Consider the following 115,343-nt stretch of genomic DNA (forward strand, 5'->3'; position numbering starts at 1 on the left):
GCCGCATGGCCCACGTGACCAATTGACCGAAGAACTTGTCGTACTCGGTCCACTCGCGGTTCGGATCGAGCCAGCGCGTACCGATATCGGTGGTGAAGGCCGCGGATCGCCCCAGGCCGTATTGCCAGGTCGCCAAAATGGTCGCGTTTTCGCGGTTACCCGGCTGCGAGGCGACGAGCGGGGCTTCGACCAGCGGGTTGGCCTTCAGCCGCGTCATCACGTAGCCCGAGATGGAACAAAACGGCATCCGCACGCCCGAAAGGATTTCGTGCGAGCCCGTTCGATCGACGGCAAACGGCGCGGGCTGTTCGTAGATCAACGGCATGGCGACACGTCGCGACTCGCGCTGGTAAATACGAACCAATGCCGAAGCGTTCGAGACGGCGTAGTACTTTCCGCCGGTTTGGGCGGCCAGACGTTGCAGTACCCGACTGCCCGCCGGGCCGTGCGTACCCACCGCCACCGTCGAAACCGTCACGTTTTGTCTTACCAGCGCGTTGATAGCCGCCTGCGTGGGCGGCGAAGGGTCGCCGTCGCTGATGACGATCATGTGTTTGACCGCGGCATCGGGGAGGGCGGCGAAACCCTGGGCCGCCAGCTTCAATCCCGGGTCGAAGTCGGGCATGTCGCCGGGGGTCATTCGCCCGACCAGGGCAAGCATCTGTCGGCGTCGCGGACCGACTTCGAGCATGCCCCCCGGCCAAAGCCACGACGTCCCCCTCGCACCGTACTGAATCACGCCGCAATAGTCGCGCGGTCCCAAGGCTCGGATGGCTTCCTGGCCGATGCGCACTTGCCAGTAATTCCCGTTGGCCATTTCCGAGGCGTGCATGACCATTGCCAAGGCACCGCGGGGAACGACTTCGAGGTTGTCGATTTGGAAGTCGACGGGCATGGCCTGTTCGAGTTCGGTGTTGGCCCATCCGCCCGCTCCGAAACTGTTCGGCCCGCCCAACATGATCAATCCCGATCCGCCTTGCTGCGTGTTTTGCACCAGGGCGGTCGTTTGCATGTCGCTGAGGGCCTCGCGCGGCACGTCCGACAAGACGACCGCATCGAACCCCGCCAGTTCGGCCGCCGACGTGAACGCCCGTTCGGCCGGTCGAACGACGACCTCGATGTTCAGTGCGCGAACGGCCTCGACGAACCTCGCCGCGCGCCCGACGGCGACATTGTCTTCGATCACCAAGATCCGCCCCCGACCACGAACCAGCGCAAAACCGGTGGCGCGGTTGTTTTGCGGCAGGGCGTCGCTTTCGGGGTCGTCGGGCACGAAGACGGCATCGAACGAATAGAAGCCCGGATCATCGAACTGCCGCCGGATGGTGAACACCTGCTTGCCCGGTGCCACATCGACATGTTGGTCGACCAGCACGAGCGGCTCGTCTTCGGTCCGCTGGCGAATGATCAACCGACCGGGTAGCGACTTCCCTTCGGGCGAATTGTTCTCCAAGACGACTCGCAAATCGAACGGTCGGCCGCGTCGCAACCCTGCGGGCACGGCGATCCGCTGTACCATCACGTCGGCGCGCGGCGGGGTGTCGACCAAGACGACGTCGATTCCCACGGGCACGTCGGCCAGATGCTCTCCCATTTCAGCGGCGTTGCCCAGGTTCTCGTTGCCGTCGGTGACGATCACGATCCGACGGGCGGCATCTTCGGGGAAGGCCGCTTCGGCCAGGCGCATCGCGGCTTCGAGGTTTGTGAACTCGGGATCGACGGGCGTTTCGATCCGCTCGGGAAGACGCAGATCGTCGTCGAACGGCGGGGCCTCGATGCCCGCCGTCCGTCCGAACACGATCACGCCCACCCGGTCGTCTTCGGCGCGGTGTGCGGCGATGTCGGCGTTCACGTAGTCGATCATGCGTTGCCGCGCTTCGGCGGGAATACTCGCCGACTGGTCGAGCAGATAGAGGACGGTCAGGCGGTCCGAGGTGCGCACCCATTGGATTTCGGCCAAGGCGGCCGCCAGCACGGCGAACAAGAGCGTTCGCCAAAAGATCGCAAATCCCCGCCGAAAGCGCCCCAGAAGTGCAAGGCGTCGCCACGACCACCACCACAAAAGCGGCAGCAGCACCAGCAGCCAAAGCCACATCGGTCGATCGAAGGCGATCGCGTATTCCATGCGTGATGCGCTCCGCTTGTCACCAGCGGATCCGTTGTACTCGATGATTGTTCGTATCGAGAACGAACAAATTGCCCTCGCCGTCGTAGGCCACGGCCCACGGATTGCTCAATTGCCCGGGCTCGTTTCCCGGACCGCCCCAAGCGGCAAGCCATTTGCCGTCGCGCGTGAACTGTTGTACGCGATGGTTTCCGAACTCGCAAACGAAGACAGTGTCTTCCGGGCCGAAGCACAGCCCGTACGGATAAAACAATTCGCCCGGTGCATGTCCCTGCGTTCCCCAATGGAACAACAGCTTGCCCTCGGTATCGAACACCTGGATCCGGTGGTTGCAGGCATCGGCGACCCAGATGCGGTCTCGTTCGTCGACGGCCATCGACTGGGGACGCGAGAACCGTCCCGGCGCGTCGCCGTGTCCGCCCCATTCGGTCAGGTATTCACCCTGGGGGGAAAACTTTTGGATGCGGTCGTGCCCGCCGTATTCCGATACGTAATAGTTTCCCTGCGAATCTTGGACGACGTCGGTTACGAAACCGAATTCGCCGGGCCCGGTGCCGTTGGTGCCGCCCCAGGTATCGAGTAACCGGCCGTCGGGAGAGTAGAACAAGATTCGAAAGTAATGCGTGTCGGGAACGACGACGTTCCCTTGCCGGTCGATGGAAATGCCCGTCGGCTTGCCCGCCTCGTGGGCAGGCGTGGTCCAGCCGCGAAGATAACGGCCGTCGGCATCGAAAACCTGGATGCGGGCGGTCATGTCGACGATGTACACGAGCCCCTGATCGTCGAGCGCCATTCCCCGCGGCTTCTGGAGGCGACCGTCGCCGATTCCGCGGCGACCCCATACCGCATCGGGCGGACGTTCGACCTTGCCGCTCGGTACGCAACCGGCCGACAAGGCAAGAACCGAAACGGCCGACAACAAACCGGCGACGAATCGCCGGCGAACCGCGCAAGCCGCGTCTGCCGACGGGTTCGTGTATTCTTGTGCGCCGATTCGTTGCAAGAACCACCCCCTTGTTCTCGAGGTCGATCGGCACTTCACACGCTGAAAAGTGCGCTGCGTTCCACCGATCGAAAGCGGCGATCGAACCGCGGCGACGAGTCCCTTGGATTCTAACTCGGCCGTCGCACGATGCCCAGTGTCACGAGCCGAGCACAATGCGGCGTTCCCTTGTATCGTGCAAGCGAAGGGGGTTACGATTTGAATGCGCCTTCGACCGTGCTCGGTCGGTCGACGAGTCTTCTTCGCGCTTTCGGGAGTCGTTGCACCATGCTGGATCACCGTTTTCGCATCACCGAACAGGGCAGCACCGTCCGGACTGAAATCCTCGCCGGAGTCACCACCTTCCTGACGATGGCGTACATCGTATTCTTGCAACCGGCGGTCCTCTCGGGTCGCCTGTTCGGCGGCTCGCCCGATGCCGATATCATGCCCTTCGGCGCCGTGATGACCGCCACGTGTCTTTCGGCGGCGATCGCCACGTTGATTATGGGGTTGTACGCGAACTATCCGATCGCGCAGGCGCCGGGCATGGGTGAAAACTTCATCTTCGTGCTCAGCCTGGTTCCGGCCGCGCAGGCGTGGATCGATCAAGCGACCGCCGCCGGTCGCCTGGAACCCGGATCGGTCGCTGCCTGGCAAATCGGCCTCGGAGTGGTATTCGTCTCGGGCGTCCTTTTCTTGATCGTTTCGTTGTTGGGGCTGCGGACGATGATTCTCGGTGCGATCAGTCCGAGCATGCGGAACGCGATTGCGGCGGGAATCGGGCTATTCATCGCCTTCATCGGTCTACAAGGTGCGACCGTGATCGTCGACGCACCGGGCCAGCTCGTCCGCATGAACCCGCACGTCGCCATGCCGGATGTAGTCGTCTTCTTTTTCGGCTTGCTGGTTACCGCGGGCTTGCACGGACGCCGCGTGCCCGGCTCGATCATTTGGGGAATCACGGCGACGGCGTTGTTTGCCGTGGGGTTGCGCGAGGTTCTGCCGCTTGCGGCCGAGCGGTTTCCGGCGTTTTTCGATCCGGCCGCGATCGCCGAATCGAACCTGTTGACGCGCTTCACGATCGCCTCGGGCGTGGCATCCGTCCCGCCGTCGCTATCGCCGACCTTGTTCAAGTTCGACATCATACACGCGCTGACCTGGCAGATGCTGCCGTTCGTCTTTCTCTTTTTGTTCATGGACGTGTTCGACACGTTGGGCACGCTGGTGGGGGTGAGTGAGCAGGCGGGATTGATTCAAGACGGCGAGTTGCCGCGTGCCCGCCGGGCGATGCTCTCGGACGCCTTGGGAACGGTGGTCGGCGCCTCGTGCGGAACGAGCACGGTCACCAGTTTTATCGAGAGTGCCGCAGGGGTGGAACAAGGCGGACGCACCGGCCTGACGGCGGTCGTCGTCGCCGTGCTGTTCTTGGCGGCCCCGTTTTTCGCCCCGCTGGTCGAGATGGTCGGCAGCTACCCGTCGATCACCGCCCCGGCGTTGTTCATCGTCGGCTCGATGATGATGCGGAACGTGCTGAAGATCGAATGGTCGAACGCGGCCGAGGCCGTGCCCGCCTTCGTGACGATCATCGGCATCCCGCTGTCGTACTCGATCGCCGACGGCCTGGCGTTGGGGTTCATTTCGTACCCGCTGGTGAAGCTGCTGGCCGGCCAAGGCAAAGAAGTGGGCAAGCTGAGCTACCTGTTGGCCGTTCTGCTGATCGTGTACCTGGTCGCCGTGCGATCGCAAGTCGGCTGAAGGGCGGGCCTGCGTCGGGATCGGCCTAGCCTACGAGATCAGCCTGCCGTGGGGGATGGATCCTTCGAAAAGGGGGTATGCTTCGTTGTAAGGGATGGTGCGTCAATTTAGGGTGTATAGATAGAATGGATAGCTTGTGGGGCTGGCTTGCCCTTGCTCAGGTTCCGGCCGTTCAGTAGGATCAAGGGTTTGATCGTCGAACGACAGGGAGAGGTCGTCTGCCGGGCGATCCGCGGGCAAGGCTTCCGGTAGGTTGCGGGCACGGTCCGCGGGATCGACGACCATCGCCTTCTACCATTTCGGTCCGTTCGGCCCGATCGATTCGCCGACGTGTCGTACCCTCGGACGAGTCGGAACCGGCTGCCCGCCCCGATCTCCGCTCGCCCTCGATTCGCTTGCGCACAACAGAAGATACACTCGCATGGCAACACAACGGGAAGTCGTCATCACCGGCATGGGGGTGGTCAGCCCGATCGGAAACGACATGGAAGCCTACTGGGATTCCATGGTGTCGTTGCGCAGCGGGATTCGCCGGCTGGACCTTTTCGGCGAAAGCGACATTCCCACCCCGATCGGCGGCGTGGTTCCCGAATTCAATGCGAAGGCGGTCGTTCGACCGCGCAAGGCGCTGAAGGTCATGAGCCGCGACATTCAGATGGCGTTCGTCGCGGCCGATTCGGCGATGAAGGCGGCCGAGTTCGGTGAGTCGGGCATCGAACCCGAGCGATTGGGAATCGTCTTCGGCGCCGACATGATCGCCTGCGAACTCGACGAGATGGTTTCGGCCTTCCGCAGTTGCATGGTCGACGGGCGATTCGACTTTTCGTTGTGGGGCGAAAAGGCCCTGGCCGAGCTGTATCCGTTGTGGATGTTGAAGTATCTGCCGAACATGCCGGCCTGTCACATCGGCATTGCACACGACGCCCGCGGACCGAACAACTCACTAACGTTGGCCGAGGTTTCGAGCCTGTCGGCGATCGCCGAGGCCGCCCGCGTGATCGCCCGCGGCGACGCCGACGCCATGATCGCCGGAGGCACCGGCTGCCAGATTCATCCGACCATTTGGGTACGGCATCACGCCTACGAGATGGCTCACGATTTCGACTCGCCCGAAAGCGCGTTGCGGCCGTTCGACGCGAACCGGACGGGCATGGTGCACGGCGAGGGTGCAGGCGCGTTCGTTCTCGAGGCCCGCGAACACGCCGAAGCCCGTGGGGCGACGATCCTTGCCCGGGTTCTGGGCTTTGCGGGGACGTTCCAGCCCAAAGGCCGCAAGCAGGTGGCCGCGGGCGAGGCCGTCCGCCAGGCGATCCGCCTTTCGCTGGCATCGGCCGGCCTGTCTCCCCGCGAGATCGGACACGTCAACGCGCACGGCGTGGGTACGGTGAACGACGACCGCATCGAAGCCCAGGCGATTCACGACGTGCTGGGCGACGTACCCGTCACCGCACCGAAGAGCTTTTTCGGGAACCTTTCGGCCGGAACCGGTGCGGTCGAGTTGGCGGCGACGGTGTTGGCTTTCCGCCACGGACAAATTCCGCCGACGCTCAACTATTCGCAGCCCGACGCCGAATGCCCGGTCGACGTGGTTCACGGCGCACCACGGGCGACCTCGACCCACACGGCGGTCGTCTTGAACCAGTCGCGCATCGGTCAATCGGTGGCGATGATCTTGGCCGGTGTATGAGACGCACCACGCACGGCGCCGGTGCTTACCGGCATAGCGGGCCGCACCGGTCGGGACGTTCGGCCGACTCGGGAGTACACTAGGGATAAGGCGTATCGCCGTCGCCGGACGACGGAATACGGAACGATCCGCGATCCTCTCGGGGCAATGGTGTGAATCAAGACTACAGCCGGTTCAGCCGGACCATTCGCCGACTCGTCGCCGCACTCGATCGACTCGATGCCCGCTGCCGCGAGGCCGAGCTGCCCGTTTGCATCGCCGGGGCCGGCGTCGAACTGTTGCGCGAAAAGCTGCTTCCGCAGGTCGACGCGCCGCCGGTGTTGATCGTGTCGATCGTCGGGGGCACGAACATCGGTAAGTCGTCGATCTTCAATCACATCGCCGGCGAGCGGGTGAGCGCGGTTTCGCCGTTGGCGGCGGGGACGAAACATCCGGTTTGTCTAGTGCCCGAATCGCTTTCGGACACGTTGTTGCGGCAATGGTTTTCGGCCTTCGAGATCGAGACGCTTTCGGACGCCGAGGCCCCGCTGCACGAGTCGCCGCAGCATCGGCTGTATCGGCGCCGCTCGACGGTGCTGCCCGAGCGGTTGGTGCTGGTCGATGCCCCGGACGTCGATTCCGACATGCCCGTCAATTGGGAACGCGCCGCCGCGATCCGCAACGCTTCCGACGTGCTGATCGCCGTTCTCACGCAGCAAAAGTATAACGATGCGGCGGTGAAGCGATTCTTCCGCGAGGCGGCTTCGGCCGACAAACCGGTGATCGTCGTGTTCAACCAGGTCGATCCCGAGGAAGACGCCGACTTCTGGCCCCGCTGGCTCGAAACGTTCACGCGCGAAACGAACCTGCAGCCCGAATGGGTCTATCTCGTGCCGCGCGACCGTCGGGCAAACGAGGAACTGCGGTTACCGTTTTACAAGGCCGAGCCCGGTTCGACGACCGTTTGCGATGCGCCGGTCGATCCGCGGAAAGACCTTTCGGAATTGGCGTTCGACCGGCTCAAGTTGCGGGCGATGCGCGGCGCCGTGCGGCGTTTGTTCGAAGGTGAAGACAACCTGCCGCAGGTGCTGGGGGCGATCGAAGCCTGTGCGCAGCGTTTTCGGGATGCGGCGAGGGTTCTCGATGAACATCTGCGAAAGCCGACGACCGAATGGCCGGTCGTGCCCTCGTCGGTCTTGGTGCATGAGATCCGCGACTGGTGGGACGCCCGTCGTCCCGAGTGGAGCCGCATGATCTTCGCCGGGTACCGCCGCTTGGGCGGATTTTTGTGGAGCCTGTTCGCCAAAGAATCGGCCGATCCGCAAGACGTCGATTCGGCGTTTCATGCCCGCGAACGCGCGAAGATCGAAGAAATCCTCGCGGGGTTGTTCGCGCAGATCGACATCTTGGCCCAAGGGGGCAACGAGATTCTGGCTCCGCGGTTGAAGCGGATCGCCTCGGGCCCCGCGCGGGACGAACTAGCCGCCCGCGTCGCCCGCGCACACGACGCTCTGCCCCTGATCAGCGAAGGGTACCGCACCTTTCTGCGTGCCGAACTCGACCGCCTGCAAGCGCAGTATCCTCGGATCATCCGCTGGCTGCGAGTGGTCGACAATGCGATGGCGGTCGCTCGACCGTCGCTCACGGTGGCGCTGTTGGTGAGCAGTTGGGGATTGGCGGGGGGGCTGATCGGACAGGCCGGCCACGCCGCGGGCGAAGTCTTCGGCGAGGCCGTTCTCACCGGAGGAATGACGGCCGCGGGCGAAGGTGCCCTGGCAGTCGGCAGCGAAGGCCTGCAACGCGCCGCTGCCTCGCTGGTGCAACGCCTGCATCAGCGGTTCGTCGTCGAAAGGGCGCAGTGGCTGGCCGACCAGATCGATAAGGAGCTTCTGGGCGAATTGCTTGCCGAACTTCGCGCAGCCGCCGAGATTCCGCAAAGCGCACCGTTTGACGAAACCCGCGCGGCCCTCGATGATCTCGCGCATCGGTTTGCTCTGTCGGTCGCCGAGGCTTAATGCGACTACGTAATCGCTATATTTGTTACAATCTTCCCCTTTCGGGCGGCGCGGCGTGTCGTAGACGGTGTACCGGGCCGAAAGTCTCTTTTTGGGGCTGTTTCGTCACAAAGCGGCCTGCGGTAGATGCTAGGCTTGGGATAGGAGAAGCACGACCTGTGCCGCCTTTTTTCGCGAAGGCGGCTCGGCTCTTCCTTGCGTCCTTGTCTACTTTGCAAACTCATCACGTGACCGACGGCATGGAGCGGGCACCGTGAGACGATCTTCGACCCGGCCGAAGAAAAAACGCGCCAAGGTTCCGGCAAAGCGCACGTGGCGTCAATGGTATGCTTCAATCCGCAACAGCTTCTTGGTCGTCGGCGTGGCGATGGTGCCGCTGTTGTTCATCGGGATGTTGGCCATCGCCCGCGAAAACCGCTGGTCCGGAAACCTGCTCAATTCGCGCGACGGCGGGATCGGGTTTCGCGACCCGACCGGCGGAGCCGGCGCCGTGACCTACAAGGGCGACGGAAAGGCCGACTTCGGTGAAGTGAGCGTCGAATCGTTCGATCCGGCGGCGGGGATCACCACCCGCACGAGCTTTCGCCTTACCGGAAAGACCGTGTTCGAAGACCGTTTGAGCTTCGACGAATTTGCGCGGCAGTACGGGCAGACGATCCGCGAGCTGGCCGGTGTGACCGTGCGGACGAGTCCTCCGGCCGAGGTCTTCGATAGCGAGTATTTGGGCCGCAAGATTCGCGCGCGGGTGAATCGCACGCTGGGGCAGCCGGCGTTGGAGAGCGTGACGCTGGAAGATTTGACCGTGTGCGAAAGGAATCGGGAAGGCGAGTACGTGACGTTGAAGCCGAACATGGAGCCGGACATTCCCGCCCCTCCCGAGCCGCCACCCGCCCCGTTGCCGCCTAGCGACGAATGGCGTCCGTAACCCGCCGGGCGGGGCGGCGTCGACTAGCGCGGTTCGCGGAACAAAGCGACTTCCGAGATCGCCGGACAGGCGGCAGCCTGCGTGATACGGAGTCGGACCTTCGCGGTCGTGATGTCCTCCGTTCGCAGGAGACGACGACAACCGATGCTCGTCGCCGCGGCGAATTCCTGCCATGCCTTGCCGTCCCAATAATCGAGGGCGAAGGCGTCCACCCGTTGGCCCAACGGCAAGTATTCGCGAATGCGTACGACGTTGAACGTCGTCGGTTTGGGAAGCGCGATCTCTAGTGCGGCGGTGTGCATATCGTCGTCGGTTGCCCAGTAGGTCGTCGGATCGCCGTCGGTCACGTTTGCGGGCGCAAAGCGGGCGTCGTTGCCGCGGGCAGGTCCCGAGACGGTCGCCTCGCGTGCCAGATCGACGGCGAAGGTCGCCTCGAGCACGGCATGCCATTCTTTCAAGGTCCGCGCATCATTCTCGTGGATGCGTCCTCGCCGATCGGGCGGAATGTTCAACAGCAGGTTGCATCCCCGTCCTACCGAGGCGTAGTAAATGTCGAGCAGTTTCTCGACCGACTTGACCTGGTCGTCTTGCGAGGCGTGATAAAACCAGCCCGGTCGGATGGAGACGTCGACCTCGGCGGGACACCACATGTCGCCGTCGCGAACCCCCGTGTTCAACGTGCGGCGATCGGCCGAGCCGGGGACGGCTTCACCGCGGCGCACCGTCGCCCAACACGTTTCGCCCGCGTAGCCGGCCTCGTTTCCCACCCAGCGCACGTCGGGTCCGGCATCGCTGAACATGCAAGCGTCGGGCTGGAGCTCGCGGACGATCTTCCACGTATTTTCCCAATCGTAGTAGGTGCGGTTGTCGATTCGGCGGACGGTTCGCGCGCCGCCGTAATAGCCGTCACCGCCGTTGGCCCCGTCGAACCACACTTCGAAGATCGGGCCGTAGTTCGTCAGCAGTTCGCGGAGCTGGTTGCGGTAGTAGGTCAAATAAGCAGGTTTACCGTAGTCGGCATGATTCCGGTCCCAGGGAGACAGGTACACGCCGAAGAGCAGCCCGTGCCGGCGACACGCCTCCGAGATCGCCTTGACCACGTCGCCTTTGCCGTCGAGCCAATCGCTGTTCTTGACCGAATGCTCGGTGTAGGCGCTGGGCCACAGGCAGAAGCCGTCGTGGTGTTTGGCGGTGAGGATCAGTCCCCGCATGCCCGCCGCCTTGGCGACCGATGCGATTTGATCGGCGTCGAAGTCGGTGGGATGGAAGATCGTCTCGGGTTCGTCGCCGTAGCCCCATTCCTTGTCGGTGAAGGTGTTCGGGCCGAAGTGCAAGAATCCGTACACTTCGAGTTCATGCCAGCGCAGTTGCCGCGGACTGGGGACCGGCCCGTACGGTTTCGGCGGCTCGACGGCGAAGCTCACACAAGCGGCTGACAAAGCGGTGCAAAGAACACAAACGGCAAGACGATTCATGGCGTGCTTTCTGTGCGGTAGGAAAGGTGTGACGGAAACGAGATTCCGGCCCGCGACGGGGTTTCCTCTCGTTGCCCGAAGGATCGCAACCGTATTGTAACTTCGAGGCGCATGGATCGGCCAACATCGAGGTCGTTTAGGTAAAAAAGGTTTGCCGTAGACGCTTGCGGGAATTCGTCGGATAATGCTTGCATGTTTGGCCAAATGCCCATATCGTAGGTGCGGCGGGCGTGGAATTTGTCGACCGGTCCGAACCGGTCGTTCTCACGAGGCGGCTGAACAAACACGGGAGGTCTGTCATGCGCAAATTGTCACGTCGTCGCGCCGTTGCAACGCTGGGGTTGTTGGGGGCCGGGGGAATGGTCGGTGTTGCGGCAAAGAGCATTTCCGGCCAATCGACCGAGGGAAATTCGAGCGGTGTGCAGGCGGAATCGACCGCCCATTGGACCTGGCGTCCGATCGACCCGCAACGCGTCGCAGACAAAGCCTATGCGATTTATCCCGAGGGTAGTTGCATGTACGCCGTCGTCGGCGGAATCATGCTGACGTTGGCGGAAGAATACGGTGAGCCGTACCGCTCTTTTCCCCTGCATATGATGCGATACGGTCGTGTGGGAATCGGGCTTTGGGGCACGGCATGCGGCGTATTCAACGGCGGTGCCGCCGTGATCGGCCTTTTCCGCGGTGAAAAGGACCCCACGGTTCGCGAAGCCGTCATCTCGGAGCTCGGAACCTGGTACGAGCAAACGGCGCTTCCCGATTACATTCCCGCCGAACCGGCGTGGGCGGATGATGTTGAATCCAGCATCGCCGGGTCGGTCCTCTGTCACGTTTCGGTCGATCGCTGGTGCGAGAAGACGGGATACGACGCCTATTGCATGACCAAGAAAGAGCGGTGCCGACGTCTTTCGGCTGCCGGTGCCCGAAAAGTCACCGAATTGCTGAACAAGCACGCCGCTGCCTCGGAAGGGAAATTGACCTTTTCGCCCGAAACGCGAAGTTGTCTCGAATGCCACGGTGGCAGTGAGCTGAAAGATATCCGCGGCTCGATGCAGTGCAATACGTGCCATTCCGAGTTGCCGCCCGATCACCCGGAGGTCTCCTTGATCCCGAAACCGGGCGAATGAACGGCGACCGGCTCGGCCGACGGGCGGTCACGTCGTGCTTCGCAGGTCCGAGTCCTTCGTTTTGATTCCGGTTGGGTTCATCAGGAAAGCAACTCGGGGCGAAGGGATCCACCGGCGTGAAGGCGAACAGGCCTCGGTGTTCGTCCACTTCGAACACAAGGCCGCGCAAATCGAACGGTGGTAGAAGGTATGGCGGTCGGCGATTCGGTCGGCCGCCTTTTCCTTGACTTTCGTTGATACAAGGGCCACACTGAGCGGCGGGAAGTGGGGGATGCCGGTTGTCGGCGCGGTCGGCTCGCCGTCGACGTGAAGGAGTCGCCACGGGCCGCAGCTTCCCCGCATCCTGAAATTCTGCACCTTTTGCATCTTACCGCTGCGTGTCGGGTTCGACCGGCGATTTGCCGCCGGGCGATTCTTTTGTCTTTCGTCTCGGCGATTTCCTCTCGCGCCGCCGACGTGCGCCGTGCGCGATTGCAGATATGAATACGGCGCAGCCTACCGGCCGCATGTTGCGGCCCGGTCTTGTGGGAAACTCTTTTTGGAGAAGGTGCGATGAAGCGGTTATGCGTGTTTCGACGGTCGGGGTGGGTGATTTCCACTCTCGGCCGGCTCGTTGCGGCCGTGGTGCTGGTCGCCGGATCGGCCGCTGCGGTCCGGGCGGCCGGGCACGATGCCGGGCAGCTTTTGGAAGCGGCCGGAGTGCAAGGCGGTGTAGTCGTTCACGTGGGATGCGACGATCCCCAGTTGTTGGCATCCCTTCGGGCGACGCCCGGCTACCTCGTGCAAGGGATCACGCAGGACGAAGCCGAGCTGGCCGCCGCCCGCGAGTTCCTGCGGTCACGCGGGATTTACGGGCCGGTTTCGGTCGTGCCCTACTCGGGATCGAAATTACCCTACATCGACAATTTCGTGAACCTGGTGATCGTGGGAGAGGGACACGAGGTCGCGAAGGAGGAGCTTCTTCGTGTGCTCGTGCCCGGCGGTACGGCGCTCATCGAGAAAGGGGGCACGTTGGAGAAGATCGAAAAGCCGCGCCCGGCCGAAATGGACGAATGGACGCACGCCTTGCACGATCCGACGAACAACGCCGTCGCACATGACGCATTGATCCAACCGCTCGGACGCTACCAGTGGTTGGCCGATCAACGATACTCGCGGCAGCACGATCACATGTCGGCGATCAGTGCGGTCGTGACGGCGGGGGGACGGGTATTCTACATCATCGACGAGGCTCCGCGGGAATCGATCTTGATTCCGCCCGACTGGAAACTCGTCGCCCGCGACGCCTTCAACGGCACGCCCTTGTGGTCGAAGTCGATCCCCCTGTGGCATCCGCATTTGTGGCGGCTGAAAAGCGGCCCGCAGTTGCTCACGCGGCGGTTGGTGGCCGTCGGTGACCGGGTGTACGTGACGCTACGCATCGACGGGCCGGTGAGCGTTCTCGACGCGGCCACGGGAGATACGATCGGCACATTGGAAGGCACCGAGGCGACCGAAGAAATCTTGGCCGTCGACGACGGACGATTGATCCTGGCCGTCGCGCCCGAGGGAGCTCCGTTGCGGAGTGATCCGTACAAGAAGTACGCCACCGTCCGCGACATGGAAGCCGACGTGACGAATCCCGTGTGGTCGCTGGCCCCGCGGGTGGTGATGTCGGTCGATCCCGAATCGGGCGAAATCGCGTGGAAACACAAGACCGACCTCGTTCCGATGTCGCTGACGGCCGATGCGGAACACGTTTACTTCCACGACGGCACGGCAATGCAATGCCTCGATCGCAAGACGGGCGAAACCGTGTGGACCTCGGACCCGTTGCCGGTGAACCTGAAAATGCGAAGTTCGGGCGGAGCCACGGTCGTCGCCTATAAAGACGTCCTGCTCTACGGCGGACAGGTCCCCTTCAAGAACCCGGAATTTCCCGGCAGCACCACGATCTTCGCCCTGTCGACGAAAACCGGCAAACTGTTGTGGACCGGCGAGCATCCCGTCTGCGGACACATGGGCACGCCGGAAGACATCCTCGTCATCGACGACTTGGCCTGGGTCGGGCACGTCGCCAAAGGCACCGACAGCGGCACGATGATCGGCTACGACGTGCACACCGGCGAGGCCAAGAAGCGTTTCACGCCCGACGTCGAGACGCACTGGTTCCACCATCGCTGCTACCGTGCAAAGGCGACGGACAACTATCTGCTGTTTTCGCGGACGGGCATCGAGTTCATCGATCCCGACGAAGAACACTGGATTTGTCATCACTGGGTGCGCGGGGCGTGCCTGTACGGGATCATGCCGGCCAACGGCCTGATCTACGCGCCCGAGCATCCGTGCGCGTGCTATTTGGAAGCAAAGCTGTTCGGCTTCACCGCGCTGGCGCCGTATTCGGAATCGACGATGCCGCGGCGTGAAGTGCCCGACGCCGAGCGTTTGACGACGGTCGTCGCCAAGCCGAAGATCAAACCGGTCAAGCTGACGGCCGACGATTGGCCCACCTACCGGCACGATCCGGCCCGCAGCGGAAATACCCCCTGCGAGGTGCCGCCGTCGCAGTTGAAGAGCGCGTGGAAGGTTGCGTTGGGCAGCAAGTTGACCAGCCCCGTGTGCGCCGCCGGTTACGTGATCGTGGCCGAGACCGATCGGCACACGGTGCATGCCTTCGAGGCGGCGTCGGGACGCCCGGCTTGGAGCTTCACCGCCGAAGGGCGCGTCGATTCGCCGCCCACGATCTGGAACGGCCGCGTGCTGTTCGGTTCGGCCGACGGTTACGTCTATTGCCTGTCGCTCGACGAAGGCAAGCTGTTGTGGCGTTACCGTGTCGCTCCCGAAGAACGTCGAATGCTGGCCTTCGATCAGCTCGAATCGGTGTGGCCGGTGCACGGTACGCCGCTGGTGATCGACGACGTGTTGTACTGCGTCGCGGGTCGATCGATGTTCCTCGACGGCGGATTGCGTTTGGTGCGGCTCGATCCGGCGACCGGCAAGAAGCTGTCGGAAACCATCTTCGACGACCGCGATCCCGAAACCGGCGACAACCTTCAAATTCGCATCGAAGGGTTGAACATGCCGGTGGCGCTGCCCGACATCCTCTCCAGCGACGGACGATACGTCTATATGCGTTCGCTGCCGCTGACGATGGAAGGCAAACGCGTGTACAACGAATACTTGCCGGTCACTGAGTACCAAGGCGAGTATCGGCATCTGTTCAGTCCGACCGGCTTCCTCGACGATACGCTGTGGCATCGCACTTACTGGGTGTTCGGGCAGGCGTTCGCCTCGGGGGCGGGCGGATACTACCGCGCCGGCCGCGTCCAACCCGCCGGACGCGTGCTCGTCTTCGACGACGACACCGTCTACGGCTTCGGACGCCACTGGAACTACTACCGTTGGACGACGCCGCTGGAGTTCGAATTGTTCGCCACACCGAAGAACCCCAAGGTCGTCAATGCCGGGCAAGAGCGCAAGCCGATCAAGAAAAACGGTAAGCGTACCGGTCAGTCGCGAGTTCAACCCGTTCAACGCTTCGAGCGTGAATGGGCCGAGGACATCAACGTCCAGGTCACGTCGATGGTACTGGCCGACGATATTCTCTTCGCCGCCGGTCCGCCCGATACGGCCGACGAAGAACACGCCGTTCAGGCGATCAGCGACGAAGAAGTGCAACGCCGTTTGGCCCGACAAAAAGACGCCTTGAAGGGCAAGCTGGGCGGCATTCTGATCGCCGTAACGCCCGAAGACGGGAAACTGATCGCCGGGTACAAACTCGACGATATGCCCCGGTTTGACGGCCTGATCGCCGCCGCCGGTCGATTGTATTACACGACCTACGACGGCAAACTGGTGTGCCTGTCGCCGACTGAAGGCAAGCCGCTGGCCGAAGAAAAGATCATCGTCGTGCCGCGACCCGAGGCGCTGAAATCGGTGACGCAAAACTGACGCACGACGAATTGCGTCGACTCGCAAGACCGCCGGAGGAACGGGCGACCTTCCCCCGGCGGTCGTTTTTCGGCGATTGCCCTCACCGCGGACATACTGCGACCGGGATCGCGAACGACATCAGCCCAAGGGCGAAAGCGGCACGAAGGCCGAACGCGGTTCCCGCGACGGACCGCGAAGGTTTTCGAACAACCGCTTCAACGGTTGGGGGCGCTCGTCGCGAAACAGGCCCTCGCCCGTCGGCCGGGGTTGGCCTGCCCCGTTTTCGTCGGCCGGTTGCACGTCGGAGACCACTACCGCCTGCGGTTCACTTTGGGCGTCGGCCTCGGGGAACTCGGGGACGGCGGCGGGCACGGGGCCTTCCGGCGCGGGCGCCCGTTCCGGGGATTCCTCGGGAACGACTCCCGGCTGAAGTTCGAGGATTTCTTCGATCGTGGGGACGGGCAATTCCGTCTCGCCGGTCGCCGTCGAAACCGTCTCGGCGGTGATCGGACCCGGATCGATCCAGAGCCCCTGATCGTCCAGTTGCATCGTCCCCATTTCGTAATCGAGCAGCATGCGCTGGACTTCGTAGTTGACCCAGTTGCCCAGGAACGCGTTCTGGGCGTTCAGCAAGCCGGAGAGGGCCTGTACCAGGTCGCGGGCGGTGGTCGCCCCGAATTGCGAAGTCGCCCCGGCTCGCGGCGGTTGCCGCAGGCGCTCCCGCGCCAAGTCGACCTGCGCGATCGCCACGGCGACCGCCTCACGTCGCAGTTCGAAATCCAAACGGCCCGATTCGATGTTCCGCAAGATGTCGCGGATTCCTTGATAGACGCGGTCTTCGAAGGCGTAGTAGTCGCGCCGCGCCCGCTGGTAGTTGATCAACGCCCGGCGATAGGCGTTTCGTTCCAGCAAGCGATCGAACGGAGCATCGAATTCAAACCCGATGCGCATCCGGCCGGTCGTTCCGCGGAAGGCGACCGGATTGTCGCCGATGGTCCCCATGTCGCCGCTGAAGGTCACATCCAGTGAGCTCCGCAGGTCGTTCGCCGCGATGCGGATTTGCCGCCATTGATCGACCAGCGCCGCCCGCGCGTTCATCCAGTCGAGACGATGCGTGCGGGCGATCTCGATGGCTTCTTCGGGTGTGATCTCGACCGGCGTGAGGACGACGCGGTCCAGCTTCGCCCTCGCTTGAATCAGCGTCAAATCCGAGATTTCCATCAACAGCGGTTCGAGTAACTCTAAAGCCGTGTCATCGGTGCCGTGTGTGTCGAGCGCGGCAAGTTTTTCCTGGAAGGCTTCGAGTCGCTCCTGCCACACACGGGCGTTGCCGCGGGCGTTAGAAAGTTGCTCCTGGTACTCGGTGATGTCTTCATCCACGGCGGCTTCGGTCAGCTTTTGACGCGCGGCTTCGATTTCGGCGTTCGCCTTGTCAATCTCTTGTTTCGCTCCTTCGATGGCTGCTTCCAACTGCTTGCGACGGGCGTCGACCGCGGTTTGCGGATCGGCCAAGAATTGCTCGATCGCCGCGAGCGTCTCGGTGAGCGTGGGTTTTTCTTCGGAGAACGGGCTTTGGTTTTGCGGCGCAGGGAGATCCCCTCCGGTGCCCATCAATTTCGCGTAGGCCGCTTGGATCTTCTCGAATCGCTCGTCGAGATCGGCCAGCGCTTGGCGGACCTTGTCCGTTCCCTCGGGACCCAACTCGGTATGCTCGTACAGCCGTTGCAGCGATTCGCGTCGTTCGGGTAACGCGTCGGCCAACCGCGAGATGTCGCCGGCGACCTGTTCGGCATGTTCCCGCGTGCGCGTGCAGATTTCGGCCAATTGGGCTTGCCAATCGTCGGGCAGCGGCTTTTCGGGATCGCGGAGCGCCCGAGCCAAACGCGTCGCCTGTTGTTGCGTGGCCATCAGCTGCGGATCGATCAGGTCGAACATCTCGAGGATCGGATCCGAGATTTCGACGTTCACATCGGGAGGCAAGCCGAGTGTGATCTTGAACGAGTCGAGCGACGACTGGTAGTTGTTCCGCAATTGCAACAACTGACTTTGGGCGTTGTACAGCGACTGCAACGCCAGGTCGACCTGGAAGCGGTCGATGCGGTCGGCCTCGTGGGCGGCCAGCAGTTGTTCGTAACTGTCCTGCAATCCGGCGACGTTCTGTTCCTGGTTGCGGATGCGGACCTGGTCTTGGAGCAATCCCAGCACGCCGCTGCGTCCTGCTCCGGTCGAAGGCGTGAGGCTGCCGATGGTCACATTCCCGCCGCCGGGACCGCTTCCGGCGCTGGTGCCCGAAACGATTTGCAGGTAGAAGCCCTTGCGATAGCGTTCCATCTGCCGAATGTTGGCCAGCAGCGCCCGCTGGGCCTGCGTGAGATTTTCCAGAACGACCGCCCGTCCGCCGGCGCGCAACAGCGGTTGCACGATCGAAAAGTCGATCAGCGACGACGACACGTAACTGTGCGTGCCCGAGAACTCCCACACCATCGAATTGGCGAATCCGACCAACAGCTCGCCGCCGGTGGCGAACAATTTGCGGGCCGAAAGACCGTTGTCGACCACCAACAGGCTGCTGGCCCCGCCGGCACGGTCCGGTCCGTCGGCGGTGAAGAAGGTCGAGTGATTGCCGAAGTAGCGGATGTCGAACCGGTATCGCTCAGCGGCCACGTTCAGCGCCGCTAAGTACAGGTTTTCCAGCCGTTGCTGGTAGTCCCGCGAATGGATCAACGCCAGTTGAACGGCCGAATTCCGATCGAGGACGACGACTCCCTTTTCGTTCACCGGCAGGAATGCCCGCCAGTTCGGATTTTCGACCTCCGGCGTCGTGCCCCAGTCGTCCCAGTGTTTCGAGCCTTTCTTGCCGTCGACGCACTCCATGTACCGGTGCGAGGCGGGATCGTCACAGGGCCTCGGTTCTTCGTCGGGGCAGAAGGGGTCGTACATCCGCGATTCGGGCGCGGGATTGATGGAAAACTCGTCGATCTTCCAACGCGGATCGGTCGCGGTTGTTTCGACCAGGCAAGCCACCTCGTCATCGGCCTGCTGTCGGTAGAACGAGCGATGGCACCCGGTGATGATCGGTAATCCCCCCGCAAGCACAAGCGCGAGGAAGAAAACCCGGTGGAAAAGGGACGCAGCACGCGATGCCCCTCTCGCAGATAGGCGCCCTTCCCCCATAATGCGTGTTCCCGCTTCGTTCATAGCGTGGTGTCTCGGCGCAAAGTGGTTACCTCGGCATATTGCGACCGCCTTGAAGAGGTTTCGGATTGCCGATCAGAAAAACTTTATGGATTGCGCCGGTTTTGCGGCTTGAAAGCGAGTCGCCGATGGATCAAATTAGGAGGTCTAAGTGCCCTGGAAAAAATGGGTTACAGAGGATGAAGCTTGACACCCCCTAGGGGCCTAAATACCATCGAAGTTACCGATCTGAAACATTTGCCGCCGGGTTGGTGTTCACCCGGGCCGAGCCCGGGACCATTCGATAGGAAAGCCGCTCGTCTGAGACCGATTCCGGCTCTTGCCGAGACTGCTTGTCGGCACGGATTCGCCGCGGGGATCGTCCCCGTTTCATGGACCGACTTCACCGACCGGCGTCGAACGATCTTCTCAACCAAGACGGTGAATCCGATATGAGCATCTGGAAGAAGCTATACATCGTTTTCATCCTGCTCGCTTCGATCGCTTTTTGGTACTTGGGGATGCGTGCTTTGGCCACGCACCGCGCGTGGCGCGAAGCCGCTCTCCAACTCCAGCAGCAAATCGAGCAGACGAAACAACAACGCGAACACTTGATCCACGGCGACGGGACGAACCCCGGCATTCGCCAATTGGAACTCGAGATTCACAAGTGGCAGACGAAACGCGGCCGCGTGTGGTACGGAGCCCGTCCCGCCCAACTGCAACAGCAGCCGGGTCCCAACGGCGTCCCGGTGGTGCAAGTTCGTGTCGCGATCGACACGCTCGGTCCGGCGGCCGCGCCCGAGGAACAACCGATTCCCGTCGATTCGATCGTGTTCGTGTTCGATGAACGCGACATCCGCCAGGGCGGACGTTATCTCGGCGAGTTCCGCGTGCGGCAGGTGGTCGAGGCTCAAGCCGATCAGCCGAAACAACTCGTCCTCGAGCCCACGACCGTCCTTTCCGGTCGCCAGATGCAATACCTGCAACAGAGCGTGAACCTGGCCGGCCAAGGGCAAACGACCTGGACGATTTGCGACATCTTGCCGTTCGACAACCACGAGGCCTTCGCGGGCATGGATCCCGAAGTATTGCGGGAAATCCTGCCGGCTTCGTCGGTCGACGAGTACATCCGCGACGGGCAGCCCATCGATCCGAATCAGCCTGAATCGGAACGCTACGAGCGGCAGTTGTGCGATTACACGATTCTCTTCCGCGTGTATCAACTGGAAGAGGTCGAATTGCTTGACCGCATCGCCTCGATGAAACGGAACATCGATTGGCTGAACGCCTGCCTCGACGATGCCAAGCGTGAGGAAGGCGTGCGGCAGCAAGAGATCGCTCAGTTGACCGCCGACTTGGAGCAGGCCAATCGCGAATTGGCGGCGACGCAGGCCCATTTGAAGGCCGTCGAGGCGACCCTCGAGCGCGTAACGCAGGCGCGTGACGACCTCATCCGGCAGAATATGGCGACCGCAGCAGCGATCGCCGCGGCCCAGGCCAAGGCCACCGAGCTGATCGAAGCCCGCGTGCGGGCAATGGCGGCGGCCCAAGAATCGGCCACGCCCTGATCGATCGGCGTTCGTGTACCGAATTCGACGAAGAATCGGCGGTTCCGCGTCGGGCGGGATCGCCGACTTCCTTTTCTTGCCCGCGGTTTTCGCCCCGCTGTGCCGCTTCGACCTGCGCTGCGCGTCGGCCCTTCATGGGCGATTCTGTTTTGACGCTGATGGGACGGCTTGTGAATCTGGGCAAGTTGTGCGGATCGAACAAGAACGACTGCCGAGCGGGCTTTCTGCGGCCGACGTACTGTATTAGCCGGTATTGTGCCGACGGTCCATGCGCCGATGGTGTTCGATCGGCCGGTGGGCCGCGTGAATGATTGGAAGCGCTTGCGGGGAAGGATCTCTGCCCGATCATCCTTCGGCCCCAGCTACAGAGCCATTTACGGAGGAGCCGCTCGATGTTGTCTCGTTTGTTCAAAATTGGCGGTCCGCTGTTGATCGCGGCCGTGTTGGGAATGGTGTGGACGTCCCAGGCGCAGGCCGGCGGTCCTCTCGTTGCCGGTCATCATGCCTATAATCCGGCGTTCGATTTGTTTCCGCAGTATTACACGCCGCCGGGATGCACCAGCCTTCAAGCGCAGCTTTACGTGGCGCCGGTACCCACGCCTCCGGTGATCGGCCACACCTGGATCACCTATCAGCCGTTGATGCCGCACGAATTCTTGTACCGGCACGGCCGGACCTATTATCGTCGGAATGCCGACGGCGGTTGGACGCGGACGTCCGTCGGGTGGCATTGATCGCGCTGTTGCCTACCTTGCCGAATGCGATAACGAAGGACTCGACCATGAAACGTCAGACGATTGCCCTTTTGGCCGGTGCCATGTTTCTGTTCGGGACGGCCGGTCTCGTCCGGGCCGGTGATTGCCCGACCTGCGCTCATTCCAAGGTGAACACGACCGCCTGCCCGACCTGTGCGCATGGGGTGGCCGCTTCGAGTTGCCCGACGTGCACGGCCTTTCCGAAGCGGGCGGGACTTCACGGTAATCGCTACACGGGCCCGTGGCACGGCCAATATTACAGTTCGACCTGGGGCATGCCGGTGGCCGTCGTCGTACCGCCGACCGCTGCAACGCAAACCCATTGGGGATGGGGTGTGGGCGCCACGCGCGTGACGCCGATCTATCCGCAATTCCAGCGGAACATGAACGGCGGCAGTGTGTACAACGTGCGTCAGTTCCGCCCCACGCCGCCTTGGCCGTCCAGCACCGACCAGTTCGGCGTCTATCCGGTGCGAGCGCCGTGGTAATGCCGCGCCGACGGGTCGCGACACGGCGACCGCCCCGTCACGTATGATCAAGAACGCCCGCGAGCCGACGTGGAAGACCACGCCGGCTCGTTTTCCATGGGCTCGTCGGAAAGGAGGTTGCACGACGTCGCACGCCGTACGCCTGGTATGCTACGAGGAACTGATTTCCACCAGCCGCTGTTGCAGATTGTCGACCAAAGATTGCAGTTCGAGTTCGCTCGCCCGCTCGGGAGTGAGTTCTTCGACAGCGTCGGGAATCGGTTCGGGCGACTCTTCTTCGGCCTCTCCGAAGGGATGCGGTCCCGAAGCCAAATGGTAAAACACACGATTGCGGCCGTTTTCCTTGGCGGCGTACAGGCAGGTGTCGGCCCGCCTCATCAATGCGTCGATCGACAGCCCCGGGGCGATACTCGCCGCGCCGCAACTGACCGTCACCGGCAACACGCGGCCCTCGAACTCGAATTTGCGGTTGGCGATCGCCCGGCGGAACCGCTCGGCGGCTGCGCCTGCAAGTCGGGAGTCGTCTTCGGGCAGGATGACGGCGAATTCTTCGCCGCCGATGCGGGCAGGCATGTCGGTTTCGCGGGCGACCGCTTGTAAGACCTCGGATAATCGCGACAAAACGGCATCTCCCGCCGGATGGCCGTACTCGTCGTTCAGTTGCTTGAAGTGATCGACATCCAACAGGACGATCGAAAACGGTTTTTGCTTGCGCTGCCATTGCGCCAAGCAGCGTTTGATCTCGGCGTCGAAGGCCCGCCGGTTCGGGAGACCGGTCAGCGGATCCGTCAGGGCTTGCGCCGTTTGTGATTCCAGTTGCCAGGCTTGCTCGCGCAGACGCGATTCGGCCGTATCGAGTTGGCCTTGCAGGCGGGTGTTCAACTGCATGATCTCGATTGCGGCTTGAAGCACGACCTTCGAGAAGTCGGGCGATGCGGGATCGAGTTGCGCGATCTCTTTGCCGGTGCGCAGCAAGGCCCCGCGATGGCGTTCAACCTCACCCGAAACATTCTTCACAAGCTCGTTCAGACGCCGCACCGAGCGATCCAATTGCCGTGCCTTGACGAAGTCCCAGTATCGACGGCGGGCCGCCACACCGGGAATCAAGTTCGTCGCTCGATGCCACACGTAGGGCAAGAACGATCCGAGTGCGGCGCCTCCGAGAAAAAGCCACCAATCGGACATACGTCACTCCCGTCTCCGCCCACATGCGAATGCACGCGCGGAGTTTGTGGACCATCGGCCGGGCGCTCGGTTGCCCGAGTACCGGCGTCCCGGCTTGCGAGAAAAGACGAATGAAAAGCTACGGAAAAGGTTCGCCCGTCTCGGCCGTCGCTGAGGCAGGGCGTTGTCATCTCAACCCTATCTCATGATTCCGCTCGGCGGGGGGGAGCTTGAGGGAAAAGAGGCGATTCGACCGCCGAGCGTGCCGGTTGCGCGGAACGGCGCTGCTACGATCGGCGCAATCGATACAGACAGGTCTTGTGCAAGCCGAGGCACGGCGCCGCATCCCGTTTGCCGGAAATGGGTTGTTTGCCCTACCGCTTCGGCGAAGCGGCCGGCGGCGTCACCGCGAAGCCGCGGATCTGATATTCCCCGCCCGCCCCGCAGGTGAATTCGAGCGGCTCGCGCGGGCCGCGCAGGGCGCCGGTGTTGCGGTTTTCGAAGCGGGCGGCATCGGCAACGCCGACGAAAGTGTTGTTCTCGACGCGTGCCCGGTAGCTTTCTTCATTGCGGACCAGCGGTCGCGGCAAGTCGCGGCATTCGATGATGTTGTCGGCAATCACGATCGTCGAGAAGTCGGTCTCGCGATGAAACCCGAACAGGCCTTCGGTGCGGGGCGTGGCCGTCTTGTGCGCGATCACATGGTTGTGCGCGAAGCGAAAGTGATCGTAGACGCCGTTGGTCCAAAACAAACCGCGCCCCGGGTTCAAAATGAGGTTGTCGTGAAAATCGGTCGGGCCGGGGGCCGATTCGGTACCGAACCGCGAGATCAGGTTGCCGCCGTCGGCGTCGGTCGAAAACGTGAACAAGTTGTGGTCGACTTCGACGGCGTTCCGCGGCCATTCCAGTGCGTACGACGTGGTAAACCAATTGTGGTGGATGTGAAACGTGTAGCCGCCCTCGGGCACGCTGCCGCCGGCATGCTTCGGAATCGAAACGCACCCGTGCAGCACGTTGTGATCGATTTCCATGTAAGCGTTGTTGTCGTGCGGAAACTCGACGGCGAAATCGACATGGATCGTATTGTGATGCAAACGACAGTGCTTTCCGCCGTATCCTTTGATGCCGTAAAAAGGAGCGGCCCCTTCGCTGCGCGTCATGCGGTTGTTCCAGAATTCGGAGTCGGCCGACCAGTGCATGAACAATGCACCGCCGGTGGTCGAACCGAACTTGCCTCCGGCGTCGACGAACGTGCAATCGTGCACGCGATAATTTTTCATTCGCCACGTGCGGATGCCGCTCCACAGGAAGCTCTCGACGTGCAGATCGCATATTTCCAAATCTTCCACGGCGTTCGCGAAAATCGCACCATGCACGTTCGGTCCGCGAAGCGTCATACCCGCAATCTTGATTCCGCGTACCTTTTCCATCGAAAAGAGATACGCCGACGGATCATCTTCTCGCGGCAGGCTGTCCGTCGATACCTTCCAGCCGGGATCGGCGACGACGATCGTTTTCCCGACACCCGCGCCGCGGATCGTGAGATTGCTCTTGAGGTAAATCGGTTGCGCGAACCGAAATTCACCCGGCGCCAGCACGACTTCGTCGCCGGGGTTTGCGACCTGGACCGCCGCTAGAAGCTCATCGAACGTGCGAACGTCGTGAACGGCCGCGATCGCTTTCGGCAAGAACAGTCCCGTCAGAATCAGCGCCGTCGATGCGGCGATTGCGCGTTCGCCCATGGATGGTCCCTTTCTCGTTTCCGGTGCAGCCCGAGAACGACCGCCTCGATACGAAATGTGCGGGTATCTTGGAGCGTAATCGGAGGTCGTGCGGCAGGCAAACCCGCGCGTTACGGCGCATCGAAGAAGCGTTTCTCACCGAACCGCGTCGACCGGTTCCGGTGCGTCGGAGACGATGTGATCGACGTCTTCGATCATCGGCCGTTCGTTGCCCGGTTCGAGAAACTCGTTGTCGCGCATGACGAGCGTTTCCACGCCCCGCACGAGCAGCCTTCCGTAGATGCGATTGCCGACAAGTTCGGCGCGTTCGATGATCGACGGGCCGCGCGTATGGGGTGTTCGCCCTACGACCGAGACGGCCAGTTGCGGATTTCCTCGGCCGCGTCGCAACGTGCAATTTTGCAGGGACAATCGTGCCGGCCCGGGGCCTTCGAGATTTTCGCGGTAAAACCACAAGAAAGCCGTTACGTCGCACGCTTCGAACGTCGTCGAAGTTTGAACGCGACAACTTTTTAGAATGCGACAACGTCGCAACGTCGTGTGCGGGTTGGCGTAACGCGGCTGCCAGGCGATATGGCCCGGCAATGCGGCCACCGGGCGATCGAACACCAGCGTCGTCGCTTGCGCCCGGCTGCGGTCCCAAGGTACCGGCTCGATCGGCGGTTCGACCGCTCGAAGCACGCCCGCGGCCGTGCGGACGTTCGTCTTCGGATCGGCGAAAACGACTTCCTCGCCCACGTGCCAAGGCATGAGGTTCAACGGGTAGATTTGTTGCACGACGACCCGGTCGGGCGCATCGGCCCGCACGACGCGGCTGGAATGGTACGAAAGGTTGAAGGCATCGTCGTTCGTTCCCGCGACCAGGCAATCTTCCCACAGCAGCTCGGCGGCGTTTCCTTTCACGTGGAAGCCGTCGCGCCAGGTCGAGGTGATTCGGTTCGTGCCCGGTTGCGGACGAATGTTCACCTGCTTGAAGGTCACCTTGCCGGTGTTGCGAAACACGCGGAAACCGAACCACGGCGCCGACCACAATTCGACGCGCTCCAGCGTTACATTCTCGTTGTCCCAGATTTCGAAACAGGCGCCGGGGCCGAATCGATGTGCGATACCCGGCACGGGCAGACTCACGCGCCAATCGCCGGGGACGATGTCGTCGAAGCGGTCGAACTCGGCATCGGCGATCGCCCGCACCCGCGCCGAATCGCTCGCGTCGGGAATCAAATCGGCAAGCCAATAATGGCGACTCAGGTATCCGTACGGCCCGCGATACCACAGCATGCCGAAAAAGGCCTGCTCGCCGTCTTCATGCGTGGGGCCGCCGCTGGGCGGCGGGGCATTCCAAAGTGTTCGGTCGATTTGCACGTCGAGCGCGCGGTTCACCGGATCGACGCCGACGACCGTTCCTTCGACGACCGGTGACGGCGAAAAGTCGACGTTCAGGTTCTTCAAGAGGATGTTTTTCGACCGGCCCAAGCGCAAGAACCGCACGTTCGGCCCCAAAAGGAACGTCGTCCCTCGGCCGTTGATCACAAGCTCCGATACACCGTCGAAGCGGAGAGCGTATCGGTCGGGCGCCGTTTCGATGCGAACGGTCGCGGCTTCGGGGAACACGACGATCGCGTTCCCGTGGCGTCGGGCAACGGCGTCGACCAGTCGCGCGAGGGCAGGGCCGTCGTCGGTGGCGGCGTCGGCCGCCAGACCGAACTCGGCGGCGAAGAGTTGCACCGGCGTCGGTTCGGTCGGTTCGCGCGTTCCCGATTCGGCCGATGCGGTTCCACCGAGAAGGAACCAGGCGAGAAGGCACGTTGCATATTGCATGCAATACACAAGTGCACGCGCGGTCCTAAATAATGTCGGCCTGTATATTTCTCGGTTCAGTTGATATGACGCCGATGAAGGCCGGGGGTTGCGCGGCATGCGTATGTCCTTTGTTTCTATTGCGTCGAAGGTTACGGCCGAAGCGGTGACTCGGTGCGCCGGGCGGCTTTACGGCGATGGAACATGAGGTGCCGCTGCATCGAGGAAAAAACGGTGGTATTCCCGCTCGGCACCGAATAGTATGGAAGCGACCGTCGAACGCCCCAAACGGGCGATCGTCCTGCCGGACAGCCTTCCGATCCCTTTCATATCGTACAGGCATGCCGACGCACGGCCTGCATGCGGGCCGATCCGATTGTTCCCCCATACCGTCAATGTGTTTACTTCACGAGTAGAAAGGATCACGACATGAGCGAAAAGGGTTCCCCTCGCACGAATCGTCGTCGCTTCATTGCCGGGACGAGTGCCGCAGCCGTCGGCGCGTCGACCTTGTTGGGCGCCGTTCCCGCGGTGCATGCCGCCGAGGACAACACGATCCGCCTGGCCTTGATCGGTTGCGGCGGACGCGGGACGGGGGCGGTCGCCAATGCCCTGAACACGCAAGGCCGCGGACAAGGGCCCATCGAGTTGTACGCGGTCGCCGACCTGTACGACAACAAGATGGAAGGCACCGTCAACTCGCTGAAAAAGCGGTATCCCGACCAGGTCAACGTGACGAAGGACCGCATGTTCCGCGGTTTCGACGCCTACAAGAAGGCGGTCGACATTTTGCGGCCGGGGATCGACGTGGCCATGTGCACGACGCGGGCATACATTCGTCCCGTGCACGTCGAATACGCGGTGAAAAAGGGCGTGTACGTGTTCATGGAAAAGCCGTTCGCGCCCGATCCGGTCGGCTTGCAACGCATGCTGAAGGCCGGTGAGTTGGCCGAGCGCAAGGGCGTGAAGATCGCCGCCGGGCTGCAATGCCGTCACTCGCCCGCCCGGGCCGCACTGATCGACAAGATCAAAAGCGGCGAGATGGGTGAGTTGATCTACGTGCGGGCGAATCGTCTCACCGGTCGCCGCTGGATGGGCGACCAAGGCGACAAATCGAACAACTTCCTCGATCAGCTCAACTTCGGAAAGGTCAACCTGTTCTGGGTCGGTTCCGGCCATATGGTCGACAACCTGATCCACCAGATCGACGAATGCTGCTGGCTGATGGATTCGTGGCCGGTTTCGTGCCACGGCATGGGCGGACGCGAGGTCGGCAGCGACGACCACGGCCAAAACGACGACATCTACGCCATGGAATACACGTTCCCGGACGGGCGGAAGGCCTTCTGCGGTTTCCGACGGGCGCTCCAAGGACACACGGAATTCGCCACCTTCGTCCACTGCTCGAAGAAGGCGGGCCAGTTCTCCGGGAACGTCCACAAGGCGACCGTCCACATGTTCAAGGATCATCACATTTCCGACGACAACATCGAGTGGTCGCCCACGCCCGACGAAATGAGCCCGTGGGATTACGAGTGGGTCGATTTCGTCGAGAGTATCCGAAAAGATCGACCGCACAACGAGGCGATTCGCGCCGTCCATGCCGACATGGCCGCCCTGATGGGGCGTGCCGCGGCACACCTGAACCGCGTGGTCACGTGGGAAGAAGTCTACATGTCGGACTTCCAGTTCTGCGACTACCTCGATAAACTCGATTACGATTCGCCGCCGCCGGTGAAAGCCGACGAGAACGGTTACTTCCCCGCTCCGCACGCGGGCATTTGGAAGGAACTGTAATCGGCCGAACCCGGCAGCACGCCGGTAAAGCAAGACGAAGGAGAGTTTGCAGACGCCTGTTGCCCTCGCGGCGGCAGGCGTTTGCGGTTTTCCGATCAAGTGATTCCTTCGCCCAACAGTCGAAAGAAGCCGGACCAGATGCCGTCGCCCAACACGCGATCGGCGGCGTCCAGGCCCAGGCGGACGACGACCATGTTCCACTCGGGCACGACGAACAGCGCGTTGTTGTTGTAACCCAACGCGGCGAAAGTGCCGACGGGGGCCGCCGGCCACTTGCGTTGTCCGTCGGGCTTTCGGCCGTTCACCCACCAGTTGAAACCGTAGCATCCGCGGCCGTCGATCCCGCTTTCTTTGTGCCCCAGCGGCAGATCGGCCGGCACTTGGACGCTGGCGGCCTGGGCGATCCACGCCGACGAGATCAACGATTCGTTCTTCCAGCGACCGCCGTTGAGAACCAACAGCCCGAAACGTGCGAGCTGTCGGGCCGAGATCTGCACGTGTTTGCCGCGGTTTCCCGAGCCGCCGTTGATCGGTACGCCGTCCACTTCACCGTCGGTTCCCCAGGTCCAGGCGGCCGGATCCATGCCGATCGGTTCGGCGATTCGCCGCGCAAAGAGCGACTTCATCGACGCACCGGCGATGCGGGTCAACACGCGACCGAACATGTTCATCGCCGAATCCCAATAGGCGAAATGCGTGCCGGGTGGGAACAACGGTGTGTCGGAAGGAACAAACGGCGTGTTGCTGGGGCCGTGCGTGTAGCCGCCTTTCGGCTCGTCCCCCACGGCACGATACCCCGAGGTCATCGTCGTGAAGTGACGCAACGTCACCGTCGGGTACGTTTTCTTCAAACTCGGCTCGAACTCGCAGGCGCGGGTATCGAGGCTGCATTTGCCGTCGTCGATCAACAGCCCCAACACCGTCGACGTGAACGATTTCGTGCAGGACCACACGCCGTGGACTGCGTCGATCTTGGGGCCGTGATAGACGAGGTATCCGTCGCGGACGATCAATAGTTGGTCGACGCCGTCGCGCCCGGCGTTCTTCTCGAGATGTGCGATCGCTTTGGACAACGCTTGCGGGTCGATCCCGTGCCGCTGCGGCGGTGCGACTTCCCAATCTTTTTCAGGAAACACCATGGGACGTGTCGACCTCTCGAAGGCTTCGGCTCGGGACGCGACGGGCGAGCCGACAGCAATCGCTGCACCGGTGGCGGCGGTCTCGACCAGAAAACGTCGGCGAGTAACGGAGTGCATGGGAACGCCTCGTCTTGGGATTCCATCCGTTCGGCAAACCGATGGGACGATGTACCGCCGGCGAAGGAGTGACCTTCGATCGGTCCGGGCGGGAAGCTATTTTTTCTCCGATCGTTTGGGCCCGCCCCAGGTTTCGCCCTTTTGGTAAGCTTGCGCCCGCTGCACGACGATCGGGTCTTGCGCAACCTCGATCACACGATCGAGGGCCGCGGTGAATTCCTCTTTGTTCGGTTCACGCAGATCGCGGTGGTGGGCCAGTTCGACGATCGCGAAGCAGGCATCTTCCCGCAGTACGTCATTTTCGGTCAGGGGCAACAGAAAACGCAATGTTTCGATGGAACGAATCGCGCCTGCGCGAGCGACGGCAAGCTTCTTGTCGCTGTCGTGCCGACACAATTCGAGCACTCGCTTGAGCAGGGCCATTCGCTCGGCTTCGCTGCGACCGTCGGGCAACGGCGCAATTCGGATTAACGCCCGCAACGCGCGACGCTTGTGGATTTCGTGTTCGTCGGTCAAATAGAGATCGATCAATTCGTCGGCCGGTGAAGCGTCGGGCCAGTTGCAAAGGGCGGTCACGCCGGTGTCGTGGGCCTTGGGCGAGGGGTGCTCGACCGCGCTGAGCACGATCTCGAGCGCGAGCTTGCCGCCGATTCGCCCCACGCAAGGAAGCAGCGCGAGCTGATCGCGAGGTTCCATCGGCAGCATGGCTTCGAGCAAGGGCCGTGCCCGGCGGTTCGGATCGGGGATCCGCTCGGCCACGACGGCCAGACATTTTTCGGCGGCCTCACGTTCGGGCCCCGGCGACGCGCGAAGCACGCCGCGGGCCATCTGCGGAATAACCTCGGGACCGGCCAGTTCGCTCAGCGATTGCATGGCCGCCTTCCGCAACTCGGGCGTGGCGCACACCGCCAAATCGAGCAGACTGGGAATCGTCTCGATCGCACGACGTTGGGCGAGTACGGCGATCAATTGCGCCCCCAATTGCGGCTCGACCTTGCCCGCGGCACGGACGATTTGTTGCGTCACGGTGTCCCCTTGCAGGCGTCGCAGGCATCCCAGGGCCGTTTCTCGCGTGTCTTCCGATTTCGCCAGCTCGAGGAACAAGGGAACCTCGTCGTCGCCGCCGAGATAGCTCAGGGCGATCGCCGCTTCGATGCGGACGGCCTCGTCTTTCGTGCTGTTGTACAAGGCGAGGACCCCGTCGCGGGCGGCCTTGTCCTTCCGATCGGCCAACGCGCGAAGCAGGCCGATTTGGGCGTCCGGTTCGAGTTTTTCCAACTCGGCGACCAACGCCAAGGTGGCCTTTTCACCGGGAATGCCCGAGCGAACTTGTTCCCAGGCCAACGCCCGCATGTCGGTATCGGGCGAAGACAACAACGGCACGATCATTTCGAGCATGCCGTCGTCTTGCGCATGCGCCGCAGAAAACGCCGTCCCGCCAAGTAGCAATGCCGCAACGAGAACCAGCCGACCGGTTGTGCGATTCACGATTCTTCAACTCCCGGAGCACAAAACCACCCGAAAAAGCCATCCGGCACCACCACCGATCATGGGTGCCGAAAACACGGTACCTCATCCCGCCTTACGCGAAAGACGGCGCGAGGGATCGGCGGTAGAGGTCGATCGAGACAAGATGAAACAAAGCCACTCGACGACCGGCCGTCCCTCTTCTGCATTGTGGCGGATGAGGGGACCGATCGTCGAGTGGGCTAAACGCCGTTTTCAGCGGCTTGACGTCAGTTTGCAGCCGCGGTGAGCATGCCGCGGGTGGCGGCCAGCTTCACGTGCTTGGGCAGATTTTGGGCGGCCAATTTCTTGTAGATGGCCAGTGCCTCGGCCTTGTTGCCGGCCTTGACGAGCTTGTCGGCACACGTGAGTGCGGCGTGGGCGACCTTCTCGGCGGCTTCGGCGGGCACACCCGTCGCATTGACCAACGCCTTCCCGGCCTCAACCGTGCCGATGTTGCCAAGTGCGTAGGCGGCGGCCGCAGCAGTCTCGGCATCTTCGCTCAGCAGAGCGGCGAGGGCCGGAACGGCCTCGGGATCTTCACGATCACCCAACGAGCTGATCACGCCGATCCGCAGCTTGCCGGAGACCTTCCCCAACGCTTCGCGCAGCGCGGCGGCCGCTTCGGGGACCTCCATCAGCTCGAGGGCGTACCGAGCCATGTGCGAGGTCTTCTCGTTCGTGAGGAACGGCGCAATCGCCGGCACCGAGGCGGCCGTGCCGACGATCCGCAGCTTGCGGAACAGGAAGTCCTGCGCGGCGTACGAAAGGTCCTGCTTGAGGGCCTCGGCCAGCTTGGTTTCGAGTTCTTTACGTGCGGCGGCGTCGCCGGCGGTGGCGACGATCGCTTCGTCGATCGGCTTCAGGGCGTTGTAATCCGACCCCCAGTCGAACGTTTTCAGGGCTTCGAATGCTTGATCCAACATATTCACACACCTTGATAGAAAGGATGTTTTCGAGTCGTCAATGAACGAACAAACAGGTCGATTACAGGATCCACGGCTCGCGACGCGCCCGATCGCGCAGGCGGTTCGCTTCGTCGTCGCCGATGAACTCTTGCTTGGCGACGTCCCACTTCAAGGAGCGTTTCAGCGTGTAGGCCACGATACCCAAGTGGCACACGGTGACGGTGTTGACGGCGAGTTCGATGTCGCGGAACGGCCGCTGCCGCGTCTTCACGCATTCGATGAAGTCGCCGTAGATGCCGCCGGTCCCCTTGTATTCGGGCACCGGTTTCGGTTCGAGCTTTTCACCCGGCGTCCCTTCGACCTGGAGGTTGCCGGTGTTCGGCCGATTGTGATACAGGATCAAGCCGTTCGGATAACGATATTCGAGGAACTCCCTGCCGTTTTCGACGTGGTAGATGACTTCCTGCGGTTGGAGTTCGCGGACGTCGACGGCGAAGGTCGCCCCGCCGAAGTGGTGGGCGCCCCAGTCGGTCATTCCACCGCCGGAGTAGTCGATGTACGAACGCCAGCTTCCGCCGCTGGTGCTGAAGTTCCCGTCGCAGCGCTTGCTGTTGTAGGGAGCCCAAGGCGCCGGTCCGAGCCACATGTCCCAGTCGATGTCGTCCGGCACTTCTTCGGCGGGCAGGTAGCAGGGCTGCGAAAGCGGACCGACATTCACGTTGATCCACTTGATCGTGCCCAGCTCGCCCGACCAGCATTTGTCGACGACCTTGCGGTAATCCTGCAACACGCGTTGGCTACCGCCGGACACGACGCGACCGTAACGGCGCGCGGCTTGGACCATCAAAGGGCCTTCGCGGAGCGTGCGGGTTTCGGGCTTTTGGCAGTAGACGTCTTTTCCCGCGCGGCATGCCTCGATCACCATGATGGCGTGCCAATGGTCGGGCGTGGCGACATGGACGGCGTCGATGTCGTCGCGGGCGATCAGCTCCCGGAAGTCGTTGTAGGCCGCGCAATCGCTGTTGCCGTACTTTTGATCGACCTTGTCTTTCGCCTTTTGGCGGACGCTCTTGCGCACGTCGCAGACCGCCACGTATTGCACGTCGCCGCGGTTGAGGAAGGCGTTCTGGTCGCCGCGCCCCATGTTGCCGATCCCGATTCCGCCCATCACGATGCGTTCGCTGGCCGGGGCACGATCTTGGTTACCCAGCGCGGCCGAGGTGATCACGTACGGAGCCGCCAAGCCCGCACCGGCCGCTTTCAAGAAGTCACGGCGGCTGGGTTGAAAGTACTTACTCATGTTTCGATCTCGCTGCCTGTACGAGGATACTGGAACGGGTACCGTTCGAGCGTCGACGCCCGAACCCGACGATTGGTCGGCCTTCGCCCAAACGCGTTGCGACGGGCAAATCGGACCGAACAGGAACTTCGCTATCGTACCATCGAGCGCATCGGATTTCGAATGGTTTTTGCCGGTACGCGGCAAATGACGCAGGAAGAAAACCCGCATTTCGCCGTCCCGCCGGGTAGGCCGCTTCTCAAGCGGCGACGAAAGAGGAAATACTCTTTATTTCTTTCTTGATGTCATGTGCAGGAAGTGTCGCTGAGCCGTCGTCGCCCCCTCGCAAGTCGGGGTAAATCGCTATTGACCCTTTCATTTTGTCGGGGCTATATTCCGCATACCCGCTTTCACGGCAGCCCTACCGTGCGCAGCGGCTTCGGCCGTCTTCGACTGAACAAGGAGTTCATCGGCTGCCGGCGGACCGGGAGACGTGGCCGTGACGACGCGTGCCCGTGTTGCGCGGTCGACGTATTCTGATGAATCGCTATCGGTTGAAGGAGGAACCGTGATGTCCGGCAAGGATGCCGCTTCCCGCAAGACGCCTCGGCGTCTTTGGCGAACGACCCTGATTGTTGGAGGATTCTTGGCCGCCGTCGGATCGGCTTTTGCCGTTCGTGCCTGGATCGGCAGCGAGACGGCGCAGGCCGAGACGGGAATCTTGTCTATCTTCGGGGGCAAGAGCGAAACCCCCGCCTCCAAACCGGCGACCTCGACGCCCCGGCCGGCTTCGACCGCGCCCGCGGCCCCGGCGGCTCCGTCGCGGCCTGAAATCGTCGCCGTCGTCAACAACGAGCAGATCACCCGCGACGAGCTGCGCAAGGAGTGTCTGCTTCGGTACGGCGAAAAGGTACTCGAAAGCGTCGTCAACAAGTACTTGATCCTCGGCGAGTGCCGGCGGCGGGGAATCACGATCACCGTCGACGAGGTCGATGCCGAAGTCGAACGGATGGCGACTCGCTTCAATCTGCCCGTCGAACACTGGCTGAAGTTGCTCAAAGACGAACGCGGCATCACGCCCGAACAATACAAATCCGACATCATTTGGCCCACGTTGGCGTTGCGTCGTTTGGCCGGCGACCGCATGGCGATCAGCGAGGCAGAGGTTCGCAAACTGTTCGACTCGCGGTACGGGCCGGCCGTCAAGGCCCGTATGATCGTCTGCAAGTCGAAGGAAAAGGCCGAAAAGGTCCATGCCGAAGCCGTGAAGAACCCCGACGAATTCGGCAATCTGGCCAAGGAATACTCCGACGATATGGCCAGCGCTTCGTTGAAGGGCCTGATTCAACCGATCCGCCGGCACATCGGTCAGCCCGAAATCGAGGAAGCGGCCTTCAGCCTCAAGGAAGGCGAAATATCGCCGATCATTGCCGTTCACGGCGAATACGTGATTCTGAAGTGTGAAGCCCAGCTTCCGCCGATGCGCGTCGATTACGCAGCGGTCCGCGACGAGCTGGAGGAGATCGTGCGCGACTCGAAGATGGAAAAAGTCGCCAACGAAATCTTCCGCGAACTGCAGTCGAAGGCCCAGATCGTCAACGTGTTGAACGATCCGGTCAAGCGTGCCCAGATGCCCGGTGTCGCCGCGATCGTCAACGGCAAGAAGATCATGCTCAACGACCTGGGCGAAATGTGCATCGACCGGCACGGTCGTGAGGTGTTGGAAAACCTGATCGGTCGAAGATTGATCGAACAGGCGTGCCGCGCCAAGAACATCACGATCACCGAGGCCGATCTCGATGCCGAGATCGCCGAGATGGCCCGCATGAATCTACCGCTGTTGCCCGACGGAAGCCCCGACGTGAAACAGTGGATTCAGTTGATGACCGAGCAGCAGGGAACGACCGAAACGCTCTATCGTCGCGATGTGGTGTGGCCGAGCGTCGCGTTGAAGAAACTCGTCGGCGACGGCATCTCGATCACCAGCGACGATTTGAAGAAGGCGTTCGAGTCGAACTACGGTCCGCGGGTGCGGTGCCGCGCGATCGTGCTCGACAACCTGCGTCGGGCGCAAACCGTGTGGGAAAAGGCGGCCGCCGATCCCAGCGTCGAGAATTTCGCCCGATTGGCCGAAGAATATTCGGTCGATCCCGCCAACCGGGCTCTCGGCGGCGAGGTGGCCCCTATCCGCCGCTACGGCGGCCAACCCGAGCTGGAAGAGGAAGCCTTCTCGCTCAAGCCCGGCGAGTTGTCGGGCATCGTGCAGGTCGGACCGAGCACGTATGTCATCCTTCTGTGTCTCGGTCGCACCGAGCCGATCGACGTCGATTTCGACTCTGTGCGGGATATCCTGTACGACTCGATCCGCCAAAAGAAGCTGCACGCGGCGATGGCCGACGCCTTCGCCAAGCTGCAACAGACAGCGACCATCGACGATTTCCTGAACGGAAAGACGCAATCGCCGTCGCTTTCCAAGCAGCAGATCGCCGTGCGACCTTCCGAAACGATCACCCGATGACCGGAAGCGGACACGACCACGAGCGGGGTCGTGTCTCGAGGAATCTCCTATTGCCTCCGGCTTGCCGCGGCAACGGCCACGCGCTTGTTGTCGCGGCTATTCTTTTGTGCGGTGGGGCGGTCGAGCCCGTTCCCGACAAGGACCGATCCGTAACGCCTCGAAAAGCTGTTGCGGGGTGTCGGGATCAAGGTTGAAGATGACGAAGCCCTGAGTTCCCAATTCGCGGGCAACGGCAATCTGGCCGACCACGCGATCGGCGGAACCCAATCGCCAGGCGCCGATTCCGGGATACAGCGGTACGCGATCGGCGATTCGGTCTCGTTGGTCCCGGACCAACGCGCGGAACTCGGCGTCGTCTTCGGTGTAGTCCATCGGGCAGACGAAATCGAGCCAGCCCTTCTCGATCCAGACGGGCCAATCTTGCCCGACCGAGGCACGACAATCGGGATAGCGGCCGAACACCGCGGCGGAAATCTTGATTCCCGGCCGGATGCGCCTCGCCTCGGACGAAACGGCTTCGACGAGCCGATTGATCTGCGCGCAACGCCAATCCTGGTATTCGTCTGCAAGTTCGCCCGTGCGGCAGTCGTCGGGCCAGTGGGCCACGGGGCGGCCGAGGTCGGCCTCGAACCGCTTGCGGCAACCGTCGCAATAGCACGACTGCGAGCCCGGATAACGAATGTAGTCGAAATGCAGCCCGTCGACGTCGTAACGGCGGGCGACCTCGAGCATCGAGTCGCGTTCCAGCTCGAAATTCCGCGGATCGGAAGGACACAGCCAGTCGACGTCCTCGCCCCGGTAATTGACCTGCGTGCGACCGGCGGAACGCATCTGTTGCACGAACGAGGCGGGCGCCGTCGACAGGTTGAAATTCACCTTCCACACGTGCACTTCGATGCCGTATCGTCGGCAGGCCTCGACGCATTGGGCGATCTGGTCGCCGTGTTCGGTGAAGGTGCTGCTGCGCGGCAACAGATCGCTCGGATAATGTGCCGATCCGCCCCAGAGCATGTTGGGAAGGACCATGTTGAACCCGGCGGCGGCGAGTTCGCGTGCCGTGCGGTCCCAGTCGCCGGGATAGGCACCCGTTCCCGAGTGGTTCCAGATCGCACGGCCTTCGACCGTGTTGCTCTGCTGAGCGGCCAGATAGGCTTCGACGGCAAGCGCGTGCACGCGGTCCAAGGCCTCCACGGCTTCGGTCCAACGGCGGGCGTCCGCTCCGGCTGCCGCGGCCACGGCTTTCGCCTGCGCCAGTGCCTCTTGAGCGCGGGCTATGATCGCCGCTGCTTGTGCGGATTGCGGCCGAGGTTGCGCGTCGATCCAGGATGTCAATTCGTTGAAGTCCCGGCAGGTACCCACGCGTTCGACCTGCGCGAGACGTCCTTGGAAGATTTCGCGCCACAGTGCCGGATCGAGCTTACCCAGCACGGCCGCCAGCAATCGTCGTTTGCTCGGCAGATCGCCGCCTAGAAGCACGTGCGAAAAGAACGCGCCGCGCGGGCTGACCAACAGCGCCGCGCCCGTATCGCGTCCTTCGCGATCGGTCCAGCGGGCAACCACTTCGCAATCGGCCGATGCCGCCTGTGCCTCGGTGATATTCCACGAGGTTTGCAGCACGACCGGCGGGGCGCCGGGAAGTTTCCGGGTATCGACGGCGATGCGGGCGAATTGGCCCTCGCGTTCCCGCGGTCGATAGGTCGTCGCGCCGATCCCCAGTACCGCCGCCAGCGGCCGCGGCAATTGGTAACTCAAGAACAATTTCGTGCCTTGTTTCGCCGCTGCGGCCAGCGTTGCGACGTGTTCGGCTTCGAGAAACGGATCGTACGGTACGAGGACGATTCGCCGGGCGGCCGCCGCATTCGCATCGAACGACGTTTCGTCGAGGCGATCGAACCCTATGCCCAGCTCGTCGAGCAAGCGGCAAACGCGATCGCTCACGTCGATCGCCGTGCGGTATTCGGGCTTGCCTTCGTGTGCGGCCGAGGGAACCAGTACGGCGACGTCGTGATATCGGGCGATCAAGCGACGCAACACGACCTCGCCGTCTTCCGGTTTGCCCTTCCAGAAGGAAAGGCGAATGCCGTCGATGCGGTTCCAGCCCGCCGGCGTCCCTTCGACGCGAAAATCGACCTTGGGAAACACCAGCGTATTCCGTCCCGAAGACGCGATCTTTCCGCTCCCTGCGTACCAGCCGTCGCCGCTGCGGAAGTACAGCGAGACGTACCCGATCGCGGCGGGCGCGTCGGTCTCCAGCTCAAGGACGAACTCGGCAGGAAGCGAAAGATCGAACGACACGTCACGATCGTGGATCGTGCGGGGAATGTCCTGAGAACCGAAGGGAAGCGGTATCCGCACACCGGACGTTCCTCCTTCGAGAATCGCCGGCGGCGGAGTGTTGCCCGAAGGCGTCCACGTTTGCGCGGCCGATTCGGCATCGGCATAGGCGAAACCGTCTAGCAGGTAGCCTTTTTCGGCGGCGACCGCCTGGCAGGTAAACACGGCAAGACTTACGACACAAACGGCCGCGCCGACGGCGAGCCGACGATGTGCATCAGACGGCATTGCGGTTCCCCCACTTCGCACGATGGTTCAGGACGGCGACCGCGAAGCCGGAAGCTTGCGTCCTCACGGTGCGTCGAGACTTCGCAGTTCCACGGGTTCGTTACTCGTTTCGATGCGTTCGATCAGTTCGCGAAGCTGCTCGATGTAGGGTTGCAGGTTGCGGGCTTCGCGATGCGCGAGCAAGGTCTCCTCCAGCTCGTGCAACCGCGGCAGCAGCGGTTTGGCCGCCGAGCCGTACAACGCCAGTGCATTCAAGCAGCGCTTGATCCGGTTCTGTTTGCCCCATCGTTCGGGTTCGATCAGGTCGATGCACAGCGGCATACCCTCGCGGATATGGTGCTTGGCCAGCAATTCGAGTCCCGAAAGCCGAATACCGTCGGCGAACATGATGCCGCTGGGCGCCGGTTCGACCACGGCCCGGTAAATGTCGGGCAAGAGCGGTTTGAGTTCCTCGTAGGTGAGGTTCTGGTAGACGGTACCCAGGCTGCCGCGTGCGCGACCGTCTTCATTCAGCAGCCCCGCCCGCACGGCCTGATACAATGCCTCGCGATCGACGCCTTCGAGCGAGCGGCCGAGCATGCCGCCGCGCTGGTTGAACAAGGCGAAGCACAAGTAGCGCTGTTCCATGCCGCGAGGATCTTCGGGCGTCGGGCCGCGGGCCATTCGTTCCAGCAGCAGCGGAACGGCACACATAGCCGGTTCCCCGATCGCCGCCAGTGCCTCGGCGGCCTTCACGCGCAGCCACAAGTCGTCTTCGTCGAGCATCTTCATCAGGACGGGGACCGCCGGTGCAGCGGCCGACTTGAACTGGGCGAGCGCCTGGCATGCACCCAGTCGTTCTTCCAGCCGAGGGGCACGCAGCTTGTCGAGCAATTCGGGCGGCGGTACGGGGTGACGTCGCGCCAAGGCCATGCCGGCACGCTCGCGGACGATCGGCGACCAGCTCCCCAATCGCTTCAACAGCTCGGCATCGCTGAGCGAGTCGTAGAAACTGTTGCGATCTTTGTTCGACCAGCCGCGACCGTCGGCGATCAGTTGTTCAGCCGACGCGACATCCAATTGGGGAACGACCGCCGGCTGCTTGCCGGTCAAATAAAGCGATGTCAAGGGCATGGCGTATGCGAGCAGGTACGCTCCCGAGGCGTCCCAGCCGGCGTATTTGTCGTTGCCGGGCTGCGGAGGGCCTTGATGCGCAAAGGAGCCGTCCCAGCGGCGAGCCAGGTCGAAGTACCACGCGCCGAATTCGTGCATCCACGCGCCGGTCGCGTTCGGACCGGCCAAAGAGACGCCGGGCATCGCCCACAGCATGTTGAAGAAGTTGCCCGTGTGACCGCAATCACGCTCGGCCCCGTGCGAGGCGACGCTCATCTTGGCGAAAAACGTCGCACTTTCCGGTTCTGCCAGCAGGTTGAACATCGTGGCGGCCATACCGCACTTGCCGTTGTCTTCGTGCGTTTGCATCCACGGATGGTGGTCGCCGTAGGGGACCGCCCCTTTGCCCACGTAAAAGCGAATGAGCCGTGCGCTCTTTTCGATCGCCCGATCGACCTTGGGATCTTTCACGCCGGCCTTGCGGGCGAGGATCATGCCGATCGTCAGGGGAACCCCCGGCGAGTTCATCATCCCGTAGCCTTGTAGGCGACCGTCGGGGCCCGCAAACTTGTGGCCCCACGAGCCGACGATGCTTTGCCCCTCGGCCGATTCAAGGGCCAGGCGATACAGCCCCGGCATGACCGTCGCATCGCCGGTAGCCATCTTGTACTCGGCCAGGAAGATCATCACGTAGCCGTAGTACCAGGTCTGGAAACTGTCGGCCGAGAATTCCGCCGCCCAATACGCCTCGCGTTGCACCAAGGGGAGATACTCGCGTTTTCCGCTTGCCAGCAATGCCATCGCGTTCAGGCAGCGCGGGATCGGGTTTTGCCGATAGTCGGGCTGCTGCATGCGGCGGGCAAGCGACTCGCAGCCCAGCTCGAAGATGCGTCGCGACTTCGGGCAGTCGTACGGCGCGGTCTCACTGTACGTTCCCAATACAGGCAGGCGGATGACGACCGACTCGGTCTTTCCGTCGCGCCACCGTAGCAACGAGAGCCGTCCGCCGCCCGCTTCCGTTTCGGCCTGCGTGATCGCCTTGCCGAGCTCCGTTCGCGGATCGACCGAAAACGGTTTTCCGTCGACGCCGAGGATCACGTCGCCTTCGGCCAAGACGCCGTCGGCGGGCGATCCCGTGTCGACCTTGGTGACCAGGATTTGCCGCGCGTCGGTGGTGACGAGTTTGTCGCAGTACATCCATCCCCGGGCACCGGTCGGGCCCAGGTTCCAGTCGTGCACGTAACCTTGCGGAATGGAGTCACCGCGGGTGAAGTCGGGAATCTCAACTGCGACGGCTACGCCGCAAGTCAACAAGAACGCCGCAAGGGCCGCCGGAAGCTGTTTCCACATGGCATCGTCTCGGACAGAACAGGAAGGGGACAATTCGCGCAAACACAAACCGCGCCGCGCCGGGAATGCAGACGACGGGGGGCGAAAGCTGCAAGCAAGACGCGACGGCACAGCATCCCCACTTCCGGATGCCATTATAGTCGGCCCCTCGGTGAATGCGAGCGAGCGCGGCAGACGTCGCACGTCGAGATCGCTCGGGCGACGACGGCAAAGAGAATCGATGCACGTCAGTCGATGCGCAGCTTCCGACGCCGCCTATATTCGCGCTTCAAATCGCGAAAGGCGATAGCTTCTTTCCCAAAGGCGTATTTGCCTGAACGCCCGTAGGCCTGCAAGGCAAACCCCCCGATGATCGTTCCCAGCGGAAACAGTGGTAACAACAGCGCCGAACAGATGTAGCTTAGAGCCCGAGCCGCAGGATGACGGCAAATATTCAGAATAGCGCAACTCAAAAGCAGGCAGCCGCCCAGACCGATTCCCGTCATGATGAACGGGCGATAGGGTTCGTTCGGCTCGGGATCGACCAGAAACGCGACTGCTTCCAAGAGAGCGAAAGCGTACATTGTGCCGAAGATGAACCAAAAGAGCGTCATGGCCCGCATCGTTGCGAAATCGGAGTAAACCTTTCGCAACGTCTTCGTGTCCCACTGCGGGAAGGCCTCCCGTTGCGATAGATGTGCGGCCGATTCGGTCGTCGGCGGTGCAAAAGGATTTTCGGAAACGTGCGGCGTCGAAGCACCGGCAAACGGTCGCTCGGGAAGCGGCGGCGGTTCCGCATGCGGATGGTCGCCGTTCATCGGGTCACCAACAAATTGTCGCGATGGATGACTTCTTCGTACGGACTATATTCCAGTTTTTCGGCGATTTGGTCCGTTCGCAAGCCTTTGATCAGTCGGATTTCTTCAGCGCTGTAATTGGTGAGCCCCCGAGCGAATTCGACCCCGTCGGCATCGCGCACGGCGACCACGTCCCCCTTCGAGAAATTCCCGACGACGTCGATGATCCCGATCGGCAAGAGGCTTTTTCCGCTTTTTTCAATCGCCCGACGGGCACCCGCGTCGACGACGATATGGCCTCGCGGCTGGACGCTCAAGCCGAACCAGCGTTTGCGCGAAGTCACCAGCCCGCCTTGCGCCAAGAACAGGGTACCGACCACATCTCCGTTGAGAATCTTTTGCAGCACGCCGTCGAGGCGCCCCGGCGCGATGATCGTATTTTCACCGGCGGTCGTCGCCAACCTCGCCGCGTTCAGCTTGCTGGCCATGCCGCCGCGGCTCAGCCCTGTTTCGCGGTCGAAAGCCAAACGCATCACGTCGTCGTCCAGCTTTCGCACCAACGGAATCAATTCGGCTTCGGGATCGCGCGGATCGCGGTCGTACAGGCCGTCGACGTCCGAAAGCAAGACCAACAATTGGGCGCGAATCAGGTTGACGACGATGGCCGCCAGGCGGTCGTTGTCGCCGAAGGTCGTTCGCAATTCATCGACTGCGACCGTGTCGTTCTCGTTGATGATCGGCACGGCGTCGTATCGCTCGAGCAACGTCAAGATCGTGTTCCGCGCGTTCAGATAACGCACGCGATGCTCGAGGTCTTCGGCGGTAAGCAGGATTTGCGCGGCAGAGATCCCGAACTTTTGAAACGTGCGGTTGTAGGTTTCGATCAGTAAGCTTTGCCCGGCGGCGGCAACGGCTTGCAGCTCGGCCAGGTTGGTCGGCCGCTGCGTAAGCCCCAATCGAGCCATCCCGCATCCGACGGCACCGGAACTGACCAGGACGACCTTGTGGCCGCTGCGGCGGACGACGGCGATGTCTTCGGCGAGCCGCGCGATGCGTGTCTCATCCAGGCGACCTGCGGCGTCGGTGAGCACGCGCGTGCCGACTTTCACCACCCAAATCTTGGCGGTTTTCGCAACCTCTTGCCTTACTAAATCGGTCATCATGGTCGTGTTCGTGCGCGAGCAGGCGGCAGTATGCCGAAAAGAGAACGACGGGCTTCGAATAACCGATTCAAAATACCCTGTTCGCGGCAAGGCGGAAAGGCATCCGCCGTTTCCATTCGCCGGCCGGGCTATCGCCCGAGACTGCGGCGGTCTTCTGTAACTCTTAGCGGAATAGAATGTTCCGTCGCAAATCCGTTTTCTCGCCGCGCGCTTTCTGCGGCCGCCTCGAATCGCCGGTCGTTCGACGGAGGAATTCTCACGGGGGGCTAACCCTCTGCTAACAACCCGCCCGTACAGTGAGGGCAAATGAGGGCAGCGCGATGTCTCGCCGCGAGTCGGGGCTTCGCTGTTGCGAGACCAATGGGGCGAGTGTTTCGTTTTTCGGTTCCGTTTTCAAGGAGCTTTGTAACATGTTGCGACGTCGATTTTTGTCGGTTTCGGCCGCAGTCGTTTCATGGGCCGTGTTGGGCGGGATGGTTTCGGCCCAGGTGGCGGTCGATCCCGCGCTTCCCGACTACAAGCCGACGACCGGTGTATCCGGCAAAATCAAGAGTGTCGGTTCCGACACGATGAACAACACGATGGCCCTGTGGGCCGAGGGGTTCAAAAAGTTTTACCCCAGTGTTCAAATCGAGATCGAAGGAAAAGGCTCGTCGACGGCGCCTCCCGCGTTGATCGCGGGAACGTCGCAGTTCGGCCCGATGAGCCGCGAGATGAAGGAAAAGGAAATCGACACCTTCGAGGCCCGATTCGGCTACAAGCCTACGGCCCTTGCTGCCGCGATCGACATGTTGGCTGTGTATGTCAACAAAGACAATCCCGTCAAGGGGCTCACGTTCCCTCAGCTCGATGCGATCTTTTCGAAGACCCGCAAAGGCGGCTATCCGGAAGATATTCGCACCTGGGGACAGGTCGGTTTGACCGGCACGTGGGCGAACAAGCCGATCAGCCTGTACGGTCGTAATTCGGCGTCGGGCACTTACGGCTACTTCAAAGAACACGCCTTGTTCGACGGCGATTACAAGGACGAGGTCAAAGAGCAGCCCGGCAGCAGCGCCGTGGTGCAAGGAGTCGCCGGCGACTTGTACGCCATCGGCTACAGCGGAATCGGCTACAAGACAGCCGATGTTCGCGTCGTGCCGCTGGCGCTCGATGCCGACTCGGAATTCGTCGAGGCGAAGCCCGAAAACGCCTATTCGGGTGATTATCCGTTGGCTCGATTCTTGTATGTGTACGTAAACTACAAGCCGGGCACGCAGCTCGACCCGCTGCGTCGCGAATTCATCAAGTACATCTTCAGCAAGCAAGGGCAATCCGACGTCGTCAAGGACGGCTACTTGCCGGTCCCCGCCGCGATTGCGAAGGAAATGTTGGAGAAAGTGGGTATCACCGAGTGATCCGCCCTCGGCGAATGCCGGGCCGGACGATTCCATGACGTCAGCCGCCGTCGTCGCTTGGTGTTCGCGCCGATCCAGCGACGACGGCTTGCCGCATTTCGAGTCGAATTTTGGCTGAGCGTTCCACGAACGACGATAGCGATACGACGATGTCGAAAGGAACTCCGATCGAATATAGCGACGCGGCCGGCAACAGGGGTGTTGCAAAGACCCGTCGGCTGCGCCGCAAGACGCGATGGAGCGTCTACGTCGGCGAATATCTCTCGCGCTGGATCATCACCGTCGGAGGCGTCGGGACGATCGCAGCGATCCTGTTGGTGTGCATCTTCTTGGCGTGGGTGGTCGTGCCGATGTTCCGGCCTGCAACCGTCGGCGAAACCCGCCGCTTGTCGTTGGCCGAGGCACTCGCGTCGCCGGAGGGCGCGGAATCGGAAGGGAGCGGCGAAACCTCACACTCGCCGTCGTTGCCGTTCGTGCGGACGAACGAGTACGTTTCGGCCGGCTGGATGCTCACCGAGACCGGCCGCCTGTGTGAGTTCCGCGTCGATACGGGCGAACTGCTCGATGCCCGCGAATTGACCGGCGGAAAACGCCTGACGGCGTTCGATTATCTTTCCGGCGGAACGGCCGTGTTCGGCTTCGCCGACGGCACGATCGCACTGGGCAAGATCGAGTTCGTTTCGGAGTTCTTGAACGAGCCGCCGCCCGAGCTGGCCGATTTGGGAATCGGGGAACTGGGTGTGTATGCCAACGCGATCGTCGAGCGGACACCCGAGGATCAGTTTCGTATCGAACGACTCGAGGCCGCGATCGACGAGCCGGTCAAGTTGTGCGATCGGCCCGTGCGGTTGCTTCGCCTGTCGGAGCAGACTTCGGGGTTGCGGATCGCCGCCGTCGCCGAAGACGGCAATCTGTACGTGCGGTCCGTCCGCAAGAAAAAGAACCTGTTGACCGGCAAAGAGACCGTCACGCTGACGGGCGGTGAAATTGCGTTGGAGGCCGACGCGCAAGCCGGTCCGCCCGACTTCCTTTTGCTGTCGGGCCTGGGTGACAACGTGTACGTGATTTGGGAAGACGGCACACTGTTTCGATTCAACGTCCGCAGCGTCAAAGAGCTGGAAAAAGTCGAAACGATCGACGTGTTGCCCGCCGCGGCAAAGCGGATCACGGTCGCCGAGTTTCTGTTGGGCAAGACGACGTTGTTGATCGGCGACGATGCGGGCGGTATCGCCGGTTGGTTTTGCATCAAGCCCGACGAGGCGACGACTTCCGACGGCGCGCGTTTGGTGCGGGCGCACGTATTCTCCCGCGGGCCGGGTGCCGTGTCGGCAATCGCGTCCTCGGCGCGGCAACGCATGTTCGTCGCCGCATATGCCGACGGTACACGCCGCCTGTACCATGCAACCGCCGAACAACTCGTCGCCGAAATTCCCGGTCACGATGAGGACGTGCGAAGCGTCGCCGTCACGCCCAAGGACGATGCCTTGCTGGCGGTCGCCGGGGATACCCTGCTGCTGACGCCCGTCGATGCACCGCATCCTGGTGTCACCTGGAAAACGATTTTCGGGCGGGTGTGGTACGAAGGATACAACGCGCCCGAGTTCGTGTGGCAGTCTTCCAGCGGAACGGACGACTTCGAACCGAAATACAGTCTCGTACCGTTGATCTTCGGGACGCTCAAAGCCACGTTCTACACGATGCTGTTGGCCGTACCGTTGGCGTTGGCCGCGGCGGTCTACAGCAGCGAATTCCTCGATCGGCGCGTCAAGCAGCGAGTGAAACCGGTCATCGAGTTGATGGCCGGGCTGCCCAGCGTGGTGTTGGGCTTCTTGGCGGCCTTGGTGCTGGCTCCGGTGGTGGCGAAAATCATCCCGCAAACGCTCGCTTTCTTGATCTTGTTGCCGTGGTTTTTCTTGTCGGCGGGCTATCTTTGGCAATTGCTGCCGCGACATTGGACGGTCCGTTTTTCGAGCATGCGGATATGGGCGGCGATTCCCATCGTTGCTGCGGCCGTGGTCGCTTCGATCTACGCCGGAACGTGGTGTGAGCAAATCTTCTTCGCCGGCGACGTAATGGAATGGCTGAACAATCGACAAGGATCGGCGACCGGCGGCTGGGCCTACATTTGCCTGCCCGCGGCGGCCCTGCTGACGGCAATCGTCGTCGCGCGGTTCGTCAACGAGCCGTTGCGCCGGGCGACGAGGGGCGCATCGCGGACGGCCGTCGCCGCTATCGAGCTGGGTAAGTTCCTCATCGCGACGCTAGCGGCGCTGGGGATCGGTTGGGCGATGGGTTGGGTGCTGACGACCCTCGGTTGGGATCCGCGCGACAGTTTGATGGGCACCTACATTCAACGCAATGCCTTGGTCGTCGGCATCGCGATGGCCTTCGCCGTGATTCCGATCATTTACACGATTGCCGACGACGCCCTCAGCGCGGTACCCGACCATTTGCGGGCGGCGTCGTTGGGCGCCGGTGCGACGCCGTGGCAAACGGCCGTCCGGATCGTCATTCCGACCGCCGCAGGCGGGTTGTTTTCGGCGGTGATGATCGGGCTGGGGCGGGCCGTCGGCGAGACGATGATCGTGCTCATGGCAGCGGGGAATACGCCGATCATGGAGTGGAACGTGTTCAACGGCTTCCGCACACTCTCGGCGAACATCGCCGTCGAACTGCCGGAAGCCGTTCAAAACGGAACCCATTACCGGATGCTGTTCTTGGCCGCCTTGATGTTGTTCGTGATGACGTTCGTCATCAATACGGCGGCCGAGATCGTTCGTCTGCGTTTTCGCAAAAAGGCGGTGCAGTTATGAGCGCCGAAACCTCGAAGGCGATCGGGGAAGGCACACGCGGTAAACGCGGGAGGTTGTCGCGGGTTACGCTTGCGGCCTACGGCGAACCGATGCTGTGGCTCACCGGCGGGGCACTTTCGGTATGCCTCGTCATGATCGTCGGTTTGTTGGGGTTTCTGTTCTACCAGGGAGCGATCACGTTCTGGCCGAAGCCGCTGGTTCAGGTGCAAACCCGCGACGGGGAAACGTTTCTCGGCGAGATCGTCCGCGTGGAACGTTTTCGTCCCGGTCCCGACGCACTCGATGCGTTGCCCGCAGAAACCCGTCGTGCGGCCGAGGCGGTCCTTGCCGCAAACGACGGTTGGGCGGTGCGTGAATTGGTGAGGACGGGCAACTTCGAGCTGACGAACGTCCATTTTCGATGGTTTGCCGAATACGAACTGTTGCCCGACAAACGAGCGTATCCGGAGTGGGCCGTGACATTCGAACGGCTTGCCTGGGGCCGGTTCTACGGTACGCCCGTGCGGCTGGAAGTCGACGGCGAAATTGTCGCGCAAACGCCCGCCGAAGTCTGGGAGGCCTTCCGCGAAATCTTGCCGCAGGTGGCCGAGCGGCGCAAGAGAATTCACGCGATGGAAAAACGCGACATCGGCGACTTGAACCGCTGGATGGACGAAGCACGTCTGGCCGTCCGGCGCGTCGAGCTGAAGCACGGTGAAGATTCGCCGCAATACGCCGAAGCGCAAAAGGAATACGAGGCGACCGTCGAAAAACTTCAGGCCCGGTTGGAAGACATCCAGACCCACATCGACGAACTGAAGGCCGAAAACGCCCGCTACACGTTGTATGTCCAAACCGCCGACGGGCAAGAGGTCGCGTTGGCCCCGGCCGACATCGTTCGCGCGTACCCGGCCAATCGGCTTTCGTTCGGCGGCAAGTGGGCCGTTTATTTCTCGCGATTCTACGAGTTCTTGGCCGCCGAACCGCGCGAGGCGAACAGCGAAGGGGGCGTGTTCCCGGCGATTTTCGGCACGGTCGTCATGACGCTGTTGATGACCCTGGCGGTCGTTCCGCTGGGCGTATTGGCGGCATTGTATCTGCGGGAATATGCGAAATCGGGTGTGATCGTCAGCGTCATCCGGATCGCGATCAACAACCTGGCGGGCGTGCCGAGCATCGTATTCGGCGTGTTCGGGCTGGGGTTTTTCTGTTACCTGGTCGGCGGCACGATCGATCAACTACTGTTTCCCGAGCGGTTGCCCTCACCGACGTTCGGTACGGGGGGGATCTTGTGGGCCTCGCTGACGCTGGCCTTGTTGACGTTGCCGGTGGTCATCGTCGCTACCGAAGAGGCCTTGGCGGCGGTCCCCAATTCGATGCGGGAAGGTTCGTATGCTTGCGGGGCAGGCAAATGGCAGACGATCCGTCGCATCGTGCTGCCCCAGGCCGTACCCGGCGTGTTGACCGGCACGATCTTGGCGATGGCCCGCGGTGCCGGAGAGGTCGCTCCGCTGATGCTTGTCGGCGTCGTCAAGCTGGCGCCCTTGCTGCCGGTGGATCACGTGTTTCCGTACGTCCACCTCGAACGCAGTTTTATGCACCTGGGGTTTCACATTTACGACTTGGGCTTTCAAAGTCAGAACAGTGAAGCGGCCAAGCCGATGGTGTTCACGACCACGCTGCTTCTGATTTTGATCGTGGCCGCATTGAATCTGACGGCGATCTTGGTCCGCAAGCGACTGCGACAACGGCATCAGGCCGCCGCGTTCTGAGGGCTGTAGGATGTGCTTTGCCGACAATGTGAGACTTGACAATACCATGCCGATGCAGGAACCTGTCACGAAAGTCGAATCGTTGAACTCATCGATGAGGACGGCAACCATGGGATCGCCTTCGCGGGCGGATGACATCGCCCCCAACGCATCGGAACCATCCTTGCACGCGTCATCCGCGCAGTCGCGTTCGACGAACGATACCGCAGCCCACGAGGCGGTCATTCATCCGGCCGTGTTCGACGAAGAATGCATCCTCGAAGTCGAACACTTCAGCTTGTGGTACGGGGCGAAGCAGGCCCTGTTCGACATCAGCATGGGCATTCCGGCGGGCAAGGTGACGGCCTTGATCGGCCCGAGCGGGTGCGGCAAGTCGACCTTGTTGCGCTGCGTGAATCGCATGAACGATCTGATCGCCTCCGTCCGTATCGAAGGCGACATGAAGCTGTGGGGCGAATCGATCTTCGCCCGCGACGTCGACGTGATCGAACTGCGCAAACGGATGGGGATGGTCTTCCAGAAGCCCAATCCGTTTCCGATGAGTATTTTCGAAAACGTCGTCTATCCTTTGCGGATCGACGGACAACGGAACCGTCGTGTGCTCGAAGAAACCTGCGAACGCAGCCTGCGTGCCGCCGCGCTTTGGGACGAAGTCAAGGATCGTCTGAACGACAGCGCTTTGGGGCTTTCGGGCGGGCAACAACAACGCTTGTGCATTGCCCGCGCGGTCGCCGCCGATCCCGAAGTGTTGCTGCTCGACGAGCCGTGTTCGGCGCTCGACCCGATCGCCACGAGCAAGATCGAAGACTTGATTCGCGACCTGGCGGGCGAATACACCGTGCTGATCGTGACGCACAACATGCAACAGGCGTCGCGGGTGAGCGACTACACGGCGTTGATGTACCTCGGTCGACTGATCGAGTTCGGCCCCACGCCCGACATCTTCGAACGCCCCCGCGTCAAACAAACCGAAGATTACATCACCGGCCGTTTCGGTTGACGGCTTCGCCGGCCGTCTTGAAACGCGCGCTGTGGCAAGAGGAGCTCGCCGACCAAGAGGAACGGGCGGAATGCACGTCCTCGAATGTGCGTGCGAACTCGGCGACATCCGTTCCTTACCGCATCGGCGGTGCTGTTGATTTGCCTCTGGTGTCATCCGGCACCGACACAGCTCATGCCGCTTCGTTTGCCTGTGCGCAGAAAAAACGACGGGATGGCCGCGGGAGGCGTCCCGTCGTGGGATGTTGCGGTTTTCGGGCCCGGCGATCGCAACCCGCTTCAAACGGTTACAGGCCGACGATGTTGTAGCCGCAATCGACGTGCAGAATCTCGCCGGTGATGCCGTCGGACATGTCCCCCAGCAGGAACAGTCCGGTGCGACCCAGTTCTTCGAATTCGACGTTCCGCCGCAACGGGCTTTTCGCAGCGGCATGCTTTTGCATTTCGTCGAAGCCGGAAATGCCCGCCGAACTGAGCGTCCGCATCGGACCGGCGCTCACGCCGTTGACGCGGATCTTCTTGGGCCCCAGGTCCCAGGCCAAGTAACGCACGCTATGTTCCAAGGCGGCTTTGCAGACGCCCATCAGGTTGTAACCGGGCATGACCTTCTCGCCGCCGTAGTAGCTGATGGTGACGATCGATCCGCCGTTTTCTTCCATCAAGGGAGCGGCGGCACGCGCGACGGCAACCAGGCTGTACGCCGAAATGTCCATCGCCAGGTGCCAGCCCTCGCGGCTGGTTTCGACATAAGGGCTGCGCAGTTCTTTCGGCGGTGCGAAGGCGATCGCATGGAGGACGAAGTCGAGACGTCCGTACTCGTCGTCGATTTGCTCGAAGACGTCGGCGATGTTTTCGTCGGATTGAACGTCGCAGGGAAGGACCAGTTTCGGATGATGTGCGTCGACCAGACGATGGACACGTCGCTCACTGGACGGTCCCGGAAGATGTGTATAGGCCAGTTCGGCCCCTTCGGCGTGCAGGGCTTCGGCCATCGCCCAGGCGATGCTGCGGTCGTTGGCCACGCCCATGATCAAACCGATTTTGCCGTCGAACATTCCCATTACAAACTACCCTCGCTGATGGATTGGCTTGACATGCCCAAGACGATCGCGCGTCGGCCGGTGTCGAGCGGAAACGTCGAATCGCAATGCAATACGAGCTGCGCCGCAAGCGACGCAGCTGCGAGACATTGCCCATTCTATACGTCCCGGCAACGGGTCGGGATCGTCGTCTTGTTACCGAACGGTGCTTTTCGTCGCTCCCGGATGCGCGAATCACCGTCGGAATCTGCCGGACCGGCGGGACGACCGTCAGCTGACCGACGGCACCGGACCGGCGATGACCTCGTATTCTTCCAAGGGGGTCATGTCGCCGGTTTCTACCTGCCGGCAATGCATGTCCAACAGCGGCAGCCGCAGGCTGAGGAACCGCTTGGCCACCTGTTTCTTGCGTTCCTTGTCGACGGCTTGCTTCAGGAAGAGATGTCCCACGATGATGGTGATCGCCGATTCGACCAGTCGGCGACCGGCCAGGTCGAGGTAGGCGGTCGGCTGTTTCTTGACGAAATCGATGACGTCGCTCAGCCGCTTGCGGGCTTCGATCAATTCGTCCCGCATGGCGGCCAGGTCCGGATCTTCATACGAAGCCGCCTCGAACGGCGCCACGTAATTGACCAGCGATCCCGACGCTACTCCGCGAACGGCGGCGACCACCTGCAATTGGCTGGTCCCTTCATAGATCGTCGTGATCCGCGCGTCGCGGAGGTACCGCTCGGCGGCGTAGTCTTTCATGTATCCGGATCCGCCCAACACCTGGATCGCGTCGTTGGCCACGCGGATGCACATCTCCGATGCATAGTACTTGCTCATCGGCGTAAGCATGGCGTTGATCCGCTTGAGCTGACGCGACAGTTGCTTGCGGCGTTTCTTTTCGTCGGCGGGCAGGTCGGCCACCGATTCGAGCACGCGCAGGTTGTTGTTTTCCTGGTCGCAGATACAACTGGTGGCATACGTCAACGCGCGGGCGGCTTCGAGGTCCACCCGCATGTCGGTCACCAACTCGGCCACCGCAGGCAGACGCTCGATCGGCACGCCGAACTGCTTTCGCGTGTGGGCATAGATACGAGCCAGGCGGAAGGCGGCTTCGCCGATGCCCAGCGATTGCGCTGCAATACCCACGCGGGCGCCGTTCATCAACGCCATCACATAGGTGATCAAGCCGCGCTGCCGTTCGCCGATCAGGCGGGCGGGCGTATCGTCGAAGACCAGTTCGCACGTGGGCGAACCGTGGATTCCCAGCTTGTTTTCCAGGTGTCGGACGCGGACCTTTTCCGACCGCTCGGTAATGAACAAGCTCAAGCCGCGACCGTCGCTGATTTCGGGTTCACTGCGGGCGAGGACCAACAAGATCTCGCCGCAGCCGTTGGTGATGAACCGCTTTACGCCGTTGAGGTACCATTGGCCCGACTCGTCCTGGTATGCCCGCAGCCGAACGGCCTGAAGATCACTGCCGGCGTCCGGCTCGGTGAGCACCATCGCACCGGTGACTTCGCCGTCGGCGAAGCGCGGAAGGACTTCGTCCTTGATTTCGTCGTTGGCGAAGGCGTTGATCGTTTCCGCGATGCCTTGTAGGCCGAACAGGTTCATGAACGAGGCGTCGGCCCGGCTGACGATCTCGGTGGCCATCGTGTAGATGATGTTCGGGCAATTCAAACCACCGTACTTGCGGGGCAGGGTGAAGCCCATCATGTCGGCGCGGGCCATCGCGTCGAGGTTTTCCCGCACCAGCGGATGGAGGGTGACGGTGCCGTCTTCGTTGAGCGTGTTGCCCTCGCGGTCGACGGTTTCGGCGTTCGGCGCGATCACATCGGCGGCGATTTCACCGACGATTTCCAAGATGCGCCGGTAGTTGTCGACGCAGTCGTCTTCGTCGACGGGCACATAGTCGGCATCGCCGTTTTGGGCGTATTCTTCCTGGATGCGGGCGATCTCGCGCAGGTCCAGGTGATCGAACAGGAAGAGAATGTCTTCGTTGTCGAGAAAATAGTTACCCACGGAATCACTCCTCGGGATTTCCTGCTTCGAGCCGCTGCGTGATCGATTACCTTCGGGTTCGACCTCGACGAGGCTCGACAGCGTGGGACCTATTCGTGGTGTTCGGATTCGTGTTTCTTATACGGTATTCGGCGGCACGTGTCGCCGAACGACACTCAACGTCGTTCTTTGAGGGCCTTGATCATCATCGGAATGACCTGTTTCAAGTCGCCGACGATCCCGTAATGCGCCACCGAAAAGATGGGGGCTTCGGGATCGGTATTGATGGCGACGATCTTGGCCGATTCTTCCATGCCGGCCCGATGCTGGACGGCGCCAGAGATTCCGGCGGCGATGTACAGCGCCGGTCGGACGGTCGTTCCCGTCTGGCCGATCTGGTGTTCCTTGCCGATGAATCCGCCGTCGACCGCGGCCCGGCTGGCACCGACCGCTCCGCCGATCGCGCCCGCCAACTCGTGGATCAGGCGGAAGTTTTCTTTGCTGCCGACGCCGCCGCCCCCGGCGACGATGACGCGGGCGCCCTTGAGGTTGACCTTCTTCGGCTCGATGTGCCGCTCGATCAGCTTCAGCGCCAATTCGGCCTCGTCGATTTCGACCTTCTCGTCGATGATCTCGCCGTTGCGGTCGGGCTGCGGCGGCAACAACGGCATCACGCCTTCGCGGACGGTCGCCATCTGCGGCCACCAGTCGTAGTTGACGATCGTGGCGATGATGTTCCCGCCGAAGGCCGGGCGGATTTGCAACAGCAGATCCTTGTGCTCGGTCTTGGTCTTCGGGTCGGTGACGTCGCCGATTTGCAAGTCGGTGCAGTCGGCGGTCATGCCCGCCCGCACCGTCGAGGCGATCCGCGGCGCCAAATCCCGCCCCAAGGGCGTCGCCCCGTACATGACGATTTGGGGCTTGTACTTTTCGATCAGCGTGGCGACGACGCGGGCGTAGGGAAGCGTCTGGAAGTGACCCAGTCGCTCGTCCTCGACGACGTACACGCGGTCCACGCCGTGGCTGATGAGCGTCTTGGCGAGCGGCCGGACATCGCTCCCCGGCAGCACGGCACCGACCGGCACCTTGAGTCGGTCGGCCAACTCGCGAGCCTTACCGCACAACTCGAGCACGACATCGTGCAGCGAGCCGTCTTCTTGTTCGGCGTAGACCCAAACTTCTCCCTGGCGATTCGGTTCGATCATGGTTTTGCTTCGTCACGCGGCCGTTGATTGGATTCGATTTCGTTCACTTGCCGAAAGGTCGTTCGAGCGACGGTTTACCCCAAGGTGTGCTCGACGACGAGTTCGTGAATGAGCTGCCGGATGCCTTCCTCGGTGGGCGGAATCTCGGTGTAGCCTTCTTTGGTCAACACGATCGACTGGACGCGGAACACCTTGGTCGGCGAGCCGGCCAGGCCGCAACGCGACAGATCGGCATCGATGTCGTCCAGGCTCCATTGCTCCATGAGCAGGTTCTGCGCCTTCAATTCGGCGATCCGCTTCTCGATTTCGGCTTGCTGTTCTTCGGCCGAGGCGTCCTTCATCGTGCGGCGGACTTCCATCTCGATTTCGGCCGGCACACGCGCCCGCTTGTACCGCATCATCTTTCTCGCCGCCGCGGGCCGCGGTCGATTCGCCGTGCCGATCACCGTCACCAACGCGGGCAGACGAACGTCGACGATCTCCCAGCCGTTGCCGACGTTTCGGCGGATGCGCGCCGTGCCGTCTTGAATGTCGACGAGCTCTTCCAAGTAAGTGACTTGCGGCAAACCGAGTTTTTCGGCCGTTTGCGGACCGACTTGGGCCGTGTCGCCGTCGATCGCCTGACGACCGCACAACACGACGTCGTAGTTGCCGATCGTCTTGATCGCCTGAGCCAGAATGTAGCTGGTGGCCAAAGTGTCGCTCGCAGCCGCCCGCCGGTCGGTCAACAAAATGGCGCGATCGGCCCCGCGATAAAGGCAACTGCGGAGCACTTCGGCCGCTTTGGGCGGCCCCATGCTCAACGCCGTCACCGTTCCGCCGAAACGGTCCCGAATTTCCAGGGCCGTTTCCAAGGCGTTCAAGTCTTCGGGATTGAAAATCGCAGGCAACGCGGCACGATTGACCGTCCCGTCTTCTTTCATGGCCTCGGCCGTGATGTTGGCCGTGTCGGGCACCTGCTTGACGCAAACGATACAGTTGTATGGCACGTTCCGTGACTCCCGTTCAGTTTGCGATTGAAAAACGGGCAAACTAGCAACTCTTGGAAGACTGGTCAAGGCGGCTTAGGGACTGAAAGCTCCACAAAGCCGACTGGAAGACACCGACGGGCGCCGGTACACAGACGCGCCATTGTATCGACTCGGGCGGAATTTCGGAACATCACCCCGGCCCCCTTTGCGCCGTCGGAATCCACTCGAAAGAGCGTCGCGTCTCCCCCTGATCGAACCATTCGTCGGTTCGGCTGCCGGCTGTTTTGCGTTTCGCCTTCTCAAAAAGCCGGGAAAGAAACGCAGCGCCTCGGGGGCGACGGTGGAGGAGGTTCGGCTGCCTGCGGGGGTCTCGGCAGAGACGTTCCGAGATCGTCGCAAGCGACCGGGGCACGCCCCGGCGCGATCAGATGAGTCCGGCGATCTTCTGGATCATCGTGATGATCGAACTGCGTTGCAGGTTCAAGATTTGCAGGGCCGCGACGCCGTTGTCGTACAGGTTCTGGGCCTTGGTGAGCAGCGTCGTTTCTTCGTCCTCGTCGTAGCCGTCGGTTTCTTCGGCGGCCGATTCGAGTTTCGATTGGATGTCGGAGAGCAGATTCGAGGAGCTGGTGACGGCGGCGTTGTAGAAGCCGTCGACATGGCCTTCGATTTCCGTCAGATCGGCGAGCGCCTCGTCGACGATTCGCAGCGCCCGCGAGGTATTGCTGCCCAGGCCGGAATACGCGCCGCCGCCGGCGATCTGATCCAACGTGCCGCTGATACCGCCGAGCTTGGTCGACAAGACGCTGGGAATCGACAATGTGAAATTGCGGGTAAGCGACGTCGAAAGGGCGAAGGGGATCGCCTCGCCCGAGACGGTAATCGGGTCGAACTCGCCGGTGAAGCCGGGTTGGAATTCGATTTCGAAGTGGAAGCCGCCCGAATTGACGATGAAGCGGTTGCCGTCGATGGTCGTGTCGCCGGCGGTGCCGTCGCTGCCCGACGCCTGGGCGGTCGCATTCGTTCCGTAGGCGGTCCCGCCGGTGTCGCCTTCGATGTCGAAGGTGCCCGACAGCAGTTGGAAGGTAACGAACGCCGAAGAACCGGTATCGGTGCTTTGAATCAACAGCTGGTCCCCGTAGACCGACGCGGTCACGCCGGTCGTCCCGCTTTGCGCGCGGATCATCTGGGCGACTTCGGAGAGTGATTCGCCGCCGGAAAGCGTGAAGTCGTAGGAACCGTCGGCCCCGGTGAGCCGGAATTGCGCCGCTGCGGTAATGTAGCCGGTCGACTCGGTGTGCGTGATGACCGCCTGCGCGGCCTCGGTGTAGTTTTCGACCGTGGTGAACGTGCCGCTTTTGACTTCCAGCGAAATGGAGGCATCGTCGCCGGTGTCGGTACTTTGCAAGACGAGGTCGTTCGAATCGACCGAGGCGGTCACGCCCGTCACGGCTTTTTGGGCTTCGATGGCCGAAGCCACGTCGCTGAGTGTTTGCCCGGCGGTAATCGTGATGTCGGCCGATCCGAGCGCGCCGGTGATGCGGATGACCGCGTCGTTGGTGATGGTGGTTCCTTTTTCGCGGTGGCGCAGTTCGGCGGGTTGATCGTCCGTTCCCTGGTCGGAGTAGGTTCGTCCGTTGATGACGGCCTCGGCATTCGTTCCGTACGCGGTGCCGTTTCCGTCGCCGCCGCTGACGGAGAACGATCCGTCCGTCACCTTGACGTAGGCGTTCGCCCCGTAGTCGATGCTGGTCAGATACAGGGTTTTCCCGTCGCCCGACACGCTCGCTTCAACGCCGGTGGTATGCGATTGGGCGTTGATCGTATCGGCGACTTGCGAAAGCGTTTGCCCGGTGGTGACCGAGATGCTGGTCGATCCGCGAGTTCCGCTGAGCGTGAAGGTGTCGTCGGCGGTGATCGAGCCGGTCGGTTCGCTGTGGGTCAGTTGTGCCTGGGTCGCGGCTTGAAGAACCTCGCCGTAGATGACCGGCGACGACGAGGTGACGCCGTCGGTGCCGTTGGCGGTGCCGTCGCCGTTTCCGCCGGTTACGGCGAACGTGCCGCTGAGGACGGAAACACCCACGTATGCTCCCGATCCCGTGCCCGTGCTCGAGAGGGTCAGCGTGTTGTCGTCTACCGAGGCTTGAACACCGGTCGAGGCGGTGCGGGCGTTGATCTTTTCGGCAAGGGCTTCGAGTGTGTCGTCGGTGCTCACGGTGAGGATGGTCGAGCCGCGGACGCCGGTCAACTTGATCGAGGCATCAGCCGCGGCATAGCGCGCGCTGCCGGTGTAGGTGAGTTCGGCGGGTTGGGCTTTCTTGACGGTGCCGCCGCCTCCGACCGAGTAGATCCGAAGGTCGGCCACCTGCGACGTATCGCGTCCCGAGTCGTAAAACGTGCCCGAGCCGTCGAGCACGCGCCGTCCGTCGACTTCGGTGGTCGCCAAGGCGTCGATCTGGGCGATCGCTTCGTCGATTTTCTCTTGCGAATCGGAGGAGGGCGATTCGAGTTCGCTTTGGATGGTCTCCAGTTGCGTGCGAATTTGCGACAAAAGACTTTGGGTTTGCGTCACCAGGCTGCTTGCCGCAGTCACGTTTTGCATCGTCGCGGCGACGACGTTCAGGTCGGTTTGAAAGCGGCTGAGCGTGAAGAACGCGGCGGGATCGTCGCTGGGGCTGTTGATCTTCTTCTCGGTGGTCAAACGCAGCGTGTGCAGGGTGACCGCGGCATCGGCCTCGGCCAGCCGATTCAACAGCATGCGTTCGACGCCCGACAAGGTTACGGCAATGCGGGCCATGGGACGCCCTCGTCGTGTTCGGTTCAAGGTCGATACGGCCGCCCGATCGGCGGGCTTCGACGCTTGTGGTTTCAATGCAACGAAGGCGTTGCGGGAACCGGCCATCGCCGATTCGCGAAACGCCCCCTGACGTGTTTTTCGATTTGGCTCGGTGCGACGGCGTGCTGCGTTCAGCTTCGCCGGAAGAATTCCCACAGCGAGCGGACGCGACGTTTCACCGAGCGGTCCTCGCTTTCGCTTTTTTCGACGACGGCCATCAGGTACGACCGCAAACTGGTGAGCACGTCTTCGGCCCGTCGGGTCAAATCGGCGCGTCGTCGGTCGCGGGTTTTCTTGGGGATGATTTCGGCATGCAACCGCGTGCGGGCGGACGCCCCGTGCCGCTCCTCGGCAAACTCGATCGTCACCGAGAACGTGACCGGTCGATCGCTCGCCCGGCGGTTCGGCGTCGATTTCGCGTCCGAGATTTCCACGAGCACGCGGTTCTGCTCGATGCGGACGATCTTTGCCTGGTGGTCCGAGACGAAGCCGCGCAGTTTCTCGACGGCCAGCGAGATGGGGACCGTCGTCGACATGACTTGGCGGATGACCAGATCGCCTTCCGGGCCTTCGCTTGCCGTACCTGCGGCCGATACCGACTGGAAGCCGCCGCTGCCTTGTTGGACGACCATGTTCCGGCCGCGATCCTTGGCCATCAGCAAGGCCCGGTCGGCCCGACGCAGGACCGTCTCGGCGGTGTCACCCGGTTGCACCTGCGTGACGCCGAAGCTCGCGGTGATGCAGCGGCCGTCGAGCATCAGCTGCGGCGTGCGGGCGAGCACCTGGCGGATCTGTTCGGCTCGCCGGGTTGCCGTGCCGATGTCGCAGTCGACGCACAGCAACACGAATTCTTCACCGCCGTACCGCGCGACCAAATCGCCCGGCCGCGAGTGGTTCCGTAACAACGAAGCCAGACTCTTGATCGCCTCGTCGCCGGCCTGATGCCCGAACGTGTCGTTGATTCGCTTGAATTTGTCGATGTCGCAGATGATCAAGCTGAAGATCGTGTTTCGCTGCCGGTACTGCGACACGAGGACTTCGAGCGTACGGTCGAACTCGGCGCGGTTGGCGACCTGCGTCATGGGATCCTTGGTGACGCGGTCCTTGAGCGTCTCGATGTTCTGTTCCATCGAGATTTCGGCGCTGGCGTCGTGAACGAGCATGGCCGCCCCGAGAACGGTGTTGTCGTCTCGCAGGACGGGAAACACTTGGGCGTTCACGGGCGTTTCGCGTCCGTGGCGGCCGCGCAACGTCAACCGGCGGTATGCCCGCATGCCGCATTGCAGCGCCGTGGCCAGAGGACAATCTTCCGGTTCGATCGGGTTGCCCTGCTCGTTCCGCAGGCCGAGGATGCCCGGTTCCCAGAACCGCTGGCAGACGCTTTCGGCGGCGACGCCGGTCATGCTTTCCATGCCGTGGTTCCAATAGCGGATGCGCCGCTCGCGATCGACGAACAAGACACCGTCGCCCATCGAATCGAGCACGGTGCGGCGGAAGAAGTCGTCGATCCGGCTTTCGCCGCCGGTGTTGCGCAGCGGCGTCCATTCCCAGAAACCGTCGGCGACGGCAGGATCGAGTTCCGTGAGCCAGCGTTTGGCGACCTTTGCCCGGATGTGGTTTCCCGCCTTGCCGTAGAACAACGCGAACGCCTCGACCAAGTCGGGGTCGAACTGCGTTCCGGCGTTGCCGAACAACTCGGCGGTCGCTTGCTCGATACTCATCGCGGGCCGATACACCTGATCGGTCGTCATCGAGTCGAACGCCTCGACGATCGCCGTCATGCGGGCCGGAAGCGGTATCTTCCGGTGCGACAGCCGGTAGCCGCTGCGGGAACCGTCGAACCAGGCGGGCACATGCTCGATCGCCAGCAACAAGTCTCGATCGCGCGTCGTCCCCCGCAAAATCTCGGCCGAAGCATGCCGTGCCTGATCCACGTGGACGAATTCGTCGGGCGTGAGCGGCCCCGGCTTCATCAGGATATGGTCCGATAGCCCGATCATGCCCAGATCGTGCAGCAGGGCGGTGATTTCGGCGATCTCGCGCAGGCGAGGTTCCAGGCCCATCGCCGCCGCCCACGCCGAGGTCGTCAACGCCACGCGCAAACTGTGCGCCGCTACCGAGGCGTGTCGTAATCGCAGCATGTGAAACAGCGCGGCGGCCGTTCCCAATCGCACGAAGGCCAGCCGAGCGGCATCATCGCTTTCGATCGATACCGACGTCTGCGTGTCTTCCTCGGAATAGACGGCCGATTCTTGATCGACCAAGGCGCTCAATCGAGAAATCCATTCCTCAGCCGTCACCCCGGACGCCGGAGCCGGACTTGCGTCGGCGGCCGCTTCGGTTACGGCGTCGGGCGCAGGCGAGGTCGTGTCCGTCGGTACGTTCTTCGGTTCGAGCCGTTCTCGTTCGTGCGTCATAGAACCTTTCCACATGGCGGCTTGAAGGACATTCTTCTCTCCGCGGGGCCGGGAGGGAGAATGTCGGCAATGCGATTCCGAGAAGGCGCAGCAATTCAGCCCCACTATGGGAAGATTAGGTCACGCAGGAAGGTCAGGAAGCCTCTGGAAAAGCACCCAATCGGGGGATCGAGTCCAGGTTTTTTTCGATCGGCTTGCCGAATCTGCGCAATCGGCAAATTCATTGCGGTGCCGCGGCGTGAGTTTCGCTCTTTCGGGGGATTTTGCGAGCCGGTGCGCATGTACGTTTGGAGAGAGTAGGGAAGGCTCGCCTCCCGCGATCGTCCGGTCTCAATCGACCGAAAGCGTACGGCCGATATAGATGTTGAGATCGTATCGACCGTTCGCTGCGGCGCGACCGGTCCTCCGTTGGGCGAGGGGACCGGAGCGTGACGCCGCGCGGTGGGGCGTGTTTTGGGGCGATTCCGCGCACCCGGAGGTGCCGCATGCTGGTATTCTTGGCCGATCTTCATCTGACCGACGGAACCGTGCGCGATTCGTTGACGGTCGACGCCGTCGATTGGTTGGCACGCCGGCTGTCGGCGGCAGCCGAGGAGGCCTCGTATCGGCGCGACGGCTCATATCGACCGATCGACCGGCTCGACTTGGTGTTGTTGGGCGACGTCCTCGACTTTTTGGCGACCGACCGCTGGACGGCTCGATCGAGTGTGCGGCCTTGGCTTCCGCCCGACAGTCCCGGGCTGTTCGCCCAGCTTTCCCGCATCGCCGAAGCGATTCTCGCGAACAACGCCCCAATCGTCGAGTTCTTCGCGCAATTGCGTCAGCGCGGGGTGGCTGTGCCTCCGCTGTTGCGCACCCGTTCGCAGAGCGGCCCCGAGTGCGATCATGTTCCCGTAGTCGTCCATTACGTGGTGGGCGAGCGGGATTGGTTTCTGCACTTGCCCGGTGCGGCGTACGATCGGTTGCGGGAAATGGTCGGATCGGCCTTCGGCGTCGCCCAGCCGTTCGACGTGCCGTTTCCGCACGACATGACCGAGGATCCGATCTTGCTCGACGCCTTGCGGCGCCACAAGGCGGCGGCGCGGCACGGCGATGTGTTCGATCCGTTTTGTTACGCGGGCGACCGCACTTCGGCCTCGATGTTCGACGTCTTCGTGATCGAGTTGCTCGTGCGGTTCCAAGCGGCACTCGAACGAGAGTTGGGCGATTTTCTGGACGGATCGTTGATCGAACGGGTACGGCGGATTCATCACGTCTATCCGCCCGTAGCGGCGCCGGCCTGGCTCGATGGGATCGTGCAGGCGGCGTGTTTGCCGCCCCGATTGCAGCGGGCGATCGAATCGGTGTGGGACAGTTGCTGTGACGAGTTTTTGCGGCACGAACGAACGGCCGCGTGGCTCGACGAAGGCGATCACCGTGTCCGCCGTCGCCTGGTCCGGCTGCTGCGGTTTGCGAGCCGTCCCGCCCGCGACTGGTGGAAGAAGTCGACCGCCTGGTATCGGGCATTGCGCGGCGCCGACCGCGATTCGTTCGTCGTGCACGCCCTGGCGGAACAGGATTTCCGGAACCGGCGGGCGAAACACATCGTGTACGCCCATCGTCGAGCCGATGAAATCGTGCCGTTGGAGGCCAGCTTTGCCGACGGCTACGTGCTCGACCAGGTCTTTTTCCAAACGGCAGGCTGGGCGACGGTCGAGACTTCGGCGCGTCTCGCGCGGGCGCATGCCGAACCGGTGGCCTTCGACGTGCGTCAGTTGCCGGTCTTCTTCCAAGGCGACGAGGCCTCGGGCCGACCGTTCCTGGTCTCGACGGCCGTATTGGGGCGGCGTCGGGGAACCCTACGGCACGACATGCGACCGGTCGAGCGGCCGGCTTCGGCAGCCGTTCACGGCCCCGAAGGGATTCCGCAACCGCACTTTACCGCGGCCGCCCAACGTCATGAGCGAACGCAGGAGCAAAACGGCGAAGTCGATCGTTCCGAGGCGAAAATGAACGAGGCGACCGAGTAACCCTCGATCGCCTCGTGGTCGCTTTTCTCGATTGTCGTCGGTCGTCGAATCAACCGTTCTTGCGACGACGGTAGAAGAAGAGCCCCAATCCGCCGGTTCCGAGCAGGCTCAACAGCCCGGCCCACGTCGTCGGCTCGGGGACGACCGCCCCCGGCGACGTACTGATCGCATCGAAGAGGGCGTAAGAATTATACTCGCTGTAGTTGGGATTCGGATCGCCGTCTTCGATACCGATGGCGAACCAATAATCGCCCGTGGTGGGAATGATCGTGCTCCAGTCGCGCCATCCGAAGTCGGAACTCGAATCGATCGCGGCCGACGACGTGCCCGGATCGGTCATGAAGTCGTAACGGGACAATGTGTACTCGTACACGAGGTTCGTCAACGAATTGTCTGTAGCGATTCGCACGAACGCGGTATCGTCGTCAAGGTTGGGCAAACTCCAAGAGTACGCCCAAATACCGTCGAACGCGATCTTTCCCGAGATCGTGGTCCCCGCCGTTAAGTGTATCTTTTGATACAACAACGAATACTTCGCATCGGGCGTCGTTGTGCTCAAAGGATTTGGTGATTGGATCGCCATCAAGTAGGAACCCTCTGCCGGGTTCACAGTGCCGCCCCAGGCGTCGGGACGCGAGTGACTCGTTTCGCGAGAAAGTGTTCCGTCGGGGATCGTGTTTGCGGACCAATCGGCGTCAAACACGCCGCCGGCCCAGTTGCGGTATTCTTCTTCGGTGCCGCCCGGCGGAATGATTGTACTCGGTGGGCTGATTTGATACTCGAATCCGCCGTTGTGAACGGCCGAATACGGATCGCCGTACCACGTCAGCGCTGCTTGCGCCGGCGCGGAAAACACCAAGACCGAGGTGCCGAAGACCAATACGAGAATGCTAGTGTGTCGCACGGTTGCGTTCCTCGAACTTCCCATCATGAACCGTCGGAGAAGAGAAACCTGTTCCTTGACGAACGCCGAATTCTTCCGTTTTCGCCGAAAAGCGGGGCACGAACGCATCCCCCATTCATGCCATGCCCTTATATTGAATCCGCGTCGGCGGCCCCCCTGCAAGCGAATAACTCGGAAAAAATGCCCAAAATTGGCGATTTGGCCAAGAGGTTGGGAAGAAAATGTCTTGGGTATCGAGTAGGAGGGGGTAAACAGGTTAACCCGAGATAGGGGTTTGCTGCCACCAGGCCAGAACAGAGGCGATGGTCTCTTTCAGCGAGAAGTTGGGCGACCAGCCCAAGCGCGCGGAGCTTCGTCACGTCGGCGACGGGATCGACCTTCTTGCCCGGCTGCGTTTCACGCACGCCGCGTGTCGGATCGGCCATTTGGCGAAGCAGCTCGAATACTTCGCCGCTGGTGCGGACGATGCCCGACCCGACGTTGTACACCCCGCCCGCTTCACCCCGTTCGATCAGCAATCGGTACGCCCGCACGACGTCGCGCACGTCGCTGAGATCGATCACCGCTTCGAGTGTGCGGACTTCGATGGGATCGACGCCCAGCACGAACTGGCGCGTCCATTCGGGCAGCATCATGCGTGGTGATTGACGCGGCCCGGTATGCGGAAAGGCTCTGGCGATCACGGCTTCGAAGCCGGCCGCTCGCGAGGCGTCGACGACGATCTTTTCGGCAGTGAGCTTCGTTTGCCCGTATCCACGGCGAGGGCGAACCGGCGTCGACTCGGGCGTCACGGGATCGTCCGCCGGCGGCGCAGGATACACATAGCTGCTGCTTGCCGGCAGGAAACGACCTGTAAACCCGATCGATCCCAGCAGTGTTACGAGGCGCCTTGTGCCCTCGACGTTGACGGCGACGGCCTGCGGGGTGGGATGTTCGTCGCCGCACTCGGCGGGGATGCTGATCGCCGCCAGATGATAGACGGCCTGCGGGGCGAAGCGGACGATTGCTTCCACCGTTTCGCGCGGACAGGAATCGGAGGCGAGATCCCAAGCGACCGTCGGCACGTCGCGCAACGAAGGCGGTAACGGGCGGTTCGCCGCGCGGACCAAGCCCAGCACGCGATCACCGCATGCGAGAAGATATTCCGCCAGGTGGCTGCCGACGAATCCGTTGATGCCGGTCACCAGCGCCCGCATTCACTTCCCCCGGGCTCGAAGACGAGATCCGCCGCGTTTGCGCGCGGCAATTCAGTGCCGATTGTGGTTCCCTTCGCGACGCGTTGCAAGTCACGCGTCGTCGCCGGTCGGTTCGGCCTCGGGCTGGGAGGCCGTTTCGGCATGCTCCGATTCGGCTTGATCGTCGTCTTCTTCGGGCGGAATGCGTTTGACGGCGACCAGGGTGTCGTCGTCGTCCAGGCTCATTACCCGCACTCCTTGCGTATTGCGGCCGACGATGCGAATCTCGTCCACGTTGATCCGCTGGATCTTGCCCAGGGCGGTCATGAGGAGGACGTCGTCGCCCTCGTACACGGCCGCGATGCCGACGACCGGCCCGTTGCGCTTGGTCGTCTTGATGTCGCGGACGCCTTTTCCACCCCGCTTTTGCGTGCGGTAATGGAAACTCGACGAGTTCGTGTTGACTTCGGCGTCGTTCTCGTCGCCGGTGTCGGAATCGTCGGTGTCGCCCTCGGGGGCTTCCTCGGTCGTATCGTCCACGGCGTCGTCGGCGTTCGGGCCGAAGGGCGTGCGCTTTCCGTAGCCGTTCGCGCAGACGGTCAACAGGCAGGCGTTCGGGTCGGCCACTACCATGCCGACGACGCGATCGCCTTCGGTGAGCGAGATCCCTTTCACGCCGCTGGTGTTGCGGCCCATCGGTCGGGCATCGGACTCGCGGAAGCGAATCGCCATTCCCTTGGCGGTGGCCAGGAGAATCTCGTCGCCCGGACCGGTCACCACCACGTCGACCAGCTCGTCTCCTTCCCGCAGCTTGACGGCGATGATACCGCCGCGTTTCGGACGTCCGTAGGCGGCCAGCTCGGTCTTTTTCACCAGTCCGTCGCGGGTGGCCATCAGCAAGTAGCGGTCGGGTTCCGAGAAGTCGCGCACGGGGATGCAGTCGGCGACCTGCTCACCTTCTTCCAGCTCGAGCAGGTTGACGATGGCGCGGCCGCGGCTGTGTCGCGGCAGCTCGGGCAACTCGTAGACCTTCCGCCAGTGCACTTTTCCGCGGTTGGTGAAGAACAGCATGTAGTCGTGGGTGCTGGCGACGAACACGTGTTCGATGGGATCCTCGTCGTCGACCTTGGCGCCCTTGAGTCCCTTGCCGCCGCGACGTTGCGCGCGGTACGCCTTGACGGGCGTCCGCTTGATGTAGCCGCTGGAGCTGATCGAGACCACCATCGACTCTTCTTCGATGAGGTCCTCGATGTTGAAGTCGCCGATTTCCTGTTCGTCGATTTCGGTACGGCGGGCGTCGGCGTACTTTCGCTTCAGCTCGAGTTGTTCCTCGCGGATGATCGCCAGGATGTTCGCCTCGTCGGACAAAATACGATTGTACTCGGCGATGTCGGCCAGCAGTCGCGCGTACTCGTCGGCCAGTTTCTCTTGTTCGAGGTTGACCAACTGGCCCAGCGACATCCGCAGGATCGCGTCGACCTGCACCGGGGTGAGGAAGTATTCCTCGGCCGCCCCGTGCTCTTGCGTGAATTGCGAGAAACCGTCGTCGCCCAGGGCACGATGCAGCATCGCCGACGGACAAGGAATCTGCATCAGGCGTTCCTTGGCCTCGGCCTGCGTTTTCGACTCGCGGATCGTGCGGATGATGCGGTCGATGTCGGCCAGCGCCAACAGCAGCCCTTCGACGGTGTGCTTGCGGTCGCGGGCCTTGTTCAACAAGAAGGTCGTGCGGCGGCGGATCACCGTCACGCGATGCCGCAGGAACTCTTGCAGCATGTCCTTGAGTGTGAGTACCCGCGGCTTGCCGTCGACCAACGCCAACAAGTTGATCGAGTACGTCTGCTGGAGCGACGAATACTGATAGAGCTGGTTGAGGACGACCTCGGGGTCGGCGTCGCGCTTCAGTTCGAGGACGAGTCGTACCGGCTCTTTGAGGTCGCTTTCGTTGCGAATATTGCGGATACCGGCGATTTTCCCCTCGTTGACCAACTCGGCGATGCGTTCTTCGATCTGATCGCGTTGCTTCTGGTAGGGGATTTCGTGAACGATGATCTTCGCCGATTTGCCGTCTTCGACGATTTCGGTGCGGGCACGGATGACGACGCGACCTTGCCCGGTCGCATACGCCTGATAGATGCCGCCGCGACCGCAGATGATGCCCCCGGTCGGAAAGTCGGGGCCTTTGACGATCTGCATCAGTTCGCGGATGGTGACGTCCGGCTCGTCGATCAAGCGGACCAACGCATCGCAGATTTCGCCCAGGTTGTGCGGCGGAATATCGGTCGACATGCCGACGGCGATACCCGTCGCCCCGTTGACCAACAAGTTCGGGAACTTCGACGGCAAGACGGTCGGTTCTTTGCGCCGTTCGTCGTAGGTCGGCACGAAGTCGACCGTGTCGAGGTTCAAGTCCTCGAGCATCAACGCGGCAAAGTGGGAAAGCCGGGCCTCGGTGTATCGCATGGCCGCCGGAGGCAAGCCCGCGATCGAACCGAAGTTCCCTTGCTTGTCGACCAGCACGTAACGCATGACCCATTCCTGGGCCATGCGGACGAGCGTGGGATAGATGACGCTTTCACCGTGCGGGTGATAGTTCCCGCTGGTGTCGCCGCAAATTTTCGCGCATTTGACGCGGCCCGCCCCCGGGCTGAGATTCAAATCGTTCATCGCCACCAAGATGCGCCGTTGCGACGGCTTGAGTCCGTCGCGGACGTCGGGCAGCGCACGGCTGACGATGACGCTCATCGCGTACGTCAGGTAGCTCTGCTTCAGCTCGTCCTCGATCGAGGTGGCCACCAGCCGCGATGCCGAAGACGCCTCGGCATCATCGGGAAGGGGTTGCTCGGGTGAATCGGGCGGAAGTTGGGAATCGTCTGCCAAGGCAACGCCTCGCTGTCGGTCAATGATCCGTCGTTGGTCGATCGGTCGTCGGACACTTCCTCGGCGGAACGGCGCCCGACAGTCCGTCTCGTCACACACTCAAAACCGCTAAGTATACCGGTTTTGCGGTCTTTCCGCAATCGGCCCCGGGCTGCGATCGTCGATCGTAAGTGCTTGTGCAGCAAAGGGTTGCGTTTTTGTTTTTCTGCCTTGGACCCACGGCGTGACGACCGAGGTGGCGGACGATCGTTTTCGGGTGATCGCCCTGCCGGGTACACTGGAGAGGAAACCGTGCCGCCGACCGCGCATGCGAGGTTCGCCGAGGATGGTTGTCCGTTTCCTGTGTCCTTCCGGCCATCGGCTGAAGGCCCCGCCGTGGATGATCGGGGCCGAGGTTCGGTGTCCGCGCTGCGGCCAGGCGACGGTCGTTCCGAAACGGACGGCGGCCGGTGCGCACCCTCGGCCGTCAGCTTCTCACGACGACTCCGCCCCCGCCGGAAACGCCCTCGCGAACGAGCAAGCGGCGTCCTCGACCGCCCTTTCCTGCGCCCCGGCGGCAAGCGACGAGGGCACGGTCATCCTTTCGGTCGACGACCTGATCGACTCGTCGGTTTCCGAGGATGCCGATTCGGCGTCGGAAGCCCCCGCCGGTCCGACGCGAGACGGTCGGACGGGACAGTCCGAGGCCTCGGGCAAGAACGGCAATACGCCGCCCCCGCTGCCGGGACGCCCCCCTCCGTTGCCCAAACAGAGGGAGAAACCGGCCGCCTCGAAGAACGCCTTGCCGGAAACCGAGCCGGCCGTTTCGGCGGACGAGGGCACACCGATCGACGCCGAACTGGTCGAGGAGTTGCCGGAGCACGATCGACCTTCCCCGTCGCGACCGCGCAGTTTGTGGCAATGGGGCGTTTTGTGGGACTTAGGGCAAGTCGACCCCGAAAAGCTTCCGCGGCGCGATGCCGAGTCGATCCGGAACGCCCGCTTGCTCGAAGGGGTCACGGCCGCGATCGTTCTAGCGACGTCGGTTCCGATCTGGTGGGCGGGGGAGCGGGCTCCCTGGGCGTTCGCCCTCGGCGCGCTGGTGTGGATCGAGCTGGCCGTCGTGCTGATGGGCGTGGTGTTTCCCGACTGGTCGACGATGCGCCGCCAGCTTTACGTGTTCGGCATCGCGGCGGCCGGGCTGGCGAGCTTGGCGGCCTTCGTGCAATTCGCACCGCACGGTCGCGAGTTGCCCTTGGGGCTCGACGCGTACCGAGCTTCGGCGGGCAGAGTGGCGGCCACGCTCATGTTGCTGCAACTGCTTGCGGCGGTCGTGTGCGGCTGGTACGCCGCCGGTTGGAAACGCCGCGATATGCTTCGGCGGCACAAGGTGCGCCGGAGCAAACGTCGATAGCTTCTCGCAAACGGGGCGCCGTCTACGGTTGCACGCAACGTCTTACGGGGCGATCGCGGGCCATTCGATTTCGGCCATGACGGGATAGTGATCCGAGGGATATCTTCCGTCTTGCGAGTCGTGGAGAATCTCGGCCGAAACGACCTTCGCCTTCGAGCGGGCGTCGACGAACACGTAGTCGATCTTGCCGCCTGCGGTGCCGCCTGCGAAGCCGTGAAACGTGCCGACTTCGGTCGCCTCGGGATGGAGCACGCGGAACGTGTCGACCAGTTTGACGGGCGATGCGCCCGCCTCGCCTTTGAGCAGGCGAATCGCGGGGTTGTCTTCGGCGGCGTTGAAATCGCCGGTCACGACGACGGGACGCACCGGATCAAGACGTGCCAGCCGCTCGGCAAGCAGCGCGGCACTCTTTTCCCGCGACGGTTGCGACTGATGATCGAAGTGCGTGTTGAACACGTACAGCTCGCGACCGCTTTTCGTGTCGGCGAATCGGCCCCAGGTGACGATGCGGGGGATGCGGTTACCCCACGTTTTCGACCCCGGCGTGTTCGGTTGGTCGGAAAGCCAAAACGTGCCCTGATCGACGACGCGCCAGCGGCGGCCGTCGTACAAGATCGCCGAGTACTCGCCGGCTTGTTTGCCGTCGTCGCGTCCGACGCCGATCTCTTGGAAGTGCGGCAACGCCCGGCGAATCACGTCGATTTGAAATCGCAGCGCTTCCTGTAAACCGACGAAGTCGTAGTTTCCGCGTTCGATGAGATCGACGACCAGGTCCTTGCGGTTCGACCATTGATTCGGGCCGTCGGGGGCCGTGCCGTAACGAATATTGAACGTCAGCACACGCACCCGCAACGGCGTCTCCTCGCTTCGCACCGAGAGATTACCGAAGGTCGACAAGGCGACCGCCAGGACCGCAGTGAACCAAACCGTTCGTCCGCAAGGCATCGTTGAAGAATCTCCCTCGTCGTGAATCGACTTGTCTTTCGCACTGCCGAGTTACGCGCGACGCCACCCCATCGTATTTCGAACCGCGACCGAAGGCCATCGTTGTGCGGTCGAATGGGTGATTTGCGAGAGAACGGCGATTTCACGGCGGACACGTCGATGACGTGCGCGTTGGTTCGGCGGTGAGATCGAAATCGGCCAATTCGGCGGCCGCGCGAAGGCAGCCGGTGACTTCCCAGCCCATGTTCATCCCACCGGGCGCGTAGTCGGCCGGGTCGCGCGACCCTTGCAAGTAGCCGCGATCCCACGCTGCTTCGAGGCCTTCATGCATCAGCGGCAGCAAATCGCAATCGAGCGTGATCCAATCGCCGTCGTGGGCGCTTCGGTCGGTGTACCGGGCCGCACCGGGATTGAAAATGAACTTGCCCGTGGCCGGCTTGCGATCCGAGCCGACGTCCTTCGCCAAATGCGGCACGGGGATGCGATACCGGGCGTCGAACAACGGAATCCCGAACCAATAGTAATCACCGAAGCCCGGCGAACGGCGGTTCCGGTTCTGAATGGTCAGGTAGAACACCAATTGCGCGGTGTGCCGCTTCGGATCGTAACCGGGACACTCTTCACGACGCCATTCCCGAACCCGATACCGCAGGTGAAATCGCACTGCGTGCAAGGTAGGCAAACGGGGATGGTTGAGAAGTTGTCGTTCGACGAGCAGATGCGGCCAGGGATCGCCCACAGCGGGGGATCGCCCGCCGTATTCGCGGGTGCCGTCAAGCCCCAATGCCAAATCGGCGCTTGCGTGATCGGGGAAACACTCGACGAATTTCGCGCCGTCGTCGAATCGCACCATGCCGTCTTCCCGAACGGTCCGTTTCGCATCGGCGAGCGTGAAGCGGCTGTGCCATTGAGCCACTCCCCAGACAGGCCGGCAGGCGTCGCCGACCGCGGGGCACAATACGCCTTGCTCCACATGTTTTCCGGGCATGGGCGACCATACCCGAAAGCCGCGCCGGAACCGCGGATCGTCGATCAAGGGAAGCGCTTTCGCCGCGTTTTCGGCGGCGCGTCCCGAGAGACAACCTACGCCCCAGAAGGTCGCGGCGGCCAACAGCGCACGTCGCGACAATCGTTTTCCTGCCCGTGCGGGCGGCACGGCAGGTAAGCCGGGAGGATCCGTCATTTGGGGTTCGCCTCGCTCAGAAAGCCCTCGGCGGCTTCAATCCGGTCTTTGTATGACGTAAACTAATTGCTCGAATCGATCCCCGCAATCGTGTGCCCCCAGAATGTCGGGGAAGGGGTGTGTAACGTCCTCGGGGCGGTGGTGTTCGTTTGTCCTTGCAACGTCGGAAGCATTTGCCATGCCTACCTTCAGCCGCTTCGTTCGAGAGTTGACCGTCGAGACCGCTTTCGACGTGTTGGTGCGTGCCCGGCAGTTGAAGTACGAGGGAAAGGACGTCGTCGAACTCGAGATCGGCGACAGCCCTTTCCGCAGCACGAAAGCAGCGTGCGAAGCGGCGGTCGAGGCGTTGCAAGCGGGGCTCACGTCGTATTGCCCGTCGGGGGGCATTCCCGAGTTGCGGCACACCGCGGCGGAATTCATTGAGCGTGAATACGGGGTGCCGGTCACCGATCAAAACATCGTCGTCGGTCCCGGAGCGAAACCGTTCGAGTTGTTCTTCTGCGAGCTGTTCCTCGAGCCGGGCGACGGCGTGCTCGTCTTCTCGCCGTTCTTCCCGACCTATTTGCCCAACATCCAGCGGCGCGGTGCCAGGGCGGTCTATTCGCCGCTGAAGATGGAACGCGAGTTTCGCCCGAACCTCGACGATGTCGAGCGATTCCTCGCCGAGGATCCCAGCCCGAAAGCGATCTTCCTGAACAGTCCGCACAACCCGACCGGCGGTGTGGCGACGAAGGAAGACCTCGAAGGCCTGGCCGAGCTGATCCGCGGCAAAGATGTCGCCCTGTTCAGCGACGAACCGTACGATCGCATGGTGTGGAAAGGCCGGCATCACACCCCGTTGGCCGAACCGGGGATGATCGAGCAGACGGTTGCCGCCTACACGTTGAGCAAGTCGTACAGTATGAGCGGTTGGCGGTTGGGATTTGCGGTCACCTCGCCCACGATTGCGATGCAACTGGGCAAGCTGATCAATACATCGTTGTCGTGCACGCCGCCGTTCTTGCAAATGGGCGCCGTGGCGGCCCTTTCGCGCGACAACGACGAAAGCCTTGAGAACATGGCGAAGTTCCGCCGCAAAGTCGAATTGCTGGTCGGCAAGTTGAACGAGATCGAAGGCATCGACTGCCTGATGCCCGGCGGGACGTTCTACGTGTTTCCCTCGGTGGCCGAGGTGTGCAACCGGCTGGGGATCACCTCGCACGGGCTGGCCATGTTCCTGCTGGAAGCGGCCGACGACCGTTTCGGCATTGCGTGTTTGGGCGGAGAATGTTTCGGAGATGCGGGGGCCGGGTTCCTCCGCTTCAGTTGCGCCGAACCCGACGAGCGAATCGCACAGGCCTGCGACTTTTTGGCCGACGCAATCCACCGCGAGGACCGGGTGAAGGCGTACCTCGAATCACATCCCGAGTACCGCCTGGCCGCGCCCTATCCGGCGGGACGCTGAACACGTCGGACGTTCCCTCACCGGAAGGCCCCTCGCCGGAGCGTGTCCGTATTTTCCGCCCCTGCGCGAAACCGTGACCCTGCCGCCGGGTTACATCTCCTAGAGGATCCTCGCAACCCCCGTTCTCTAGGTTCTGCGTGTTGTCTCGTCTGCACCTTTTCATGTCGCTCGTGTCGAGCGCGCCGATTTCCGGTGACGACGAGCACATTGTCGCTTCGGCGTAGGAGGTCCCCCCGTATGTTGTGCATCGGAATTCGAAACAGCAGGTTCCCGTGGTTCGGGCTTTCGCTCGCGCTCGGGTGCTTGGCAGCTTGGTGGTCGTGTCGAACGACGGTCGGTGACGAGCCGTACCCGATCGTCGATACCGGGCAGGTGCGTTGCTTCGACGATCGCGTCGAGATTCCGTATCCCAAGCCCGGCGAGCGATTTTTCGGGCAAGACGCCCAATATCGCGGGCACGCGCCGGCGTACCGCGACAACGGCGACGGCACGATTACCGATCTGGTCACGGGCCTGATGTGGCAAAAGGATCCGGGTGAGAAGAAAACGTATGCCGAGGCCGTCGCCGGGGCCGCCGAATGCAGACTGGGCGGCTACGACGATTGGCGCCTCCCGACCATCAAGGAACTGTACTCGCTGATTCTCTTCAGCGGCGAAGACGTCGATCCCATGGCGACCGGCGGCGATTTGCACCCCTTCATCGCCGAGGACTACTTCGCCTTCCAGTACGGCGATCTGCAAAAGGGTGAGCGAATCATCGATGCACAATTCGCCACGTCTACCCGGTACGCCAGCACGACGATGAACGGCGCGGCCACCATGTTCGGCGTGAATTTCGCCGACGGCCGCATCAAAGGCTATCCCCGCGACCGCGGACCGCGCGGCCCGAAACTGTTCTACGTGCTCTATTGCCGCGGCAACCCGAACTACGGCAAGAACGACTTCCATGACAACGGCGACGGCACGATCACCGACCGGGCCACCGGCTTGATGTGGGCGAAAGTCGACAGCGGTTGCCTGAAGGCCGGGCCGAACAAAGACGGTCGCCTGAACTGGGAACAGGCCCTGAAGTGGGTCGAAGAACTCGAGTATGCCGGGTACGACGATTGGCGGTTGCCGAACGCCAAAGAATTGCAAAGCCTGGTCGATTACTCGCGCTCGCCCGATGCGACGAACTCCCCGGCGATCGATCCCTTGTTCGAATGTACGCCCATTCGCGATCCCTTGGGGCGGGTCGATTACGGTTTCTATTGGACGAGCACGACGCACAAGCGCGCGGGCGACGGCTCGGCGGCGGTCTACATCGCCTTCGGACGCGGCGGCGGCTGGATGCCCGATCGGACGGGCGCTTATCGTTACATGGACGTGCACGGCGCGGGCTGCCAGCGGAGCGACCCGAAGTCGGGCGATCCGTCACGCTTTCCGCACGGACGCGGCCCCCAAGGCGACGTGATCGGCATTTACAATTTCGTCCGACCGGTACGCGGCGGGAAGGCGGAGCCGGCCACCGAAGGGCCGCCGTTGGAAGAGCGAAAACCGCGTCCGCGGCGCAGTGGCTTCGACGGCGGTTCTCCGCCGGGACCGATGCCGGGTGGTCCCGCGGGGCCGGGTTTCGGCCCTGGTCGAGGCCCCGGTTTCGGGCCTGGTTTTGGTCCCGGTTTCGGGCCGCTGGAAGGGCCGATGCCCCCTGTCGATCGTGAGGCGCCGCCCGGCCCGCCGTTGAACCCGGAAACCTTTCTCGAACGATCGGATCGCAACGGCGACGGCATGATTTCGCGCAGCGAATTTCGCGGCCCGCCGGTTGCGTTCGATCGATTCGACGCCGACGGCAACGGTACCTTGGATGCCGACGAGATACGCGCCTTGCTGGAATCACGGCGAAGTCGCGGCGAGAACCCGCAAGGGCCGACACGTCCGGCACGCCGCAATGGGGCTTCGTCACAATCGCCGGCTGCGCGGACGGGGCGTACCGACCAGGCCGTTCGTCGGACGCCGCAGACGGAACGTGGGTCGGCCTCTTCGGCAGAGCCGCCGGGTGAGAAGCCCGCCCCACGGACCGAAGCGACCTTTGCTTCGCTCTCCCGGGAAGTCGCGGCAACGGCCCCGTTGCCGGAAAAGCCGTCGAAAGATGCGCCGCCGAACTTCGTTTTCGTCCTGATCGACGACCTCGGCTGGAGCGAATTGTCGGTCACGATGGATCCGCAGTTGCCCGACGCACGCAGCGACTTCCATCAAACGCCGAATCTCGAAAAGCTCGCCGCGGCGGGGATGCGGTTCGCGCAAGCCTACGCGCCGGCGCCGATGTGCACGCCTACTCGCGCGTCGCTGCTGACCGGCAAGACGCCCGCCGCATTGCACATCACCACGCCGGGACCGCCGCAAAGCGGGGAAGGACACAAGCTCATTCCTCCGCGACACGAAACGCTGTTATCGCGGTCCGAAACGACGATCGGCGGGCTCTTGCGTGAATGCGGCTACGCGACGGCGTTGTTCGGCAAATGGCACATCGGTCGTTCGCATGCGGGCATGTACGGCTTCGACGCGCACGACGGAATCACCGGCAACCTGTTGGAGCAGGCCGAACCGCAAAACCCGAACCCGAAAAACATCTTCGGTCTGACGGCCGAAGCGTGCCGTTTCTTGGAGAGGCACGTTCGCGCAGGCGAGCCGGTGTACGTCCAAATCTCGCATTACGCGATTCACGAACCGAGCGAGGCCGATCCGGCAAGTGTGGCGATGTTTTCCAAACTTCCGCCCGGAGAACGGCATCGCGACGTTTTCAAGGCGGCGATGATCTACGATCTGGATCGTTCGATCGGGCTGTTGTGGGAAAAGATTCGCCGCTTGGGAATCGCCGATCGTACCTACCTGATCGTGATGTCGGACAACGGCGGATTCGGACGGCCGCCGGGCACGTCCTGCCGGCCGCTCTCCGGCGGCAAAGGATCGCTGTACGAGGGCGGAATTCGCGTCCCCTTGGTCGTCGTCGGTCCCGACGTAAAGGCAGGAAGCGTATGCCGCGAGCCGGTCGCGGGGTACGACCTGTATCCGACCATTGCCGAGTTGGCTGGGGCGAAACACCTACCCGAAGGCGTCGAGGGTGTGAGCTTCGCCTCGCTGTTGACCGGCAAGGCGACATCGTGGAACCGGGATCGGCCGTTGGTGTTCCACTATCCGCATTACGGCCGGGGCGCGCGGCAGACGCCTTGTTCGGCGATTCGGGTGGGCGACTACAAGTTGCTGCGTGATTACGAAAGCGGGACCGACAAGCTCTTTTGCCTGAAAGACGATATCGGCGAAACCCGCGACCTGAGCGCCGCAATGCCCGAGAAAGCCGCCGAATTGGCGCGTATGCTCGATCGTTACTTGGCCTCGGTCGATGCCGGGTTGCCCTCGCCCAACCCCGATTACCGCGAGGCAGCCTCTCCGGCGGAACCGGCGACACGGCGCCCGCGGCGCGGCGTGCGAACGTCGCGTTCGTAGCGAATCGCCCGCCATGACGGTCAACGTTTGCCCGAGCAAAAGAACGCCGGTCCCTTGTTCGGACGCCGTGCGGCGTTTCGCTTGAGCCGGATGGTCGTAAGCATGGAATGCAACAATTGGGCGAATTCGTCGTTCGGGCTTTGAGTGCGTTCGACGATCGCGAGTGCACGGAGACACAACGGTTCTGCCTCCGTGAAACGTTCGCAATCGAAGTACAGGTCGGCCAGCCGAAAGAGGACGTGGGCCAGATCGAGCGACGGCGAATCGGACTGTTCGAGGATCGACACCAGGCGGCGGTACAGCTTTTCGGCCGCGTCGAAGTCGCCGCACTTCTGGTATCCCTCGGCCACCTGCCAACACACTTTGAGAAAGGTGGGGGAATCGGGCGCCGCATGTTGCTCCCAGAAGGCTATCGTTTGCTCGAGCAGTTCGCGTCCCTTTTCGGCGTTTCCCTGATCGTAGGCAAGAATGCCCAACAAGAAGTTCACGCGTGCCGCGTGATCGCACTCGCCGAGTGCTTCCCGATAGAGTGCCGAGGCCCGCCGGAAGAACGATTCCGCCCGTTGGAAATCGCGTCGATCGTGACACAACAGGGCGTATCGCTCGAGGACGTCGGCCAGCCCCCCTTTGTCGGTTGCGAAATTCGTCTCGCGAATCGACAAGGCACGGCGATAGAGTTCTTCGGCCCGGCCGAATTTTCCCTGCTCGTGGTACAGCATGGCCAAATCGGCGGAAATCACGGCCGTTTCACGGCGGTGCTGCGGTCCCAGCACGTCGAGGGCTCGCCGGTAGTGATGCTCGGCGGCCTCGAAATCATTCAGCCGGCGATGGGCGCAGGCCAGTTGCTGTAGTATGAAGGCGATGCGCGTTTTACGTTTGAACCAAGCGTGCTCTTCGAGGGGCAACAGGTATTCGAGCACGCGCACGACCATGGCGTCGTTTTCCATCTGTCGATAGAACGCAAACAATTGCCGATAGCTTTCCCGCGAGCCGGGGATGCTCCCCTGGTATTCTCGATGTGCCAGTTCGCCGGCGCGGCGATAGAGCGGTTCGAGTTCGGCGTCGTCGACGGTCCCCCGCAGCGTGTGGATCAGCAGATACAAACTCAACAGCGTGTTCGGATGATCGTTGCCGAACGTACCGGCCGCTACGAAACAAGCTGCTTTGGCCGGCCACGAGTAGAACGCCTTTTTCCAGAGGTTCCGTGCCGTCCAGGCGATCAACAGTGTCCACACGCCGAGGGCCGGCCGGGGAGCCGCGCGGCACATCCGGGCCGATGCCGATCGCAGAGTTCGTCCGACGGCGGCCGCCGAAGTCGAAAGAAAACGACGCATGAGTTCTTCCGCGTGCCCCGAAATGAAATCGCGGCCCGAGCCGATACCGATGGGGAGACCGTCTACCAAGAGCGGGTCGGTGGGATCCGAAACGTTTTCGCGCGTCGAACCGCCTCTCGACTTTCAGTATGACGGACACACAATCGAGGGTCCAGCGAACAAAACGCGGAAACGAGGTTTTCCGCGGACGAAACGTCCCCCGGAAGGAATCGCGCGGCTTTTTACAGGCTTTGGTACCCCTCGGGCAAGGTTTTCGCTTGCGGCCCCGGCAGGAGATTTCGCTTCGGCCAAAATCGGCCTTCGGCATCCTTCCGCAGAATCGAGACGAGATTGCCTTCGGGGTCCAGGCCTGCGAATTCGGACGGTTGTTCGGCTTCCGGAGGAAGCGTGAACCGCGGCGGGGTGATCGCTTCGGCGGCGATCGGTTGTCCGCGATAGATCGTATCGACCTGTTCGGCCGTCATATGCACCGTGGGCAAATGCGGTACGGCCTCGCGCGGCGGAAGGAGAACTTCCTGCCAGTTTTCGTAGTTGATTTCTTCCGGGGCCAAGGCATCTTCGATACGGAAGGGGCCCACCGCCGAGCGGACGAGCGACGACATGACCGCCGCCGTTTGCAACGCAGCGGCGATATCGCGTCCCAGCGCGCGAATGTACGTACCCGACCCGCATTGGACTTTCAGTTCCAGCTCGGGATATGCGTAGCGTACCAGCTCGATTTGATAGACGACAACCGTCCGCGGCGGTAACGCATCGAGTTTGCCTTCCTGGGCCAGCTCGTAGGCACGGCGGCCTTCTACCCGCAACGCCGAAAAGATGGGCGGACGCTGTTCGATGCGCCCCACGAAGTTCGGGAGTACGGCTTCGATTTGTTCGGTCGTCGGGACGGGCGGATCGACCAGTTCTTCGACGGGCTGCTCGATGTCGTCGCTGGCGCTCCGTTTCCCCAATTGGAAAACCGCGAGATACTCTTTGGGCAATTGCTGGATGTAGGGAAGCAATTTCGTCGCTTTGTTCGCGCAGGCGATCAGGACGCCTTCGGCCAGCGGGTCGAGCGTGCCCGCATGCCCCAAGTTCAGTTCGCGAGAGGCGCGCTGCGCTCGGTTGAGCGCATGTCGCGACGTCATTCCGCGTTCTTTCTTGAGATTGTACAGGCCCATCACATCGGACCGGTGTCGCTTTCTCATGACATTTCTCCGTCGGCCGCTTCGTCGGGCACGCCGTCGTCGGGCAACGCCCAATCGCCGTCGCTTTGAATGACAACCCGGCAAATGCAGATTGTTCGGTCGATGAAATCCATTACATCGCACAACGACCGAATTGCCAACCGGTTGTCGCTGTTCCGAGTCCGAAATCCAAAATATCAGCTACTAAATAGCCGATGTTTTGGATGAAAATCGATCTTTCGGCAAACGGGCCGTTCGGGCATACGGATCGCTGCGAACAACAAGGGCGCCGACGACACAACCGGCGGCACAGGCGTAAGAACGCGACGCACTGCGACTTCAGACGTATTCGAACACGACGCCGATTTCGCCGCCCGTCTTGAACAGGTATTGGCGCGATGCTTCGTACTCGGCCGGCCCCTTCATGTGCTCGATCATCAACGGCACGTCGTTGGGAAGCTGCGCCAAGCGTTTCAGATAGGTCTTGTAGTCGAGCTCCCCTTCGCCGAGCGTCACTTCGACGAAGTGGACGTTCATTTCGACCTGCCATTTCAGGTCTTTGGCGTGACAGCTCACGATCCACGGGCCGAGCTTGTCGAAGCACTCGTTGATAAGCCCCGTGTTGTCGTAGAACTTCGCCGGACAATTCACCAGGTTGCACGGATCGAGATGCACGCCGAAGGCGTCGCGATCGACGGCCTTGAGCATTCGAAGGTACGCGTCGGGGCTGTCCGGCAACGACCAGCCCATCATCTCGTAGCAGAACTTGGCGCGTCGCGGCTTGACGGCGTCGATGATCTTGCGGGCGTTCTCGACCGCGGCGTCGAAGAATGTGTCGGACAAGTTGTCCGGGTGCGGGCCGTACCAGATGTCGGCATTGAACGAACCGGCGATATCGACGCAGCACAGGGCGCCCAGTTCGTCGGCCAAGGCCAGGCCTTCGGTCACTCGTTCGAGGTTCGCCTTGCGTTTTTCGGCATCGGGATCAAGCAGATTGCACCAGCGTCCGACCTCGGCGATGACGACGTCGTTCCGCTGAAAGGCGGTACGGATGTCGCGAATACGCTCTCGATCGTCGATGCCCACCGGCGGACAATAGGCGGCGCGATAGCTCTTCTCGCGATGCGCACGCGCCAGTTCTTCAGGGTCGGCCGGCGCCTTGAAAACCGGTGCTCCCAGCCGGATCGGATGCTTCGTTGCAGGAGACGTTCCCGCCGCCGGTTGCGTTGTCGCGACCGGTTCACCCGCCGTCACACCACCGGCGGCCGCCGCGGCCGTCAATACGGTCGACGTCTTGAGAAAGTCACGTCGCGATGTGCCTTGTGTCTGCATCGGTGGATCTCCTCGACGAAGCGGATAGAGTCGGCGACACCGGCCGGCGCGCTTCGATGGATCGATTCGCTGCTCACCGCACGAGCGCCCGGCCGACATTCCATCATCCTCAACGGCGACGGCAGACGTCAAGGAAATCGACCCTTTCCGCGTGAGTCGGGGCGGCGAAAACGCCGTCGCCCGTGCGGGAAACACCCCGAAAGATTGTGCCTCGAAAAGCCGCCCTTCTGTTCGTATGATTGCACGCATTCTCACGAGACCGTACGATCACGGTGGTTGCGTCGCATGCAGCGGAGGTGAGGCCGAGAGTCCGGCGAACATTCCAAATAGCGTGCTGCGATTGCTCGGAGCATTCCGAGTGTTGCGAGCGACGGCGCGTTCTGGATGGTCTCATCTCCAAGCTGTCCGAGGAAAGCAGCAAGAAAAGGACGGCACGGCAGGGGGCGCACCCACAATAAGCAGCGTTTTCGACGGAGAATCTTCGGCGATTTCCTGTCTCCCATCTTTCCTTGGCTACCGATTTTCCTAACATAACAAGCAGTCGAAGGGCGACGGTGCGCGAGGCGGGCCTCGGCCGAAGGGACGCGAGTCGGTTCGGGGCGCGTCGTGTGTCGCTTGGGGGCTTGGCGGTTTCTGCCCATGCGAGGGCGACCATGCAAAAAGTGCTGGTGGTAGACGATTCACCGGTCGATCGCCGCTTGATCGCCGGTTTGCTGGCCGAGGAGCAACGCTACGCGATCGATTTCGCCGAAAACGGACGCGAAGCGCTCGAACGGCTGGAAGGATCGCGCTACGACCTCATCGTCACCGATTTGGTCATGCCCGAATTGAACGGCCTGGAACTCGTCCGCGCCGTCCATGCCAAATACTCACAAACGCCGGTCGTGTTGGTGACGTCGCAAGGTTCCGAAGAATTGGCCATTCAAGCGCTCGAGGCGGGTGCGGCCAGCTACGTTCCCAAACGCGTTCTCGGCAACCGCCTGCGGAGCACGGTCGCCGAAGTCTTGAAGGCATCGGACCATCAACGGTTGCGAAGCCGCCTGATGAACCGTCTCAACCAGTGCCGGTTCTTCTTCTGCTTGGAGAACGATCCGAAGCTCTTCTCGCCGCTTGTCGACTTTCTCCAAGAGATGCTTTGCTTCGTGGGCATGTGCGACAAGACCGAAATCACCCGCACCTGCATCGCCGTTCAAGAGGCCGTCAGCAACGCGATGTTTCACGGCAACTTGGAGATCGATTCCGAATTGCGGGCGCAAGGGGAGGGCGCTTTCTTCGACGAAGTGCGGCGTCGTGCAGGAATCGAACCGTATGCCGGTCGCCGCATCGATGTGTCGATTTCGATCGTGCCTTCACGTTTGGAAATCGTGGTTGAAGACGAAGGACCGGGATTCGACGTTTCGTGTTTGCCCGCTCCCGGCGATCCGGCGATGCTCGATTGCCCTTGCGGAAGAGGTCTCTTGCTGATGCGGGCGTTCATGAACGAGGTCGTTTACGAAAACGGCGGCCGCCGCGTCCGGCTGGTCAAGCATTTCGCCCCCACATCCCGCATTGCCGAGTGACCGTGCCGCGGCGACACGCGGTGTTCTCCGATTTTCACGTTTGCGAACGGCGCGATCGGTGAAGTAGACTAGCCTGTTACAGGTAAGCGGGGAGCACGTGCACCGATGTTGTGCGAATCTCTGGTTTCGTGTGCTCATGAGGTGACATGATGAGTCTGCCGCGATACGGCTCCCTGCTGATGATGTGCGCGACGCTGGTCGGGATGACGGCTTTTCCCGCCGCGGGTGAAACGAAACAGCCCGGCAAGTACAACGTGCTGTTCATCGCCGTCGACGACTTGCGCCCCGAGCTGGGATGTTACGACGTTCCCCTGATCCAAACGCCGCACATCGATGCCTTGGCGGCCGACGGTTTCCTCTTCCGCCGGGCGTATTGCCAGCAGGCGGTGTGCAGTCCTTCGCGGACGTCGTTGCTGTTGGGGCGTCGGCCCGACACCACGCGGGTGTACGACCTGCAAACACACTTCCGAAAGAATCTTCCCGATGTGGTGACGTTGCCGCAGTACTTCAAGCAGCACGGGTATTTCACGGCGGGATTCAGCAAGATCTTTCACGGCGGCTTGGACGATCCGGTAAGTTGGAGCGTACCGCATTGGAAGCCGAGGGCGCCGGGATACGGCAAGCCCGAAACCCTCGCAGCGCTCGCTCGCGAAGCGAAAGAAATGCGGGAAAAATACGGTCCCGCGAGCAAGGTTCTCGAACGTGACCCCAAGACCGGAGCCGTATTGAAAACGACGTCGCCGAAGTATCGTGTCCGCGGACCGGCGTGGGAGGATCCCGACGTGCCCGACAACGCCCTCGCCGACGGCCAAACGGCCGAAAAAGCGATCGAGGTGTTGCGCGAGGTCAAAGACCAGCGATTCTTCCTGGCCGTCGGTTTCTTGAAACCGCATTTGCCGTTCGTCGCTCCGAAGAAGTATTTCGACCTGTACGATCACGACGCCGTGCCGTTGGCGAAAAACCCCTTCCTGCCGAAGAACTGTCCCGACTTGGCACCGGCGAGTTGGGGCGAGCTGCGGGCGTACAAAGGGATCCCCAAGAGCGGTCCCGTGCCCGACGACATGGCCCGCGACTTGGTGCACGCCTATTACGCCTGCACCAGCTACGTCGACGCACAAATCGGCAAGGTGCTCGACGAACTCGATCGCTTGGGACTGGCCGAAAACACGGTGGTCGTGCTGTGGGGCGATCACGGCTGGCATCTCGGCGAGCATGCCTCGTGGTGCAAGCACACGAACTTCGAGGTCGCCACGCGGGCGCCGTTGATCTTCCGTGTTCCCGGCATGGAAGGCGGCAAGAAGTTGGAGGCCTTCGCCGAATTCGTCGACATCTATCCGACCTTGGTCGATGTGTGCGGACTGCCGGTGCCCGATGGACTCGAAGGCATCAGTCTCGTGCCGTTGTTCAAGAATCCCGATCGGCCGTGGAAAAAGGCGGCGTTCAGCCAGTATCCTCGCGGCAAAGCCATGGGATACTCGATGCGGACGGATCGTTACCGCTACACCGAATGGCTGACGCGAGACAAGGGCGAACTGGTGGCGACCGAGCTGTACGACCACCTGGAAGACCCCGACGAGAACGTGAACCTGGCTCCCGAGGCCGACAAGGAACTGCTTGAACAGTTGCACCGGCAGCTTCATGCCGGTTGGAAAGGGGCCCTGCCGCCGGGGCTGAAATAGGACTTTCGACGGCCCGCCGGCAACACCCCTGTTGCGGACCGTGTTTCCGGCGGACGCCGGATCGAGAAAACGCGACGCCCGATCGGGATGACCCATTTCCCGACCGGGCGTTTTTTTTGGTGTTCCTGCGCAGGAACCCGAAAGCGGCCGGAATGCTCTCCTCCGAAGGGACGATCACGCATCGCACAAGATGCCCGGCCGGTTCGAAGTGCTCGTTGCAATCGGTGTAGTCTGCATAACCTGTCGCCGGTCATGAGGGATTCCGCGCCGAAACGCGGCCGCCCTGCCGGGTGGGAAAAGCTAGGGTTTCAATGGCAATACCGCCGAGGCGGTGCCGCGTCGGCGGTCGGGTGGGGAAAATCTTGCGCACCGGGACGGGTAAACTCGCAACATGGCTGGAACATCGGACGACAATCTACTGGCAAAACTGGCGAATCTTTCGGCGGCAGCTTCCGGTGAAGGGGCTTTCGCGCCTCTGGCGGGACAGTCGTTCGAAGACCCCGAGGCCCACGAAGAGGTCGTCGAAGAGGAAATCTTCGACAAGCTCGCCGAGCGTCTCAACAGTATCGCCGAAGGGGCCGCGGAGGAACGAACGCCTACCGACATCGCTCCCATCCACGACGAGGAGCTGGGCGACGACGACAATCCGTTCGTCCCCTACGAGCCCGCATCGCTGGACGACGCCCAATTGACCGAAAGCGAAGTCGAGGCCCTGGCGTTGAAGTATCTGCTCGCCCGCGGCGACGCCACCGGCCGCGCCATCGCCGAGCAGCTTTGCCTGCCGTTCGTATTGATCGATCAAATGATGCGGCGGATGAAGCTGGATCGGCTGGTCGCCCATCGGGCCGACGCCCCGATGAACGATTACCAGTACGAGCTGACCGAGTTGGGCCGCGAGCGGGCGCGCCGTTATGCCGAACACTGTACCTATTTCGGCGCCGCGCCGGTCTCACTGCGCGATTACGTGGCCTCGGTCGAGGCCCAATCGCTCACGCGGCAGAATCCCAGCCGGGAAGATTTGTTGCGGGCGTTCGACGGCCTGTTGTTGAACAAACGTATGCTCGATCGCCTGGGACCGGCCATCAATTCGGGACGCGGGCTGTTCTTGTACGGCTCGCCCGGTAACGGGAAGACGAGTATCGCCGAACGCGTGACGTTCGCCTTCGGGCAGCACATTTGGATTCCGCGGGCGATCGGCGTCGACGGCGAAATCATCCGCCTGTTCGACCCCGTGAACCACGAAGAAGTGCCGTTGGGGCCGAGTTCTGGGCTGTTCGACAACCGCAAGGTCGATCGCCGCTGGGTGCGTATCAAGCGTCCGACGATCATCGCCGGGGGCGAACTGACGATGTCGGCCCTGGAGGTCACGATCAATACCTCGACCGGCATTTCGGAAGCACCGCTGCAACTGAAGAGCAACTGCGGGACGCTGGTGATCGACGACTTCGGCCGACAGCGAATGCCGATCGACGAGTTGCTCAACCGCTGGATCGTCCCCTTGGAAAAGCGGGTCGATTTCTTGAACCTGCCCAACGGAAAGAAAATCACCGTTCCGTTCGACCAGTTGATCGTGTTTTCGACGAACCTCGAGCCGCGCGACCTGGTCGACGAGGCCTTCCTCCGCCGTATTCCGTACAAGATCGAAGTCGGCGATCCGAGTGAGAAAGAGTTCCGCGAGCTGATGGTTTTGCTCGCGAAAAAGATGGGAATCGAGTATCGCCAAGAGGCGGTCGATTACCTGATCGAGCGTCACTACAAACAAGCCGGGCGTTCCTTCCGGTTCTGCCATCCGCGGGACTTGTTGATGCAAATCTCCAACTTTTGCCGGTACGCCGACCGCGAACCGATCCTGACTGAAGAATTGTTCGACATGGCCTGCGAAAACTATTTCTCGGTCATGTGACCGCAGAACACCCCCCGACGGCCCGCATTGACGCTCCTTCGATTCGACACCCGACGCCGCGGTGATCGTTCCGCCGACAACCCGTTCGTTCCCGCAGGGAGGGCGCGATGCCGTACGCCGAAAGGACCCATCCCGATCGTTTGTATCGCCGCACGGGCGCATGTGCCGACCGTCGAGGCTTGCGGCGACGACCGTTCATCGTCGATTGTGCAGGCAACACGGCGATGGAATACGCCTTGTTGTTGGGGATCATGATCGCAGGCGGACTCGCCGCGTATGCCGCTGCGTCGTATGTGACCGCCGGCGTGTTCGGAACGGCCTCCGACTACGCGGCCGCACCGCATCGAAGCGGCGCCGGATTTTCCCCGAAGCATCGCGACGGTTCGGCCCGTTCCCACGTTGCAGAGGAAACCGAGCGAACCTCGCCGATCGCGTGGGTACACGATCGCCTGCAAGCCGACAAAGAGACGCTCGGCAAGGCCGGTATTCACCTGGCCGTCTGGTTGTTCATCCTCGGCGGCGGATTCCTCGCGTGGCGGGCCATCCGCTGGCGCATGCGGATGCGGCGGGCGCTGCGCTCCGCCGCACGTCAGGAGCCGCCGGGAGGCGATCTCCAGTCCCAGTTGCTCTTCGAAAAGCGACGCACCATCTGCCGCGTGCTGGCGAACCATATCGACGATCGCGGAAGCTGGTCGCTTTGCGTGCGGCACTTGATGTCGGAACGGGTGTGCACCGTCGGACCGAACGCCGATGTCGATGAGATCCGGCGCACGATGCACTTCCGCGGGATTCGGCACCTGCTGGTCACCGACGGCGACCGGCTGATCGGTATCATCAGCGATCGTGACATCGCCGGTCGGCGACAAGCCCGGGCATACGAGTTGATGACGCCCGATCCGCTGACGGTTTCGCCCGATCTGCCCGTCGGCCCCGCCGTGACGACGATGCTTCAGCACCGCATATCGTGTCTGCCGGTGGTCGAGGACGGAAACGTGTGCGGCGTGTTGACGACCACCGATTTGGCGCTGTCGTTGCAATCGGCGCTGCAGATCTTGCAGCAACTGGTCGGCGGCGAGCACGTCGGTGCGCCGACCGCCCGACGCGCAACGACCATCAGCGAGTTGGCACAACGGAATCGCGCCGCTTCTCCCGCTATGGGCGGGGACACATCGTCGGCTGCCGACCCGGTCCGTCAAGCCGCCGCCGTGGCCGCAACGTCGCCGCAAGAACCGCCGCAGGTTCCGTTTTCCGGCTGAGACGTGCTGGTCGCGCCGCCATCGACCGTGCGGCGCGCCGTTCAACCGTCGTCGTCTTCGTCGTCTTCGACTTCGCCGAAGCCCAAGGCGCGAAACGCCTCTTTGTCGTCCATGTCGATGCCCAACGATTCGGCCAGCCGAATGATCGCCTCTTGGGCGAGCGGATCGTCGATTTCTTCTAAGTCTTCGGGCGATCGCGCGACGATGTCTTGAATGTCGAACCACCATTCCGAGCCGTCGTCGAGCGTGAGGATTTCACACAGGCCGCCGCCCTTCATCTGCACGACACGGGTATCGACGATATTCGGGATGATTTCTTCGGGATTCTCCGGCTCCAGGTTCTTACCTTGCGAGAGGCGTTGCATGATCAGCGACATCATCATGATGTCGTACTCGTCCGAGCTGTTCATGATGCGGTACGGCCGTTCCTGCGTGCCGTCGCCGGTTTCCATGAGAAATCGCGCGCACAGTTCGTGAACCTCGCACTCGAACGCGCACATTTCGGTGTTGCCTGCCGCGTCGTAGTAGGTGGCCAACAGCATGTGTGCCTGGGGGCTCAACAGGAAGGTAGGAAACGACCGCTGCACGCAACGCGCCATCTCTTCCAAGTTGCCGTTTTCCTCGGCCTGTAGGGCTTCGGCCATCGCTCGGCAGTTCGGCTCGTACAGCTCCGACTCGGTGATCGACCGCCGGACGCGATCGTAGCTTTCCCTCGTGCGTTCCAGCAGGAAGGCCTTGAAATCGTCCAGCAGGGCGACGTATGCGTCATTTTGATTCGACATGAGAACATCCTTTGGAAGACGGCGTGTGTGGAAAATCGAGCGTTCTTCAGCGGCAAAGCCGACGCGCAGCAGCGATCCGAGTCTGTTTCGTGCATTTCGGAAAGGTGCCGGAACGACCGGCCGCGTCTCGGTCGACGGCGGGAAATCATTCTCCTCGAGGTTGCCCCCGGCGAACGACCCACTCCATCAAATGAAGCGTTTGACCGAAGAAATCCTGGTCGGTCGTGCCGTAGGGGCTCTTGAAAAACGGGGCCAGGAACGTGAGGTATCCGGCTTCGCCGAAGCGGGCGGCACACTCGGTCAAGCGGAACAAGTCGATCACCAAGGGCGCCGCCAGAATCGAATCGCATCCTTGCCAGATGAACTGAAGGACCATCGGCGTGTTCAAGAAGCCGCGAAAGTGGATATGGTCCCACGCCGTCTTCCAGTCGCCCATGCTTTGGATGTATTCGATTGTGACCAGCGTTTGCGGCGAATAGCCGAGGATTTCGGCCAGCAAATGGTCCTTGCTGACCACCTTCGATTGCTTGTTTTGCGGGGCGTCGAGCACCTTGCCGTCGAGGTTGCCGAAGATATTGTGCCCGACCCAGCTCATCACCTCGAGGTTTCGTTCGCGAAACATCGGGCCGAGGACGCTTTTCATGAGCGTTTCGCCCGTCTTCCCGTCGCAACCGGCATGCGGCACACCCCGCCGACGGGCCAGCTCGTCGATCGCCGCCGGTTTCGAGGCCGTCGACGGAGTGAAATTGACGTGCGGACAGCCTTCCTCGATCGCGGCCACGGCATAGATCGTGCTGGCGGGCAGGGGAGAATCGGGCCCATCGAGCAACGGCCCCCAGTCGTCCCAGTGCTCGGGAAGCGCCGCCGTGCAGGCCGGTTCCGTCGAGGCGACGTTGACCACGATCACGCGCTCCAGGTCGTTCGCTTCGCGGAAGGCCGCCAGTTGTCCGCGGATCCGATTCACGGCGTCGCGCGGGGTCGCATCGCGCGGCACCTCGGAGGAAGCCAGCGAGGTGATGACCTCACCGGCCCCGAACAGTGTTCCCCACGTGATACGGGCGTCGTTCTCGGCCAAATCGCCTTCCGCGGCGTCGAGGAGTTCCGGCTCGAACAACCGGCTGTCGCGGGCGAGCTTGCGGAGTTCCGAAGCCACATCGCCCTCGCGGATTTCACATCCCCCCACGACGATCCGATCCCAGTCGACCAGATCGAGCGCGGCGAACTCAGGCCGTGCGGTAACCAGCCCTGTCGTGTCGATCAGTCCCCTCCGCAGGGCCGCCAAGCCGAGTTGGACACACGAGGCGACGCCGCCGCGGGCACCGACGAGCCAAAGACCGACACGTTTCATGCTGCCTCTTCCTGTTGTTTGTTGATTAGCCGATGAACAAAGAGGGCGAATGCCTTCTCGTGCTTGCGTTTACTTGTGCGGCAAGCGACGGCGTTCTCCGGGGGCTTCTTTTGCCTCTGCCAGTGCGTCGAACCTGTCGACAGAGTGATTTTGGGGGTGCGAGGCAAAGGAAAAGCTACTTGTTGTCCCACCGGTTACCAGTATGATTGTTTGATGTGCGCGGCGGGGAGTCAATCGCCGCGGGCCGCAGGGCCGGCTCTTTACGGATCGCAGACATTCTTTCCAAGCCAAGCAGGAACGACGATGCCTCCGACCCTTTCGAAATTGATTCAGGCGTTGCAACCCTCGGCCACGATGGCGATGGCGGCGAAGGCCAAGGAATTGAAGGCCACGGGCAAGACGGTATACGACCTGAGCTTGGGGGAACCCGATTTCGACACCCCCGAACACATCCGACAGGCCGCCGTCGAGGCGATGAATGCCGGATACACGCACTACACGGTTGCCAGCGGCATTCCTGAACTGAAGCAGGCCGTCGTCGACGCCTATGCGGCACGTTACGGACTGCAATACGAGCCGACGCAGGTCGTTATCTCGAACGGGGCCAAGCACGCCCTGCATAACACGTTCACGGTGTTGCTGGATCCCGGTGACGAGGTCATCGTGCCCGCCCCGTATTGGGTGAGCTACGTCGAACTGGTGCGGCTGGCGGGCGGCGTACCGGTCGTCGTGGAAACGACCGAGGCCGACGACTTCAAGCTCTCGCCCGAGGCGTTGCGCAAAGCCCTGACGCCGAACACGAAGGTGTTCTTGCTGTGCAGCCCGTCGAACCCGACCGGGTCGGTCTACTCGCCCGACGAACTGAAGGCGCTGGCCGAGGTCGTTCTGGATGCCGATTTGACGGTCGTTTCCGACGAGATTTACGACCGGCTGATTTACGGCGACCGGCCGTACGCGAGTTTCCCCACCGTGGCCGACGGCCTGGTCGATCGCACGATCGTCATCAACGGCGTGAGCAAAACGTACGCGATGACCGGTTGGCGAATCGGGTGGGCGATGGCCCCGGCTCCCTTGGCCAAGGCGATGGGCTCGCTGCAAAGCCAAGAGACATCGAACCCGTGCAGCATCAGCCAGCACGCGGCGATTGCGGCCTTGCGCGGTCCCCAAGATTGCGTCGACAAGATGCACGCCGAATTCGCCAAACGACGCGACTATGTAGCCCGGCGGATCGCCGAGATTCCCGGCCTCTCGTGCCCCGACATGGGCGGTGCGTTCTATGCCTACGTGAACATTTCGGCACACTTGGGTAAGACGTACGGCGATCAAAAGATCGACACGTCGGCCGAGTGGTGCCTGGCCTTGCTCGAGCGCAAGAATGTCGCGACGGTGATGGGGTCGGCCTTCGGGACCGAAGGTTACGCCCGACTGTCGTTCGCCACGAGCATGGAAAACCTCGAAGCGGCCCTCGATCGCATCGCCGAGTTCGTCGCCGAGGCGAAATGACGGCACATGCGGCGCGAATCGGCGTGACGCCGATTCGGCAGTTTGCGACGCTCCGCAATGAAAAACGGCCGGCATCCAGCCGGCCGTCGTATTTTTTGGAGCGAAAGCCGCTCAGCGATCCGACGACAACACCTGCCGCAGCAAGGCCGAAACGTCTTCGTAGTCCTTTTCCGACGGCGGTCCCGCTGCGTATTGCATGATGGACGACTGCGGACGCTCGGTCAGCGACAACAGCGTCGACGAGACCGTTCCGTATTGTCCGTTCTTGAGCACGACGCCCCAACGGCCTTGTTCGTCGGCCGGTCGTGCGAAGGCGCGACTGGCGACCGCCAGGAACGTGACGGCCGAATCGAGCCGCTGCAACGTCAGCAGTCGCAGGAGAAAGCGTTGGCGCGCGTCGTCGGGATCGTTGACCCGGCCGTTGGTCATCAAGTACAAACCGGGCGTCAATCGCTCCAGCTCGACGTAATCGCCGCCGTAGACGACCGCGGCGTAGTTGCGGTCGACGCACAGGTAGTTCGCCCCGGCGTACTTGCCGGAGCGAAGCTCGGCATACGCGGTTTCGGCGGCGTCTTTGGCATTGTTGAAGGTGAGGAGTTGCCGGCAGAGGACGCCTCGCGAAATGGGGTCGGGCGGAACCATCCGCTTGGGGCGATTGGCCACCGCCACCACCAGGCCGTGCTGATTCACGCCCAGCCAGGTTCCGCCGGCTTTCTTGTCGATACCGCAAATCACCCGCGGACGCCCCGATTGGATCTTCGGACCTTGCGTGGGCCGATCGAAGCGTTCTTCACGATTGTGCGCGATCAACACCGGGGCATCGCGAGCCGTCTGAAACTGAAGCGCGAGAATGCACATCGTTTCGCACCGATATTCATGTTGCCGAAAGGAATTCTGTCGTTACCACGCCCGATCCGGTGAATACCGAATCGGTGCACGCTAAACGGAGGTCGCCGAAGCGCAAACCCCGCTTGTCGCCATAGAAACCGCCGTATCGGGCCGTCGACCGACGGGGCGCCGCTTGGTCGGCGTACCGATCCCCGTGCGGAAAACGATTCGCTGCCCCGGAAAAGATGCGGAAGCCGACATCGGCACATCAAAAGGTCCGTTGCCCGATACCGACCGGCGCAACCTCCCAAGAACGGGAACCTGCCATGAAGTGGTCGCGCGGCCACACCATCCTTGCCGCTGAACATCGAAAGGAGGTACCGACGAGGTGTCGGAACTGCCCCCGGAGCCTGTCGATGGCGAATCAATAAACCTCTAAAATACCGCATCCTGCCGCGCGCGTGCACCCCTCTGTTTAGGGGTGCCTGTCGTTTGTCTGAAGCGACTTCGTTCCCTCATTCGGTGGGAAAGGACAAGGGCTTCCGCCACGATGCAAACGGTCGCAGGACGCCCAAAACTCCCCGCTAGAGGGGGCTGCCGGGTTGTCCCTCGCGACGAAAAAGCGTAAGCTTCAGGTTTTGCCGCGTTTTGATCGTCGGCTTGCCCAATCTGCCTTGTCGTCTGCCTTTCCTCGTCTGTAGACGTCGGATCGGTCGGTTCGGCAGGTGGTCGTGTTTGTCAAGATTGTCCGCAGAGCACCCGAGATGAGGCGAGGCTGGCTTCGCCGCGTTGCGTTGCTCTGTTTGTTTGTGGATCTTCGGCTGTTTTCATGACGCAACCCACCACTCGCCAACGTGAAAGTTCGCTTCCCCTGAAACCTTCGCGGACGGGAACGCTGACCGGCGTCCAGATTCTCGGCGTCGGAGGGGCCGTGCCCGACAACGTCGTCGCCAACGAAGACTTGGCCGGCCTCGGTTGCGACACGGAATGGATCATCCAACGAACCGGGATGCGGGAGCGGCGGCATGCGCCGCCCGACCAAAGCACCGGTGATTTGGCCGTCGAAGCGGCCCGACGCTGCATTGCCCAGGCGGGCGCCGATCCCGGCGACATCGATCTCGTGTTGCTGGGAACGTACACACCGGACATGACGATGCCTGCCACCGCCGGATATGTCCAAGACCGTCTCGGCTTGCAGGCCTTGGCCTTCGACATGCAAGCGGCGTGCGCCAGCTTCGTGTTTGCGATGCTCTCGGGGATGCAATACGTGGCCACCGGTTGCAGCAAGTTGGCGCTGGTGATCGGGGCCGATTGCGCTTCGCGCGTCGCGAATCCCAAGGACGTCAAAACGTATCCGCTGTTCGGCGACGGGGCCGGGGCCGTGCTGTTGGGCCGCGGCGACGACGCCCAGGGACTGTTGGGGTTTGCCGTCGGTTCCGACGGGTCCGGGGCGCCGCTTTTGTGCCGTCCCATGGGCGGTGCCAAAATGCCCTATTCCAACAAGCCGGAAGACTACGACAAGCAGTTCGTGTACATGGAGGGCCGGCCGATCTTTAAGTGGGCCGTCCGCATGCTCCATCAGACCGTGCACGAAGTGCTCGACACCGCCGGATTGCCGTTGGAAGCGATCGACCTGGTGATCCTCCATCAGGCCAACCAGCGGATCATCGATGCCGCGATGAAGAACCTGGGCATTCCGCCCGAAAAAGTCTTCAGCAATCTGGATCGCTACGGAAACACGTCGTCGGCTAGTATTCCCTTGGCCCTGGCCGAGGCCTACGAGGCCGGTTTGATCAAGCCCGGCACCCGCGTGCTGATGAGCGGGTTCGGCGGCGGATTGGCCTGGGGCACGATGCTGTTTCAGTGGTAAGTGCGCGATCGCCGGGCGGGGGCACGCTTCTTGTTCGTGGTTTCGACCGCGTGCGAGAAAACGCGCATGATTCCACGACGATTCTCGGCGGTTGCCGACTCTCGCGTGATGGCATCGCCATCCGTTTCCGGTACAATGCGCCGCGAAGGAGCACGGCACGGATCGCGCACCAGGCACGGTCCTTTTCTTGAGATGACTGCGTCTTTCGGCCGCAAAAAGGATGGGCATCATGGCGAAAAAGGTGAAACGTCTTCCGCCGCGTGAACGTCGCAAACCCGAAGATTGCTGGGATTTGTCGAGCCTGTTTCCCGACGACGCTGCCTGGGAACAGGCGATGAAGAAATGGACTTCGCAGATCGACGAATACGAGAAGTTCCGCGGGACACTGGGCGAAAGTGCCGAAAAACTCGCGGCGTTTCTCAAGTTCGATCTCGAAACCGACCGTCTGGGCGAACGATTGGGAACGTACGCCTTCTTGAAGACCTCGGAAGATGCCGCGAACTCGCACGCGCAGGCGATGTACGGCCGTTTCATGGGCGTATTGGCCCGGGCGAACCAGGCGGCCAGTTTTGCGCGGCCCGAGATTCTCGCCGTTCCGCGCAAGAAGATGGATGCTTTCCTCCAGGAACGTTGCCTGCAACCGTATCGCCTGCTGTTGCAGCGGATCATCGAGTACCGGCCGCACACGCTCAGCCGGAAAGAAGAACGGTTGCTCGCCATGCAAACCGAGATGGCGCAAACCGCCCGCGAGGTGTTCCATCAGCTCAACGATGCCGATTTGCGTTTCGGCGAGGTCAAAAACGAAAAAGGCGAATGGATCGAGCTGACGCACGGAACGTTCGCCTCGCTGTTGCAATCGCGGTCGCGCGCCGTCCGCCGAAAAGCCTTCGAGCAACTGTACCGCGGCTACGAAGCGCACGTGAACACGCTGGCGGCCTCGTTGGGCGGTTCGGTGCGGACGGACATCTACTACGCCCGCGCGAGGAATTTTCCCAGCGCCTTGGAAGCCGGGTTGTTCCCCGACCGTGTTCCCGTTTCGGTGTACGACAACCTGATCGCGACGGTCGAGCGGTTTCTGCCTTCGTTGCACCGGTACTACGACGTGCGTCGCCGCAAGATGAAACTGCGCGACATTCACGTCTACGACACGTATGTTCCCCTGGTCGACAAGATCAAGAAGCGACACACCTGGAGCAAGGCCGTCGACCTGGTCGTCGCTTCGCTCGCGCCGTTGGGTAAAGAATACGTCGAGGTACTCGAAAAGGGACTGCGCGGACGCTGGTGCGATCGGTACGAAAACCGCGGCAAGCGCAGCGGGGCCTTCAGCGCGGGCAGCTACGACGGTGATCCCTACATTCTCATGAACTTCCAGCCCGACGTGTTCGACCATGTGTTCACTTTGGCGCACGAGGCCGGGCACTCGATGCACAGTTACTTTTCGGCAGAACACCAGCCGTACCAGTATTACAACTACACGCTGTTCGTCGCCGAGGTCGCCAGCACCTTCAACGAGCAATTACTCGGTCGGTTCTTGATGGACCGCGCGAAGAGCGACCTCGAGCGGGCGTACCTGATCAACCACGAGCTGGACGAGATTCGCGGAACGCTCTTCCGGCAAACCATGTTCGCCGAGTTCGAGAAGATCGTTCACGAAAAGGTCGAACAGGGCGAGGCTCCGACGGTCGACTTCTTCACCGGCATTTACCGCGGCCTGTTGGAAAAGTATTTCGGTCCCGATTTCACGTTGGACGACGCCTTGTCGCTGGAATGCTTCCGGATTCCGCACTTTTACCGGGCGTTTTACGTGTACAAATACGCGACCGGCATTTCGGCGGCGATCGCCCTGGCCGACCGCGTGTTGAGCGGCGGAAAAGCCGAGCTGGACGACTATCTCGGCTTTCTCAAGGGCGGATGCTCGAAGGATCCGCTCGATCTGCTGCGCGATGCCGGCGTCGATATGGAGAAGCCCGACGCCGTCGAGGCCGCCTTGGCTCGCTTCGACCGCCTGGTCGACGAACTCGACCGCCTGTTGTAAGCGACGTCGAAAACTGCCGATACACGCCGGCGGCGAGGTCGATCAGTCGATCGGCTTGAGGCTGGTGATCCACAAGAACGGTTGGTCGGCCTCGTCGATCCGCAATTCCATCTTCAGCTTGGCCTGGAACAGCAGGCGCTTCAGCAGCAGGCTGTAAGTGGTGCGCGTATTCGGAGCCGAAACGATCGCCTTTTGCGGATCGATGTCGTGCCGCACCAGCGCGTAATGATCGTACAGGTAGGGAATCGAGGTCTTTTCCGCCACCGCCGCCAGGACGGTGTCGATCGAAACGTTTTCGATGTTGACCGTCAAGAATTCATAAAGCTGCGGGGCGAGGTCGCGGGCGGGTTTCTCGGGGCGCCATCCGACCGGCCAAATCTTCATGCCCTCTTGCGCGCGGCGAATGTGATAGATCGGACGCCCTGCGGCATCCACGCCCGGCACCAGACACAACCCCGGATTCCGCAGCAGATACGCCGTCGCCGTTCCGGACGCGATACCGCGAAGCTCTTCGGCCACCGGATCGTCTCCCGCGGCCTTTTGCAGTGCGGCGTCGTAGTCCGACGGGAACTGGAGCCGGTCGAGGATCGCCGCAATGATCTCGCCCCGCGGCTTCCCCTTGGTCGAGACGGCCACCGGCGTCGACAGATCGGTATGAACGAGCCGGAATTGCTCGACGGTCAATCCCCAGGCGTTGGTTTGCGGACGCGATTCGGGCGGGCCGTTCCGCGCCACATCCTGCAACCAGGCCCGTAAGGCACCCAACTCCGAGCTGCGGAAACGTCCGCCCGGCGTGATCAGCGTATTGTCGGCTTTCAACAGGGCGGTGACGGTATAGATGGTCTGCCCGGCCAATTCCGTTTGCCGAATGCCGATTTCGTCCCCCGGTCCGTAGGAACGAAGCCGAAAGTCTTCGATGCCCGCCGAGGCCAACAGCTGCAACCAACGCTGCGAAATACCGACCGGCGCGCCGGTTTCGACGACGATTTCCAGTCGCACGTCGGCCGGTCGAGCACCGACTTGCGCCGGCAGCGGCGCCGCGAAAAGAACGAGCATTGCGACGGCGGACAACCAGGCGGCGGGAGCAAAGCGATTTCGTGTCATGACGGCGGCCTCGTCGAGAAACGAACAAAGCGACGGCTGCCGAAGCGTGAACCCTCGGCGGCCCTTTCTCTCATTATAGGTTTTTCTCGACGGGGCGATCGTTCGATCTGCGGGTCAGTCGTCCGCCGACGCTTCGGTTCGCCGAATCAACAGCAATGTCCGATCGTCGTCGGCAGGCACACCCGTGTTATCGAGGTGCTCGACCACCTGCCGCAAGATGTGTTTGGCGGGCTTGTCGCCCAAGGCACGGATCATCGGCAGCACGGTCGCGTCCCACAGGAGTTTTCCGGCCGCGTCGCGTTGCTTGCGTAGGCCTTGCGTGCACACGACCAGGATTTCTCCCGGCTCGATCGTCAGGCGATATTGCGAGTAGCGGGATTCGGGCGAACTTCCCAACGACGGGCCGACCGAAGCCGTGCGGCGGAGCCTTTCGGCCCGCACGACTGCGGCGAAAGCGGTTCCGGCCGTGGAACAGTGCAGTTTGCCGCTTTGCGGATCGAGCATGCCGACGAAGGCCGAGGCGACCTGATCGCCTGCCGAACCGGTCCACAACGTCAAGTTCACCCGCTCGAGCAGTTTGCCCGTGTGCTGCACGTAATGGGCGTGCGAGCGGATCGCCGTCCGCAGGGCGGTTTGCGTGAGAGCCGCTTCCATGCGGCGGGTTTCCACGTCGCCCACGGCGATCGCCACCTTGCCCTGCGGCAGGCAGAACCAGTCGTGGAAGTCGCCTCCGAGACCTTCGACTTGATTCGTCCAGCCGGCGAAGTCCCAACCATCCAGAAGCGGTGCGATCGTGGGGAGTTGTCCCCGTTGAAAGCGAGTTGCCGACTGGAATTCGCGTCGTAGGCGTTCCGATTGCACGGCCGTTTGCAGGGCGACTTCCCGTTCGAGTTCGGCCGCCAATCGTCCCGAGACGACTTCCAAGATACCGGTATCATGTTCGTCGAACGATCGTTCGATGTCGGAATACACCCACATCGTGCCCAGGATGTTCGTGGGGGTGGCCACCGGCAGGCACACGGCCGAGGCGTAGGGCTCGGGCGAACGCCATTGCTCCACCAGCGCCGCGGTTTCCAACACGACCGCGTGACCGAGCATCGCTTCGAGATCGGCCAGCGCCCCTTTGAGCACGCGGGGCGGCTCGGCCAGCTTCGTGCGAGGAAGCCCCCACGCGGCGCGCAACTTCAATTCGGTCGTCCCGTCGTCGAGCACGTACAATCCGGCGGCCTGGCATCCGACGGCCACGGCACCCGATCGCAATACGGCTTCGAGGCGGGCGGCCAAGCGGCGCGATTCCTCCGGATGCGGGGTGACGGGAATCGCCGTTGCCAGTTCGGCCTCACGCTCGCTCAATGCCTCGTGCGTGACCAGCAGTTCGCCGAGCATCTCGGCGGCCGCCTCGGCCAACGCTTGCAGACGCTGAATGTCGTCCTGCTCGTGCGACTTGGGATCGACGGGATCGAGTCGCAAATGGCCCAAGGTGCGGCCGGTGTCGGCGGCGCGGACGGGCACGTCGCCCCGACCTTCGCCTTCCCCCGGCACGAATCGCATGAGCCAGCCGGTCAAATCGAGGAACGACCGGGTCACGTTCCGCCAGCCGGGCAGCGTCTGCGGATCGATCGACGCGCCGCTGCGCTCGTCTTCCCGGTACACCTTCAGGTACTTGGGGCGTGCGTTTTCCACGGAGCTTGTGTTCCGATTACGAGTTTGCATTCATCCCCTCCGTGGTGGGCAATTCACGGGTGCGCGTTCAAGGAACCCAATCTAAAGATGGATATGTGCGTGCTATGCGTCAGATAGGAAATCCGTCTTTGGTGTTTAGTTGGTTTTCTGTTTTGCGCAGTCTGTGTGCACTTCATATGCGACACACTTTGACATCGGCATGGGAAAGGGGAAGATTTTGCCTCAGTCAAACTGGGTCGGGTTATGCCGGTTGCAGGTGAATGGGTAAAGTTTGTCGGTTGCGGTGCGCGGCGAAGTCAGAGACGCAGGGCCGGCCGCAGCTTTCGGCGAGAACAAGACACGAGAAATCTGCCCCGGATGCCCTTAGACGTCGCCCCGGCCGATGAGAGGACCGCACGCGGCAAGCGGCGTCTTTCGACAAGAGAAGGGGCGTCGCCCCGGCCGCCTCAGCGATCCAACGTGACGTTCCAGTACACCTCGCTGAGGAAGCGGCGCCAGCTTTCGACGCGGATCTCGCCCGCCGAGTACAACGGCGTCCACCGCGGACGAACCGGCTTCTTGCGGAGACGCATGCCGGCTTGTTCGGGCGTGCGGGCGGCCTTTCGCCGGTTGCACGGCACGCACGCCAGCACGCAGTTTTCCCAGGTCGATTCGCCCCCTTGGCAACGCGGAATCACGTGGTCGATCGTCAATTGCTCACTGGAAAGCTTGCGACCGCAGTATTGGCACGTGTAACCGTCACGGCGAAACAGATTGCGTCGGCTGAAGGGGACCGAGCTATGGGGGACGCGATCGTAAGTGACCAGGGTGACGACCTCGGGAACGCGGATGCGCCATGCCACCCCTTGGACAAACAGGTCGTCGTCTTCCGGAACCAAACGGGCCCAATCGCGCCAGGTGTAGGTTTGGTAATCGTCGGGATCGACGACCAGAGCGGTACCTTGGTAGACGAGAACGAGGGCTCGGGCAACCGTCGCAATGTGAATCGGCTGCCAATTGCGGTTGAGGACGAGTGTAGGACGCTGAAGGATGCCCGTCGGCACGACTTGCCTCTCCCGGTGCGGGTGTTTGCGATTCCCGCCCGGTTGGTGTTGGTCGGGCCTGAAACGTCCCTCAAGCGGGCGTTCTTCGGTGCGTCCGTTCGGAGGAAGACCGCCCGGCCGGCGGCTGCTACACCTCTGCCGCCGACTCGGCCTGTACGGCCGAAGAGGGAGATTCAAGACGCCGGGCAACGATCCAAACCGGACCCTCTGCCCGTAGTCTAACACCAACGCCCCGTAGAGAACAAGCGATTGCCGCACCGCAGTACGTGATTCCGTCGATTTCAAACACGAAACAAATCGAATTCGAATCGGCGCGTTACCGTTCCCCGCTCGTACGAGGGACTGCCGGGGTGCCGAAAACGCTTACAAGAGACGGCAAGGCAGCGTGGCCCGCAGGCGGCATGTCTATTCGATTGGTGCGAAAGACGGCAGTACACCCGGCATCATCGAACCGTCGCGTCGCGGTAAACCAACGCGTTTGAGGCTTTTCTTGTCCCGCGAAGGTCAAGCGATGGGGGGCTCTGCTTCGCGTTGCACGCCGTGATGATGCATTGAACGATGGCGCCGCGCTTGGGCCGTCCTACAGGCTCGGTCGATTCCGCCGGGGTGTGGCGATGTCTGCAAACACCGCCGTTCGGCAACGCTGGGCGTCGGTTCGTATCAGCCGTCGCGAGTTGCGGCGGACGCGTTCCGCAAAGAACGCCGTCCTCGCCGTGCGCAAAAAAAACGGCCCTGGAAAAGCAACCACGATGGGAAGGCTTCTCCAGGGCACCCTACGGCGAATCTCGTTGTCGACCGCTGCTTGCGGCCTTGTGGGGGTCAGTCGGTCTTTCGCTTCAAGGCGAACGAGTACATGTGGAGGCCGGTCTCGTCGTCGACCACGAACGCACCGGCCGGGGCGAAGTATTTCGCCAGCTCGGCGGGCGTGGGAAGCTCGTTCGATTCCATCGTTTCGGCCAAGGCCGCGATGAAGGGATTGTCGCCGCGCTCGGCACCGGCGCGAATTCCCCGCCGGATCGCCGGATTGTTCGCCAGGTTCAAGAGCTGGCGGATGCCTTCCTCCGGTCGCGTGTACATCAACAGGCTCGGCTTGCGGTTGCCGGCCAGCTCCTTGACCTTGCTGAGCACCAATTTGAATTCGAGGTCGTCGGCCAAGGCGTTTTTCGTTCCCTGTTGGACGGCGGCCATCTCGCGGTAGAACTCGACGCTCTCGGCGACGACCAGCCACCGGCCCATGGCACCGAAGGTCGGCCGCGGGCGGCGGACTTCGTCGGGCATGCCTTCGGGGCGATCGCCCTGCTTGACGGCGTAGAAGGTGATCTCGCCGGAACTCATCTCGTCGAGGTTCTTCTTCTGTTTCGCGACGACACGGCCCAGCAGCTCGGCCGCGGTGGCCTCATCTTTCATCTCGATCGCGAAGGCCGTGCTTTGCGGATTGAGTTTGCCCTCGAACAAGACCTGCGTAATCAACGACAGGCGGCCGGTCGCCCCGGCGATGAGATCGTCTTCGAGCGAAATATCGGTGCTTTCCTTGAAGCCGTCGGCGATCGTGCGTTGGAAGTTGCCTTCGCCGCGGAAGCCGTCGACCAGCTTCTCGAGCGCCTTGTACGTGGCTGGCAAGTCCCAGGTGACGGTCCAATAGTTCGAGGCGCCGGCGGGCACGAACGGCTCGGGCGTCAGATCGCCCGGTCGCATGTTGATCAGCTCGAGGACGCCCGTCCGGGGTTCGTCGAGTAAGATGTGCATCTCCGAGACGCTGTCCAACGGGGGCGCGTTGAAGGTTTGCGCGCCGCCGACGGCGGTGAGCCCGTCCAAGCCCAAGACGGGCATCAACGCCAACGTAAGCTGCATTTGCGATCGACGAACGGCGATGCCCCGCATCAGCTCGATCGGGTCGGCAAACCACACGAAGTGCGGATTCTCGGTCTGCACCGAGCGATAGCGGGTCGCGATCGTGTCGAATTTCTTGTTTTCGGCAAACGGCGGCGTGGCGATGCCGTCCACGGCACGTTCCAGGGCACCGCGGACGACTTCGATGTCGGACCCCATCACGACGTAGCCGTCACGGGCGAAGTAGGCGAATTCGCGGGCGCGGTTGCCGGTTCGCTCGTAAGTGATGAGCGTGGTGCCGAGGATGTCGTCTTCAATCTTTTTCGCGCCGCCCCGTTCCATGCGGGCGCCGACGGCTTGCAGCAGTTTTTCGACCGTGTCGGTGTGGTCTTTCGCCTCGATCAGCAGCAAAACGGCCGGACTTTGGTTCTCGGAGGCCACCACGCCGAAGGCAAGTTCGCCTTGAAAGATCTCTTTGATTTGATCGACCGTGACGCCGATGCGGTCTTCGAGTTGCTTGATCTGCTCGCCGAGTCGGCTCCACAGGTCCCCGGCGAACGCACGCAGCTTCGGATCCTGCATCATCCGGCCGCCTGAGGTTTGGGCGTTCGCATCGAGGAAGCCGGGCACGTCGGGAACCGCGAGGAAGACGGCCGTTTCTTCCGGAAACCAATCGGCCGCCTTGAGCGATTGGGCCGCGGCGTGATGCTGCACGGCGAACAACAGTGCGGCACCGAGGACCGCGACGAAGCCGAAACGTTTGCTGCCGGTCATGTTTGTTTCCCTTTCCGAAAGTCGAAGACACCCACCAACCGAAGATGCACGGCGAGGCCGCCGAGGCGACCCCGTGTGCCGCTGTCACGTAGTACACCCGCACGTTGCCGTTCGTTACAGCACGGTCCCCGAATCATGCGTTCCCTCCAAAAGGGGGTGCATGGGCCTTGCCACCGTCATAATCCTTCTTCGTTCTGCCGAGCTGCATGTTAAGCCGGTGAAACAGCGTGGTTTGGGAAATGTTTCGCTGGTTATACTGGAACCTATCGACGACGGTCGAATGCGGGCGATGCGGCATCCCGAGGCCGTGGTCGGTGATTCGCCGTCGGCGACGGTTTCTTGGGGTTCGCTGCGGCGGAACCTTTTCTGCGGCTACTGCATCCAAATTCGAGTCGTCTTGCCGGTTCGGGGCTATTCGCGGAATCGTCGAGTGATGGACGGCTATCCGCGAGGCTTCCCGACCTTTTCGGGCAAGCGTACGCAACTATCGAGCGATCAACCGGAGGCTGCCTTGAAGGCCGACTGGAAGCGTTCTTTTCGTGGGGGATCTCGGCGGAACGTGCGGCGCCGGGGCGTTCGTGCGCATCGAGCCGCGCGGGTCGAAACGTTGGAGCCGCGCTATCTGCTGAGCGGAAACACACCGCCGACGTTGGCACCGATCGACGACGTCGTCCTGTACGGCGGGGCCCCGCTGCATGTGGCTCTCGACGGTTACGACGCCGACGGCGACGCGCTGACATACGAAATCACGATCGACGATCCGTCGTTGGTGCAGGGGACGGTGCCTTCCGGCAACCGCAGCCTGAAGATCGTCGTCGAGAATTTCGGTGCGATGACGTTCGAGCTGTTCGAGGATCTCGTTCCCAATACGACGTCGCGGATCATCGAGCTGGCCCAAGACGATTTTTACGACGGACTCACCTTCCACCGGATCATCGACAATTTCATGATCCAAGGGGGTGATCCGAACGGCGACGGCACCGGCGGCAGCGGCACGACGTTCGACGACGAATTTCAGGCGGCGTTGCAGCACACCTCGGCGGGCGTGCTGTCGATGGCGAAAAGCAGCGACGATACGAACGACTCGCAATTCTTCATCACCGACACGGCCACGCGGCACTTGGATTTCAACCACACGGTGTTCGGTTTCTTGACCGAAGGCGATTCGGTCCGCGAGGCGATTCAGGGAGTGCCCACCGATGCGAACGACAAGCCCCTTGCACCGGTGACGATCAGCGACATGGTCGTATTCGACGACGTCGAGAACGGCGTGTTACGGCTATCGGCGGCGGAAGGGGCCTCGGGGACGGCGCACGTGACGGTGACCGTCCGCGACGGCAACGGCGGCGAAGCCTCGCAAAGCTTCACCGTGAACGTACAACCCGATCCGATCGACAACTATCCGTACTTGCTTGCGGTCGATCCGATCCATTTGGCAAACGGCGGTTCGGCGGGTTTCTCGGTTCCGGCGACCGACGTCGACGGCGGCGCGATGGTCTATTATGCCGCGGCACAAGGCGCCGACGCCGACAAGTTCACCGTCGACTTCGACAGCACGACCGGGGAAGGGACGATTTCGGTCGAGCCGGGGGCGTACGGGGTGGCGTCGATGCTGGTGGCCGTGCGGGCGGAGACGCCGGCCAATTACTTCTCGGGCCGCGACGTATGGGATTCGCAATTGGTGCCCGTCTTGGTCGATCCGCCGGCACCCTCGGCCGTCGAGTTGGTTTCGTCGTCCGACACGGGGTTGAGCGATTCCGACCGGCTCACGAACAAGAACAACACGCCGGGGAACACGCTTTCCTTCCGCGTGTACGGAGTGATTCCGGGGGCCGAAGTGATCCTGTATGCCGACGGCGTCGAGATCGGGCGCACGGCCGCAGCGGTCGATACGCCCGTGGTCGTTACCGAAGGCGACGTCACGCAGACCGACGGCACGCACGAGATCACCGCGCGGCAGATCCTGCACGACGTGAGCGTCGATGTGGGGAACCTCCACGATACGGCGACGCTGAGCAGCGGGCTTTCGGGGCCGCTGGAGATCACCGTCGATACGCAGGCGCCGTCGTTTTCGACCAGTGCGCCGGTCGATGCCGCCGTGGGCCGCGAATACGAATACGATGCGAACTCGCCGGAAGAAACCGCCGGTGCGGCGCGGTACCGGCTCACGCAGTCGCCCGCCGGGATGTTGATCGACGCGGCGACGGGCCTCGTTCGTTGGACGCCCGGCGATACGCAAACCGGCGACGTGCCCGTCTCGATCGAGCTTTCGGATGCTGCGGGCAACACCACCGTCCAGAGCTTCACGATCGCCGTCACCGAAGGACCGAAGTTGCTGAACGTCCCCGGCGCGCCGGTCGTCGTCACCGAGGGCGACCTGGTGCAGATCGATTTCGACGTCGAAGCACCGCCGCAGCGGGCGCCGTTCGTCTTCGCGTTCGACGGTCCCGTGCCCGAGGGCGCCGCGATCGACGCTTCGACGGGCGTGTTCACCTGGCAGACCGACGAGGCCGACGGACCGAGTTACTCGACGATCCGCGTCCGCGTGACCGACGCCATCGGGGCCTCGACCGTCGAATCGTTCAGCGTGCTGGTGACCGAGCTGAACACGATTCCGCGGCTCGATCCGATCAACGACGTCGTCTTGCAGGAGGGCGATCTGCTCGACCTGACGCTTCATGCCGAAGACGACGACCTGCCTGCCGACACCCTGTATTACTCGCTGTCGGGCACGTCGGTTCCGCAAGACATGGCCGTTTCACTCACCGGCGGTCGGATCGTGTGGCAGACCGACGAGGCCGACGGGGGCAAGGAGTTCGACGTTTCGGTGCGGGTCCGCGACCGGCTGGATCCCAACGACCCGACAGGGAAATCGACGTGGCGGACGTTTCACGTGTCGGTGATCGAGCGCGACGATGCGCCCGTCTTCGCGACTGCGGCCGAGCCGCGACTGGTGTTCCCCGGCGAGACGCTTTCTTTCCCGGTTTCCGCCGTCGACCCCGACATTCCGGCGAACGACGTCGTGGTGAGCGCAGTCGAGCTTCCGCCGGGAGCGACGTTCGACCCGGCAAGCGGCATGTTCACCTGGGCCGTTCCTGCCGAAGCGGACGGCGGCAGCTTCCAAGCCGTGTTCCAGGCGATCGAACAGAGCACCGCCGCGGCCTCGGCGATGTTGCAGGTTCCGATCACGGTCGTCGATCCGCGGGCATTGCTCGCGCCGCAACGTGCGGCGACCGGGGGCGAAACGGCCGTGGAGCAAGAGCAGGGATTTGTGCCCGCCTTCCTCGCCGGTGACGAAGCCGGTTCGTTCCAACCGCAGTTCGACGTGATCTTGCCGACGGTCGGCGGGCAAGGCGGCGTGATCCGGTTTACCGGCGGACGCTTTTCCGGTACATCGCGGGTGGGCAGCTCCGGCGTTCAGCCGGGTCGGGCGATCGATAACGGCAGGCCCTCCGACGAGGCTTCCGACAAGCGGGGCCGCGCGAACGTCGATCAACCGAACACGAATCGCGGCAATCCGACCCGCGAAGATTCCCAAAAGCAATCCGGCGACATCGACCCGGCGCTGCGCCGTGCCTTGGCGGAATTGCTCAGCGACGGTGAAATCGAACGCATCATCGCCGAGGCGACCGGTGAAGCGAGTACGAACGACGACGGGCAAAGCGCGACAGCGGAAGATGCCCGGCCGGCCGGTCCGATCGAGTCGTAATCGGGTTGGCTTCGACACCCTCGATCCAAACGAAACGCCCGAGCAGGAATCGACCTGCCCGGGCTGCTTCGTTTCAGGCTTGATCGTTCGGCATGTGCCGAGTGCGTTGTCGATTAGTCGAGGAAGCCGACCAGTTCGGCGCTGCGGCTGGGTTGCTGCAACTTGCGGACGGCCTTCGCCTCGATCTGCCGGATACGCTCGCGCGTGACCTTGAAGATATGGCCGACCTCTTCCAGCGTGTAGCTGTAGCCGTCGCCCAATCCGTACCGCAACTTGATGATCTCGCGTTCGCGGTAGCTGAGCGACTTGAGGACGTTGTTGATCTTCTCGCGGAGCATATCCTGGGTGGCGCCGGTGGAAGGATTCTCGGCGTCGCTGTCGGGCAGCAGGTCGCCGAATTGGCTGTCCTCGCTGTTGCCCACCGGTCGATCGAGACTGATCGGATATCGGTTCATGGCCAACACTCGGCGCGCTTCTTCAGGACATGTCTCGGCGGCCTGGGCCATCTCTTCCAAGGTCGGCTCGCGGCCGAGTTCCTGGAGCAGCTTGCGACCGACGTTCCGCACACGGGACATCGTCTCGACCATATGGACGGGAATGCGGATCGTGCGGCTTTGGTCGGCCACGGCGCGGGTGATCGCCTGGCGAATCCACCACGTGGCGTAGGTGCAGAACTTGAATCCGCGGCGATACTCGAACTTGTCGACCGCCCGCATCAATCCGGCGTTGCCTTCTTGGATCAGGTCGAGGAAGCTCAGCCCGCGGTTGCGGTACTTCTTGGCGATCGAGACGACCAGCCGCAGGTTGCCTTCCGAGAGGCCTTGCTTGGCCTCTTGGTAGTCGGCATAAACCCGTTCGAGATACTTCACGCGGTTTCGCAGGCTGGTGGGCGTCTCTTGCGTCGCCCGCAAGATGTCGCGGTACTCCTTCAACCACGGTTCGCGTTCTTCCGGCGGCAAGCCCTTTTCGCGGTGGGCGTTGATGCGCGCCTTCAGTTCGTCGACACGGCGGGAGAACTCGCGAATCGTCTCGAACAACGGTTCGAGGCGTTGGGTCCGCAGGCCCAGCTCTTCAACCAGGCGGACGGCACGACGCCGGCCTTGTCCCAGCCGATGCCACGCGGCGCGGCGCTCGCCCATCGGCCGAGACTTGCTCAGCGCGATGTGGTAGTCGCGGCGGTTGCGCTTGAGCAGTTGCCTGACCGTCGCCAGGTTGTGCGGCAACCGACCGAGGATCTGTTCTTTCTCCAGATGGCTGGTGACCGAGACCTGAACGGTCCGATCGAAAGGAAGCGTTCCGTCGGCCACGTTTTGCAAGACGCGAACGGCATGCCGCATCACGTAGTCGCATTCGAGCAATTTGCGACGGAACTTCGCCCGCGAGATCTCGATCTTCTTGGCCAGCGCAATCTCTTGCTGGCGGGTGAGAAGCGGGATCTCGCCCATCTGGGTCAGGTACATGCGAACGGGATCGTCGGACCAGGACTCGCTTTCGGAGCTCAGCAACGACGCGGCCTCATCATCGTCATCGGCCTCTGCCTTCGCGTCGCCGGCATCGTCGTCTTCGTCCAAGTCGTCGTCGACGTCTTCGTCTTCGGCAGCCAGGTCGACGGCATGGAGTCCCAGCTCCTCTTCATCGTCACCGTCGTCGGCAGGAACAAAACCGATCTCGTCCAACAAGGAATCGTGCTCGTACAAAGCTTCTCTCCTTAGGAGAAAACCCTGAATCAAGGCCTTCCGCTCGACCTAACATCCCCCCGTCGTTGCCGTGTCTACGGCGTTTTCAGTGGGCCGGCCCGGGGGGCACGTTGCTGTTTCGTTGATGAGTCCGCCTACATGCAACCGGCCAACACGTTTCGGTTCCGTCATTTGTTGCGTGCGTCGTCTCCGCCGTTGCCTTCTGCCGTGTTTCGCGTCTTCGCGGTGCCCGCTTTCCCTCGTCAAGGGTGCACGGTCCCTCTCCCTGTTCGAGCCGGGGACTGCGATGTACCGTCAGCTCGTACAGTGACCGGAATCCTTCCGAAGGAAAAGCTCAGGAACATTCACCGGCAGACCAACGGGGCAACTGGTTGTGCTTCGGGGAGTGTATCGTGGCTGCTGGATTCGGTTAGGGATCCGATATCGGATCGACCGAACTCGCAGAGCCCGTTTCCCTCGTATCGGGAAACTCCCCGCCGAGACCGCCGCATCGAAATGCCAGAACCGGCCGTGCCCCACGGTGAACTTTAGAGGCGGGAGGTTGCTTTCTCACCCGCGAGCCTCTTCTTACCGAGGCTGGGAATACCGGGGCCCGTCGCTCAATTCTACCCACGATTTTGCCGTTGTCCAGCGAAATTTTCGGCAAATCGCGCGGCGAAGCTCGACCATTGTTTAGAAATGTTAACATGGAAAAGCCTGGTAAAAACCGGCACTTTTCCATCTTCCCTATTCTAATCTAAGCTGCCAAACAAGTTTCTTTGGAGCCCTCCCGAGATTTGCCACAGTTGCGACACCCTTCTACAGTAGTAACGCTGACCTGTCTTGTTTTTCTTGCCTGCTGCGTGTACTCGGTACAGTTTCGCGACACAGCCCATCGTGTCATGCGGCCTTCCTTTGCCTACGGACGATTACCTCGGCCTGTTCGTCATGCGCCCCGCGGACGAAGCCAAATGGGGGGTGGCTTCGCCTTTCATCGGTCAAAACGGCGCGCAAATTGTGCCGGATTCGAACAAAAATGACCGCGGAAGCGTCCGGCACGAGGGAACGACGCTCGCTTACGATATACTGGGGATGGAACCGGGCGCGTGCCGATTCCTCGGTGTGGCGCTGATTTTCGCCGGCTCCCTGTGCTTTCGACGCAGAAAGCCGGCCGACGGTTCACGGAATCCGCCGAATTACGCACGCGGCCGAGTGGCCGCCCGCGAAAGTTCGTTTTTTCGATGCCCCAAGTAAGGTCATGCCCAAATTCGAAATCGCCTGTCCCTCTTGTAATGCGAAACACCTCGTCGATCTGAAGCAGGCGGGTACGTCGCTTGCCTGTCCCTGCGGCAACACCGTCGACATTCCTGCACGCTCGAAGCTTCTCGCTTCCGAGACGATCGTCGTCGATAAAGCAGACGCTCCCGAGCGCGAAACGAAGCCGGCAAGCATTCGGTTCTTGCTGCTGGCCGGCGCGGCACTGCTTCTGGCGGCCGCCGCGATCGGCGGTGTGTACGTGTGGGCGACCTGGCCGACGCCCGAACCGATGAGCCATATGTACCCGCTCGACGCCTTCAATTATTGGGTCCATGTGCGACAGGGCATCGACGCCGATCTGTTCGTCATCGAGAAGCGATGGGCCGATACGCTGGCCTTGTACCGCGGTTACCGGACGGCGCTTTTGATTCTGGCGGGCATCGGGCTGCTGTTGGGCATCTTGGGCTTCGTTCTTCCGACCGGCGAACCACCGTTGGAAATCGAAGAACCGCAAGACGAACCGACCGCCGACGCTCCGCTCGAACAATAACGCGGAGTCGTGAGGAGTAGGTCGAGTTTCCTGGGGGGCTGCCGAGGATCGCGGGCGCAGGCGGCCGGGGGTATCCAATCTTTACCGTTGCGATGTGCCGCCGAGTTGTTTTCTCAACGCCTGGAAAGTCTCCGCCGTCGACGGGCCGCCCAGGTCGGGATGTAGCAATTCGACCAGGTCGAGGATCTTGCGGGCCTGTTCCCGGTTGCCCAAGCGCAGATGCAAGCCGACGATCGCCGCTTTTGCGCGATACCAACGCGGTGAGGCCTCGGGTGATCGTCGCGCGATTTGCCGCCATACCTCCAGCGCCTGTTCGAGCGCTGCCCGATCGTTCCGGCGGGCCAGCAACGTCGCGTACGATTCGAGCACGTCGGGGTTGTTCGGTTGGGCCTCGGCCAGACGGCGGTAGCGTTCGATCGCGTCGGATTCACGTCCGGCGGCGGCCAACGCCTCGGCGATGATCGTGGGCAACTGCGAGGCGAGTTCGGCAGGCACACTCTCGGCGCCTTGCAGCGATTCGGCCAAAGCGACCGTCCATTCGGCGGCTGCGCCGCCGGTCGTTCCGCGGTAGGCCAGAATCTGCAACAATTCACAGCGGATTTCGACCGGCAACGGTTCCGCCTGGCGGTGCCAGCGCGCGGCCTGTTCGGCATCGCCGCCCAAAACGGCGACCAACGCCAGGTAGGCGAACAACCGTCGCCGCAGCAGGTCGTCGCTTCCCACCTGCGGCAACGCGGCGATCGCGTCGCGCAGTTGCTTTTCGACGGCCGCAGGCGTTTGCCCGAACGCCAACCACAATCGAACGCACGCCAAGAAGGCCTGTTGCGAAGCCGTCGAGGCGATCGAAGGAAGCGGTCCTTCCGGCCGCCAGTTGCCCAGTCCGCCCACTCTTGCAATCCCGGCGATCGCCTGCCCGAGCTCGAACGGTGCCGCCGGTTCGGGCTTCGAGTTCGATTGCAGCAGCGAGCGGGCACACGATTCCAACAAGCCGACCGCGGCTGCCCGTTGCGAGTCGTCTGCATTCGGCGACATTTCCGCCGCAACGGTGAACGCCTCGTGAAGGCGATTCGACCATAGCAAAAACCTCGCCAGTTTCAGACGCACTTCGGCCGCGTCGGGCGCTTGCGGCCAGGTCGTGAGGTATTCGCGCAACAGTTCGGTGTACCGGCCCGCAAGATCGCCGTTTTTCGGATCGGTACGCAAGAGTTGTTCGAGATGATATTGGGCCAAGCGGTGCGCCTGCGGTGCTTGCGGGTGCGAAGGCATCGCCGAAGCCAATTCGCGATATCGCGTCATGGCCTGGGCGTGGCGATTGCGACGATGCTCGATTGCCGCGGCGGTGAAACCGTAGCGGAAGGCGTCGTCACTCTTGCCGGCCGCCGCGGCTTGTTGCCGCGCCTGATCGTAGGCGGCCAAGGCTTCGTCGTAGCGGCCCGAACGATACGCGTTTTCGGCCACCCACACCTGCATCGACGGATCGCTTCGTTCGCCGGGATCGAGCGAACGGGCGACGAGCATCTCGGCCCGAAACCGCCAGTAGGGACCGTCCTCGCGGCCGATCAAGGCGACCAACTCGGTAATGCGGTCGCGCCAGGTCTTCTCTTGGTCCGGATCGTTCAGTTCGCGGGCGCGTTTCCACCCGGCGGTCAACGCTTCGAGCAGGGCGTAATCGTAGACCGGCGAGGCGATGCCCCGGATCGTTCGCCCCATCGCCGTCAGGCGATCGGCCTCGGCCCAGTTCTTTTCGGCCACGGCGATGCGGAGTCGTTCCGCCCGCAAATTCAACGCCGCGTCGGGTGGAGCGTCTTTTTCGTATTCGTTGATCAGCGTCAATGCGCCGGCGTGTTCACCCAACAAACGGCGGCAGCGCACCACGGCCAGCCGGGCAGGCCACGCAAGCGGATCGTCGTAAGGCAATTGGGCGGGTACCCGCAACCGATCGACGGCCTCGGTCAACGCGCCGGTCCGGTCGGGCGAATCGGGCGGATACGTCCTCGCCAGTTCTTCCAAGGCCGATGCCCAATGGAATCGCACGTTCTTTTGCAGGGACAGCAACTCCTTTTCCGAGAGGGCGTCGGGTGCACCGGTCCGCATTGCGGGCAGCCGAATCGCATCTTCCACCCGGGTATCCAACTCACGGAAGCGGCGGATCGCCTCGCGCAGCGGTTCCCGCACGCGTTCCCAATCGGGGGCGGAGGCAAGTTCGGCCTCTTGCCGCAGCAAGCGACCTTGCGTCTCGAAAACGATCGCCTGTTGCAAGCGGGCGATCAGAGTGATCGACGCCGCAGCATCATCGGCCGTGCGGCATGCCTCGGCGGCCTCCTTCCACAAAGCCGGGCGCTTGGCCGGAGGGCTGTTCAAGGCATGGGCGCAGAGCGTTTCAGAAAGGGCCACCCGCCAGCGGACGGCTTCGCTCGCCGGAATGTCGGGGCGTGCCAGCTCGACCCGGCAGACGTGTTCGGCCGTCGTGTACAAGTGCCGCTGCCGCAGGCCTTCCAAGAATCGAGCGTCTTCGGACGTGTAGGCCCAAGCGGGTGCGGCGAAAAACATCGCGACCGCGCAAAGCACCGCCGGGCACGTTCGGACGAACGCGGTTCGGCGGTGTCGGGTTCGTCGAGTCGCCGTCATCGGCCGGTATCGTGTCGTCAATTTGATTCGTGGAAGGTGGTCAGGCGTCGGCAGGGGCCGCGAACTGTACGCGGGTAAGCCCCAGGTTCCGACAGACGTCGTATACGTCGATCACGTCGTTCATGGGTACGGCGTCATCAATGTCGAGGATCACCGGCAGGTCGATGCGAATGCGGGCGACGGCCGCCAGCCGATGCGATACCTCGGTCAAATTCGTGTAGGTGACGCCGTTGATTTCAAAGCGGGTGCCCTCGGCCGCGGCTGCCAAATGCACCACGACCTCGTCCAGGTCTTCCAGTTCGGGATCCGAAACGACGACGTCGCTGGTCGATCCAGGCAAGTTGAGCAGGCTGGGCAAAAGTGCCTCGGGGGGCTGAAACCCGGCCGTGCACAAGAAAAAGATGATCAACTGGAAAATGACGTCGATCATCGGCGTCATCGGCAGATCGGCTTCGCGGTGATTCCGATGTTTTGGGATGCGAACCATGACGGTCGATCGTTTCGTGACGAAAGGGACTGGGGCTCGTCCGCCGCCGGACGGGGGCGGCTCATCGTTTCTCGATCACACTGAATTGCACGTTCCACACGCCCGCCTTGCTGCATTCGACCAACACGGGGCCGACGAATCGGTACGGTGTACGCTTGTCGGTGCGAATGCGGATTTCCAGCGGCTGTTCGCTGGTTTCGGTTTCGAAGGCGAGCATGCGGGCAAGTCCTTGGCGGTCGATCGTGCGGCCGCCGACCAGCCATTCGCCTTCGGCGGTGATGTTGACGACGACGCGGCGGGCGGTGTCGTCTTCGGTGCGGATGCCCGATCGCGCTTCGGGCAAACTCAATTCGACGTCCGTCTCTTGCTTGGCCATGTGCCCGGCCAGCAAGAAAAAGATGATCAGCAGAAAAACCACGTCGATCATCGGCGTCATATTGAAGCGGACGCTCGGACGTCCGCTCGCGTCGGGTACTCGCATCGGCGTTCGTTTCGCAACTCGATTCGGTTTGCCGGATCGTTCTTCGTGTGTTCCGTCGCTTGGGGACCGTGGATCGGTGCGACTACGAGCGGTCCGCAGGAGGTGCCGGCGGGGCGGGCGTGCGGACGACGCGCAGCCGCTTGAGCGGCCGACACGCATGTTGCGCCGCGGCGGCCGTCTCGGCGATCAGCTCATCCACCCGATTGCGGAAGAACGCAAACACCGCCAGCGACGGGATCGCTACGATCAGTCCCTCGACGGTCGTCACCAATGCCAAGTAGATCCCTTGAGCCAAATCGGCCGCCCGGGCGGCGCCTTGCGTCTCAGCCACGTGCCGAAACGCCAAGATCATCCCGACCACCGTCCCCAACAGCCCGAGCATCGGGGCGATGTTGCCGATTACCGACAGGTACTCCACCTTGCGCAACAACCGGGCGGACTGTTCGGCCAGGGCCTCTTCCATGGCCTTTTCGACCTCGGGCCACCCACCTTCCAGCTCGATCAGGCCAGCGGCCAACACATGCCCGAGCACACTCGGGTTGCCGCGGCAACTCGCCAGCGCGTCTTGCCATCGTTTGGCGGTCAGCAGGCGATGGACCTCGTCCGCCAGTCCCGGCGGCATCAACACCTTCGCTCGAAGCGTCAAGGCGTGTTCCACCGCCAAGGCGACGACGGCGATCGACAGCAACATGATCACCAAGCCGACGATTCCGCCCGCCTTGAGGATTTCCCACAAGCCGCCGGGGGCACCGTCGGTCGATTCGGCGTCGGTTTCTTGGGGGGCCGCGTCGTCGGCTTCATCGGCTGTTGCGGGCGTTGTCGGAGCGGTCGAAGGCAATGCGCTCGTGTCGTTCGTTCCCGCCGGCGGCGAGGCCGTTTCGCTCGGTGCGTCGGGAATCTCCGGCGGAAACGGCGGCGCTTGGCCGTTTGCCGGTAACGCGATCAGGATTGCCGACAGCAGGCACGCGGGCGCCGTCCACCATCGCGGCATACCCTTCGGCTGGGCTCGATTCCGGTCCATGGGTCGATTCGATTCCTTTCGAGTTCAAAGTCGGTGTTTTCAACGTGTTCGGGTTCAAAGGGTTCGGGCGATCACCGCTCAGGGAGCCGTTCGGGCCGCTTCGGCATCGGGCGTTTCGGCGAAGCGTCGAATCAGCTCGAACCGCAGCCGCTCGGCCGATTCGCGATCGCCCAGTTTTTCGCGGCAACGAACGGCCTCGGCCAATGCCCGCGCCGCGGTGCGATATTGATCGTCGTGCAAGATCACTACCCGCATGAAACAGGCGGTGGCGTCTTCCCATCGTTGCCGTTGTGCCCAGGCGATTCCCAGCAGGTAGTATCCGCCGCCTTGCACGTTCCGCGGCATCTCGCGGAGCAGGCGTTCGCGGCTGCGCAGGATATCTTCCGAGGCAGCCAGGATATCGCGTCGATCGAGTTGCACCAAGGCCGCCTGTGCGATCGGTCTTGCCGCGGTGGTCGTCAAATTTTGCAAGGTCGTGCGGGCTTCGACGGCGTGCGGACCGGTCAGCAGATGGGCCGCACCCAACAACTGCGCCGCCGGATGCGGCGATCGCAGCCAACCGAGTGCCGCCTGTTGCAGGCTCGGATCAGGGGTACCGGGCAACCACGGCAACGGGCACACTTCGAAGTACGGTGTGTTCGGGTCGGCACTCAACAGGACGTCGACGAACTCCCGGCCCGCGGCCTCGGCCTGTCCTAGATTGTTCAGGCAACGCACGAGCCGGGCGGTCAATCGTAAGCGAACCCAGCCGCGTGTTTCTTCGCGGCGGGCGGTTTGATACAACGGTACGGCCTCGGCCCACTTGCGCTCGGCGAAACGGCGTTCGGCCTCTTGGGCCTGGGGTGAAAGCGACGTCTGGATGTCGATTACCCGCTGGGCCGGAAACGACCGCGCCACGCCCGTGTGATCCTCGATTTTCAACCCGTCGCCGCGATAGTCGACGACCGTTCCCCGGACGGTCATCGTTCCCCCGCCGTCGGTTGCCAACACGACGACGTCTTCCGCCTTCGCGCGCAGGGACGCACCCCAGGCGAACGCCAGCGCGGCAAGGAGCAGAAGCCGCACGCTGGGCATGCGCCGGGCCGCCGGACGGCCTCCGGTTCGAGCGGTCGTGTGCGAAATCCGTTTCGTGTTCAGCACGGCGTTGCGGGCGTCCTTTTTTCTGCGGGTGTCGCGTCCTCCCGCTGTAGGCGGGCGCGCGTGTGCGCGACTTTCGAGGGTCAATTTCTCCCGGTATCCAAGCGGGTGATATCGATGTACACATACTGACCGCGGTTTTGCCGGGCCAGTCGCATGAGAAAGTTTTCTCCGGCCGGCTTGGGGCCTAGGCCGAACTCGATGGTGTGAATGATCGTGCCCCCCGCCCAGGCGTGGATGCGGTCGAGCTGGTCGGCGGTCAAGCGCGGTTCATCGGCATCGGTGAGGAAGAAGACGACGTCGGGCCGCAATCGCAGTGCCATCTTCAAGGCGGCCTCGTGTCGGGTTCCGCCGTCGGCGGTAATCGAGGCGACGAATTGCTCGGCCCGCCGCTTGTTCGCATCGTCGGCGAAGGGTAATCGCGTTCCGCCCGCGGGATTGAACACCGTGGGCGACTCGTTGTAAAAGATGATTTCGAACTGCTGGGTGCGGTCGAGGCTGCGAATGCTGGCCAGCAATTCGCGTTTGGCGTAGGCCAGGGCGTTACGTCCCACACCGCCCATGCTGCCGGAGCGATCGAAGACGTAGACGAACTTGTTGCCTTCGGTTTGAATGCCGAACAACGAGGCCTGTCCCCCGCCGCCCACGCGGGCGCCGAAGCCGGGGCCTTCCGTCGCGCCCGACGCCCCGCCCGGAGTGGTGCCGGTGTCGTTCGCGGCCCCGATCAGCGGTAAGTCGGAGGGGAGCGCGCCGGTAGGATCGACCGGCGGCGTGTCGCTGAAGATCTCTTCGAGCGATCCGCCGGGGGCGGCATCGGCGGCTGACGCCTCGGCGCTGCCGCTTTGCTCGCTGACGAAATACTCCTTCGGCCCTTCTTGGTACTTCAACGCGATGCCGACTTCCGCCGTGCGCTCCAAACTCAATCCCGTGCCCGTCGAACCGCGCAACAGCCATGCCAGCACGCACAGCACCAGCGCATGCACGATCAGCGACACCAGCCAGGCGGGCAGTGTCGAAAACCGACCCAAAACGGGCTCGTCGTTCAGAGAAGAATCAGCCTGCGGCGACGCCATGCGCGATCGGGGGGATATTCGTGTTGCGAACTTCGGGTTCCGGAACGCGGTCGAAGAAGCCGGCCACGACACCAAACTGTACAAATGACAAGGAGTTACGTCCTAGGGGATTGTACGTCGGGCTGCGAGGAAACGTCAATTGCGATCTCCGCCGCAGGCAACGCGGCGAAACCGGCCGCCGACAAGGCGATCCCGCCGAGGTTGCCGACGGCGCATCCCCCTGGACGATCCGGCAAGTGGGGGGAACAATGAGACATCGGGCTCGGCCGAATATCGCTAGCTTGGGTGGACCGAACCGCCCATTAGGTTGTAGAGGAAATCCTGACGTGCAGGTCATTCATTATCCGCACCCCACGTTGCGGCACAAATCGAAACCGCTCCGGCGGGTGGATCGCGAGCTGCGGCGGATGATCGCCGAAATGTTCGAGCTGATGTACGCGCACGACGGGATCGGACTCGCCGCCAACCAGGTTGATCTGCCCTACCGCTTGTTCGTGTTGAACTTGACCGCCGACCCGAACGAAAAGGGTGAAGAACTGGTTTTCATCAACCCGGTGATTCCGCGCCGGTTCGGC

At 62.5% G+C, this 115,343-nt stretch carries 72 protein-coding genes (2 of these 72 only partly in view); 29 read left to right on the forward strand and 43 right to left on the reverse strand.

All coding sequences use genetic code 11. The features are described 5' to 3' along the window. Together ACYQ2I_RS01430 and ACYQ2I_RS01435 are read right to left on the reverse strand one after the other, a co-directional pair. Positions 1 to 2,125 carry the 5' portion of a VWA domain-containing protein gene (locus ACYQ2I_RS01430; protein ID WP_460165201.1) on the reverse strand. Its footprint begins 905 nt before the window's first position, so 2,125 of the gene's 3,030 nt are visible here — the first part of the coding sequence; it begins with the start codon at positions 2,123 to 2,125; its stop codon lies beyond the left edge, outside the window. Positions 2,126 to 2,144: 19 nt separating this feature from the next. Continuing rightward, the gene (locus tag ACYQ2I_RS01435) at positions 2,145 to 3,128 is read right to left on the reverse strand and encodes an NHL repeat-containing protein (RefSeq protein ID WP_460165202.1); all 984 of its coding nucleotides are present in this window, start codon (positions 3,126 to 3,128) and stop codon (positions 2,145 to 2,147) included. 267 nt (positions 3,129 to 3,395) lie between these two features. On the opposite strand from ACYQ2I_RS01435, the gene ACYQ2I_RS01440 reads away from it, so the two are divergent. The 4 genes from ACYQ2I_RS01440 (at position 3,396) to ACYQ2I_RS01455 (ending at position 9,471) form a co-directional block, all read left to right on the forward strand. Beyond that, positions 3,396 to 4,865 carry an NCS2 family permease gene (locus tag ACYQ2I_RS01440; RefSeq protein ID WP_460165203.1) on the forward strand — a complete coding sequence of 490 codons (1,470 nt, stop codon included), beginning with the start codon at positions 3,396 to 3,398 and terminating at the stop codon, positions 4,863 to 4,865. 421 nt (positions 4,866 to 5,286) lie between these two features. Continuing rightward, positions 5,287 to 6,552 carry a beta-ketoacyl-[acyl-carrier-protein] synthase family protein gene (locus ACYQ2I_RS01445; protein WP_460165204.1) on the forward strand — a complete coding sequence of 422 codons (1,266 nt, stop codon included), beginning with the start codon at positions 5,287 to 5,289 and terminating at the stop codon, positions 6,550 to 6,552. Positions 6,553 to 6,704: 152 nt separating this feature from the next. Next, positions 6,705 to 8,546 (forward strand): GTPase, encoded by a 1,842-nt coding sequence (locus ACYQ2I_RS01450; protein WP_460165205.1) that lies wholly within the window; start codon positions 6,705 to 6,707, stop codon positions 8,544 to 8,546. A gap of 253 nt (positions 8,547 to 8,799) precedes the next feature. Continuing rightward, on the forward strand, positions 8,800 to 9,471 hold the full coding sequence (locus ACYQ2I_RS01455; RefSeq protein ID WP_460165206.1) for a hypothetical protein: 672 nt from the start codon (positions 8,800 to 8,802) through the stop codon (positions 9,469 to 9,471). A 23-nt stretch (positions 9,472 to 9,494) separates the two neighbouring features. Here the strand turns inward: ACYQ2I_RS01455 and ACYQ2I_RS01460 are convergent, their stop codons facing one another. Further along, complete coding sequence (locus ACYQ2I_RS01460) at positions 9,495 to 10,946, reverse strand: alpha-L-fucosidase (protein ID WP_460165207.1); 1,452 nt, start codon at positions 10,944 to 10,946, stop codon at positions 9,495 to 9,497. Positions 10,947 to 11,245: 299 nt separating this feature from the next. Here ACYQ2I_RS01460 and ACYQ2I_RS01465 point away from each other — a divergent pair, with 299 nt between their 5' ends. Both ACYQ2I_RS01465 and ACYQ2I_RS01470 read left to right on the forward strand, forming a co-directional pair. After that, entirely contained in the window at positions 11,246 to 12,073 is an 828-nt protein-coding gene (locus ACYQ2I_RS01465) for a C-GCAxxG-C-C family protein (RefSeq protein WP_460165208.1), read from the forward strand. Between the two features lie 552 nt (positions 12,074 to 12,625). Then, the gene (locus ACYQ2I_RS01470) at positions 12,626 to 16,003 is read left to right on the forward strand and encodes an outer membrane protein assembly factor BamB family protein (RefSeq protein WP_460165209.1); all 3,378 of its coding nucleotides are present in this window, start codon (positions 12,626 to 12,628) and stop codon (positions 16,001 to 16,003) included. A gap of 120 nt (positions 16,004 to 16,123) precedes the next feature. Here ACYQ2I_RS01470 and ACYQ2I_RS01475 read toward each other — a convergent pair whose 3' ends face one another. Then, on the reverse strand, positions 16,124 to 19,183 hold the full coding sequence (locus ACYQ2I_RS01475) for a TolC family protein (RefSeq protein WP_460165210.1): 3,060 nt from the start codon (positions 19,181 to 19,183) through the stop codon (positions 16,124 to 16,126). A 368-nt stretch (positions 19,184 to 19,551) separates the two neighbouring features. Between ACYQ2I_RS01475 and ACYQ2I_RS01480 the strand changes: the two genes are divergently transcribed. From ACYQ2I_RS01480 to ACYQ2I_RS01490, 3 genes are all read left to right on the forward strand, one after another. Beyond that, the gene (locus ACYQ2I_RS01480) at positions 19,552 to 20,730 is read left to right on the forward strand and encodes a hypothetical protein (RefSeq protein WP_460165211.1); all 1,179 of its coding nucleotides are present in this window, start codon (positions 19,552 to 19,554) and stop codon (positions 20,728 to 20,730) included. Between the two features lie 392 nt (positions 20,731 to 21,122). Beyond that, on the forward strand, positions 21,123 to 21,464 hold the full coding sequence (locus tag ACYQ2I_RS01485; protein WP_460165212.1) for a hypothetical protein: 342 nt from the start codon (positions 21,123 to 21,125) through the stop codon (positions 21,462 to 21,464). 47 nt (positions 21,465 to 21,511) lie between these two features. Next, positions 21,512 to 21,973: a hypothetical protein gene (locus ACYQ2I_RS01490; protein WP_460165213.1), complete on the forward strand. Its 462-nt coding sequence runs from the start codon at positions 21,512 to 21,514 to the stop codon at positions 21,971 to 21,973. 150 nt (positions 21,974 to 22,123) lie between these two features. On the opposite strand, the gene ACYQ2I_RS01495 is transcribed toward ACYQ2I_RS01490, so the two are convergent. The 3 genes from ACYQ2I_RS01495 to ACYQ2I_RS01505 all read right to left on the reverse strand — a co-directional run bounded on the left by ACYQ2I_RS01495 (position 22,124) and on the right by ACYQ2I_RS01505 (position 26,604). Next, complete coding sequence (locus ACYQ2I_RS01495; protein ID WP_460165214.1) at positions 22,124 to 23,158, reverse strand: GGDEF domain-containing protein; 1,035 nt, start codon at positions 23,156 to 23,158, stop codon at positions 22,124 to 22,126. 353 nt (positions 23,159 to 23,511) lie between these two features. Further along, complete coding sequence (locus ACYQ2I_RS01500) at positions 23,512 to 24,879, reverse strand: right-handed parallel beta-helix repeat-containing protein (protein ID WP_460165215.1); 1,368 nt, start codon at positions 24,877 to 24,879, stop codon at positions 23,512 to 23,514. 135 nt (positions 24,880 to 25,014) lie between these two features. Beyond that, a complete protein-coding gene (locus tag ACYQ2I_RS01505) occupies positions 25,015 to 26,604 on the reverse strand; it encodes a hypothetical protein (RefSeq protein ID WP_460165216.1) in 1,590 nt (529 codons plus the stop codon). A 501-nt stretch (positions 26,605 to 27,105) separates the two neighbouring features. Here ACYQ2I_RS01505 and ACYQ2I_RS01510 point away from each other — a divergent pair. Beyond that, complete coding sequence (locus ACYQ2I_RS01510) at positions 27,106 to 28,473, forward strand: Gfo/Idh/MocA family protein (protein WP_460165217.1); 1,368 nt, start codon at positions 27,106 to 27,108, stop codon at positions 28,471 to 28,473. A gap of 95 nt (positions 28,474 to 28,568) precedes the next feature. Here ACYQ2I_RS01510 and ACYQ2I_RS01515 read toward each other — a convergent pair whose 3' ends face one another. The 4 genes from ACYQ2I_RS01515 to ACYQ2I_RS01530 form a co-directional block, all read right to left on the reverse strand. Beyond that, entirely contained in the window at positions 28,569 to 29,729 is a 1,161-nt protein-coding gene (locus ACYQ2I_RS01515; RefSeq protein WP_460165218.1) for a serine hydrolase, read from the reverse strand. A gap of 96 nt (positions 29,730 to 29,825) precedes the next feature. Further along, positions 29,826 to 31,217: a HEAT repeat domain-containing protein gene (locus tag ACYQ2I_RS01520; protein ID WP_460165219.1), complete on the reverse strand. Its 1,392-nt coding sequence runs from the start codon at positions 31,215 to 31,217 to the stop codon at positions 29,826 to 29,828. A gap of 248 nt (positions 31,218 to 31,465) precedes the next feature. Next, a complete protein-coding gene (locus tag ACYQ2I_RS01525) occupies positions 31,466 to 32,161 on the reverse strand; it encodes a HEAT repeat domain-containing protein (RefSeq protein WP_460165220.1) in 696 nt (231 codons plus the stop codon). A gap of 61 nt (positions 32,162 to 32,222) precedes the next feature. Then, entirely contained in the window at positions 32,223 to 33,443 is a 1,221-nt protein-coding gene (locus tag ACYQ2I_RS01530; RefSeq protein ID WP_460165221.1) for a Gfo/Idh/MocA family protein, read from the reverse strand. A 550-nt stretch (positions 33,444 to 33,993) separates the two neighbouring features. On the opposite strand from ACYQ2I_RS01530, the gene ACYQ2I_RS01535 reads away from it, so the two are divergent. Beyond that, positions 33,994 to 35,940 carry a peptidylprolyl isomerase gene (locus ACYQ2I_RS01535; protein WP_460165222.1) on the forward strand — a complete coding sequence of 649 codons (1,947 nt, stop codon included), beginning with the start codon at positions 33,994 to 33,996 and terminating at the stop codon, positions 35,938 to 35,940. 96 nt (positions 35,941 to 36,036) lie between these two features. Here ACYQ2I_RS01535 and ACYQ2I_RS01540 read toward each other — a convergent pair whose 3' ends face one another. From ACYQ2I_RS01540 to proB, 4 genes are all read right to left on the reverse strand, one after another. Further along, the gene (locus tag ACYQ2I_RS01540) at positions 36,037 to 38,502 is read right to left on the reverse strand and encodes a glycoside hydrolase family 10-like protein (protein WP_460165223.1); all 2,466 of its coding nucleotides are present in this window, start codon (positions 38,500 to 38,502) and stop codon (positions 36,037 to 36,039) included. Between the two features lie 63 nt (positions 38,503 to 38,565). Continuing rightward, positions 38,566 to 40,944 carry a DUF6288 domain-containing protein gene (locus ACYQ2I_RS01545; RefSeq protein WP_460165224.1) on the reverse strand — a complete coding sequence of 793 codons (2,379 nt, stop codon included), beginning with the start codon at positions 40,942 to 40,944 and terminating at the stop codon, positions 38,566 to 38,568. Positions 40,945 to 41,171: 227 nt separating this feature from the next. Further along, positions 41,172 to 41,741 carry a hypothetical protein gene (locus ACYQ2I_RS01550; protein WP_460165225.1) on the reverse strand — a complete coding sequence of 190 codons (570 nt, stop codon included), beginning with the start codon at positions 41,739 to 41,741 and terminating at the stop codon, positions 41,172 to 41,174. After that, positions 41,738 to 42,883: a glutamate 5-kinase gene (gene proB / locus ACYQ2I_RS01555; protein WP_460165226.1), complete on the reverse strand. Its 1,146-nt coding sequence runs from the start codon at positions 42,881 to 42,883 to the stop codon at positions 41,738 to 41,740. Before proB ends, ACYQ2I_RS01550 begins: the two co-directional genes overlap by 4 nt. Positions 42,884 to 43,293: 410 nt before the next feature. On the opposite strand from proB, the gene ACYQ2I_RS01560 reads away from it, so the two are divergent. The 4 genes from ACYQ2I_RS01560 (at position 43,294) to pstB (ending at position 49,844) form a co-directional block, all read left to right on the forward strand. After that, positions 43,294 to 44,280: a PstS family phosphate ABC transporter substrate-binding protein gene (locus tag ACYQ2I_RS01560; protein WP_460165227.1), complete on the forward strand. Its 987-nt coding sequence runs from the start codon at positions 43,294 to 43,296 to the stop codon at positions 44,278 to 44,280. A gap of 149 nt (positions 44,281 to 44,429) precedes the next feature. Next, a complete protein-coding gene (locus ACYQ2I_RS01565; RefSeq protein ID WP_460165228.1) occupies positions 44,430 to 47,093 on the forward strand; it encodes an ABC transporter permease subunit in 2,664 nt (887 codons plus the stop codon). Next, complete coding sequence (gene pstA, locus ACYQ2I_RS01570; RefSeq protein ID WP_460165229.1) at positions 47,090 to 48,844, forward strand: phosphate ABC transporter permease PstA; 1,755 nt, start codon at positions 47,090 to 47,092, stop codon at positions 48,842 to 48,844. Before ACYQ2I_RS01565 ends, pstA begins: the two co-directional genes overlap by 4 nt. 109 nt (positions 48,845 to 48,953) lie before the next feature. Beyond that, the gene (gene pstB, locus ACYQ2I_RS01575) at positions 48,954 to 49,844 is read left to right on the forward strand and encodes a phosphate ABC transporter ATP-binding protein PstB (RefSeq protein ID WP_460165230.1); all 891 of its coding nucleotides are present in this window, start codon (positions 48,954 to 48,956) and stop codon (positions 49,842 to 49,844) included. Between the two features lie 286 nt (positions 49,845 to 50,130). On the opposite strand, the gene ACYQ2I_RS01580 is transcribed toward pstB, so the two are convergent. From ACYQ2I_RS01580 to ACYQ2I_RS01605, 6 genes are all read right to left on the reverse strand, one after another. Beyond that, positions 50,131 to 50,904, reverse strand: coding sequence for an enoyl-ACP reductase FabI (locus ACYQ2I_RS01580; RefSeq protein ID WP_460165231.1), 774 nt, complete (start codon positions 50,902 to 50,904; stop codon positions 50,131 to 50,133). A 249-nt stretch (positions 50,905 to 51,153) separates the two neighbouring features. Next, entirely contained in the window at positions 51,154 to 52,896 is a 1,743-nt protein-coding gene (locus tag ACYQ2I_RS01585) for an acyl-CoA dehydrogenase family protein (protein WP_460165232.1), read from the reverse strand. 155 nt (positions 52,897 to 53,051) lie between these two features. After that, positions 53,052 to 54,080: an electron transfer flavoprotein subunit alpha/FixB family protein gene (locus ACYQ2I_RS01590; protein WP_460165233.1), complete on the reverse strand. Its 1,029-nt coding sequence runs from the start codon at positions 54,078 to 54,080 to the stop codon at positions 53,052 to 53,054. A gap of 74 nt (positions 54,081 to 54,154) precedes the next feature. Continuing rightward, positions 54,155 to 55,069, reverse strand: a complete 915-nt coding sequence (locus ACYQ2I_RS01595) for an electron transfer flavoprotein subunit beta/FixA family protein (RefSeq protein ID WP_460165234.1) — start codon at positions 55,067 to 55,069, stop codon at positions 54,155 to 54,157. 406 nt (positions 55,070 to 55,475) lie between these two features. Continuing rightward, on the reverse strand, positions 55,476 to 57,848 hold the full coding sequence (locus ACYQ2I_RS01600; RefSeq protein ID WP_460165235.1) for a flagellin: 2,373 nt from the start codon (positions 57,846 to 57,848) through the stop codon (positions 55,476 to 55,478). A 170-nt stretch (positions 57,849 to 58,018) separates the two neighbouring features. After that, the gene (locus ACYQ2I_RS01605; protein ID WP_460165236.1) at positions 58,019 to 60,304 is read right to left on the reverse strand and encodes a diguanylate cyclase; all 2,286 of its coding nucleotides are present in this window, start codon (positions 60,302 to 60,304) and stop codon (positions 58,019 to 58,021) included. A gap of 485 nt (positions 60,305 to 60,789) precedes the next feature. Here ACYQ2I_RS01605 and ACYQ2I_RS01610 point away from each other — a divergent pair, with 485 nt between their 5' ends. Continuing rightward, positions 60,790 to 62,313 carry a hypothetical protein gene (locus ACYQ2I_RS01610; protein WP_460165237.1) on the forward strand — a complete coding sequence of 508 codons (1,524 nt, stop codon included), beginning with the start codon at positions 60,790 to 60,792 and terminating at the stop codon, positions 62,311 to 62,313. A 49-nt stretch (positions 62,314 to 62,362) separates the two neighbouring features. On the opposite strand, the gene ACYQ2I_RS01615 is transcribed toward ACYQ2I_RS01610, so the two are convergent. From ACYQ2I_RS01615 to gyrA, 3 genes are all read right to left on the reverse strand, one after another. Then, on the reverse strand, positions 62,363 to 63,217 hold the full coding sequence (locus ACYQ2I_RS01615; protein WP_460165238.1) for a PEP-CTERM sorting domain-containing protein: 855 nt from the start codon (positions 63,215 to 63,217) through the stop codon (positions 62,363 to 62,365). 128 nt (positions 63,218 to 63,345) lie between these two features. Further along, on the reverse strand, positions 63,346 to 64,413 hold the full coding sequence (locus ACYQ2I_RS01620; protein ID WP_460165239.1) for an NAD-dependent epimerase/dehydratase family protein: 1,068 nt from the start codon (positions 64,411 to 64,413) through the stop codon (positions 63,346 to 63,348). 90 nt (positions 64,414 to 64,503) lie between these two features. Beyond that, positions 64,504 to 67,272 carry a DNA gyrase subunit A gene (gene gyrA / locus ACYQ2I_RS01625; protein WP_460165240.1) on the reverse strand — a complete coding sequence of 923 codons (2,769 nt, stop codon included), beginning with the start codon at positions 67,270 to 67,272 and terminating at the stop codon, positions 64,504 to 64,506. A gap of 325 nt (positions 67,273 to 67,597) precedes the next feature. On the opposite strand from gyrA, the gene ACYQ2I_RS01630 reads away from it, so the two are divergent. Next, entirely contained in the window at positions 67,598 to 68,665 is a 1,068-nt protein-coding gene (locus ACYQ2I_RS01630; RefSeq protein ID WP_460165241.1) for a hypothetical protein, read from the forward strand. Between the two features lie 42 nt (positions 68,666 to 68,707). On the opposite strand, the gene ACYQ2I_RS01635 is transcribed toward ACYQ2I_RS01630, so the two are convergent. Together ACYQ2I_RS01635 and ACYQ2I_RS01640 are read right to left on the reverse strand one after the other, a co-directional pair. Beyond that, the gene (locus ACYQ2I_RS01635; RefSeq protein WP_460165242.1) at positions 68,708 to 69,610 is read right to left on the reverse strand and encodes an endonuclease/exonuclease/phosphatase family protein; all 903 of its coding nucleotides are present in this window, start codon (positions 69,608 to 69,610) and stop codon (positions 68,708 to 68,710) included. A gap of 142 nt (positions 69,611 to 69,752) precedes the next feature. Continuing rightward, positions 69,753 to 70,793 (reverse strand): hypothetical protein, encoded by a 1,041-nt coding sequence (locus ACYQ2I_RS01640; protein ID WP_460165243.1) that lies wholly within the window; start codon positions 70,791 to 70,793, stop codon positions 69,753 to 69,755. Positions 70,794 to 70,971: 178 nt separating this feature from the next. Here ACYQ2I_RS01640 and ACYQ2I_RS01645 point away from each other — a divergent pair, with 178 nt between their 5' ends. Together ACYQ2I_RS01645 and ACYQ2I_RS01650 are read left to right on the forward strand one after the other, a co-directional pair. After that, the gene (locus ACYQ2I_RS01645; RefSeq protein WP_460165244.1) at positions 70,972 to 72,237 is read left to right on the forward strand and encodes a pyridoxal phosphate-dependent aminotransferase; all 1,266 of its coding nucleotides are present in this window, start codon (positions 70,972 to 70,974) and stop codon (positions 72,235 to 72,237) included. Positions 72,238 to 72,474: 237 nt separating this feature from the next. Further along, entirely contained in the window at positions 72,475 to 75,720 is a 3,246-nt protein-coding gene (locus ACYQ2I_RS01650) for an Lcl domain-containing protein (RefSeq protein ID WP_460165245.1), read from the forward strand. 20 nt (positions 75,721 to 75,740) lie between these two features. On the opposite strand, the gene ACYQ2I_RS01655 is transcribed toward ACYQ2I_RS01650, so the two are convergent. From ACYQ2I_RS01655 to ACYQ2I_RS01665, 3 genes are all read right to left on the reverse strand, one after another. Then, positions 75,741 to 77,054, reverse strand: a complete 1,314-nt coding sequence (locus ACYQ2I_RS01655) for a tetratricopeptide repeat protein (RefSeq protein WP_460165246.1) — start codon at positions 77,052 to 77,054, stop codon at positions 75,741 to 75,743. Positions 77,055 to 77,275: 221 nt separating this feature from the next. Beyond that, positions 77,276 to 78,241, reverse strand: a complete 966-nt coding sequence (truB, locus tag ACYQ2I_RS01660; protein ID WP_460165247.1) for a tRNA pseudouridine(55) synthase TruB — start codon at positions 78,239 to 78,241, stop codon at positions 77,276 to 77,278. Between the two features lie 318 nt (positions 78,242 to 78,559). Further along, positions 78,560 to 79,552 carry a sugar phosphate isomerase/epimerase family protein gene (locus tag ACYQ2I_RS01665; protein WP_460165248.1) on the reverse strand — a complete coding sequence of 331 codons (993 nt, stop codon included), beginning with the start codon at positions 79,550 to 79,552 and terminating at the stop codon, positions 78,560 to 78,562. 653 nt (positions 79,553 to 80,205) lie between these two features. On the opposite strand from ACYQ2I_RS01665, the gene ACYQ2I_RS01670 reads away from it, so the two are divergent. From ACYQ2I_RS01670 to ACYQ2I_RS01685, 4 genes are all read left to right on the forward strand, one after another. Next, positions 80,206 to 81,111 (forward strand): response regulator, encoded by a 906-nt coding sequence (locus ACYQ2I_RS01670; protein ID WP_460165249.1) that lies wholly within the window; start codon positions 80,206 to 80,208, stop codon positions 81,109 to 81,111. A gap of 146 nt (positions 81,112 to 81,257) precedes the next feature. Next, entirely contained in the window at positions 81,258 to 82,790 is a 1,533-nt protein-coding gene (locus tag ACYQ2I_RS01675; protein ID WP_460165250.1) for a sulfatase, read from the forward strand. A gap of 391 nt (positions 82,791 to 83,181) precedes the next feature. Beyond that, positions 83,182 to 84,693 carry a P-loop NTPase family protein gene (locus tag ACYQ2I_RS01680; protein ID WP_460165251.1) on the forward strand — a complete coding sequence of 504 codons (1,512 nt, stop codon included), beginning with the start codon at positions 83,182 to 83,184 and terminating at the stop codon, positions 84,691 to 84,693. Positions 84,694 to 84,800: 107 nt separating this feature from the next. Beyond that, positions 84,801 to 85,949, forward strand: a complete 1,149-nt coding sequence (locus ACYQ2I_RS01685; RefSeq protein WP_460165252.1) for a CBS domain-containing protein — start codon at positions 84,801 to 84,803, stop codon at positions 85,947 to 85,949. 41 nt (positions 85,950 to 85,990) lie between these two features. On the opposite strand, the gene ACYQ2I_RS01690 is transcribed toward ACYQ2I_RS01685, so the two are convergent. Both ACYQ2I_RS01690 and ACYQ2I_RS01695 read right to left on the reverse strand, forming a co-directional pair. Further along, positions 85,991 to 86,731, reverse strand: a complete 741-nt coding sequence (locus tag ACYQ2I_RS01690) for a hypothetical protein (protein WP_460165253.1) — start codon at positions 86,729 to 86,731, stop codon at positions 85,991 to 85,993. Between the two features lie 145 nt (positions 86,732 to 86,876). Beyond that, a complete protein-coding gene (locus tag ACYQ2I_RS01695) occupies positions 86,877 to 88,079 on the reverse strand; it encodes an inositol-3-phosphate synthase (RefSeq protein WP_460165254.1) in 1,203 nt (400 codons plus the stop codon). A gap of 303 nt (positions 88,080 to 88,382) precedes the next feature. Between ACYQ2I_RS01695 and ACYQ2I_RS01700 the strand changes: the two genes are divergently transcribed. After that, positions 88,383 to 89,582: a pyridoxal phosphate-dependent aminotransferase gene (locus ACYQ2I_RS01700; protein WP_460165255.1), complete on the forward strand. Its 1,200-nt coding sequence runs from the start codon at positions 88,383 to 88,385 to the stop codon at positions 89,580 to 89,582. Positions 89,583 to 89,693: 111 nt separating this feature from the next. Here the strand turns inward: ACYQ2I_RS01700 and ACYQ2I_RS01705 are convergent, their stop codons facing one another. Continuing rightward, the gene (locus ACYQ2I_RS01705) at positions 89,694 to 90,440 is read right to left on the reverse strand and encodes an NRDE family protein (RefSeq protein ID WP_460165256.1); all 747 of its coding nucleotides are present in this window, start codon (positions 90,438 to 90,440) and stop codon (positions 89,694 to 89,696) included. Between the two features lie 799 nt (positions 90,441 to 91,239). Here ACYQ2I_RS01705 and ACYQ2I_RS01710 point away from each other — a divergent pair. Further along, entirely contained in the window at positions 91,240 to 92,280 is a 1,041-nt protein-coding gene (locus ACYQ2I_RS01710) for a 3-oxoacyl-ACP synthase III family protein (RefSeq protein WP_460165257.1), read from the forward strand. Between the two features lie 226 nt (positions 92,281 to 92,506). Beyond that, entirely contained in the window at positions 92,507 to 94,315 is a 1,809-nt protein-coding gene (gene pepF, locus ACYQ2I_RS01715) for an oligoendopeptidase F (protein ID WP_460168392.1), read from the forward strand. Between the two features lie 42 nt (positions 94,316 to 94,357). On the opposite strand, the gene ACYQ2I_RS01720 is transcribed toward pepF, so the two are convergent. The 4 genes from ACYQ2I_RS01720 to ACYQ2I_RS01735 all read right to left on the reverse strand — a co-directional run bounded on the left by ACYQ2I_RS01720 (position 94,358) and on the right by ACYQ2I_RS01735 (position 100,749). Next, on the reverse strand, positions 94,358 to 95,419 hold the full coding sequence (locus tag ACYQ2I_RS01720) for a hypothetical protein (protein WP_460165258.1): 1,062 nt from the start codon (positions 95,417 to 95,419) through the stop codon (positions 94,358 to 94,360). 114 nt (positions 95,420 to 95,533) lie between these two features. Next, positions 95,534 to 97,132, reverse strand: a complete 1,599-nt coding sequence (locus ACYQ2I_RS01725; RefSeq protein ID WP_460165259.1) for a PP2C family protein-serine/threonine phosphatase — start codon at positions 97,130 to 97,132, stop codon at positions 95,534 to 95,536. A 416-nt stretch (positions 97,133 to 97,548) separates the two neighbouring features. Then, complete coding sequence (locus ACYQ2I_RS01730; protein ID WP_460165260.1) at positions 97,549 to 98,145, reverse strand: HNH endonuclease; 597 nt, start codon at positions 98,143 to 98,145, stop codon at positions 97,549 to 97,551. 819 nt (positions 98,146 to 98,964) lie between these two features. Further along, the gene (locus tag ACYQ2I_RS01735) at positions 98,965 to 100,749 is read right to left on the reverse strand and encodes a hypothetical protein (protein WP_460165261.1); all 1,785 of its coding nucleotides are present in this window, start codon (positions 100,747 to 100,749) and stop codon (positions 98,965 to 98,967) included. A gap of 280 nt (positions 100,750 to 101,029) precedes the next feature. Here ACYQ2I_RS01735 and ACYQ2I_RS01740 point away from each other — a divergent pair, with 280 nt between their 5' ends. Then, positions 101,030 to 104,458, forward strand: a complete 3,429-nt coding sequence (locus tag ACYQ2I_RS01740) for a peptidylprolyl isomerase (RefSeq protein WP_460165262.1) — start codon at positions 101,030 to 101,032, stop codon at positions 104,456 to 104,458. Positions 104,459 to 104,571: 113 nt separating this feature from the next. On the opposite strand, the gene ACYQ2I_RS01745 is transcribed toward ACYQ2I_RS01740, so the two are convergent. Then, positions 104,572 to 106,155, reverse strand: a complete 1,584-nt coding sequence (locus ACYQ2I_RS01745) for a sigma-70 family RNA polymerase sigma factor (protein ID WP_460165263.1) — start codon at positions 106,153 to 106,155, stop codon at positions 104,572 to 104,574. A 1,237-nt stretch (positions 106,156 to 107,392) separates the two neighbouring features. Between ACYQ2I_RS01745 and ACYQ2I_RS01750 the strand changes: the two genes are divergently transcribed. Then, positions 107,393 to 107,941 carry a zinc ribbon domain-containing protein gene (locus ACYQ2I_RS01750; protein WP_460165264.1) on the forward strand — a complete coding sequence of 183 codons (549 nt, stop codon included), beginning with the start codon at positions 107,393 to 107,395 and terminating at the stop codon, positions 107,939 to 107,941. Between the two features lie 81 nt (positions 107,942 to 108,022). Here ACYQ2I_RS01750 and ACYQ2I_RS01755 read toward each other — a convergent pair whose 3' ends face one another. From ACYQ2I_RS01755 to ACYQ2I_RS01780, 6 genes are all read right to left on the reverse strand, one after another. Then, positions 108,023 to 110,509 carry a tetratricopeptide repeat protein gene (locus tag ACYQ2I_RS01755; RefSeq protein WP_460165265.1) on the reverse strand — a complete coding sequence of 829 codons (2,487 nt, stop codon included), beginning with the start codon at positions 110,507 to 110,509 and terminating at the stop codon, positions 108,023 to 108,025. Positions 110,510 to 110,609: 100 nt separating this feature from the next. Continuing rightward, entirely contained in the window at positions 110,610 to 111,056 is a 447-nt protein-coding gene (locus ACYQ2I_RS01760; RefSeq protein ID WP_460165266.1) for an ExbD/TolR family protein, read from the reverse strand. A 61-nt stretch (positions 111,057 to 111,117) separates the two neighbouring features. Then, on the reverse strand, positions 111,118 to 111,537 hold the full coding sequence (locus tag ACYQ2I_RS01765; RefSeq protein ID WP_460165267.1) for an ExbD/TolR family protein: 420 nt from the start codon (positions 111,535 to 111,537) through the stop codon (positions 111,118 to 111,120). An 82-nt stretch (positions 111,538 to 111,619) separates the two neighbouring features. Next, positions 111,620 to 112,558, reverse strand: coding sequence for a MotA/TolQ/ExbB proton channel family protein (locus ACYQ2I_RS01770; protein WP_460165268.1), 939 nt, complete (start codon positions 112,556 to 112,558; stop codon positions 111,620 to 111,622). A 78-nt stretch (positions 112,559 to 112,636) separates the two neighbouring features. Further along, a complete protein-coding gene (locus ACYQ2I_RS01775) occupies positions 112,637 to 113,698 on the reverse strand; it encodes a tetratricopeptide repeat protein (protein ID WP_460165269.1) in 1,062 nt (353 codons plus the stop codon). An 80-nt stretch (positions 113,699 to 113,778) separates the two neighbouring features. After that, a complete protein-coding gene (locus ACYQ2I_RS01780) occupies positions 113,779 to 114,723 on the reverse strand; it encodes a vWA domain-containing protein (RefSeq protein WP_460165270.1) in 945 nt (314 codons plus the stop codon). Between the two features lie 371 nt (positions 114,724 to 115,094). Here ACYQ2I_RS01780 and def point away from each other — a divergent pair, with 371 nt between their 5' ends. Beyond that, positions 115,095 to 115,343 carry the 5' end (the start) of a peptide deformylase gene (def, locus tag ACYQ2I_RS01785; protein ID WP_460165271.1) on the forward strand. Its footprint extends 336 nt past the window's final position, so only the first 249 of its 585 coding nucleotides appear in the window; its start codon is at positions 115,095 to 115,097; the stop codon falls past the right edge of the window.

Source organism: Thermostilla marina (assembly GCF_054657455.1).

Excerpts from the sequence above, each read along its gene's own strand:
- ACYQ2I_RS01440 (WP_460165203.1), top strand. The coding sequence starts at position 3,396 with ATGCTGGATCACCGTTTTCGCATCACCGAACAGGGCAGCACCGTCCGG.
- ACYQ2I_RS01445 (WP_460165204.1), top strand. The coding sequence starts at position 5,287 with ATGGCAACACAACGGGAAGTCGTCATCACCGGCATGGGGGTGGTCAGC.
- ACYQ2I_RS01460 (WP_460165207.1), bottom strand. The coding sequence starts at position 10,946 with ATGAATCGTCTTGCCGTTTGTGTTCTTTGCACCGCTTTGTCAGCCGCT.
- ACYQ2I_RS01465 (WP_460165208.1), top strand. The coding sequence starts at position 11,246 with ATGCGCAAATTGTCACGTCGTCGCGCCGTTGCAACGCTGGGGTTGTTG.
- ACYQ2I_RS01470 (WP_460165209.1), top strand. The coding sequence starts at position 12,626 with ATGAAGCGGTTATGCGTGTTTCGACGGTCGGGGTGGGTGATTTCCACT.
- ACYQ2I_RS01475 (WP_460165210.1), bottom strand. The coding sequence starts at position 19,183 with ATGAACGAAGCGGGAACACGCATTATGGGGGAAGGGCGCCTATCTGCG.
- ACYQ2I_RS01480 (WP_460165211.1), top strand. The coding sequence starts at position 19,552 with ATGGACCGACTTCACCGACCGGCGTCGAACGATCTTCTCAACCAAGAC.
- ACYQ2I_RS01485 (WP_460165212.1), top strand. The coding sequence starts at position 21,123 with ATGTTGTCTCGTTTGTTCAAAATTGGCGGTCCGCTGTTGATCGCGGCC.
- ACYQ2I_RS01490 (WP_460165213.1), top strand. The coding sequence starts at position 21,512 with ATGAAACGTCAGACGATTGCCCTTTTGGCCGGTGCCATGTTTCTGTTC.
- ACYQ2I_RS01495 (WP_460165214.1), bottom strand. The coding sequence starts at position 23,158 with ATGTCCGATTGGTGGCTTTTTCTCGGAGGCGCCGCACTCGGATCGTTC.
- ACYQ2I_RS01500 (WP_460165215.1), bottom strand. The coding sequence starts at position 24,879 with ATGGGCGAACGCGCAATCGCCGCATCGACGGCGCTGATTCTGACGGGA.
- ACYQ2I_RS01510 (WP_460165217.1), top strand. The coding sequence starts at position 27,106 with ATGAGCGAAAAGGGTTCCCCTCGCACGAATCGTCGTCGCTTCATTGCC.
- ACYQ2I_RS01515 (WP_460165218.1), bottom strand. The coding sequence starts at position 29,729 with ATGCACTCCGTTACTCGCCGACGTTTTCTGGTCGAGACCGCCGCCACC.
- ACYQ2I_RS01525 (WP_460165220.1), bottom strand. The coding sequence starts at position 32,161 with ATGTTGGATCAAGCATTCGAAGCCCTGAAAACGTTCGACTGGGGGTCG.
- ACYQ2I_RS01530 (WP_460165221.1), bottom strand. The coding sequence starts at position 33,443 with ATGAGTAAGTACTTTCAACCCAGCCGCCGTGACTTCTTGAAAGCGGCC.
- ACYQ2I_RS01535 (WP_460165222.1), top strand. The coding sequence starts at position 33,994 with ATGTCCGGCAAGGATGCCGCTTCCCGCAAGACGCCTCGGCGTCTTTGG.
- ACYQ2I_RS01540 (WP_460165223.1), bottom strand. The coding sequence starts at position 38,502 with ATGCCGTCTGATGCACATCGTCGGCTCGCCGTCGGCGCGGCCGTTTGT.
- ACYQ2I_RS01545 (WP_460165224.1), bottom strand. The coding sequence starts at position 40,944 with ATGTGGAAACAGCTTCCGGCGGCCCTTGCGGCGTTCTTGTTGACTTGC.
- ACYQ2I_RS01550 (WP_460165225.1), bottom strand. The coding sequence starts at position 41,741 with ATGAACGGCGACCATCCGCATGCGGAACCGCCGCCGCTTCCCGAGCGA.
- proB (WP_460165226.1), bottom strand. The coding sequence starts at position 42,883 with ATGATGACCGATTTAGTAAGGCAAGAGGTTGCGAAAACCGCCAAGATT.
- ACYQ2I_RS01560 (WP_460165227.1), top strand. The coding sequence starts at position 43,294 with ATGTTGCGACGTCGATTTTTGTCGGTTTCGGCCGCAGTCGTTTCATGG.
- ACYQ2I_RS01565 (WP_460165228.1), top strand. The coding sequence starts at position 44,430 with ATGTCGAAAGGAACTCCGATCGAATATAGCGACGCGGCCGGCAACAGG.
- pstA (WP_460165229.1), top strand. The coding sequence starts at position 47,090 with ATGAGCGCCGAAACCTCGAAGGCGATCGGGGAAGGCACACGCGGTAAA.
- pstB (WP_460165230.1), top strand. The coding sequence starts at position 48,954 with ATGGGATCGCCTTCGCGGGCGGATGACATCGCCCCCAACGCATCGGAA.
- ACYQ2I_RS01580 (WP_460165231.1), bottom strand. The coding sequence starts at position 50,904 with ATGGGAATGTTCGACGGCAAAATCGGTTTGATCATGGGCGTGGCCAAC.
- ACYQ2I_RS01590 (WP_460165233.1), bottom strand. The coding sequence starts at position 54,080 with ATGATCGAACCGAATCGCCAGGGAGAAGTTTGGGTCTACGCCGAACAA.
- ACYQ2I_RS01600 (WP_460165235.1), bottom strand. The coding sequence starts at position 57,848 with ATGGCCCGCATTGCCGTAACCTTGTCGGGCGTCGAACGCATGCTGTTG.
- ACYQ2I_RS01605 (WP_460165236.1), bottom strand. The coding sequence starts at position 60,304 with ATGACGCACGAACGAGAACGGCTCGAACCGAAGAACGTACCGACGGAC.
- ACYQ2I_RS01610 (WP_460165237.1), top strand. The coding sequence starts at position 60,790 with ATGCTGGTATTCTTGGCCGATCTTCATCTGACCGACGGAACCGTGCGC.
- ACYQ2I_RS01620 (WP_460165239.1), bottom strand. The coding sequence starts at position 64,413 with ATGCGGGCGCTGGTGACCGGCATCAACGGATTCGTCGGCAGCCACCTG.
- ACYQ2I_RS01630 (WP_460165241.1), top strand. The coding sequence starts at position 67,598 with ATGGTTGTCCGTTTCCTGTGTCCTTCCGGCCATCGGCTGAAGGCCCCG.
- ACYQ2I_RS01635 (WP_460165242.1), bottom strand. The coding sequence starts at position 69,610 with ATGCCTTGCGGACGAACGGTTTGGTTCACTGCGGTCCTGGCGGTCGCC.
- ACYQ2I_RS01640 (WP_460165243.1), bottom strand. The coding sequence starts at position 70,793 with ATGACGGATCCTCCCGGCTTACCTGCCGTGCCGCCCGCACGGGCAGGA.
- ACYQ2I_RS01645 (WP_460165244.1), top strand. The coding sequence starts at position 70,972 with ATGCCTACCTTCAGCCGCTTCGTTCGAGAGTTGACCGTCGAGACCGCT.
- ACYQ2I_RS01650 (WP_460165245.1), top strand. The coding sequence starts at position 72,475 with ATGTTGTGCATCGGAATTCGAAACAGCAGGTTCCCGTGGTTCGGGCTT.
- ACYQ2I_RS01655 (WP_460165246.1), bottom strand. The coding sequence starts at position 77,054 with ATGCGTCGTTTTCTTTCGACTTCGGCGGCCGCCGTCGGACGAACTCTG.
- truB (WP_460165247.1), bottom strand. The coding sequence starts at position 78,241 with ATGAGAAAGCGACACCGGTCCGATGTGATGGGCCTGTACAATCTCAAG.
- ACYQ2I_RS01665 (WP_460165248.1), bottom strand. The coding sequence starts at position 79,552 with ATGCAGACACAAGGCACATCGCGACGTGACTTTCTCAAGACGTCGACC.
- ACYQ2I_RS01670 (WP_460165249.1), top strand. The coding sequence starts at position 80,206 with ATGCAAAAAGTGCTGGTGGTAGACGATTCACCGGTCGATCGCCGCTTG.
- ACYQ2I_RS01675 (WP_460165250.1), top strand. The coding sequence starts at position 81,258 with ATGATGAGTCTGCCGCGATACGGCTCCCTGCTGATGATGTGCGCGACG.
- ACYQ2I_RS01680 (WP_460165251.1), top strand. The coding sequence starts at position 83,182 with ATGGCTGGAACATCGGACGACAATCTACTGGCAAAACTGGCGAATCTT.
- ACYQ2I_RS01685 (WP_460165252.1), top strand. The coding sequence starts at position 84,801 with ATGCCGTACGCCGAAAGGACCCATCCCGATCGTTTGTATCGCCGCACG.
- ACYQ2I_RS01690 (WP_460165253.1), bottom strand. The coding sequence starts at position 86,731 with ATGTCGAATCAAAATGACGCATACGTCGCCCTGCTGGACGATTTCAAG.
- ACYQ2I_RS01695 (WP_460165254.1), bottom strand. The coding sequence starts at position 88,079 with ATGAAACGTGTCGGTCTTTGGCTCGTCGGTGCCCGCGGCGGCGTCGCC.
- ACYQ2I_RS01700 (WP_460165255.1), top strand. The coding sequence starts at position 88,383 with ATGCCTCCGACCCTTTCGAAATTGATTCAGGCGTTGCAACCCTCGGCC.
- ACYQ2I_RS01705 (WP_460165256.1), bottom strand. The coding sequence starts at position 90,440 with ATGTGCATTCTCGCGCTTCAGTTTCAGACGGCTCGCGATGCCCCGGTG.
- ACYQ2I_RS01710 (WP_460165257.1), top strand. The coding sequence starts at position 91,240 with ATGACGCAACCCACCACTCGCCAACGTGAAAGTTCGCTTCCCCTGAAA.
- ACYQ2I_RS01720 (WP_460165258.1), bottom strand. The coding sequence starts at position 95,419 with ATGACACGAAATCGCTTTGCTCCCGCCGCCTGGTTGTCCGCCGTCGCA.
- ACYQ2I_RS01725 (WP_460165259.1), bottom strand. The coding sequence starts at position 97,132 with ATGCAAACTCGTAATCGGAACACAAGCTCCGTGGAAAACGCACGCCCC.
- ACYQ2I_RS01735 (WP_460165261.1), bottom strand. The coding sequence starts at position 100,749 with ATGACCGGCAGCAAACGTTTCGGCTTCGTCGCGGTCCTCGGTGCCGCA.
- ACYQ2I_RS01740 (WP_460165262.1), top strand. The coding sequence starts at position 101,030 with ATGCGGGCGATGCGGCATCCCGAGGCCGTGGTCGGTGATTCGCCGTCG.
- ACYQ2I_RS01750 (WP_460165264.1), top strand. The coding sequence starts at position 107,393 with ATGCCCAAATTCGAAATCGCCTGTCCCTCTTGTAATGCGAAACACCTC.
- ACYQ2I_RS01760 (WP_460165266.1), bottom strand. The coding sequence starts at position 111,056 with ATGGTTCGCATCCCAAAACATCGGAATCACCGCGAAGCCGATCTGCCG.
- ACYQ2I_RS01765 (WP_460165267.1), bottom strand. The coding sequence starts at position 111,537 with ATGCGAGTACCCGACGCGAGCGGACGTCCGAGCGTCCGCTTCAATATG.
- ACYQ2I_RS01770 (WP_460165268.1), bottom strand. The coding sequence starts at position 112,558 with ATGGACCGGAATCGAGCCCAGCCGAAGGGTATGCCGCGATGGTGGACG.